The 115,343-nt window shown below is 40.3% G+C and carries 81 protein-coding genes and 4 tRNA genes (1 of these 85 running past the window's edge); 69 read left to right on the top strand and 16 right to left on the bottom strand.

Annotation, left to right across the window (positions count from 1 at the left end):
- From DW862_RS12440 to DW862_RS12430, 3 genes are all read left to right on the top strand, one after another.
- Positions 1-451, top strand: the 3' end of a protein-coding gene (locus tag DW862_RS12440) for a glycoside hydrolase family 2 TIM barrel-domain containing protein (RefSeq protein ID WP_120068529.1). 2,867 nt of this gene lie to the left of the window's left edge; 451 of the gene's 3,318 nt are visible here — the last part of the coding sequence; the start codon falls outside the window, past its left edge; the stop codon is at positions 449-451.
- Between the two features lie 36 nt (positions 452-487).
- Positions 488-3,337, top strand: a complete 2,850-nt coding sequence (locus DW862_RS12435; protein ID WP_087318939.1) for a glycoside hydrolase family 2 TIM barrel-domain containing protein — start codon at positions 488-490, stop codon at positions 3,335-3,337.
- A 171-nt stretch (positions 3,338-3,508) separates the two neighbouring features.
- Complete coding sequence (locus DW862_RS12430) at positions 3,509-5,032, top strand: TlpA disulfide reductase family protein (RefSeq protein WP_087318940.1); 1,524 nt, start codon at positions 3,509-3,511, stop codon at positions 5,030-5,032.
- A gap of 55 nt (positions 5,033-5,087) precedes the next feature.
- Here DW862_RS12430 and DW862_RS12425 read toward each other — a convergent pair whose 3' ends face one another.
- Together DW862_RS12425 and DW862_RS12420 are read right to left on the bottom strand one after the other, a co-directional pair.
- On the bottom strand, positions 5,088-5,363 hold the full coding sequence (locus DW862_RS12425) for a DUF3791 domain-containing protein (RefSeq protein ID WP_008022253.1): 276 nt from the start codon (positions 5,361-5,363) through the stop codon (positions 5,088-5,090).
- 131 nt (positions 5,364-5,494) lie between these two features.
- Positions 5,495-6,019, bottom strand: coding sequence for a hypothetical protein (locus DW862_RS12420; RefSeq protein ID WP_120068524.1), 525 nt, complete (start codon positions 6,017-6,019; stop codon positions 5,495-5,497).
- A gap of 619 nt (positions 6,020-6,638) precedes the next feature.
- On the opposite strand from DW862_RS12420, the gene DW862_RS12415 reads away from it, so the two are divergent.
- From DW862_RS12415 to DW862_RS12320, 20 genes are all read left to right on the top strand, one after another.
- Positions 6,639-7,226 carry a DUF3575 domain-containing protein gene (locus DW862_RS12415; protein WP_008022255.1) on the top strand — a complete coding sequence of 196 codons (588 nt, stop codon included), beginning with the start codon at positions 6,639-6,641 and terminating at the stop codon, positions 7,224-7,226.
- 7 nt (positions 7,227-7,233) lie between these two features.
- On the top strand, positions 7,234-8,775 hold the full coding sequence (locus DW862_RS12410; protein ID WP_120068520.1) for a DUF3868 domain-containing protein: 1,542 nt from the start codon (positions 7,234-7,236) through the stop codon (positions 8,773-8,775).
- Between the two features lie 55 nt (positions 8,776-8,830).
- Positions 8,831-10,432, top strand: a complete 1,602-nt coding sequence (locus tag DW862_RS12405) for an Mfa1 family fimbria major subunit (protein ID WP_087318951.1) — start codon at positions 8,831-8,833, stop codon at positions 10,430-10,432.
- 3 nt (positions 10,433-10,435) lie between these two features.
- On the top strand, positions 10,436-11,407 hold the full coding sequence (locus tag DW862_RS12400) for a FimB/Mfa2 family fimbrial subunit (protein ID WP_008022258.1): 972 nt from the start codon (positions 10,436-10,438) through the stop codon (positions 11,405-11,407).
- A 21-nt stretch (positions 11,408-11,428) separates the two neighbouring features.
- Positions 11,429-13,894 carry a fimbrial protein gene (locus DW862_RS12395; protein ID WP_008022260.1) on the top strand — a complete coding sequence of 822 codons (2,466 nt, stop codon included), beginning with the start codon at positions 11,429-11,431 and terminating at the stop codon, positions 13,892-13,894.
- A gap of 43 nt (positions 13,895-13,937) precedes the next feature.
- Complete coding sequence (locus DW862_RS12390) at positions 13,938-16,205, top strand: DUF4906 domain-containing protein (RefSeq protein ID WP_008022261.1); 2,268 nt, start codon at positions 13,938-13,940, stop codon at positions 16,203-16,205.
- A 27-nt stretch (positions 16,206-16,232) separates the two neighbouring features.
- Complete coding sequence (locus DW862_RS12385) at positions 16,233-17,021, top strand: hypothetical protein (protein WP_008022262.1); 789 nt, start codon at positions 16,233-16,235, stop codon at positions 17,019-17,021.
- A 59-nt stretch (positions 17,022-17,080) separates the two neighbouring features.
- Positions 17,081-17,464 carry a DUF4469 domain-containing protein gene (locus DW862_RS12380; protein WP_008022263.1) on the top strand — a complete coding sequence of 128 codons (384 nt, stop codon included), beginning with the start codon at positions 17,081-17,083 and terminating at the stop codon, positions 17,462-17,464.
- 52 nt (positions 17,465-17,516) lie between these two features.
- Positions 17,517-18,413 (top strand): helix-turn-helix domain-containing protein, encoded by an 897-nt coding sequence (locus DW862_RS12375; protein WP_022198993.1) that lies wholly within the window; start codon positions 17,517-17,519, stop codon positions 18,411-18,413.
- Positions 18,414-18,607: 194 nt separating this feature from the next.
- Positions 18,608-19,819: an ATP/GTP-binding protein gene (locus tag DW862_RS12370; RefSeq protein WP_117610556.1), complete on the top strand. Its 1,212-nt coding sequence runs from the start codon at positions 18,608-18,610 to the stop codon at positions 19,817-19,819.
- A gap of 2 nt (positions 19,820-19,821) precedes the next feature.
- Positions 19,822-20,439 carry an RloB family protein gene (locus DW862_RS12365; protein ID WP_117684088.1) on the top strand — a complete coding sequence of 206 codons (618 nt, stop codon included), beginning with the start codon at positions 19,822-19,824 and terminating at the stop codon, positions 20,437-20,439.
- Between the two features lie 124 nt (positions 20,440-20,563).
- Entirely contained in the window at positions 20,564-23,863 is a 3,300-nt protein-coding gene (locus DW862_RS12360; RefSeq protein ID WP_120068516.1) for a glycosyl hydrolase, read from the top strand.
- A 116-nt stretch (positions 23,864-23,979) separates the two neighbouring features.
- Positions 23,980-25,413, top strand: a complete 1,434-nt coding sequence (locus DW862_RS12355) for a sialate O-acetylesterase (RefSeq protein ID WP_120068513.1) — start codon at positions 23,980-23,982, stop codon at positions 25,411-25,413.
- Between the two features lie 33 nt (positions 25,414-25,446).
- Positions 25,447-27,798, top strand: coding sequence for a DUF5703 domain-containing protein (locus DW862_RS12350; protein WP_120068509.1), 2,352 nt, complete (start codon positions 25,447-25,449; stop codon positions 27,796-27,798).
- 312 nt (positions 27,799-28,110) lie between these two features.
- Complete coding sequence (locus DW862_RS12345) at positions 28,111-30,765, top strand: glycoside hydrolase family 2 protein (RefSeq protein ID WP_120068505.1); 2,655 nt, start codon at positions 28,111-28,113, stop codon at positions 30,763-30,765.
- 137 nt (positions 30,766-30,902) lie between these two features.
- The gene (locus tag DW862_RS12340; RefSeq protein ID WP_120068502.1) at positions 30,903-35,336 is read left to right on the top strand and encodes a two-component regulator propeller domain-containing protein; all 4,434 of its coding nucleotides are present in this window, start codon (positions 30,903-30,905) and stop codon (positions 35,334-35,336) included.
- A 58-nt stretch (positions 35,337-35,394) separates the two neighbouring features.
- A complete protein-coding gene (locus DW862_RS12335; RefSeq protein ID WP_120068497.1) occupies positions 35,395-37,077 on the top strand; it encodes a thrombospondin type 3 repeat-containing protein in 1,683 nt (560 codons plus the stop codon).
- Between the two features lie 30 nt (positions 37,078-37,107).
- Positions 37,108-40,230 carry a DUF6298 domain-containing protein gene (locus DW862_RS12330; protein ID WP_120068492.1) on the top strand — a complete coding sequence of 1,041 codons (3,123 nt, stop codon included), beginning with the start codon at positions 37,108-37,110 and terminating at the stop codon, positions 40,228-40,230.
- Positions 40,231-40,406: 176 nt separating this feature from the next.
- Positions 40,407-40,958 carry an RNA polymerase sigma factor gene (locus tag DW862_RS12325; protein WP_165861914.1) on the top strand — a complete coding sequence of 184 codons (552 nt, stop codon included), beginning with the start codon at positions 40,407-40,409 and terminating at the stop codon, positions 40,956-40,958.
- A gap of 82 nt (positions 40,959-41,040) precedes the next feature.
- A complete protein-coding gene (locus tag DW862_RS12320) occupies positions 41,041-41,292 on the top strand; it encodes a hypothetical protein (protein WP_004309749.1) in 252 nt (83 codons plus the stop codon).
- Positions 41,293-41,410: 118 nt separating this feature from the next.
- On the opposite strand, the gene DW862_RS12315 is transcribed toward DW862_RS12320, so the two are convergent.
- A complete protein-coding gene (locus DW862_RS12315) occupies positions 41,411-42,664 on the bottom strand; it encodes an MFS transporter (protein ID WP_117808873.1) in 1,254 nt (417 codons plus the stop codon).
- A gap of 77 nt (positions 42,665-42,741) precedes the next feature.
- Between DW862_RS12315 and DW862_RS12310 the strand changes: the two genes are divergently transcribed.
- The 3 genes from DW862_RS12310 to DW862_RS12300 are packed head-to-tail and all read left to right on the top strand — an operon-like array spanning position 42,742 to position 44,736.
- Positions 42,742-43,509, top strand: a complete 768-nt coding sequence (locus DW862_RS12310) for a threonine/serine exporter family protein (protein WP_008775697.1) — start codon at positions 42,742-42,744, stop codon at positions 43,507-43,509.
- Position 43,510: 1 nt separating this feature from the next.
- Positions 43,511-43,996: a threonine/serine exporter family protein gene (locus DW862_RS12305; protein WP_004318282.1), complete on the top strand. Its 486-nt coding sequence runs from the start codon at positions 43,511-43,513 to the stop codon at positions 43,994-43,996.
- A gap of 11 nt (positions 43,997-44,007) precedes the next feature.
- A complete protein-coding gene (locus DW862_RS12300) occupies positions 44,008-44,736 on the top strand; it encodes a DUF6064 family protein (RefSeq protein WP_120068489.1) in 729 nt (242 codons plus the stop codon).
- Positions 44,737-44,886: 150 nt separating this feature from the next.
- On the opposite strand, the gene DW862_RS12295 is transcribed toward DW862_RS12300, so the two are convergent.
- Both DW862_RS12295 and DW862_RS12290 read right to left on the bottom strand, forming a co-directional pair.
- Positions 44,887-45,696 carry an SDR family oxidoreductase gene (locus DW862_RS12295; RefSeq protein WP_120068486.1) on the bottom strand — a complete coding sequence of 270 codons (810 nt, stop codon included), beginning with the start codon at positions 45,694-45,696 and terminating at the stop codon, positions 44,887-44,889.
- A 37-nt stretch (positions 45,697-45,733) separates the two neighbouring features.
- The gene (locus DW862_RS12290; protein ID WP_117808871.1) at positions 45,734-46,354 is read right to left on the bottom strand and encodes an HAD family phosphatase; all 621 of its coding nucleotides are present in this window, start codon (positions 46,352-46,354) and stop codon (positions 45,734-45,736) included.
- Between the two features lie 253 nt (positions 46,355-46,607).
- Between DW862_RS12290 and DW862_RS12285 the strand changes: the two genes are divergently transcribed.
- The 12 genes from DW862_RS12285 (at position 46,608) to DW862_RS12230 (ending at position 62,960) form a co-directional block, all read left to right on the top strand.
- Positions 46,608-47,711 (top strand): tetratricopeptide repeat protein, encoded by a 1,104-nt coding sequence (locus DW862_RS12285; RefSeq protein WP_118195851.1) that lies wholly within the window; start codon positions 46,608-46,610, stop codon positions 47,709-47,711.
- An 879-nt stretch (positions 47,712-48,590) separates the two neighbouring features.
- A complete protein-coding gene (locus DW862_RS12280; protein ID WP_120068481.1) occupies positions 48,591-51,725 on the top strand; it encodes a DUF2723 domain-containing protein in 3,135 nt (1,044 codons plus the stop codon).
- Positions 51,726-51,736: 11 nt separating this feature from the next.
- Positions 51,737-51,982, top strand: coding sequence for a DUF3098 domain-containing protein (locus DW862_RS12275; protein ID WP_120068477.1), 246 nt, complete (start codon positions 51,737-51,739; stop codon positions 51,980-51,982).
- A gap of 100 nt (positions 51,983-52,082) precedes the next feature.
- Complete coding sequence (locus DW862_RS12270) at positions 52,083-52,634, top strand: RNA polymerase sigma-70 factor (protein ID WP_120068474.1); 552 nt, start codon at positions 52,083-52,085, stop codon at positions 52,632-52,634.
- A 24-nt stretch (positions 52,635-52,658) separates the two neighbouring features.
- Positions 52,659-52,967: a helix-turn-helix domain-containing protein gene (locus DW862_RS12265; protein WP_120068471.1), complete on the top strand. Its 309-nt coding sequence runs from the start codon at positions 52,659-52,661 to the stop codon at positions 52,965-52,967.
- Positions 52,968-53,140: 173 nt separating this feature from the next.
- Positions 53,141-54,115 carry a FecR family protein gene (locus tag DW862_RS12260; protein ID WP_120068467.1) on the top strand — a complete coding sequence of 325 codons (975 nt, stop codon included), beginning with the start codon at positions 53,141-53,143 and terminating at the stop codon, positions 54,113-54,115.
- Between the two features lie 124 nt (positions 54,116-54,239).
- Positions 54,240-56,864, top strand: a complete 2,625-nt coding sequence (locus DW862_RS12255; protein ID WP_120068463.1) for a carboxypeptidase regulatory-like domain-containing protein — start codon at positions 54,240-54,242, stop codon at positions 56,862-56,864.
- A 156-nt stretch (positions 56,865-57,020) separates the two neighbouring features.
- Positions 57,021-57,491 carry an MBL fold metallo-hydrolase gene (locus DW862_RS12250; protein ID WP_118219261.1) on the top strand — a complete coding sequence of 157 codons (471 nt, stop codon included), beginning with the start codon at positions 57,021-57,023 and terminating at the stop codon, positions 57,489-57,491.
- Between the two features lie 189 nt (positions 57,492-57,680).
- The gene (locus DW862_RS12245; RefSeq protein ID WP_120068459.1) at positions 57,681-59,189 is read left to right on the top strand and encodes a 4Fe-4S binding protein; all 1,509 of its coding nucleotides are present in this window, start codon (positions 57,681-57,683) and stop codon (positions 59,187-59,189) included.
- Between the two features lie 19 nt (positions 59,190-59,208).
- Positions 59,209-60,612 (top strand): aldo/keto reductase, encoded by a 1,404-nt coding sequence (locus tag DW862_RS12240; RefSeq protein ID WP_004314340.1) that lies wholly within the window; start codon positions 59,209-59,211, stop codon positions 60,610-60,612.
- A gap of 8 nt (positions 60,613-60,620) precedes the next feature.
- Positions 60,621-61,040, top strand: coding sequence for a DUF1893 domain-containing protein (locus DW862_RS12235; protein ID WP_120068456.1), 420 nt, complete (start codon positions 60,621-60,623; stop codon positions 61,038-61,040).
- A 30-nt stretch (positions 61,041-61,070) separates the two neighbouring features.
- Positions 61,071-62,960, top strand: coding sequence for a TonB-dependent receptor (locus DW862_RS12230; protein WP_165861913.1), 1,890 nt, complete (start codon positions 61,071-61,073; stop codon positions 62,958-62,960).
- Between the two features lie 125 nt (positions 62,961-63,085).
- Here DW862_RS12230 and DW862_RS12225 read toward each other — a convergent pair whose 3' ends face one another.
- The 5 genes from DW862_RS12225 to DW862_RS12205 all read right to left on the bottom strand — a co-directional run bounded on the left by DW862_RS12225 (position 63,086) and on the right by DW862_RS12205 (position 72,084).
- Complete coding sequence (locus tag DW862_RS12225) at positions 63,086-67,075, bottom strand: two-component regulator propeller domain-containing protein (protein WP_120068452.1); 3,990 nt, start codon at positions 67,073-67,075, stop codon at positions 63,086-63,088.
- A gap of 228 nt (positions 67,076-67,303) precedes the next feature.
- A complete protein-coding gene (locus DW862_RS12220; protein WP_120068448.1) occupies positions 67,304-68,488 on the bottom strand; it encodes an ABC transporter permease in 1,185 nt (394 codons plus the stop codon).
- Entirely contained in the window at positions 68,472-69,656 is a 1,185-nt protein-coding gene (locus DW862_RS12215; RefSeq protein WP_120068445.1) for an ABC transporter permease, read from the bottom strand. Before DW862_RS12215 ends, DW862_RS12220 begins: the two co-directional genes overlap by 17 nt.
- A 22-nt stretch (positions 69,657-69,678) precedes the next feature.
- The gene (locus DW862_RS12210) at positions 69,679-70,665 is read right to left on the bottom strand and encodes an HlyD family secretion protein (RefSeq protein ID WP_120068441.1); all 987 of its coding nucleotides are present in this window, start codon (positions 70,663-70,665) and stop codon (positions 69,679-69,681) included.
- A gap of 6 nt (positions 70,666-70,671) precedes the next feature.
- Entirely contained in the window at positions 70,672-72,084 is a 1,413-nt protein-coding gene (locus DW862_RS12205) for a TolC family protein (protein WP_117808861.1), read from the bottom strand.
- Positions 72,085-72,315: 231 nt separating this feature from the next.
- Between DW862_RS12205 and DW862_RS12200 the strand changes: the two genes are divergently transcribed.
- The 4 genes from DW862_RS12200 to DW862_RS12185 all read left to right on the top strand — a co-directional run bounded on the left by DW862_RS12200 (position 72,316) and on the right by DW862_RS12185 (position 76,272).
- Positions 72,316-72,388: transfer RNA gene (locus tag DW862_RS12200), tRNA-Gly, on the top strand.
- Between the two features lie 206 nt (positions 72,389-72,594).
- Complete coding sequence (gene proS, locus DW862_RS12195) at positions 72,595-74,088, top strand: proline--tRNA ligase (RefSeq protein ID WP_120068437.1); 1,494 nt, start codon at positions 72,595-72,597, stop codon at positions 74,086-74,088.
- A gap of 211 nt (positions 74,089-74,299) precedes the next feature.
- Positions 74,300-74,977 (top strand): response regulator transcription factor, encoded by a 678-nt coding sequence (locus tag DW862_RS12190; RefSeq protein ID WP_007752797.1) that lies wholly within the window; start codon positions 74,300-74,302, stop codon positions 74,975-74,977.
- A gap of 20 nt (positions 74,978-74,997) precedes the next feature.
- Positions 74,998-76,272, top strand: coding sequence for a HAMP domain-containing sensor histidine kinase (locus DW862_RS12185; protein WP_007752795.1), 1,275 nt, complete (start codon positions 74,998-75,000; stop codon positions 76,270-76,272).
- Positions 76,273-76,403: 131 nt separating this feature from the next.
- On the opposite strand, the gene DW862_RS12180 is transcribed toward DW862_RS12185, so the two are convergent.
- The 3 genes from DW862_RS12180 to DW862_RS12170 are packed head-to-tail and all read right to left on the bottom strand — an operon-like array spanning position 76,404 to position 79,251.
- Positions 76,404-77,360 (bottom strand): ABC transporter permease, encoded by a 957-nt coding sequence (locus tag DW862_RS12180; RefSeq protein WP_007752792.1) that lies wholly within the window; start codon positions 77,358-77,360, stop codon positions 76,404-76,406.
- On the bottom strand, positions 77,353-78,096 hold the full coding sequence (locus DW862_RS12175) for an ABC transporter ATP-binding protein (protein WP_004314352.1): 744 nt from the start codon (positions 78,094-78,096) through the stop codon (positions 77,353-77,355). Before DW862_RS12175 ends, DW862_RS12180 begins: the two co-directional genes overlap by 8 nt.
- A gap of 3 nt (positions 78,097-78,099) precedes the next feature.
- Positions 78,100-79,251 carry an NEW3 domain-containing protein gene (locus tag DW862_RS12170; protein WP_120068434.1) on the bottom strand — a complete coding sequence of 384 codons (1,152 nt, stop codon included), beginning with the start codon at positions 79,249-79,251 and terminating at the stop codon, positions 78,100-78,102.
- Between the two features lie 320 nt (positions 79,252-79,571).
- Here DW862_RS12170 and DW862_RS12165 point away from each other — a divergent pair, with 320 nt between their 5' ends.
- Both DW862_RS12165 and DW862_RS12160 read left to right on the top strand, forming a co-directional pair.
- Positions 79,572-80,009, top strand: coding sequence for a PepSY-like domain-containing protein (locus DW862_RS12165; RefSeq protein ID WP_015531103.1), 438 nt, complete (start codon positions 79,572-79,574; stop codon positions 80,007-80,009).
- 21 nt (positions 80,010-80,030) lie between these two features.
- Positions 80,031-80,888 (top strand): PepSY-like domain-containing protein, encoded by an 858-nt coding sequence (locus DW862_RS12160; RefSeq protein ID WP_120068430.1) that lies wholly within the window; start codon positions 80,031-80,033, stop codon positions 80,886-80,888.
- Between the two features lie 91 nt (positions 80,889-80,979).
- Here the strand turns inward: DW862_RS12160 and DW862_RS12155 are convergent, their stop codons facing one another.
- A complete protein-coding gene (locus DW862_RS12155) occupies positions 80,980-85,434 on the bottom strand; it encodes a translocation/assembly module TamB (protein ID WP_120068427.1) in 4,455 nt (1,484 codons plus the stop codon).
- Between the two features lie 200 nt (positions 85,435-85,634).
- Here DW862_RS12155 and tsaD point away from each other — a divergent pair, with 200 nt between their 5' ends.
- From tsaD to DW862_RS12060, 19 genes are all read left to right on the top strand, one after another.
- Positions 85,635-86,654, top strand: a complete 1,020-nt coding sequence (gene tsaD, locus DW862_RS12150; protein ID WP_120068423.1) for a tRNA (adenosine(37)-N6)-threonylcarbamoyltransferase complex transferase subunit TsaD — start codon at positions 85,635-85,637, stop codon at positions 86,652-86,654.
- Between the two features lie 39 nt (positions 86,655-86,693).
- A complete protein-coding gene (locus DW862_RS12145) occupies positions 86,694-87,926 on the top strand; it encodes a competence/damage-inducible protein A (protein ID WP_120068419.1) in 1,233 nt (410 codons plus the stop codon).
- A gap of 122 nt (positions 87,927-88,048) precedes the next feature.
- Positions 88,049-88,309 carry a 50S ribosomal protein L28 gene (gene rpmB / locus DW862_RS12140; RefSeq protein ID WP_004314359.1) on the top strand — a complete coding sequence of 87 codons (261 nt, stop codon included), beginning with the start codon at positions 88,049-88,051 and terminating at the stop codon, positions 88,307-88,309.
- Positions 88,310-88,330: 21 nt separating this feature from the next.
- Positions 88,331-88,519, top strand: coding sequence for a 50S ribosomal protein L33 (gene rpmG / locus DW862_RS12135; RefSeq protein WP_002560155.1), 189 nt, complete (start codon positions 88,331-88,333; stop codon positions 88,517-88,519).
- A 17-nt stretch (positions 88,520-88,536) separates the two neighbouring features.
- Positions 88,537-88,695, top strand: a complete 159-nt coding sequence (locus DW862_RS12130) for a DUF4295 domain-containing protein (protein ID WP_004295982.1) — start codon at positions 88,537-88,539, stop codon at positions 88,693-88,695.
- A 138-nt stretch (positions 88,696-88,833) separates the two neighbouring features.
- Complete coding sequence (ftsY, locus tag DW862_RS12125; RefSeq protein ID WP_120068416.1) at positions 88,834-89,793, top strand: signal recognition particle-docking protein FtsY; 960 nt, start codon at positions 88,834-88,836, stop codon at positions 89,791-89,793.
- Entirely contained in the window at positions 89,790-91,100 is a 1,311-nt protein-coding gene (gene rimO / locus DW862_RS12120) for a 30S ribosomal protein S12 methylthiotransferase RimO (protein ID WP_120068411.1), read from the top strand. Before ftsY ends, rimO begins: the two co-directional genes overlap by 4 nt.
- Positions 91,093-91,365, top strand: a complete 273-nt coding sequence (locus tag DW862_RS12115) for an HU family DNA-binding protein (RefSeq protein ID WP_004314362.1) — start codon at positions 91,093-91,095, stop codon at positions 91,363-91,365. Before rimO ends, DW862_RS12115 begins: the two co-directional genes overlap by 8 nt.
- Positions 91,366-91,378: 13 nt before the next feature.
- Entirely contained in the window at positions 91,379-92,797 is a 1,419-nt protein-coding gene (locus DW862_RS12110; RefSeq protein WP_120068407.1) for an HU family DNA-binding protein, read from the top strand.
- Between the two features lie 240 nt (positions 92,798-93,037).
- Complete coding sequence (locus tag DW862_RS12105; protein ID WP_004314364.1) at positions 93,038-94,033, top strand: MoxR family ATPase; 996 nt, start codon at positions 93,038-93,040, stop codon at positions 94,031-94,033.
- A gap of 83 nt (positions 94,034-94,116) precedes the next feature.
- Positions 94,117-94,986 (top strand): DUF58 domain-containing protein, encoded by an 870-nt coding sequence (locus tag DW862_RS12100; RefSeq protein WP_004314365.1) that lies wholly within the window; start codon positions 94,117-94,119, stop codon positions 94,984-94,986.
- A gap of 11 nt (positions 94,987-94,997) precedes the next feature.
- A complete protein-coding gene (locus DW862_RS12095; protein WP_055235110.1) occupies positions 94,998-96,074 on the top strand; it encodes a hypothetical protein in 1,077 nt (358 codons plus the stop codon).
- Positions 96,075-96,123: 49 nt separating this feature from the next.
- The gene (locus tag DW862_RS12090) at positions 96,124-97,107 is read left to right on the top strand and encodes a VWA domain-containing protein (protein WP_004314367.1); all 984 of its coding nucleotides are present in this window, start codon (positions 96,124-96,126) and stop codon (positions 97,105-97,107) included.
- A gap of 45 nt (positions 97,108-97,152) precedes the next feature.
- Positions 97,153-98,181, top strand: a complete 1,029-nt coding sequence (locus tag DW862_RS12085) for a VWA domain-containing protein (protein WP_055234969.1) — start codon at positions 97,153-97,155, stop codon at positions 98,179-98,181.
- Between the two features lie 8 nt (positions 98,182-98,189).
- Entirely contained in the window at positions 98,190-98,912 is a 723-nt protein-coding gene (locus DW862_RS12080; protein WP_015531111.1) for a tetratricopeptide repeat protein, read from the top strand.
- Positions 98,913-98,943: 31 nt separating this feature from the next.
- Complete coding sequence (locus DW862_RS12075) at positions 98,944-100,764, top strand: BatD family protein (protein ID WP_120068404.1); 1,821 nt, start codon at positions 98,944-98,946, stop codon at positions 100,762-100,764.
- A gap of 18 nt (positions 100,765-100,782) precedes the next feature.
- On the top strand, positions 100,783-101,616 hold the full coding sequence (locus DW862_RS12070) for a tetratricopeptide repeat protein (RefSeq protein ID WP_120068399.1): 834 nt from the start codon (positions 100,783-100,785) through the stop codon (positions 101,614-101,616).
- A 128-nt stretch (positions 101,617-101,744) separates the two neighbouring features.
- Positions 101,745-102,035, top strand: a complete 291-nt coding sequence (locus tag DW862_RS12065) for a hypothetical protein (protein ID WP_004295969.1) — start codon at positions 101,745-101,747, stop codon at positions 102,033-102,035.
- A 77-nt stretch (positions 102,036-102,112) separates the two neighbouring features.
- Entirely contained in the window at positions 102,113-103,234 is a 1,122-nt protein-coding gene (locus DW862_RS12060) for a universal stress protein (protein ID WP_120068395.1), read from the top strand.
- Between the two features lie 265 nt (positions 103,235-103,499).
- Here the strand turns inward: DW862_RS12060 and DW862_RS12055 are convergent, their stop codons facing one another.
- Together DW862_RS12055 and gyrA are read right to left on the bottom strand one after the other, a co-directional pair.
- Positions 103,500-104,714 carry a lipopolysaccharide assembly protein LapB gene (locus DW862_RS12055; RefSeq protein ID WP_049702828.1) on the bottom strand — a complete coding sequence of 405 codons (1,215 nt, stop codon included), beginning with the start codon at positions 104,712-104,714 and terminating at the stop codon, positions 103,500-103,502.
- Between the two features lie 32 nt (positions 104,715-104,746).
- Entirely contained in the window at positions 104,747-107,323 is a 2,577-nt protein-coding gene (gene gyrA / locus DW862_RS12050; RefSeq protein ID WP_049702827.1) for a DNA gyrase subunit A, read from the bottom strand.
- 354 nt (positions 107,324-107,677) lie between these two features.
- Here gyrA and DW862_RS12045 point away from each other — a divergent pair, with 354 nt between their 5' ends.
- From DW862_RS12045 to DW862_RS12020, 6 genes are all read left to right on the top strand, one after another.
- A complete protein-coding gene (locus DW862_RS12045) occupies positions 107,678-110,206 on the top strand; it encodes an ATP-dependent Clp protease ATP-binding subunit (protein WP_004314507.1) in 2,529 nt (842 codons plus the stop codon).
- Between the two features lie 133 nt (positions 110,207-110,339).
- Complete coding sequence (htpG, locus tag DW862_RS12040) at positions 110,340-112,385, top strand: molecular chaperone HtpG (protein ID WP_120068391.1); 2,046 nt, start codon at positions 110,340-110,342, stop codon at positions 112,383-112,385.
- A gap of 171 nt (positions 112,386-112,556) precedes the next feature.
- Positions 112,557-114,857, top strand: a complete 2,301-nt coding sequence (locus tag DW862_RS12035) for a patatin-like phospholipase family protein (protein WP_165861912.1) — start codon at positions 112,557-112,559, stop codon at positions 114,855-114,857.
- 79 nt (positions 114,858-114,936) lie between these two features.
- Positions 114,937-115,010 (top strand) — tRNA-Arg (locus DW862_RS12030).
- Between the two features lie 21 nt (positions 115,011-115,031).
- Positions 115,032-115,105: transfer RNA gene (locus DW862_RS12025), tRNA-Arg, on the top strand.
- A gap of 21 nt (positions 115,106-115,126) precedes the next feature.
- A tRNA-Arg gene (locus DW862_RS12020) sits at positions 115,127-115,200 on the top strand.
- The last annotated feature ends 143 nt before the right edge of the window (positions 115,201-115,343 follow it).

The following is a 115,343-nucleotide window of genomic DNA, read 5'->3' as shown; positions in this document are numbered from 1 at the left end:
AGGAATCGCATTCTGTCTGGCGCCTGCTTATGATACATTTACCTGGTATGGCAGAGGACCACAGGATAACTATCCTGACCGCAAAACATCTGCTATGATAGGGCTTTGGAAAGGAAGCGTTGCAGACCAATACGTACATTATCCACGTCCGCAGGACAGTGGAAACAAAGAAGAAGTGCATTATCTTACCTTGACCGACAAACAGAATAAAGGCATTCGTGTTGACGCGGTAGAAAACGCATTTTCTGCATCTGCCCTGCATTACACCGTACAAGACATCTATGAAGAAACTCACGATTGCGATTTAAAACCACGTGCAGAAGTTATTCTTAGTATGGATGCTGCCGTACTTGGATTAGGAAACAGTAGTTGCGGACCGGGTGTATTGAAGAAATATGCCATAGAGAAAAAAGAACATACGTTGCATCTCCGTATCAGTAGTAAACAATAATAGCAATAAATAACTAACACAATAATAAAAGTAACAATGAAAAAAGTAACCACTTTATTATCAACCTTGGCGTTGGCAACTACCCTGGCTGCTCAAAACCTTCCACAAACGGAAAGGCAATATCTCTCCGGTCACGGATGCGACGATATGGTTGAATGGGACTTCTTTTGTACCAACGGACGCAATTCCGGCAAATGGACGAAAATCGGCGTACCTTCCTGTTGGGAATTGCAAGGCTTCGGCACTTATCAGTATGGGATCACTTTCTATGGAAAGCCATTTCCTGAAGGCGTTGCCGATGAAAAAGGTATGTATAAGTACGAGTTTGAAGTTCCGGAAAAGTTTCGCGGTAAACAGGTCAATCTTGTATTCGAAGCTTCAATGACAGATACGGAAGTAAAAGTGAACGGACGCAAAGTGGGTTCCAAACATCAGGGAGCCTTCTATCGTTTTTCATACAACGTCACGGATTTCCTGAAATATGGCAAAAAGAATTTATTGGAAGTCACTGTTGCCAAAGAGAGTGAAAATGCCAGTGTGAACCTTGCCGAACGTCGTGCTGATTATTGGAATTTCGGCGGTATCTTCCGTCCGGTGTTCCTGGAGGTGAAACCAGCCGTAAACCTGCGGCACATTGCCATTGACGCAAAGATGGATGGAACTTTCCGAGCCAACTGTTACACAAATATCTCTAATGACGGAATGAGCATCCGTACACAGATTTTAGATAAAAAAGGGAAAAAGATAACGGAAACCACCGTACCCGTAAAAACAGGAGGCGACTGGACTTCCCTGCAACTGAATGTATCTAACCCCGCATTATGGACAGCGGAAACTCCGAATCTTTATAAAGCGCAATTCTCTCTATTGGATAAGACCGGTAAGGTTTTGCATAGTGAAACAGAAAATTTTGGTTTCCGCACAATTGAAGTACGCGAAAGCGACGGACTTTATATAAACGGAGTACGTATCAATGTACGTGGTGTCAATCGCCATAGTTTCCGTCCTGAAAGTGGCCGTACGTTGAGTAAAGAGAAGAATATCGAAGACGTTCTTTTGATGAAAGGCATGAACATGAATTCTGTCCGTTTGAGCCACTATCCGGCTGACCCGGAATTTTTGGAAGCCTGTGATTCTCTCGGACTTTATGTGATGGATGAATTGGGAGGCTGGCATGGCAAGTATGATACCCCCACCGGAGTACGTCTGATTGAAGGCATGATAGAACGTGACGTGAATCATCCGTCTATTATTTGGTGGAGTAATGGTAATGAAAAAGGATGGAATACCGAACTGGATGGAGAGTTTCATAAATACGATCCGCAGAAACGTCCGGTTATTCACCCGCAAGGCAATTTCTCCGGTTTTGAAACCATGCATTACCGCTCTTACGGAGAAAGCCAGAACTACATGCGCTTACCGGAAATCTTTATGCCTACGGAATTCTTGCATGGTTTATACGATGGCGGCCATGGTGCGGGATTATATGATTATTGGGAAATGATGCGCAAGCATCCCCGTTGTATCGGTGGATTCCTTTGGGTATTGGCAGACGAAGGTGTGAAGCGTGTAGATATGGACGGATTCATCGATAACCAGGGAAACTTTGGAGCAGACGGTATTGTAGGACCACATCACGAAAAGGAAGGTAGCTACTACACTATCAAGCAGTTATGGAGTCCGGTGCAAATCATGAATACTTCTATCGACAAGCAATTTGATGGCAAATTCTCCGTAGAAAACCGTTACGATTATCTGAATCTGAATACTTGCCGTTTCCTTTGGAAGCAAGTAAAATTCCCGCTGGCAACAGATGCATCCAATGCCGCTATTCAAGTGTTGAAAGAGGGTGAAGTGCAAGGCAGTGACGTGGTTGCTCACTCGGCAGGCATTTTGGATATAAAAACAAATATCCTCTCCAATGCAGACGCCCTCTTCCTGACAGCAATCGATCCATACGGCCATGAACTTTGGCGCTGGACTTTCCCGGTCAACAAACTGAATCAGCAGACTGAACAGCTTTCTCCCTTGTCCAGTCGTCCTACTTATACAGAGACAGAAAATGAGCTTACTGTAAAAGCGAATAAGCGTACGTTCATCTTCTCAAAGAAAGACGGACAACTGAAAGGGGTATCTGTAGATAACCGTAAGATTAACTTCGCCAATGGTCCCCGTTTCATTGGAGCCCGTCGTGCAGACCGCTCATTGGATCAGTTCTATAACCATGATGATGAGAAAGCAAAAGAAAAAGACCGCACATACAGCGAATTCCCTGATGCTGCCGTATTTACGAAACTGGATGTGAAAGAAGACGGAGGTAATCTGGTTGTTACCGCCAATTATAAACTAGGCAATCTGGATAAAGCCCAATGGACAATTAACCCGAGTGGAGAACTGGCTTTGGATTATACCTACAATTTCTCCGGTGTCGTAGACTTGATGGGTATTCGTTTCGACTATCCTGAAGATCAGGTAATCAGCAAACGCTGGCTGGGTGCCGGACCTTACCGTGTATGGCAAAACCGTATTCACGGAACACAATACGATGTTTGGGAAAACGACTATAACGATCCTATTCCGGGTGAGACCTTCACATATCCCGAATTCAAAGGATACTTTGGTGATGTTTCCTGGATGAATATCCAAACGAAAGAAGGCACTATCAGTCTGACAAACGAAGCTCCCGACGCGTATATCGGAGTATATCAGCCTCGTGATGGCCGCGACCGTTTACTTTATACTCTTCCCGAAAGCGGAATCTCTGTCCTGAACGTGATTCCTCCGGTACGTAATAAAGTAAACTCCACCGATTTGTGTGGTCCCTCTTCACAACCGAAATGGGTAAATGGTCCACAAACCGGACGAGTCATTTTCCGGTTTATGTAAATGAATCATATAAAGGTATCCACATTGCGTTGGGTACCTTTTTTTATTTAATCTTCTGAAGTTTGAGAATGAAAATGGCTACAAATTTTTTTCCGTAAAATAAATTTTCTATATTTGGAGGCAAGAACTCTTATTTATTTAGATTTGCGAACTTTCTAATATTCAGGCACGATGAAACACTATTATTCCTTTCTGATAATAACCTCTTTGTTATTAGCCGGATGCGGGCAAAAAGACCGGGCAAAATCTCAATTCGAATCATCTGTACAGACAGAAGAAAGTTATCCGTTAGCAAAAGAATATATTAAAGAAGCTGTTATCACAGGAAAAGTGTTGAACCGGGACTTTTATCCTCAAGAAAGGGAATTAACTCTCATCATTCCATTTTTTTGGAAAATGGAAAATCAATATCGTACCCCCATACAAGAAGATGGCTCATTTTCATTCCGCTTTCCGGTTTATGCAAAATTAAGAGAAGTTTCCATTCGCAATTATGCAGAACATTTGTATATCCACCCGGGAGATAGCATACATGTGGAAATAGACTTCAAAGATCTTTTTCATCCCAAAGTAACAGGTGATGCAGAAAAACTGAATCAAGAAATACTGGCATTTACAGAAAGCGCCTACTATTACATACAGAATTATAGTATAAACCCGAATTTGAATATTAAGGATTTTGAGGCTGAATTAAAGAAGGAATATGACTTTCGTTTGGAGCGAAGAAACGAGTATCTGACGAAGTATAAGCCAATGGAAGATGTTACGTTATTTACTGAAGAGTTACTGAAACAGGATTATTATTACGCTTTGTTATCCTATGGTAACCAATGCCAGTTTAAAACGAGAAAAGAAATGGATCGGTATCATAAACTTCTGCCTGCAATCAATAAACTTTATAATAAAGGGATTCTTTCGGCACGTTTATATGATATTGCCGATGAAGTAGAACGCTATATAGCTTATGGGATAACTTACAAAGATAAAAAAAATCCATCTGTAGAAGAGATTATGTCGGCAGTAGGAGAGAATGAACTGAACCAGTATATATATACCAAAATGGCAGTTGGCTCTTTGAATGCAAATGATACACTTGCTTTAACAACGAGGCATACACAGTTTGATTCGATTGTAAAAATGCCGCATTTGCGTGCACAAGTGATGCAGATATATAATCAGACTAAATCTTACCTGGAAAATCCGCAACCAGTTTCCAACAATTTATTATATGGTGAGTTTCACGAAAACTCAAAGCTAAAAACATCTATGCCTTACATGGAACCCATCTATAATATACTTGAGAAGAATCACGGAAAAGTAATCTATTTCGATTTTTGGGCTAGGTGGTGTCCACCATGCCTGGCAGAAATGGAACCTTTGAAACAATTGCGGAGTAAGTATTCCACCAAAGACCTGGTCATATATTCCATATGTGTAAGTGAACCCAAGGAAGAATGGGAAGAATGTCTGAATGAGTATTCATTGAAAAACCGGGGAATTGAATGTATTTATGCATCTGATTCTTTTGGAAAAGATAACTTACAGAAAATTCGCAAACAATGGAAAATAGATAGAATGCCCTATTATTTGTTGATTAATAGAAAAGGGCAAATTGTAGATTTCGGAACTACAGCACGTCCCAGCAATCCGCAATTAGTATCTCGAATTGAAGAGGCTGTGAAAGACAGCAAATAACAAAAGAAGGTTGTTCTACACGGTAAGTAGAACCATGATAAACAGTTAACATGACTTATCTCCTTTTGGCTGGCTGTGTCGAAACTTGAAAAGGACGATAATCTTTCGGTAACCATTGTGGATCACGATGATAGATATATTCCAATAAAGAATCTACTATGTAGGCTTTGCCTTGGGTATGCAAAGTATCATAAAAAGCATTTATATAGCCGTCTATAGCACCTAATTCTTTTAGTTTATTATATACATCCGCACTGTAGCGTCCTAACCGTTCAGCTGTATTCTCTATACAATAGATAATAAACTCTAATTGTTTTTCTTTGAGAGTCATATTATTTTCTCCTTTCTTATCTTAATCCATTAGCGAAAAAGATTAATATTAGCAAAGATAGAAAAGTTCCTTCTTTCTTCCAATTAATTAGTATAGTATGTCGCGTTTCCTTATAGAATATTAAAGCAAAATTAATATACTTTCATTATAGCTTTTTCTTCTTTCACCAACTTCCTCCATCTTTGAAATGCTCTCATCAGCGTTTCTTCCTGTACCAGTCCTACCATTTCATAGTGCTCTACAAATTGTTCTATTGACTTTTTAAACATCACTCCTTTATTAAACTTATTATCCAATAGAAAGGAGTATAATTCCGCTTTCATCTCCGTTTCTATTTCCTTTTCTATAATCAATGCACTATCGTTTCTGATATAGTTATAGACTTCCGGATTCTTCCCATTACGCGGTTTGGGCAGTACAAAGCAAATATTTCCAATTTCTTTCCATGAAGTATTTTGCGGATGAGGGACAGATAGTTGATGAAGGAAGTGATAAACTGGAGTAATGTGGGAGAGATGGATAGGGATAAGTCGTTTGGAAGAAGAAGGAGAGGAAGAATGAGACTGGTTCTCTGGATCGGGTTCTAAACTTTGTCGATATCGGACATACATATATCCAGCCAAATATGGCTTGATATTAATTGTAACTGTAACCATGGGATTTTTTTTAAGTTTGTAATAAAAAAGTATGTATATACAGCCCCTTAGACTGTGAATTCCGTTTGGTTTATTGAGAATATTCCCATGGTTATCGGGACGGAATTCTTCTTTTTATAATAAATTGATATACAGTGTATTATAGATACTGTTTTTTGGTTTAAAACCAAGGAGCCGTTCCTTTTAAAGGAACGACCTGTTTCTCACCGAGGAACGCCTTGTTCCTTTTAAAGAAACGGATGGTTCCTTAAAATCCGGGAACAAAACTAGCTGTAATATTCTGATTTTTCAAAACGCATAATTGAAGTACCACAAGTAATATGTAAATATAAATAACCACCCTTACACATCGTTTGTTTTGCGCGTGTATAAACGTTTAGTATGTCACAAAAGATAATTGAATAAGTTGGATAATAATTTAACAATGTTTATCCGATAAGTCCTTTTTATAGTTATCTAACCCTCATTTTAGTGATTTATAGAACTATTTTGGACGAAACTTCGGAATCAATGTGCAATTTCAGAACGTTTTACTTTAATATATATTTATTTTGTAATTTCGCATCCGATAATCATTTATTAACGCAAGCAAAAGCAAAATATTCAATATACGCATCTGATGAAAATACAATATATAGCAATTCTACTTTTGATATGTTGGGGAAGCATTTTAAAATGTTCGGCCCAAAAGGTAGCAGTAAAAACAAACCTGTTCTACGGTGCATATTCAGGTACTCCTAACTTGGGAGTAGAGTGGGGACTTTCTCCACGCACTACAATAGAACTTGGCGCCGGACTTAACTGGTTTACACCCAATAAAGCATCTTCAAATAAAAAACTGGTGCACTGGCTCGGTACAATGGAATATCGTTATTGGACATGTGAAAGATTTAGCGGACATTTTTGGGGGATACACATAATAGGAACACAATATAACATAGCCGGTCATCACTTGCCACTTTTATTCGGGGATAATTCCAGCCATTACCGATATGAAGGATGGGGAGCAGGAGGAGGCATCTCGTATGGTTATCACTTCCTTCTTAGTAATCGTTGGAGCCTTGAAGCAAATATAGGTGTAGGATATGTGCGGCTACATTATGACAAGTTCCGGTGTAAGACTTGTGGTGAAAAGGTCGGAACAGAAAACCGCAATTATTTTGGACCAACTAAAGCTGCAATCTCACTTATATTTCTTATAAAATAATACAACCATGACAAAATTAAGATCATTCCTATACCTGTTAATCATATTCCTGACCATTTCTTCTTTATCATACGGAGAAGAAAATCCCAAGAAATGGTATACAGGAATTATACAGCCAACAGCTCTTGAACTACAGCAAGCGGGAGATTCATTGCATATTCAAATACTTTACAACTTTGATAATATACAAGTCAGCTCCAATCATTCTATAGAACTGATACCAGTATTGATTGCTGCAAACCATCAGATGGAATTGCCGGAAATATCCATTAAAGGTCGTAAGAACTATCAGAATCTGAAACGTAAACTTGCTTTGATGAATACGCAGGAACGTGCTTTTTACCAGTCAGAAGCTCCATACTCCATATTAAAAGGGTATGGAATGACTGGAAAAGAACAGATTCGGTACTCGTTGATAATTCCATTCGAGCCATGGATGAAGGATGCATATCTGAATGTAAAGAAAGAAGTGATGGGCTGTTGCAGGCCAGGCAGGTTACTATCAGCTATTCCTCTTTTTAGTGCTGTTACTTTGGAGAAACTTCCCGTCCCTTATCAAATCACTCCACATATTAGTTACGTACAGCCAAAAGTTGAACCAGTCAAAAGTCGTGAGATGTCATGTGAAGCATTTCTGGACTTTGTCGTATCAAAAACCGATATTAAACCGGACTATATGAATAATCCGACTGAACTAAAAAAGATATCCTCCATGCTTGCCGAAGTGAAAAATGATACAGCCATTACCATTCGTGGAATATCAGTCATTGGTTATGCTTCACCGGAGGGTGCTGTCCTTTTTAACAAACAGCTTTCCGAAGGACGTGCAAAGGCACTTGTTAATTACCTTCTCCCTCGTTTCCCTTTCTCTAAAGAATTATACAAGGTGGAATATGGTGGCGAAAACTGGGAAGGACTACGTAAAATGGTTGCAGGGTCTGACATGGCAGAAAAGGATGGAATTCTTCATATTATAGATCACATACCAGTTGAAATAAACTACCGAACGAATACCAGTCGCAAGAAATCGTTGATGTTATATAAACAGGGCAATCCTTATCGGTTTATGTTGCGTGAGTATTACCCACATCTGCGTAAAGCGATCTGTAAAATAGAGTACGATGTTCAGAATTTTAATATAGAACAGGCAAAAGTGCTGATTCATAGTCGGCCACAAAATTTGAGCCTGAATGAAATTTATTTGGTTGCTCTAACTTACAAAAATGGTTCACCGGAGTTTATCGAATTATTTGAAACAGCCGTTAGCGTCTTTCCTGATGATAAGATTGCCAATCTGAATGCCGCTTCGGCTGCACTTTCACGTAAAGACACTCTTTTGGCGGAAAAGTACTTAAAGAGAGCAGAGACTTCCACACCGGAATACGAAAATGCCGTGGGAGTATTACATCTGCTAAGAGGTGACTATGAACAAGCAAAGTTACATCTAAATAAGGCTGCTGAATCCGGATTGAAACAAGCAAATCTCAATCTGGAGGAATTAGCCAAAAAAGAAGAGAATATCGAATTGATGAGTAAACTAGATTATTGATTTTTTATATATTATAATTATCTTTTTATTTACAACATTTAAACATTTAACAATGATGAAAACAAGAAGTTTTCTATTATCTACATTGGCAGTTTTTATATTTGCCGGCTGTAGTAGTGAAGATGCCCGGGAAGGGAATATTCCGGGTGGTGAACTAGATGGCAAAGCGTATCTGTCGCTTTCGCTGCAAAGTCACACAGCTACTTCAAGAGCAGTGAATGTAGAAGAAAAACCGGGAAGTTCTGGGGAAAGTAAAGCAGGGGCCGTCAAAGTTTTATTATTTGACAAGGATGATGTGTGCCTTGATGTGGCTGATTTTGATGGTTTGACCGTTGGGAATAGCGGAGGAGAATCCGGTGGAACAGGGACCCCGGAAGCTGTAGCTAGCGATGCAAAATTAGTACCAGAGAAAACAAAAAAAGTATTTGTGGTTATCAATCCTTACACCGACGGGTGGGATTTAACTTCAGAAACTGTAAAAGGTAAACCTTGGTCTGCAATTAACACTGCTATTGAGGCAGCTATTGCCAACATCGCTGCCAATGAAAATTTCATGATGGCGAGTGCAGGCGAAGGAGCTGGCATAGAAGGGGCATTGACGGGAGTAAAGGTACATAAGCCGACTGCATATACCAGTGAGGCCATCAATCAGGCAAAAACGGACGCACAGAGCGATCCAGCTAAAATCTCTGTGGATCGATTGAGCGCAAAAGTAGAGCTTGCAGTTAAGGAGTCTTTTTCTACAAAACCTGACGGTGCTACATTTGCTTTCAGTGGTTGGGAATTAAGCGTTACCAATAAGAGTGTGAAACTGTATAGTGAACGTATCACTTACGATAATGCCACGATTGGAGCAGTTTATCGTCGGGATAAAAACTACTTGTCTGACGAGCAACCTGATGTATCAAATGAGAGTACTATGGAAGCGAATATGGATGCAGCTTTCAATTATCTAAAAAATATAGACAGCGAAAGTGAGGAGATGCCTGCTGTTGCACAGAGTAAGGGAACAAGTCTGTATTGTCTTGAAAATACAATGGAAGCTAAGGCACAGCAATTAGGATTCACCACCAAGGTGGTAGTAAAGGCTAAGTACACTCCCTATGGTTTGAACGAAAATAGTAGTTATTTCTCTTGGAAAGGAAACTATTATACATTAGACCAGCTTAAAACTGAATATTTAAAACATAGTGATGGTTCCGGGCTAAAAGTAGACCTACCCATATTCTTAAAGAAAGCGGGAATTATGACACAGGAGCAATTCGATGGTGATCAAGATACAAAAAATTCTGTAGTCGCTAGTCTTTCGGAAGGTGCTACAGCTACTCAATTAAATGCAAAAACTGGTATTATCGGACGCTTCTGTGCCGTACGTTATTATCATGAATCCGTATGTTACTATGACGTCCTGATCCGTCACGATCAGAATGTAACTGAAAAGATGGCTTTAGGCCGATACGGAGTAGTGCGTAACAACTGGTATCACCTTGAACTTCAAAGCGTGAGCGGCCCCGGAACACCGTGGATTCCCGATCCGTCTGATCCTGACAATCCTACACCTCCGGGTACCGATGATGATGAAGCAGATGCATATATTTCTGTAAAAATCACTATCAATCCATGGACTTATTGGACACAAGGTGTTGATTTGCATTGATAAATGGGAATTAAAAGACACATAAAGAAATACAAAATAATCCTTGCCGCTTTTATAGTGGCAGGGATTACCGGTTGCGATGTCCTTCATGACGACCTTGATCAATGTGACCTCTTTCTAAAATTCCGATATGACTATAATATGGCAAATGAAGATTGGTTCGCCGAACAGGTGGAAGAAGTAAAGGTTTTCGTGTTCGATACGCAAGGAAAATATATACAGACACTTACTGATAATGGCCATTCGCTAAAAAGTCCGGACTATCGTATGCTGATACCCTATCGTTTGAAAGGCTGTACAGCTGTTGTATGGGCTGGAAAAACGGATAAATTCTATCAGCTTCCGACAATGGATACAGGTGATCCAATAAATAAATTAACGCTGAAATATGAGCCGGAAAACAACATAAGTAACAACCATCTTGATGCATTATGGCATAGCGGTCCTCTATTAATGTTTTCTTCGGAAAATATCAGTAATACAGAAAATGTCAGCTTGGTGCGCAATACTAATGATATAACGATAGGCATTACGCGAGGAAATAATCCGGTGGATGCTTCAAAATATGACATACAACTAATAACTGCAAACAATTTTTATGACTATAAAAATAATGTAGGTGAGAGCAGCAAGAATATAATTTACCATCCTTGTTCAGTTGAAGAGGAAGACAGTAAGACCGCCCTACAAACCCGCCTCCATACTCTTAGATTTATTAAGGATGCTGATACGACTTTTTCTATCACCGAAAAAGCGTCAGGAAAAACAATAGACATCGGAGGAAAAACAACTATAAACCTTATTGACTACCTGTTGATGAGCAAACCGGAAATGATGGGCGATCAAGAATACCTCGACCGCAGATACGAATGGGATATCAACATTCGAATCGGAGATAAGGAAGAGAATGGCTACATTGCATTGAGTATAACCATCAATAATTGGACCTACTGGTTCCAACCAACAGATATGTAAATCGTTTTTTGAAACGGAATTATGGCACGATTAAGGATGAATATAACTATCAACATAAAATTTTCGGCAAATGTCCTGCTTTTGACAATGTTTGCCCTGTTTACTTACTCTTGTACAAAAGAGAACGAAATAACAGGCGCACGTATTTACGAAGGAGAAAAGATACCGATGAGTATTAAAATGGGGACGCGCAATGATACCACCGACAAAGATGAAGTCATAAATTCCGTACGTGCAATTGTGTTTAATGACAAGAACGAGCTGGTATACAACGACGTTTCTGATGCTTCCATAAATGTCGATAGCACATACACCGCTTCTATAAGAGCGGCACGGGGATATAACAACATTTATATCATCTGCAATGAAACATCGGAGCTTGCCGAAAAGCTCGCTGCTATTACACTGGAAAATGAAATAGAAAAAGTGACATTCTCTGCCGTAGGTATCGTTGCTCCTCCGCCCATGTATGGAAATGTGGCACGTGCCTATGTGGAATCCCGCAGTGACGGAAAAAACGCCACAGTAACAATTAATAATATTAAAATGACGGAATTGCCTGTTAGCGTAACCCGCATGGTATCCCGCATCAGCTTTACAGCTATTAAAAATATAACTAATCCGAATGAGGATTTCAAAGTAACCAAGCTCACTGTTAAAGTATGTCGTATGCCGGCCGCCACTCCTATAGAAGAAGGGCGGGCATATACGGAAGATATTTGGTCGGATGACCTTACGATATCAGGAACAGGCGAGCTTGACAAAAATGGCGATTATATTATAAAAGATAATAACTATACTATTCCTGACACAGTGGATTTTATAACAATTCCTGCCACATATATTCCTGAACACTTGCTATCCCAACCTGAAAATGCTTCTCAGGCAACCTACCTTAAGATTGACGCGCAGTGCGTACTTAAAAACGGAAGTTCTCAGGTGCTGAACTGCGTTTACCTCTTGAATATCGGTCAAGAGCCTCCCAAAAACTATAATCTGACACGAAACAACCATTATCAGATATACGCCACCATTACCGGTATGGGTGCAATGGGGTTATATGCGGAAATAGTGGCAATGGAGGAACATGATATCACCATCAACTGGAAACCTATCGACGGACTGGTCATAGTGAGTGACAAGGCAGCAGATTATGACGCGGTTGCCGATACATCCAGAAATGTGAATATCTGGAATGATGTCAGCGTTTATTCAGGTATACTGAAAGCATATCATTCGGAGACGGGATATAAGGATGTATTGTTCAAATATGGCAGCCTGATAGCCGTGCACAGCGGCACAAGTGCGGGTGAGGGTTTTATAGCTCCTACCAATGCCAGTGCATTGAACGATGTACTCTGGTATCCCGGTTCATACGATCCCTTAAGCATCAGCGGGTGGACAGATATTCCCTACCTAAACACAGACGGAATTCCTGCAAATAACACCGTAGACCAAGTTAAAGCCGGGGTGGGAGATCCCTGCAAGTTGGCCGGACTTTCCGAAACCCAGATCAAGGCTCAAAACATTGTGGATAACGGGCAGTGGCACATGGCTACTCCGAATGAAAACCAAGCCCTGATAGCGGCATCGGATAACGAGAATAATTCATACGGTTATCCTTCTTTCCATTGGCTGCTTTCCCCGCATAACCGGTATAGAGACGCGGGCGGTGTATCTCAGGGGGACCGTTCCAATGGATGGTATTGGAACGACGACGCTTCGGTATTCGAATTCTCCGGTAATTCATCGGGTGCAAGTTTCCAAAGTGGCAAGGACAGGCAAAGTGCCTATATGATTCGCTGCGTGCGCAATGAAATACCGGAAAGCAAGATGGAGGCGGGTGCCATCTCCAGTCCTACTTATCAGGGAACCGAAAAAGGTGTAAAAGCTTATTTCGGTATAAAATCCAATGTGCCTTATTGGACGGCAACGCTTGTCACGGGAGAAGGTGCGGGAACAGCGGAGCCTACTGATTTCTCGTTCGCATCGGATGGCACCATCGTACATACGACCCACGGAAGCAATACGGAAAATATCCCTGTATACGTCAAACGTAAAGAAAGTGCTTCACCGCGTTCATTCAGAGTGAAGGTGGAAGGAGTCGGTTTGGACGGACAGACAAGGAGCATACTGCTCACCGTCTCGCAAAGCGGATATGATTTACGTGCTACTACCGGATTAAGTAGTCTGGGTAATATATCTCAAACGGGAGGTACTTATACGGTGAGTATCCAGCTTACTCCGACGGATATCTCCATACCTGCCGGAAAACTGTTTTTGCAGGTTATTTATGGAGGCGTCCAAAAGTGTCTCAGTACTAAAGTGAATACTGAACCGAATACGTATAGTTATTCTGTCTCGATAGAAATTCCAGAGAACAGCAGTCCGAGTTCTATCAATCTTACTGTTAATATTCTACTGGCGAAAGATACCGGAGTGACAGTTCCTCTCGGCAGTCCGTCAATTACGCAAAACGGCTACTGATGTCCTCTCCCTGGATGAAAATTTGATAATAAACATATACGATATGAACCTAAGAACAAAATATAAAAGATATTTCCGGGCAGCCTGCACCACCTTGCTGTTGCTGGCGTTCGTGGGCTGTGCAAAAGATAAACTGGTAGAGTACGGTCCCGGTGACGCTACCGGTAAGGTGGTTATGGTCAGCCTGAAAGTCGGTATTCCCCCCGCTGTAGAGCCTGCATCAACGAGCGGATATTCCGCCGCTAAGTCGCTTTTTAGGGATAGGAACGATTCCGGGTTGTCGTTTACAGTGGCTTTGGAACAAGGACAAGAACCACATGAGGTAACTACCCGGGTATCTGACGGCACGACCAAGTTACACAACCTTTGGCTTTTCCAATTCGATGAGCACGGTTCCATTAAGGGAAATCCTCATAAACTGAGTGATGCAGTAACAGCCATAAATGATTTGATGACGATAGACGTCCCCCTCGTAGTATCAGAGAATCAAACCTTGTACCTGTTGGTATTAGGCCCTAAACTTAACTATGATATGAGCGGAGTGAGCACTCTTGATGAACTCAAGAATTGGAGTTTTGACTATCTTATTAATGTAGAAGGGCATACCCAATCGCTTATCACCGCAGATGATGAAGTACCGCTGGCCGGAGAAGTGTCAGGTGTCACTGTGGTGGACATCGACGGTGGTAAGCGTGGTCTGGTAGAATACAACAAACCGGCCGGGTTTGTAGGAGGCATCGAAATCGAGAGGTTGATGGCACGCGTTACCTTACGTTACAAGTTCGAGGTGGAAAATTACCGGTTACAAGGTTTGAAATTGCTGAATGTGAACAATACTATCCGGCTCACCAATCTTAAAAAAAATACCGATGCGGATACATACGCCACATTTGAAATGGATCAGTTGGGTGAGCCCGATTCCAATGGCTATTACTCGGCAACATGGTATGTAGCGCAGAATCGGCAAGGGACGGTTACAACTATTCTAAGTGAAAGCCAGCGCTACTACAAAGTGGTCAATAAGGTGCCTTCAGGTGCTGCGCCGCCACTGGGCACGCAGATAGAGGCATGGGCATACCCTACTACCGGAACAAATGAATACGCGATCTACCAGATATATGTTGGGAATAATAACACCAATAACTTCGATGTGGAACCCAACCATTTTTATAATTTGCGTACTGCCATAAACGCAGAGATAAACTCGGCGAAGAACGATGAACGGATCAGGGCATATACCATCAGCCAGTATGTGGAATTTTTTTCCAGCCTTAACGTAAAGGCTTCTGGGGCGTCATTCAGCACCCTGTACAACAAAACGGGTGCCACTTATGACCTGGATGCAGCTTATAGTGTCCGCCCGATAGTTATACAGACTCAAGGAAGGAAAGTGGAAGTGGAAATATATACTGACGAAGATTGTACGCAGAGAGCCGATAAGGGAAGCAGTTGGCTCCTCCTGTCTTCCTCTTCCAACTATACGGATGCATTCAATAATGTTAAAGAGCCATTGGATACCCGTGTTACGGCAAGTTCCATACTTCCCACTCAGGTGAAGTTTTATCTCTATAATAAGGAATACATTTATGATGATGACGGCAAACTGGTTGACCCGGGTGAATCCGATAAATTAGGAAAGCGTTCTTTATACATTAAAGTAACTACTATGCCAGAGGGTGAAGGAGAAACATTGCAAACTTTCCATATATTCAGACTGGACCAGCGCCCGGCAGTATATGCCGGGTGTTTTGGAGGAGAAAGAGACACTGACGGAAACTATACAATGGGATTGGTGCATGACAGACCGCAACGTAGTGTATACCAGTATGACGTATCATCGGGTAAAGTGGAATATGGTTACGATGGGATTGTGACAGCTGCTCATTCATACGGGACGGATGACGTGTATTATGGAAAAAACGCGACGGTAAACCTGGCCGAGAATATAAAGAACCTTACTTGGAGTGGTAATATACCTGTCCCGCAGAAAGATGCTTCCGGACATATATTGCTATATCAATATCAACACCCGGCTAGTACGTTTAGTGCAAGGGCTTGCTATGATAAGAACCGGGATGAAGATGGAAACGGACGAATAGAAGGGGAGGAGTTAAAATGGTATTTACCGGCATCCAATCAACTGATTGGCCTCTATATCGGCAGTCTATTAGATGCCAGCAGCGGGCAAACAATTACAGAAGATGGAGGTACTTCTGCCAAAAGGTGGTATTACGGGCTTAACTCTTACTATAAGACTGAGGGTGGTGCAAGGTGTGTAAGAGACATCCCTCTCCCTTCCGTTACTTATTAATGATAAAATGAAAATATAAAGAATAAAATGAAAAGAATAACTGTCATAATCTTCGCATCCCTTTTTATCTTGCTAAAGGGATATTCCCAGACAATAGAAGTCTATGAAGATTTAAGAGGAAACAAGTATGCGGCTATTAATTCGAAAGATTTGCCTAAACAAAGGATCAGAGATAAAAGTGCTGTCTTTTATAACAACATTCAATTATACGAGTACACCTCGACTGGTCAAAATACGAATCCTATTACCGATAGTGAGGGCAACCCTGTTTATACAGACAGGATTATCCGGCATATAGATAGCATGTCTGAGGCAGGCAAAATCAATAAGACTGTATCTGCATTTTTTATAGTCTCTCCGGATATCGTATATAGCGATGGCAATGATAGCGAGGGAAAAGACAGTGGAACGCAAACAATGAATTGGGCTACGGCAAATGGCTATCTTGCTACGGCAAACAGTAATAGTTATAGTACGGAGAAGAATATTGCTGTTCCCAAGGGATGCGCAATGTATCGGGGGAAAGACGGTCAGGACGCTCCGGGAACATGGCGGATACCTACACTGCGTGAAGGAAGCCTGATTATGATTTATTATAAGGAATTAGAGGCCACAGCTACCCAAGGTACCGATTGTAAAGCATTTGCCTTATCTGACATAAAACCAACCACCTATTGGTTAGCGACGGAAAATACAACTTCTTCTCAAGCATGGTCAATGACAATTTATCCTGATGCGACAAGAGTGAAATATAAGTCTGCCAGAGATCTCAAGGCAAGCTCCTATTATCTCCGTTGCATCCGGGATATTCCATAGAATAGAAATATAAGTTTGCTCATTCATTTACAAAAGATACAAAATAACTGATCAATCAAATGAAAACGATAAAAGCCGAAATATTAATGATTGAAGGAGCGCCGTTTCCTGTCATCAAAGAAATATATGATCCTTCAAATGAAAGGCGTAATGGGACCATTACACCGGAAGCTCCCATTATTATCACCGGACAGAACCTGGATATGCTGACATGGGAAAGTACCAATCTATACCTTGTCTCTTCCGTAAATGACAGAATGTTGATAGAATGTGGCGATATCCATAAATATTCGGACGATAAGATTTATATGACAGTTCCTGATATTAATGAAGGTGAATATTTCCTGGCACTGATGATTTTGATGAAAGATAAAGAAAGTTTTTTATACATCTTTCCCATATCTTTGGTGGTACAGTTTGCTCAATCGAAATGGCACGACTGACATCCGTATGATAAAAATAACGGCAAACAACATAATTGATAAATAGCAGTCCATGGAAAAGAACCAGCCATATAAGCAGGATAAAGTATTCGATAATATATTGGAAACAGAAGAGTTTAACGTCTATACTAAAATTGACGATTTACCTCTTGATGAAAATCCTATGTATCTTGAAGAAGGGATAAATGGGATATGCACGGGAGGAAGTGCGTTATTCAATGTTTTTGGTAACAAACGACGGATTGTTTCCAATGATCTGGTAGTCATTTTCCCTTTTCAGCTGGCTTCTGTCACGGAGATTAGCAGTGACTTTTCAATGACGTTTCTAAAAGTACCCAAAAGCCTGTTTATGGATACAATAAGCGGGATATGTATACCTACGCTTGATTTCTTTTTCTATATGCGGAAAAATTTCAGCACTCCGCTATACGATGAAGAATGTCAACGTTTCATTCACTTTTGCAATATTTTGATTTTTCGTATCAACTTGCCCCGCAACTTATTCAGACGGGAGTCTATCATGCAGTTATTACGTGTTTTCTACTGGGATATATATGTGGCTTATAAAAGAAATCCGAAAGCTGCCGAATTAGTAAAATACACCCGTAAGGAAAAACTTTTATTCGACTTTTTTTGTTTGGTGATCGAATTTCATACCGTAAGTCGGGATGTTGCGTTTTATGCGAAAAAGATGTGTGTGTCCGCCAAGCATCTTACAATGGTAATTACAGATATGAGCGGTCGTTCGGCAAAAGACTGGATTATAGATTACTCCCTTCTTGAAATAAAGGCTCTTTTACGGGATTCTGACCTTGAAATAAAAGAAGTGGCCTCACGCACGAACTTCCAGTCGAACTCTGTTATGACAAGATTCTTTCGTGAACATACCGGTATGACTCCGTCTGAATACAGGGAGAGAATTTATGTTAAAAATGAAATTGATTTATAATTAGTTGAGTTATATATGAAATACCGCCTGTGAAGGTCGTCTATTGTTTGTTTTGTTTGTGTGGTGCACCTTCTTCCAAGAGTAGGAAAGGAGGTGCACCTTTTTTATAGCTAAAAAAGAACGGATAAAAATGCGAAATAAATAGTTTAAAATGCTATATTTGCAAAATAGTCGCATTTTTAATACATTGAAGTATGATTTTAGAATTTAAATTTAAAAATTTCAGATCAGCTAAGGATTGGCAGATATTAAGTTTTGAAGCCTCTGCAGATAAGGTTTCAGAAGAATATTACTGTACCACTATCAACGATACGAAAGTATTAAAACTCGGTATCCTCTATGGAGCTAATGCTTCAGGAAAGACTAACGTATTGCTGGCACTTGACTTCATACGAAAAATAGCCATTTCTCCTAAGATAAACAAAATGCAGCCTATCGGGTTTACTCCGTTTCTCTTGGATGATACGACAAAGAAAGAATGTGGAGTATTTGAATTGACTTTTTTTGTAAACAATATGAAGCATATCTATTATCTTGAAGTAGATAATAGTGCTGTTCTAAAAGAAACACTTAAATATTATCCCGGTAAGCAACCAGCCGAAATTTTCTCCCGAGAGACCATTCATGGAATCACTCATATCCGATTAGGAAGCAAAGTCAAACTCAATGTGGCCGAGCAGGAAAAGTTGCAGGTAAATACACTTAGTAATATGAGTGTTGTTTCAGCTTATGCTACAGCTAACTTTATGTTTCCTGAATTAGAACGTGTCTATAACTATTTCCTGAAGCAGTGGTTGCCTATACTCTTGCCCCAAACGGATTTGAAAACATGGACAACAGGAGAAATGGAAGCAGAGAAGGAGAATAAATCCTTTTTATTAGATTTACTGCACCGTGCAGATTTTAATATATCCGGTTTTGATGTTCAACAAAATGAGAAAAATAAAAAAGATACGGATTTGATATTTGAACATACGATTGTAGCCAATGGAACATCTTCTGTTCATTACCTGCCTGATATACTTGAATCAGCAGGAACAATGCGCTATTATGGTTTGGGAACTATTCTGAATATATTACTTGAAAGAAATGCTATCATACCTGTTGATGAACTTGAGAATTCGCTGCATCCGGATTTATTTGCCCATTTCATCAACTTATTTTTGGTTAATTCGACTTATTCGCAGCTGATTTTCAGTACGCATAATCTCCAATCATTAGACACCGAGGATTTACGTAAAGATGTAGTCTGGTTTACAGAAAAAAAGGATGATGGTTCAACAGACCTGTTTTCACTTGATGACTTCAATATCCGCAATGGCGTTTCGTTTCTCAATGCATATAATGCAGGGAAATTTGGCGCCAAACCAACGCTGGGCGGTATTTTTATTCCTAAAAAACGATAAGTATGGCACGCGAAAAAAGAATAAAAGAAATTCGGAAATCTTATGCGATTATCGGTGAAGGAATCACAGAGTTTTTCTATTTTGATGGATTTCGTAATGCTGAAAAGGACTTGTTGAAGAAGTTCAATGTTACCCTAAAACCTGATAAGCCCAAACATCCTGACTACAGTGATATCATAACGAAAGCTCAATCGCTATTAGCAAAAGAGTTTGATGTCGTTTTTTGCTTGATTGATATGGATTATATCAATGCTGATAATGTACGTAAACAAGCCTATGATAAGGAGAAGTCATCATGCATCAAGGCATACAAAAATGAGATTTATTTCATAGAGAGTAATCCTGCCTTTGAATTTTGGCTATTATTACACTTTGTCTTTACCGACCGACAGTTTCGTAACTGTGACGAAGTAATTACAGAGTTGAAAAAGAATGGTCGTCTTGAAAAGTACGAAAAAAGCATTGAGTATTTTTCAAAGAACAACTTATATCTCCAACTCAAAGAAAAGCTAGAATCTGCCATAGATCACGCACGTAGCATCTCCATTGATATAAACAATCCGCACACTTCATATTCAAGGGTATTTGAAGTGTTTGAAGAACTATTACAGAAGAGATAGATAAACTATCGTTTCAATTCTATCAGACAAATTAAATAGCTTAATTTAATTTGAGTCAGGAAAATACAGTGAGTACAAAACAGAATGTTTTTCGTCTTATCTATAAGTAAAAATATAGACTGGAATGAAAAGCCGACTGAAACAACGAATATTTGCACTTTCTCTATTAGCATGGACAGCCGTATGCCCTGCCGATGCACAGCAAACACGCTCGCTTCGCGATCAATTCTTAAGTCCTTCCGATGAAGCAAAACCCTGGACTTTTTGGTATTGGATGTATGGTGCCGTGTCTAAAGAAGGGATTACAGCCGATTTGGAGGCAATGAAACGTGCCGGATTAGGAGGTACTTATCTGATGCCGATTAAAGGTATTCATGAAGGCGCCCAATACGATGGCAAGGCGCAGCAGCTAACTCCCGAATGGTGGGAGATGGTGCGTTTCAGCATGGAAGAAGCAGATCGTTTGGGGCTGAAATTGGGAATGCACATTTGTGATGGTTTTGCATTGGCGGGAGGTCCCTGGATTACTCCCGAAGAATCTATGCAGAAAGTGGTTTGGAGCGATACGATTGTAAACGGAGGAAAGTTGATGGCTATTCGCTTGCCACAACCGGAAGCCTATGAAAATTATTATGAAGATATTGCATTATTCGCTTTGCCGGTAGAAGACGCAGCGGATGAGATGCAGGCAAAAATCACCTGTGCCAACCTAGCTACGACAGGAAATATAAAAGCAGCTCAAACAGTGAATATGGATGCGGCGGGAGTGATCCGTTCTTCATATCCTTGTTATATCCAGTATGAATACGAACAACCCTTCACTTGCCGGAACATCGAAATCGTTTTAACTGGTAATAATTATCAGGCACACCGCTTGAAAGTAATGGCCAGTGATGACGGAGTGAATTATCGTTTGGTTAAGCAGTTGGTCCCTGCCCGTCAGGGATGGCAGAATACGGATGAGAACTCAACTCATAGTATTCCTCCGACTACTGCCCGTTTCTTCCGTTTCTACTGGACTCCTGAAGGGAGCGAACCGGGAAGTGAAGATATGGATGCTGCCAAGTGGAAGCCCAATCTGAAAATAAAAGAATTACGCCTGCACCGGGAAGCCCGTCTGAACCAGTGGGAAGGAAAAGCCGGACTGGTATGGCGTGTTGCTCAAGCGACTAAAGAAGAGGAAGTCGGGAAACAGGATTGCTATTCACTTTCACAAGTCATCAATCTGACAGAGCAATATACCGGTCATTTGAATGGAAAAACATTGACCGCCACTCTCCCCAAAGGAAAATGGAAATTACTTCGCATGGGACATACAGCTACCGGGCATACCAATGCGACAGCGGGAGGTGGAAAAGGATTGGAATGTGATAAGTTTAACCCGAAAACGGTACGGAAGCAATTCGATAACTGGTATGCACAGGCATTTACAAAGACTAATCCCGAAATAGCTCGTCGTGTACTGAAATATATGCATGTCGATAGCTGGGAATGTGGCAGCCAAAACTGGAATAAACGTTTCGCTATTGAATTTCAGAAACGTCGTGGCTACGATTTGATGCCTTATCTACCTCTATTGGCAGGTATTCCGATGGAAAGTGTCGAACAAAGTGAAAAGATTCTGCGAGACGTACGTACTACCATATCAGAACTCGTCGTAGATGTGTTCTATCAGGTATTGGCGGACTGTGCGAAAGAATATGATTGCCAATTCTCGGCAGAATGTGTAGCTCCGACGATGGTAAGCGATGGTCTACTACATTATCAAAAAGTAGATCTTCCGATGGGTGAATTTTGGTTGAACAGTCCCACACATGACAAACCGAATGATATGCTCGATGCTATTAGCGGAGCGCATATCTACGGAAAGAATATTATTCAGGCTGAAGGATTCACCGAAGTGCGTGGCACGTGGGATGAATACCCCGGAATGTTGAAAGCCTTGTTGGATCGTAATTACGCATTAGGAATCAACCGCCTTTTCTACCATGTATATGTACACAATCCCTGGCTGGACCGCAAGCCCGGCATGACATTGGATGGCATCGGACTATTCTTCCAAAGGGATCAGACCTGGTGGGATAAAGGGGCAAAAGCCTTTTCCGAATATGCTACCCGTTGCCAGTCGTTGTTGCAATATGGACATCCGGTAACAGACATCGCAGTCTTTACAGGTGAAGAAGTGCCGAGACGTTCGATATTACCGGAACGATTGGTTCCCTCTCTGCCGGGAATCTTCGGTGCGGAACGAGTGGAAAGTGAACGCATCCGTCTGGCCAATGAGGGACAGCCTTTACGTGTACGCCCGGTAGGTGTTACTCATTCAGCTAACATGGCTGATCCGGAGAAATGGGTGAATCCGCTTCGTGGATATGCATACGATAGTTTTAATAAAGATGCAATCCTTCGTTTGGCGAAAGCAGAAAACGGACGAATAACGTTGCCGGGTGGAGCAAGTTATAAAGTGTTGGTACTACCTCTTTCGCGTCCTATGAATCCCGAACCTGTATTGTCATCGGAAGTGCAGAAGAAAATCAATGAACTAAAAGAAGCTGGCATTTTGGTGCCTTCTTTACCTTATACAGAAGAAGATTTTTCCGTGTATGGCTTGGAACGTGACATGATCGTGCCGGAAGATATCGCCTGGACACATCGTCGTGGCGAACTTGGTGAACTCTATTTCGTAGCCAACCAAAAGAACGAAACACGCACGTTTACTGCAAGTATGCGTATTAACGGTAAGAAACCGGAATGTTGGAACCCGGTGACGGGTGAGATGAATATTCATCCTTCCTATCGTATCAATGGAAACCGGACGGAAGTTACTCTCACATTGGCTCCTAACGAGTCCGTATTCATCGTATATCCTGCGGAGGGAGTACATGAAGGCTATGGAGAATCCTCTCTCCAACTGCAAAAGGAGAAAAAAGACACCGCCAAAGCCCCTTTAAACATAGCTTTGGAGGCAAAGGAATATACTATAACTTTTGCAGCTAACAAAAAAACGCTCACACGAAAAAAACTCTTCGACTGGAGCCAAGAATCGGATGAACAGATACGTTATTATTCGGGGACAGCGACCTATAAAACCACTTTTCGCTGGAAAAATAAACCGAATAAAGACCAACAGATTTATCTGAATCTGGGAACAGTTTATAATTTGGCAACTGTTCGTGTGAATGGCGTAGATTGTGGCACAATCTGGACAGCTCCTTATCGTGCAGATATTACAGGTGCCTTGAAAAAAGGAATTAATGAGCTTGAAATAGAGGTTACAAATACATGGGCGAATGCACTGGCAGGAGCTGATGAAGGAAAAGCGCCGTTTGATGGCATTTGGACTAATGCAAAATATCGCAGGGCAGAGAAAACGCTGCTTCCGGCAGGATTACTCGGACCTTTGAGTTTTTCTACCACAGAATAAAATAGATTTTTAAGGCACGGATTACGCGGATTACACGGTTTATGAGAATCGTATTACATAAAGTAACAGCGCAATCCATGTAATCCGTGCCCAATTCATTATAATATAGCTAAAGTATGAAAAGTTCAATTATTAAAACAGGTACAATGTTGGCAGGTTTTCTGCTTGCTGCCTGCCTGTCAACACACGCAGAAGTAAAGCTACCGGCTATTTTTTCTGATGGCATGGTGATGCAGCAACAGACCAATGCAAACCTTTGGGGGACGGCGACTCCTCATAAAAAAGTAACAGTGACCACTAGTTGGAATGGAAAACAATATGCAGCAACAGCAGATAAAAATGGGGCATGGAAACTGACAGTAGCTACTCCCGAAGCGGGAGGCCCTTATACTGTGACCTTTGATGATGGAAGCAAAAAGACACTGAATAATATTCTGATAGGCGAACTTTGGCTTTGTTCCGGACAAAGTAATATGGAAATGCCGATGAAAGGATTCAAAAACCAACCGGTAGAAAATGCCAATATGGACATTCTTCACAGCAAGAATCCACAAATCCGTCTGTTTACGGTGAAACGTACTTCTACATTCACTCCGCAGAATGACGTTATCGGTTCCTGGAAAGAAGCCAATCCGGTTAGTGTCCGTGATTTCAGTGCAACAGCCTATTATTTCGGGAGACTGGTAAATGAAATATTAGATGTTCCGGTCGGATTAGTTGTAGCAGCCTGGGGTGGTTCCGCCTGTGAAGCATGGATGACGGCAGACTGGCTGAAAGCCTTTCCGGAAGCGAAGATACCTCAAACGGAAACCGACATAAAATCTAAAAACCGTACTCCGACCGTGCTTTATAATGGTATGTTGCATCCATTAATCGGTATGACCATGAAAGGAGTGATTTGGTATCAGGGTGAAGATAACTGGAATCGTGCCCATACGTATGCTGATATGTTTACCCGATTGATTAACGGTTGGCGTGCCGAATGGAAACAGGGAGATTTTCCTTTCTATTATTGCCAGATAGCTCCGTATGATTACGGGATTATTACCGAAAAAGGAAAGGAAGTGATAAATTCGGCATATCTCCGGGAGGCACAAGCAAAAGTAGAACATCGTGTAGCTAACAGCGGTATGGCTGTATTACTGGATGCAGGAATGGAAAAAGGTATTCATCCCGCAAAGAAACAGGTTGCAGGTGAACGTCTGGCACTTCTGGCTTTAACTAAAACGTATGGAGTGGAAGGCGTGAATGGCGAAAGTCCTTATTATAAAAGCATTGAAATAAAGAACGATACCGTAGTTGTCAGCTTCGAACGTGCCAATATGTGGATCAGCGGCAAGAACTGTTTCGAATCGAAAAACTTTCAGGTAGCCGGCGAAGATAAAGTTTTTTACCCGGCCAAAGCATGGATAGAACGTAGTAAGATGCTAGTGAAAAGCGATAAAGTGCCGCACCCGGTAGCTGTTCGATATTGTTTTGAAAACTATGTGGAAGGAGATGTATATTGCGACGGATTGCCTTTAGGGTCTTTTCGTTCGGATGATTGGTAATCGCAAATAGACAAGGTAAAATATGAAAAATATATGAAGAGATTTTATCTGATTATAACCATACTGTTTGTTGGCGTGTCGGCTCTTTGGAGTCAGCATGCCAATGTCATTTGGAATACTCCAAGTCGTAATTCTTCTGAATCTATGCCCTGTGGCGGTGGAGATATCGGGATGAATATATGGGTAGAAGACGGTGATGTTATGTTCTATGTGAGCCGTAGCGGCACATTCGACGAAAACAACTGCCAGTTAAAACAAGGGCGTGTACGTCTCCGCCTGTCGCCCAATCCTTTCAAAGACGCTAAAGATTTTCGTCAGGAGTTGAAGCTGAAAGACGGATATGTAGAAATCGCGGCAGGAAACACACAGATACAATTTTGGGTAGATGTTTTTCATCCGATTATACATGTAGAGGTAACAAATGAACAACCGTTGCAGACTGAAGTCTTTTATGAAAATTGGCGCTATCAGGAACGACCTGTCAGAAAAGGAGAGGGGCAACAGTGTTCCTACAAATGGGCTCCCCCGAAAGGTACTGTGACGGAGGCCGACTTTATTTCTTTAGACAAAATTACTGATTCAACAGGAAAGGCTGAAATAAATAGGACTTCAATAAAGAGGAACCAACTTCTGTTTTATCATCGCAATCCCGAACAGACCGTTTTTGATGTAGTTGTAGCTCAACAAGGAATGAACGAAGTAAAATCTCAAATGATGAATCCTTTGAAAAACTTGACTTTTGGAGGAACTCTTTTGGGTGAAAACTTAGAATTTGCAGGCACTGCGGATGATGTATATGCCGGAACAGACTATCGTGCTTGGAAATTCCGTTCTTCCAAAGCAGCCCGGAAAGAACATATCTGTATTGTGTTACATACAGACCAGACAGAAACAATAGAAGAATGGGAGCAGGGACTACAAACTGCTTTACAAAGAATAGCCCCCAAAGGTAAAGTTTCATTGAAAACTATCATACAGGATAAAAAACAGACCCGTTCGTGGTGGAATTCCTTTTGGCAACGCAGTTTTATCGAAGCAGAAGGGGAAGCAAAAGAAATAACCAGAAACTACACCCTTTTCCGCTATATGCTGGGATGCAATGCTTATGGCAGCGTACCGACTAAATTTAATGGCGGACTATTTACCTTTGATCCTTGCCATGTCGATGAAAAACAATCTTTTACTCCCGACTACCGGAAATGGGGAGGTGGTACGATGACTGCACAGAATCAACGTTTAGTATACTGGCCGATGCTGAAAAGCGGAGACTTTGATATGATGCCTTCCCAGTTTGATTTTTATAACCGCATGTTGAAAAATGCAGAACTGCGAAGCCGTATATATTGGCAACATGATGGAGCCTGCTTTAGCGAGCAGATCGAAAATTTCGGTTTGCCGAACCCCGCAGAATATGGTTTCAAACGACCGGACTGGTTCGACAAAGGATTGGAATATAATGCCTGGCTGGAATATGAATGGGATACGGTTCTTGAATTCTGCCAAATGATATTGGAAACAAAGAACTATGCAAATGCTGATATTACCCCTTATTTACCTCTGATCGAAAGTTCGCTGACATTCTTCGACGAACATTACCGGCAACTAGCTTCCCGCCGGGGACGGAAAGCGTTGGATGGCAACGGACATCTGATTCTTTTCCCGGGTTCTGCTTGTGAGACATATAAAATGACCAATAACGCAAGCAGCACCATCGCCGCCCTGAAAGTGATATTAGAAACATACGGAGAAAAAGAGGAGATGCTAAAAGCAATACCTCCGATTCCATTGCGATACATAGAAATAAAAGATACGTTGAATCCGACTATTGCTCCGGTCTTGAAGCAAACAATTTCGCCCGCCGTAAGTTGGGAACGAATTAATAATGTTGAAACGCCACAACTTTATCCAGTGTTTCCATGGCGTATTTATGGAGTAGGAAAGGAGGATCTGGATATAGCCCGTAATACCTACTTTTATGACCCGGATGCCATCAAGTTCCGTTCGCATACCGGATGGAAACAAGATAATATATGGGCTGCCTGTTTAGGCCTGACCGAAGAAGCAAAGAAACTATCTTTAGCCAAATTATCGAATGGACCGCATCGTTTCCCCGCATTTTGGGGACCGGGATATGATTGGACACCCGATCACAACTGGGGAGGTAGCGGCATGATAGGACTTCAGGAAATGCTATTGCAAACCAATGGAGAACAAATACTCCTTTTCCCGGCATGGCCGAAAGAATGGAACGTACATTTCAAACTTCATGCTCCGGGCGAAACAACAGTAGAAGCCACTCTCAAAAACGGAAAAGTGACGGATTTGAAAGTTTTACCGGAAAGTAGAAAAAAGGATATTGTTATAATGATTGAAAAGGAAAAATGATAATTTTGCGGAGTGCCCTGAAAGGGTTTAATTATATAGCGTAGGGCAACGCCCTACGTAAAAGCGACAATCTGAATTTGCGCCCTGAAAGGGCATAATTGTATATAGTTCCGCCCTTTCAGGGCTTGTGGCTGGTGTGTTTTTTTCGTAGGGCGTTGCCCTACGCTATATAATTAAGCCCTTTCAGGGCATCCCAATAAATATATAATTGTAAGGCTTTCAGCCTAACCGATAAATTCTCATTTAACTGCAAAATTCCCATTTTAACCGATAAATTCCCATTTAACGAATGAAATATATAAATAAAGAATTATGAATAAAAGACCATTTATCATCTTATCAGCTTTTCTGTTGCTATTTTCCTTGATAGAAAAAGGGCAGGCTACAGAAACTTACCGTCCCGAGACATCGGTTGCCGGATTCATCCAGCTTCCCGGTAGCGGGCGACAAGTCTATAATTTCAATCCGGGATGGCGCTTTTTCAGAGGCGATGTCCGGGGAGCAGAAGCGGTAAACTTTGATGACCGCTCCTGGAATGTCGTTTCCACCCCTCATACCGTAGAGTTGATGCCGGCCGAAGGAAGCGGATGCCGCAATTATCAGGGACCGGCCTGGTACCGTAAACACTTTGTCCTCCCCGCTGAAACAAAAGGGCAACGGGTAGTGCTTCATTTTGAAGCAGCTATGGGCAAACAGATTCTTTATCTGAATGGTAAACGCATTCAGGAACATCTGGGAGGTTATCTGCCTTTTACTTTAGACTTGACCGCCAATGGCGTACAAGCCGGAGACTCCTGTCTGCTCGCTGTTTTCACGGACAACAGTGATGACAAATCCTATCCTCCCGGAAAACGTCAATATACATTAGACTTTGCTTATCATGGGGGCATTTACCGTGATGTATGGATGATTGCCAAATCTCCGGTAGCTATTACTGACGCTATTGATTCACAAATCGTTGGCGGTGGAGGTGTATTCGTTCATTTTGATAAGATCAGTGAAAAGAGTGCGCAGGTATATGTAAACACCGAAGTTCAGAATGACGACGCCCGTTCCGAGTCAGTCACTGTAGAAACGACTTTGACAGATGCGGATGGAAAAGTAATCAAACGCAGTTCAGGAAAACTTTCTTTAAAGCCGGGAGAGAAGAAATCCATCCGTCAACAGATGGAAGTAAAGAATCCTACTCTTTGGTCACCGGATACACCTTATTTATATAGGGTACAATCACGTATTAAAAAAGGAAATAAATCCATTGACGGAGGCATTACCCGTGTCGGTATTCGTCTGGCAGAATTCCGTGGTAAAGACGGATTCTGGCTGAATGGCAAACCTTTCGGGCAACTGGTAGGAGCCAATCGCCATCAGGATTTTGCATACGTAGGCAATGCTTTGCCGAACTCACAGCAATGGCGTGACGCCAAACGTCTGCGTGATGCCGGATGCACCATTATTCGTGTAGCCCACTATCCGCAAGATCCTGCCTTTATGGATGCCTGTGACGAGCTCGGCCTGTTCGTGATTGTCGCTACTCCGGGATGGCAGTACTGGAACAAAGATCCGAAATTCGGGGAGTTGGTTCATCAGAATACCCGCGAAATGATTCGTCGTGACCGTAATCACCCTTCCGTACTGATGTGGGAACCCATCTTGAATGAAACCCGCTATCCGCTCGATTTTGCCTTGAAGGCTCTTGAGATTACCAAAGAAGAATATCCCTATCCGGGACGTCCGGTAGCTGCTGCCGATGTCCATTCGGCCGGAGTGAAAGAGCATTATGACGTTGTTTATGGCTGGCCGGGTGATGATGAAAAAGAAGACAAGCCAAAGCAATGTATCTTTACCCGTGAATTCGGGGAGAATGTAGACGACTGGTATGCTCACAACAATAATAACCGTGCCAGCCGCAGTTGGGGAGAACGCCCGTTACTGGTACAGGCTATGTCCTTGGCAAAGAGCTATGACGAGATGTACCGCACGACCGGTTTGTTTATCGGTGGTGCCCAATGGCATCCGTTCGACCATCAGCGTGGCTATCATCCGGACCCTTATTGGGGCGGCATTTATGATGCTTTCCGTCAGAAGAAATATGCGTATGAAGTATTTCGCAGCCAGTCGCCGGCTAGTCTCCAACACTCATTGGCAGAATGTGGCCCGATGATATTCATTGCTCATGAAATGTCACAGTTCTCCGATAAGAATGTAGTTGTATTCACAAACTGTGATTCGGTCCGTCTTTCTATTTATGATGGAACGAAAACCTGGACGAAACCAGTGGTTCATGCCAAAGGGCACATGCCGAATGCTCCCGTTATATTCGAGAATGTCTGGGACTTTTGGGAAGCACGCGGATATAGCTATACTCAAAAGAACTGGCAAAAAGTGAACATGGTTGCCGAAGGAATCATCAACGGAAAAGTGGTATGCACTCAAAAGAAAATGCCTTCCCGACGTTCCACCAAACTACGTCTTTATGTAGATACTCAAAAAGTGAACCTGGTAGCTGACGGCTCCGACTTTATCGTCGTAGTTGCTGAAGTAACCGATGATAGTGGAAATGTGCGCCGTCTGGCAAAAGAGAATATCGTTTTCACGGTAGAAGGTGAAGGAGAAATCATCGGAGATGCTACTATTGGCGCCAATCCCCGTGCGGTGGAGTTCGGCTCTGCTCCGGTGTTGATTCGTTCTACCCGGAAAGCCGGAAAAATAAAGGTGAAAGCCCGCGTACAGTTTGAGGGCACTCAAGCTCCGACAGCTACTGAAATCGAACTGGAAAGCGTTCCTGCAGAACTTCCTTTCTGTTATGAGGAACAGGCTTATGAAATACAAAGGACAACACCGTCCACTCTCAATGTAAACCCGGGCAAAGAATCATCTGAAGGAAAAGTGCAACTGACAGAGGAAGAACGCCAACGGGTGTTAGATGAAGTAGAACGTCAACAGACTGAATTTGGAACTGAAAAATAGTACGATAAAAGTGATTAGCAGGTTAGTGATAAGTGATTAGCAGGGTGATCTGCCAACTTGTTTTTTATATGTTACTAAAGCACTATTCAAAAAAAAAGACTATCTTTGAGTACATTTAATTCCAATTATAGCCATCAATGAGAAAACGGAATATTCTAATACTATTACTATCCATGATAGGCATGTATGCTTTTGCCTATCCAAATATGATTGTAGAACACTACACGGCTGAACGTGGTTTGCCTAATAATATCGTAAACTGTACATTAAAAGGACAAGACGGATTTATCTGGTTCGGTACCTGGTATGGACTATGCAGCTTTGACGGAAGTAAATTCCGTTCCTACGATAATCATGACGGTTTTTATTCCACAGATATTCCGCCGCGTAAGATTCAGCGTATCGTAGAAGATAAGAATGGTTTTCTGTGGATTAAGACTATCGACCGTAAACTCTATCTGTTCGATAAACGGCATGAGAGCTTTCATGCCGTCTACGATGATGTGAAAGAATATTCCGAGAATATTCAGATTATCAAGATTCAGACGACCGAGGACGGCGACGTACTGTTACTGACAAAAGATAAAAGTCTTTTGCGTGCGTACACCGACAAGGAAGGTAAAATAACGATGAAACAATTGCATGATTCGCGTCCTAACGTGAACGTGTACGACATGCGTCTGAAACACAACATATTCTGCGAAACAGCCGAATTTATCAATTGGATCGGTATGGATTATCAGATTCTGTCCCTACGGAAAGGGGAAGCGCTGAAAGACAAACCTGCCGACTTTATACAGAAAAAAGTATCTGCCAACCCGGATCAGTTTACTTGTGCCTCTTATAATTCTAAATTTTTATGGTTGGGAGACAAGAAAGGCCACATTTATAGCATTGATCCGCAAAACGGAGTTGTCAACCGTTACGAGATACCGGAAATCAAACAGCCGATTTCTAATTTGCTGGTAACGGAATCCGGTCTGATGTACATTACCACCAACGAAGGAGCATACGAGTACAATATCGGCTACAAGCAGTTAACCAAGCTCCCCTTTACCATCCCCGAAAAAGACAATGGAGTTATATTCTATGATAAATATGATAAGGTATGGTTTCAGGAGGGTAACCAGGCATTGACCTATTATGATCCCCTGAACAGGAGCCACCACCGTTTTACATTCCCCAATCAGAACGCAATCGGCAATTTTGAAATGCAGGATGCCGGCGAACAGGGCATGTTCTTTATGACTCCGGGAGGGGAAATTCTTCTATTCGACAGGGAGAAACTGGAAATGACCCGTATCAACCAATTGAAGCCTTTCTCCGACGATCTTCCCAATCAGCTTTTCTTCCATCTTCTGCTGGATAAAGATGGCATCCTTTGGCTGGCATCTACAAGCAGCGGAGTATACAAGCTTAATTTCCCCAAGAAGCAATTCCAACTGCTGACAGAAGTTTCTCCATCTCCGGTAGTGCCCGAAAGATCGACTTCCTGGAACCAGGGAATACGTGCTCTCTTCCAGGCGCAAAATGGAGACATTTGGGTAGGAACCCGCTGGCAAGCCCTGTATCGCCTGGATCGTAACGGACAAGTGAAACAAATCTTCTCGGATAAGAACTATCTATTGGGAGCCGTATATCATATTATGGAAGACAAAGACGGTAATCTTTGGTTTTCCACCAAAGGAAACGGGCTTGTCAAAGCCGAACCGGACATGAATTCACCGCACGGTTTGCGTTTTACCCGTTATATCAATGACCCCAAGAATCCGAATTCTATCAGTAACAACGATGTGTACTTTACCTATCAGGACAGCCAGGGGCGCATTTGGGTAGGATTACTAGGAGGAGGTCTGAATCTAATTTCCGAAGAGAACGGAGCAATTACCTTTATCCATAAATACAATGGCTTGAAACAATATCCTGCATACGGTCTTTATATGGAGGTGCGTACCATGACGGAAGATGAAGACGGACGTATTTGGGTAGGAACAATGGATGGCCTGATGTCTTTCGACGGACATTTCACTGCCCCCGAACAGATCCAGTTTGAAACGTACCGCCAGGTCAGCGAAAATTCAAACGTAGCGGATAATGATATTTATGTACTCTACAAAGATACTGATTCGCAAATCTGGGTAAGTGTATTCGGAGGCGGTTTGAATAGATTAGTCCGCTATGATAAAGAAAAGCGTGAACCGATTTTCAAATCATACGGCATGCGCGAAGGAATGAATAACGATGTAGTCAAGTCCATCGTAGAAGATAAAAACGGTAACTTGTGGTTTACAACAGAAATTGGCTTGTCTTGCTTCAATAAAGCTACCGAACAGTTTCGTAACTACGACAAATACGACGGTTTCCTGAACGTAGAACTGGAAGAGGGTAGTGCCCTCCGTACCTTGAATGGAGATTTGTGGATTGGTACCCGGCAGGGAATCCTGACATTCTCTCCCGACAAACTGGAAACATTGCATACGAACTACGATACACGTATTGTTGACTTTAAAGTTTCCAACCGCGATCTGCGTAGTTTCCGCGAATGTCCGATCCTGAAAGAATCCATCACATACGCCAAAGCAATCGAACTGAACTACAATCAATCCATGTTCACGATTGAATTTGCCGCATTGAATTTCTATAATCAGAACCGGGTATCTTACCGATATATACTCGAAGGATATGAAAAAGAATGGCATTATAACGGAAAGAACCGTATCGCTTCTTACACCAACGTACCTCCCGGAGACTATACATTCCGTGTAGAAACCGTAGATGAAGCCAATCCGGAGCTGGTTTCCAACTGTACACTGGCCATCACTATCCTTCCACCGTGGTGGTTGAGCTGGTGGGCAACCCTTATATATGTAATTCTAGGTTTGGCAGCTCTCTATTTCAGCCTGCGCCTGGCTTTCTTCATGCTTAAAATGAAGAATGATATTTATATCGAGCAGAAGGTATCGGAGATGAAAATCAAGTTCTTTACCAATATCTCCCATGAATTGCGCACTCCTTTGACATTGATAAAAGGTCCGATACAGGAACTAAGAGAACGCGAAAAGCTCTCTCCGAAAGGATTGCAATATGTGGATCTGATGGAGAAGAACACCAATCAAATGCTGCAATTAGTGAATCAGATCCTTGATTTCCGGAAGATTCAGAACGGCAAGATGCGTTTGCATGTGTCATTAATTGATTTTAATGAGATGATAGCTTCTTTCCAGAAAGAATTCCGGGTACTTTCCGAAGAAAACGAGATCAGTTTTACTTTCCAGTTGCCGGATGAACCGATTATGGTATGGGCGGACAAGGAAAAAATGAGCATTGTTATCCGCAACATCATATCCAACGCATTCAAATTCACTCATTCCGGAGGAAGTATTTATATAACTACCGGATTGACGGACGACGGTAAACGTTGTTATGTACGGGTGGAAGATAACGGAGTAGGTATTCCACAAAATAAACTGACCGAGATTTTCGAACGCTTCTCGCAAGGAGAGAACGCGAAAAACTCCTATTATCAGGGCACGGGTATCGGATTGGCACTTTCAAAAGAGATTGTCAATCTGCATCACGGACAGATTCGTGCCGAAAGTCCCGAAGGACAAGGAGCGGTGTTTATTGTGGAACTCCTGATGGATAAGGAGCATTACCGCCCGTCGGAAGTAGATTTCTATGTGGGAGATACGGAGACAGCCCCTATTGCGGTAGAACAAGATCCTGTTGCAAATGCCATATCCGAAGACGGTACGGAGGAAGAAGAACCGGAAATCGACGCTTTATTACCGACCCTTCTGTTGGTGGAAGATAACAAAGACCTTTGCCAGTTGATAAAGCTTCAGTTGGAAGACAAGTTTAATATCCATATTGCCAATAACGGAGTGGAAGGTTTGAAGAAAATACATCTGTATCATCCGGATATTGTGGTGACCGATCAGATGATGCCCGAAATGGATGGGCTTGAAATGTTGCAATCCATCCGCAAAGATTTCCAAATCAGCCATATCCCTGTCATTATCCTGACTGCGAAGAATGATGAAGGCGCCAAGACCAAAGCGATCACTTTAGGGGCGAACGCCTACATCACCAAACCTTTCAGTAAGGAATATCTGTTGGCACGTATCGACCAGTTGCTTGCCGAACGGAAACTGTTCCGTGAACGAATCCGTCAGCAAATGGAAAACCAGACGACGACCGAAGAAGACAGCTACGAACAATTTTTGGTAAAGAAAGACGTACAGTTCCTCGAAAAGATACATCAGGTCATTGAAGAAAATATGGACGACAGTGACTTTAACATTGACACCATAGCATCCGGTATCGGATTGAGCCGTTCGGCATTCTTCAAGAAACTGAAGAGTCTTACCGGCCTGGCGCCCGTCGATCTGGTAAAAGAGATTCGTTTGAATAAATCTATCGAGCTGATTAAAAATACGGATTTAAGTGTTTCCGAAATTGCTTTTGCTGTCGGATTCAAGGATTCGGGATATTATAGTAAGTGTTTCCGGAAAAAATATAATCAGTCCCCTCGCGAATATATGAATGAATGGCGGAAAGGAGAGAGATAACCGATTACAAAATGCTTTCTTAATCGTCCTTTTAGAAACCTAATTAAGATTCGAAAGAATGAACAACATTAAGAAAGTATTATCAGCGTGGATGCTGGTTGCCTGTGTACTACCTGTGGCAGCCCAGTATCCTGTAATTCCGGACTCGGTAAAAGCAAGAGGAGCAAAACAAGAAGCGGAGTTTGAACGGAAATCGGATGCGGCATGGGAAAAAGCTTTGCCGACAGTGTTAGAAGAAGCAAAGAAAGGTCGTCCCTATAAGCCTTGGGCCTCCAAACCCGAAGATTTGATAAAAAGTAATATCCCGGCTTTCCCCGGCGCGGAAGGCGGAGGCATGTATACTCCAGGTGGTCGTGGAGGTAAAGTGATCGTGGTCACTTCGCTGGAAGATTCCGGGCCCGGAACATTACGCGAAGCCTGCGAAACGGGAGGTGCACGTATTATTGTATTCAATGTAGCGGGAGTGATTCGTTTGAAAAGCCCGATTAGCGTACGTGCCCCTTATGTAACGATTGCCGGACAAACAGCTCCCGGAGATGGTATCTGCGTCACCGGACAATCTTTCCTGATCGATACACACGATGTCGTGATTCGTCACATGCGCTTCCGCCGCGGTGCGCAGGACGTAGCTTTCCGTGATGATGCAGTAGGAGGGAATGCGGTTGGAAATATTATGGTAGACCATTGCTCCGCCAGTTGGGGATTGGATGAAAATATGTCTATCTACCGTCATGTATACAACAGAGGGGCAGACGGACACGGGCTGAAACTTCCGACGGTAAACATTACCATCCAGAATTCTATTTTCTCTGAAGCATTGGATACCTACAATCATGCTTTCGGTGCAACCATCGGTGGGCATAACAGTATGTTCTGCCGTAATCTCTTTGCTTCCAACATCAGCCGGAATAGTTCGGTAGGTATGGACGGCGATTTTAACTTCGTCAATAATGTTGTTTTCAACTGGTGGAACCGTTCCGTAGACGGAGGCGATCACAACAGTTTCTACAATATGATAAACAACTACTTCAAACCCGGTCCGATCACTCCGATAGGTAAACCGATTTCTTATCGTATTCTCAAACCGGAAGCAGGACGTGACAAAAATAGACCGCTTTCATTCGGAAAAGCATACGTAAATGGAAATATTATCCATGGCAATGCCAAAGTTACAAAAGATAACTGGGACGGAGGCGTACAGCTTAATGAAGACGTGGACGCCGCAAAGTTTCTGCCGCTAATTAAATCGGACGAGGCTTTCAAAATGCCACCGGTAACTGTAATGGATACCAAAAAAGCTTATACCTTTGTATTAGATAATGTAGGAGCTAATTTTCCGAAACGCGACGCAGTAGATGCACGTGTCATTAAGACCGTACAAACAGGAAAGGCCATTTATGCGAAAGATGCACCGGAGTTTGTCTCTCCTTACGTGAAGAGACGGTTACCGGCTGATTCTTACAAGCAAGGTATCATCACAGATATTCGTCAGGTAGGCGGACTGCCCGAATATAAAGGTGAAGCGGTAGTAGACTCGGACGGCGACGGTATGCCGGATGCCTGGGAAACGGCCAACGGATTGAATCCGAACGACCCGGCTGACGCAAACATGGACTGCAACGGTGACGGATATACTAATATTGAAAAATACATCAATGGCATAGACACCAAGAAGAAGGTAGACTGGACAGACTTGAAGAACAATTACGATACATTGTCTAAACGGAAAAGTCTGTTGTAACCGGATGAAAAGAGATTAAAGTTTATTGTAATGAATATACAAGTAAGAACGATCCTTTTAGGATTATTGAGCATTGGGTTTGTGCAAAGTTATGCGCAAACCTTTGCTTTACAGGTTAAGAATGACCAGATCACTTACCTGAATGATGATCGGGAAAACCGGATTCTCGATTTCTCTACATGCGGATATAAATCCTCCGAACAGGATATTCCTTCTGTCCGCAATGTGGTGTTTGTACCCTGGAAAGCCGGAGATAATACTGCGCGTATTCAACGTGCCATTGATTATGTAGCTTCGCTGACTCCTGACGCTTCAGGTTTTCGGGGAGCCGTATTACTCGATCAGGGAGAATTTTCCCTGTCCGGCAGTATTCGTATCTCCGCATCCGGAATTGTATTGCGAGGTACGGATAAAGAAAAAACAATACTGCTGAAAAAGGGCGTGGACAGAGGTGCGCTTATCTACATGGAAGGAATGGATGACCTGAATGTACAAGACACATTGAAGGTGCTTTCCCACTATGTTCCGGTAAACGCGAGAACATTGGAAGTCGCTTCGGGTGTTTCTCTGAAAAAAGGAGACCGTGTCATGGTTACCCGTCCTTCCGGCAAAGAATGGATTGCCTCTTTGGGTTGTGATATTTTTGGAGGAGGTATCAGTGCTTTGGGATGGAAAGAAGGTGACATGGATCTGACTTGGGACAGAACAGTCTGCGAAGTAAACGGCAACCAGATAACACTGGATACTCCGCTAACCGTAGCTTTGGATGCTAACTATGGAACTTCTTCCCTGTTGACTTATCAATGGAACGGACGTATTCACGATTGTGGCGTAGAAAATATGACACTGATTTCTGATTACGACAAACGTTATCCTAAAGACGAGGATCATTGCTGGACAGGTATCTCCATTGAAGATGCGGAAAACTGTTGGGTGAGACTGGTTAATTTCAAGCATTTTGCAGGAAGTGCTGTAATTGTTCAGCGTACAGGTTCCAAAATTACCGTTGAAGACTGTATCTCGAAAGAACCCGTTTCAGAAATCGGAGGGATGCGTCGTTGCACTTTCCATACGCTGGGACAACAAACTTTATTTCAACGCTGCTATTCGGAACAGGGTATTCATGACTTTGCTGCCGGATATTGTGCAGCCGGTCCCAACGCTTTTGTACAATGTGATTCGTATGAATCTTTGGGATTCAGTGGTTCTATTGATGCCTGGGCGTGCGGACTGTTGTTTGACGTAGTAAATATCGACGGTCATAACCTGACTTTCAAGAATTTGGGACAAGATAAAAACGGAGCCGGTTGGAATACGGCAAACAGCTTGTTTTGGCAATGTACCGCAGCGGAAATCGAATGTTATGCCCCGGCAAAAGATGCGATGAACCGTGCATACGGTTGTTGGGCACAATTCTCCGGTGACGGTGAATGGGCACAATCCAACAATCATGTACAACCTCGCAGTATTTTTTATGCTCAATTGGAAGAACGGTTAAACAAAGAATGTGCAGAACGTGCACGTATTCTGCCCAGAAATACAAGTGCAACCAGTAGTCCTACAGTGGAAGTAGCTATGGAACTCGCTAAAGAAGCATATAATTCACGGTTGACGTTGGAACATTGGATAGGTGATAATAAGTTTGCTCCTTCGGTGGCATCAACCGGAGTAAAATCAATTGATGATATTAAAGAGAAAAAGAGCGCTGCACTTTCAAATTCTTCTTCTTTTTCTGCTGCTAAATTATTAACCCAACCGGAAGTAACTGTAACCAATGGACGTATTCAGATGGACGGAGCTCTATTGGTTGGAGGTAGTCATACCACCCCTTGGTGGAACGGAAAGCTCAAAACCAATTATCTGAAAAAGGCAAGTCCGGCCATCACCCGCTTTGTGCCGGGACGCGAAGGATTGGGATTAACCGACCGCATTGATTCTGTAGTCGACTTTATGAAACAGAAAAACATTCTTGTTTTCGATCAGAATTACGGTCTTTGGTATGATCGTCGCCGGGATGACCACGAACGGGTTCGCCGTCGGGATGGCGATGTATGGGGACCTTTCTATGAACAGCCATTCGGTCGTAGCGGTCAGGGAACAGCATGGGAAGGATTGAGCAAATATGATTTGAAACGCCCTAATGCATGGTACTGGAGCCGCTTAAAAGAATTTGCAGAAAAAGGAAATAAGGACGGACTGCTGTTGTTCCATGAAAACTATTTCCAGCACAATATATTGGAAGCCGGTGCGCATTGGGTAGATTCTCCATGGAGAAGCAGCAATAACATCAATCAGACCGGATTTCCTGAACCTGCTCCATTTGCCGGAGACAAACGAATCTTTGTAGCGGATATGTTCTATGATATCAGTCATCCTGTCCGTCGTGAATTGCACAGACAATATATCCGCCAATGCCTGAATAACTTCGCGGACAATTCGAATGTTATTCAGTTGACAAGCGCCGAATTTACAGGCCCGTTGCACTTCGTACAATTTTGGTTGGACGTGATAGCCGAATGGGAAACTGAAACCGGAAAGAAAGCAAAAGTGGCATTGAGTACAACGAAAGACGTACAGGATGCAATCCTTGCAGATCCTAAACGTGCTGCCGTAGTAGATATTATTGATATCCGATACTGGCATTATAAAACGGATGGAATCTTTGCGCCGGAAGGTGGAAAGAATATGGCGCCACGTCAGCACATGCGTAAGATGAAAGTGGGAAAGGTGACTTTCACAGAAGCATATAAAGCTGTCAATGAGTATCGTCAGAAATTTCCTCAAAAGGCAGTGACATTCTACGCACAGAATTATCCGGCTATGGGATGGGCTGTATTCATGGCAGGAGGTTCATGTCCTGTAATTCCGTGCACAGATAAAGCGTTCCTGAAGGATGCAGCAGCCATGGAAGTGGAAGAAACAAATACGGATGAGTACAAGAAAATGGTAAAATCTGATATTGGAAGTATCATTTATTCCAAGTCTGGAACAGAAATTCCTGTTCAATTATCGTCCGGAAAGTATGTATTAAAGTACATTCATCCTGCTTCCGGAAAGATTGAAACGATAAATAAATCACTGAAAATAAATGGCTTATACAATCTAAAGATGCCAGATAAGAAAGAAGGCATTTATTGGTTCCATAAGTTATAAAGCAAAGAATCCCGTTGAAGACCATTCAGCGGGATTTTTGCTTTTTATTGGTAATTTCTAGTAAAAGAGTGTTATAAAACATGATACTTGTTTTTTCAATCCACAAACCAGATTTTACCTAACGTTGCGGTCGATACTGCTTAGTTTTGCAACATCAAATCAATCGAATTAATGCTATGATGGAACAGACTAATCATTCAACCGACACTTTGCTCGCTTCTTTTCAAGCGGGAAACATGGCAGCTTTTTCACAGCTGTATAACTTGCACATCAACGTCCTTTTTAATTACGGATTGAAGTTGACCATTGATAAAGAGTTACTGAAAGATTGTATTCATGACATCTTCGTGAAACTCTATACAAAGAAAGATGAATTAGGAACAATCGATAATTTGAGATCTTATTTATTCATCTCCTTAAAGAATAAGTTGTGTGATGAACTTCGCAGACGTATGTATATGACTGATACGGCAGTAGAAGAAGTTAGCATATCCACTCCTACAGATGTAGAAGATGATTATATGGAAGAAGAGCAACGCAAGAATGAATTTTCATTGGTTAGACGTCTGCTGGATCAATTATCTCCCCGCCAACGTGAAGCGCTTACATTATATTATATAGAAGAAAAGAAATACGAAGATATCTGCGAGATTATGAATATGAATTATCAGTCTGTACGCAACTTGATGCATCGCGGATTGACAAAGTTGCGTAGTCTGGCAAGTTAATTTTAGTAAAAAGGTAAATGGGTTGAGTACATAGACAGGATAACGCCGTCCTACTTATGTAAACGCTTAAAAAGGATGCGATATGTGCTCAAAGGTAATGGATTTTTTGACGGATGATGATTTTATCAACTATGTGCTGGGGGTAACTCCGCAATCAGCTTCCCAATGGGAAACTTATTTCAGAGAGCACCCGGAAGAGATGGCAGATGCAGAAGAAGCTAAAGCTGTATTATTGGCTCCGGCAAATGTAGACTGTGGCTTTTCAATAGTTGAAAATAACGAATTGAAAGATAGGATTATTAGTAGTATAAAAGATTTTTCGGGTATTTTGTAGATAGGTTAGTATAGTTAAGATAAAGTAGTTAGGTTAGTTAAGGCATTAAAAGATTGACGCGGCCTTTCACAGGAGGTTTAATTTTAAACACTGTGAAAGGCTGCGTTTTTTATTTGTTCTATTCAGGTTTATCGCCGGATTCCTGAATATCGAAAGCACTACTGAAACTGACAATTAATACGATGCATCCACCCAATATGCCGATAATCATATAAGCGATACGGATATCGAACGCCTGCGAGATGGCACCGATAAGCAGGGGAGCAATCAACGAACCTATAAAACTGATACTTGACAGAATGGTAAGTGCAATACTGACCGGTGTTTTTGATTTGGCTCCCACGAAGCTGTACAAAGTAGGCACAATGCAGGATATTCCCAAGCCGACCAGCATGAAACCTAAAGAATTGATGATTACTTTCATGGCCATAGATTCGAAAACTCCTCCTAACAGGGCAGAAACAAAAAAGCCGATGCAGATAAAGCTGCCCGCCAGTTGCAGGACTTTCTTCTTTCCCCAAAGCTGATAAGCATAGTTAGTCAGGAAACGGCCCGTTGCCATCATAATCATAAATACAAGAAAACCGATTTGCAATGATTTAGGTACGTGAACCACTGATTCGAAATAAACGGCACTCCAGTCGAACATTGCGCTTTCTACAATCAGCGCAAACAGTCCGACAAGTCCTAACTGCAAAAGCAACATTTCCGGTTTTTGAAATAACAGGCGAAAACCATTGGGAGCTTTGGCTGTATTTCTTTCCTGCGTCTTTGTATCAGAAACTTCCGCTTCCTGCGGTGTGCTCTCCTGCAAATATTTCCGCCCGGAAAGTGCAATTATAAGGATGATAATAAATATCAGTGTATAATGCCAGATGGGGGAGACTCCTGCCAAAATCATTACGAAGCCGATAAGTGCTCCTGCACATGCCCCCAGACTCCATCCTCCATGAAAAGTGGCCATAATGGTTTTACCATAGATACGTTCCACCTCAATGCCTTGTGTATTGAATGATATATCACACAAATTCCAGCACACCCCGAAGCAGAAGAGCAGAAAGCCTAAAAGATAGACCTCATGAGCCAGCCCGATGCAAAGCAGAGATGAAGCGTATCCCAGGATACTGACCTGTACCATGCTCCGGCTTCCTAACTTCGAAACAAGATAACCAGCCAAGGGGATCGCGACAAATTTTCCGACAGGGATCATAAATAAAATCAGTCCCCAGTAGAAAGCATAATTTGCGGCAAAAACGTCTTTGAAATCAGGGATTCGGCTGGCCCAACTTGCCATACAAAGTCCTTGGGCAAAGAAAAAAGTCAATATGGCAAAACGTATTCTCTCTTTAGGATGCGTAAATTGGTTATTCATGCATTTTTTATTTTTAATCGCGGCAAAGGTATCTATTTTTTTTGTACTTTTGCGCCCGATTTAAAAATATCATATTCATGAAGACAGGCGAATCTTTATTATCCATAGGTAAATTTATTGCAGAATATTCAGCCCATTTAATGGGGGCCGGAGTACACACCTCGCGGGTGGTACGCAACACAAAGCGTATTGGAGAGGCTTTCGGACTAGATGTCAAATTAAGCGTATTTCATAGAAACATCATTCTGACCATTATAGACAAAGAAACAAACGAAGCTTGTAACGAGGTTATAGACATTCCTGCACACCCGATCAGTTTTGAACATAATTCAGAGTTAAGCGCATTGAGCTGGGAAGCAGTAGACAATCATTTGTCATTGGAAGAATTGAAAGATAAATACAAGAAGATCATTTCTGCTCCGCGGATACACTCTCTTTTCGTATTATTATTAGTAGGATTTGCCAATGCCTCTTTCTGTAAATTATTCGGCGGTGATTTAATTTCGATGGGAATCGTGTTCTCGGCTACCATTACAGGATTCTACCTGAAACAACAAATGCAGGCGAAAAAGATCAATCATTATGTTGTATTTATTGTTTCGGCTTTTGTTGCTTCCCTGTGTGCTTCTACCGCACTGATTTTCGATACAACTTCGGAGATTGCCATGGCAACCAGCGTGCTTTATCTTGTGCCTGGGGTTCCCTTGATTAATGGCGTGATTGATATAGTGGAGGGATATGTATTAACAGGATTTGCCCGTCTGACAGAGGCTTCTTTGTTGATTGTCAGCATCGCTATCGGACTTTCCTTCACATTATTAATGGTAAAAAACAGTTTAATTTGATATGATAGCACTTGACATTCTTACGGATGGATTTTTTGCAGCAGTAGCAGGTATAGGATTTGGTGCAATTTCCGATCCTCCTTTGCGTGCATTCAAGATGATTGCCATACTGGCAGCATTGGGACACGCCTGTCGTTTTTGTTTGATGACCTATTTAGGCGTGGATATTGCCACAGGTTCGTTGTTTGCCGGATTAGTCATCGGCTTCGGTAGTTTGTGGTTAGGGAAAAAGGTATATTGCCCGATGACAGTATTGTACATTCCGGCGTTACTTCCTATGATTCCGGGAAAGTTTGCATACAACATGGTATTTTCACTTATCATGTGTCTGCAAAATGTGAATGATCCGGATAAGCTGGACAAGTTTATGTCGATGTTCTTCTCTAATACTCTGATAGCAAGCACAGTGATTTTCATGTTGGCGGTAGGAGCTACGTTCCCGATGTTCCTGTTCCCACATAGAGCCTTTTCATTAACAAGACACTAAAACGAACTTTTATGGAGATTTTTTGGAGAACAATTGCATATTATAATTCAGCTACCTGGCTGTTACAGATAGTTATCATTCTGATTGGTATTGCATTGACCGGATTGCTTATCGACCGACCACGTCCGTGGGTGAAAATGGCGATGAAGTTCTATATGATAGGTCTGTATACGTGGATTTCTCTGGTCTACTATTATATCTACTGTGAAGAGCGTAGTTATAATGGAGTAATGGCTATGTTTTGGGGTGTGATGGCTATCATTTGGATATGGGATGCGATTACGGGATATACTACCTTTGAACGTACCCACAAATATGATCTACTGTCTTATGTGCTGTTAGCAATGCCTTTTATATATCCTTTGGTTTCATTGGCACGCGGACTTTCATTCCCAGAAATGACTTCTCCGGTCATGCCTTGTTCGGTAGTGGTGTTTACCATCGGATTGTTATTGCTGTTTGCGCAAAAGGTCAATATGTTTTTGGTATTGTTCCTTTGCCATTGGTCACTGATCGGATTATCCAAAACTTATTTCTTTCAGATTCCGGAAGATTTCTTATTGGCAAGTGCCACGATCCCCGGCCTGTATCTTTTCTTTAGGGAATATTTCCTGAATAATCTGCATGCCGACACCAAGCCGAAAGCAAAATATATCAATTGGCTGTTGATAAGCGTTTGCGTCGGACTGGCCGTGTTGCTGACTACTACCATGTTTTTGGAATTGGTTCCGAAGGGTTAATCCGGCCACATAGAAGATATTCAAATCAAAAAAAGAGGCCGTTCAAAAAAGCCTTGATTTTACAAAATCGTCCTTACTACGATAGGTTGTAGTAAGGACGATTTTTCTTTTAGGAACTTTGGGAACAGTTTCTTTTATATATAGTATCGTTTACTTAATTGCGTAGAATATCCGTAAGGCATACTGCATCACTGTATCAGGCAACCATTTTTTGCTCTTCGCAAACAATACCTGTATCCATGGACCTACTTTCGTCCGAAAAGGAGGATTGGTACGTTCCACTATCTTACAGATGGCAGCACCCAACTTCCGCGGATGGCATCCATTACGTTCTTCTTTTTCTATAATCCCCAATGATTTCAGAAAACTTTCTCCGTAATCGGCATCCAGTCTTGTCTGTTCGGAGATATTCCGGTTATCAGTAAATCCGGTGTTGAAATCTCCCGGTTCTACTACACAAACCTTTATATGGAACGGATGAACCTCTAAAGCCAATGCTTCGCTATATCCCTCGACTGCAAATTTCGAAGCAGAATAAAATCCCTGATAGGGGATTCCCATTACACCACCGATAGAGCTGATATTGATAATCTTGCCCTTTCGCGCCTTTCTCATAGATGGCAAAACTGCTTTACACATATTCACTACACCGAAGAAGTTTGTATTCATTTGTATATTCACTTCTTCTTCAGTGGCAAGTTCCAATGCACCGCCGATACCTATTCCGGCATTATTAATCAATACGTCAATCCGTCCCTGTTCCGATAGAATCCGCTCTACGGCCTGACAAACGGAAAAGGAATTGGTGACATCGACAACAAGCATCTTTACTTGATTCATGTCTTCGGAAGGTTTCCGGCTTGTTCCATAAACGATGTGCCCTCGTTCCGATAACATTTGAGCGGTAATCTTGCCAAATCCGGAAGATGCTCCGGTGATAAGTATGACTTGTGGTTGCATATTTTTTATTTGCGGTATGGTACTAACTGCTCAATTATCATTTCTCCAAGATAGCAGTCATTTCTTCCCGCCAATCCGCACCATTCTTCGGTTGGAACGTTTCAAATCCGAGTTCCTTGCCTATATGGATATTTGAAGCGCCGTCATCTACAAATAATGTTTCGGAAGGAATGATATTACAATCATTCACCATAAATTCGAAAATTTCCGGTGCAGGTTTCGTGTGACCGACCTGATAAGACAAATATAGTTTGTCACAATAATCATTCAACGGCTTTTTCTTCGATGAGAAATCGGGGCTGCATGCCCACGACATAACAAAAGGATTGGTATTACTTAAAATATACACATGGTAGGACTTTCTCAATTCCAATATATAATCGAGCTTATTTAGATTTACTTCGTTGAAAAAGCCCAGCCATGCCTGTTTGGTTTCCTCCATCGTCAATGGACGGCCACATAAATCCCCCAGTTGTTTCCGAAACTCATCCGCACTTAGCTTTCCTTCTTCCAGTTCTTGAAAGATGCCGGTCTGGTGATATTTATCCAGCCGGGTATCAGCATCTGCTAGTCCCAGTTTGATAAATGCCTGAACCGCTTTGTCACGATCAATATCTACAATCACTCCTCCAAAATCAAATACAATGTTTTTAATCATGATATATAATTTTCTTGTTTGCTACAAAGATACGGCTTATCTTCTTAATTAATAGCCCGCATCGGCTTGATATTTGTCAAAAAAACATAGTGACGCTATCCTGTCAGGATAGTGACGCCATTTAGCAAGGATAGTGTCACTATAAGAACAGGATAGCGTCACTATATTTTGTGTAACTTATAGAAGCATAAATGCCGATTATTTTTTATATTTGCAAATCCAATCAATCCTTTGCAAAGACAAAAATAGAGTTATGAATAATCTTCGAATTTTATTGTATATGATGCTCCTTTCACTGGCTGCCTGTCATCCGGAAGGGACGAGCGTGAAGCAAGGGCTGGACAAGGCTGCGCAACTGATGGAGCAGGACCCTGATACAGCATCCATTATTCTTGAGACTATTCAGTCAAGCCAAATGAATGAGGCTCAACTGGCAGAGTATAATTTATTGTGTACCCAGCTCAACGAGGATAAAAACATTCCTCATTCCTCTGATAAGCAGATTAGGCAGGCGGCATCTTATTATGAGAAACACGGTGATGAATATCAAAAATCTAAAGTATATTATTATCTTGCCTGTGTAGAAAGTGATTTGGAACAGAAAGAGGATGCAGAAATCCACTTTAAAGAGGCAATCAAACTTGCCAAAGAAACAGAGGAATACGATCATCTGGCAAAAATATGCAAACGATGTAGTCTTTATTATCAGAAATACGGTAACTTTGATGAAGCACTGGAAATGGAAAGAAAGGCATACGCCAGTCAGTTGATATTAAATGATAACAAAAGTGATTCTTCGGTCATTCTGTCTTCTGCTTTAGGTATGTTTGGTGTGATGTCTTTGTTGCTTGGACTACTCTGGAAGAAAAACCGGCACGCACTTTCCCAACTGAATCTTTTCAAAGAGGAAATACTGAAGAAAGATGTCGAATCGGATAAGCTGATGTTGCGATGTAATCATCTCGAAGAGAAGTATCAGTCTCTTCAGTTACATATCTATGAAAGTTCTCCGGTTGTCTCAAAAGTACGGCAATTTAAGGAACGGAATGTTTTGTCTTCTAAAATCCCTTCTTTCTCCGAGAAAGACTGGACAGAGTTGCTGCGACTTCAAGAGAATGTCTATGGACTTGTTTCTAAATTGAAAGGGATAAGTCCAAAACTCACGGAAGAAGATTTAAGGGTATGTGCTTTTCTACGGGAAGGAGTTCAACCGGCTTATTTTGCTGATTTAATGAAACTTACTACCGAAACACTAACACGAAGAATTTCCAGAATAAAAACGGAGAAACTGATGCTGATAAACTCGAAAGAATCATTGGAAGATATTATTAAATCACTGGGGACTTCACCACTTTAACGGAGAAATTTATTTCAGTGCAGAAATGAATGAAAGTTTTGTCTACTATAAAGTTGAAAAAACATAAAACATCTGCCACCTGCAACGAAAAGCGTGTAATATACTAGTTGACAAATAGTTGGAGCGTTGCAGATACCTGCGGCAGATAGGTTGCAGATAAAGTATCTGCAACACGTTATATAATCAAAGAAAAAGCCTTGATTCCTTTATGCAAAGCTATGGGATAATTGGGATGGCTCTATGGATAATTTGTAGTGTCTCTACGGAGAAACGACAGTATCCTTACGTAGAAACTGTAGTGTCCCGCCTTGGGAACTCTCGTTTCCTACCGTGGAAACTGTAGTTTCTAATGCAGGAAACGATAATTCCCCGCCTGGAAACAGGAAGTTATGTATTCAAATAAACTTTTGCACTCCTAAAGAATTAGCTTATGTAAAGTTTATACTGTGTTGCAGATAAAGTATCTGCAACCTATCTGCCGCAGGTATCTGCAACGTTCCAACTATTTATCAACTAGCACATTACACGCTTTTCGTTGCAGGTGGCAGATGTTTTTACGTTTTTCAACTTTATAGTAGGGGATTACGCATCACAATTATGCTCAAAACCGTAAGTAATGAATAAAATTCACCTCTGTGCCCTCTGTGTCCTCTGTGGTGAAAACCCGTACAGAAATAAGCTAAAATTGAAGAAACAATGAAATTACAGAATAAATAAATTTCCCCTATATATATGCTGTCTGCTTTTGTCTGTATTTAGACTTCTATTAAGTCTGAATATCAATAAATTACGGAATCATTTTGTCCGTATCTGTCCGGCTAAAAACACTTATCATATATGCATGTTCTGTAACTTTGCAAACAAAAAAATGACAGAACAATGAGTTACTTATTATTTAAAAGAGGAAACGATTTAGGAGGTTGGATTGTCTTTCTGATAGCAGCTTTTGTGTATGGAATGACTATTGAACCTACCGCAAGTTTTTGGGATTGTCCCGAATTTATTTCGTGTGCCGAAAAGCTAGAAGTAGGTCATCCACCGGGAGCACCTTTCTATATGCTTGTCGGGAATCTATTCACCCAGTTTGCATCCGATGCTTCGCAGGTGTCGCGCATGGTCAACTTTTTAAATGCACTATTAAGTGCAGGGTGCATTTTATTTCTTTTTTGGAGTATTACCCGATTGGTGCGAAGCATACTTACGGATGATGCACGGAAGCTATCAACGACCGACGTAATTATCATTTTAGGAGCAGGGTTTGTAGGAGCTTTGGCTTACACCTTCAGCGATACATTCTGGTTCAGTGCGGTAGAGGGTGAAGTATATGCCTTCTCTTCCTTCCTCACAGCTTTGGTTTTTTGGATGATTCTTCGCTGGCAGGACGAAGCAGATTCAATATCCGGCGACCGCTGGATTATCCTGATAGCCTATATCATAGGACTTTCCATCGGAGTACATCTGCTCAATCTGCTTTGTATTCCTGCTATTGTATTGGTGTTCTATTACCAAAAATACCAAGCAATATCACTCAAGGGAGTGATCGGAACGATTGCGCTGTCCGGTCTTCTTATTGTATTGATTCTCTTTGTTTATATACCCGGAATGGCTGATATGGGAGGATGGTTCGAGCTATTCTTCGTCAATGTATTGGGATTTCCTTTCCAAACAGGATTAATCATTTTTCTGACTTTAGTCCTGTTTTTGTTGATAGGAGCCATCTACCGATTCAAAAAACGCATAGTACATACCGGTTTATGGTGCCTGCTCATGCTCACCATAGGATATACCACTTATGCGGTCATATTGATTCGTGCCAATGCCAATACACCGCTTAATGAAAATGCACCGGATCATATTTTCACGCTCAAAAGCTACCTGAATCGCGAACAGTATGAAAGTGCCCCTTTACTTTATGGAAGAACCTACGCTTCCGAACCGGAGTATGTGCCCGAAGGAGACTATTACAAAGTGAAAACAGAAAAAGGTAGTGCCATATATCGACAAGATAAAGAAGAAGGCAAGTATAAAATCATCGGCTATAAAGAAAATGTGTGCTACACTCAAAATATGTTGTTTCCGCGAATGTGGAATGATCGTTTGGCTGCTGCTTATAAAGGATGGTCGGGAAGCACGAATGATGTACCCACACAAAAAGAGAACCTGACTTATTTCATTACATACCAACTCAACTACATGTATGTACGTTATTTCCTATGGAATTTTGTCGGACGGCAGAATGATATTCAAGGAAGCGGTGAACCGGAACACGGCAACTGGATTACAGGAATTTCCTGGCTTGACAATCTGCGCTTGGGAGATCAGAAGCTTTTACCGGAATCTTTGCAGCAGAATAAAGGCCACAATGTTTTCTATGGCTTGCCGTTATTATTAGGACTACTTGGTATCTATTGGCAATGGGCACGTGGAAAGAAAGGCAAACAACAGTTCAGTGTCTTATTTTTCCTTTTCTTTATGACCGGATTGGCGATTGTGCTCTATCTGAATCAGACTCCCGGACAACCTCGCGAACGGGATTATGCGTATGCAGGTTCGTTCTATGCCTTCGCTATCTGGATCGGGATGGGAGCTGCCGGATGCTGTGACATGCTTCGTCGGAAGCACTTTAAAGTCCTCCCGGTCAGCTTACTCATGCTGCTTTGCCTGCTCATCCCCGTACAAATGGCAAGCCAGACTTGGGACGATCACGACCGGAGCAACCGATATACCTGCCGTGACTTTGGGGCTAATTATCTAATGACGCTTTCCGATACAGGAAATCCGATTATATTCTGTAATGGAGACAATGATACGTTCCCTTTATGGCATAATCAGGACACGGAAGAGGTACGCAGAGATGCACGCATCTGCAACTTAAGTTATGCGCAAACCGACTGGTATATTTATCAGCAACAATGTCCTCTATACAATGCTCCCGGACTACCGATCAGCTGGAAACAAAATCAATATCAAGAGGGAAAGAACGAATATGTAGCCGTTCGTCCGGAGTTGAAAAAACAAATAGAAGAATTGTATCAAAAGCATCCCGAAGAAGCCCGTGACAGTTTTGGAGATGATCCGTATGAGATAAAGAATATCTTGAAACATTGGGTATTTGCAGAGAAGCAGGAATTTCATGTGATACCTACCGATACGATAAATATTCACATCGATAAGGATGCAGTGCTTCGTTCGGGAATGATGCTACCTAAAGCCATTCGTCATTTAAAAGGAGAAGAATTGAAAAATGCGATACCGGATAAACTATCTATTTCTCTGAAAGACATGCGTCTGCTGACTAAAGTAGATTTGCTCATACTCGAAATATTGGCTAACTGCAACTGGGAACGTCCGTTATACATGGCTATCTCGGTGGGAAATGCCACTAAATTGAAGTTTGATGATTACTTTGTCCAGGAAGGATTGGCATTCCGGTTTACCCCGTTTAATTATAAAAAATGGGGAGACGCGGAAGGGGACAATGGATATGCAATAGATACGGAGAAATTCTACGAGAATGTGATGAACAGATATAAATATGGAGGATTAGATACTCCGGGACTTTATCTGGACGAAACGACTATGCGCATCTGCTACTCCCACCGAAGGCTCTTTGCCCAACTGGCTAAAGAACTGGTGAAACAAGGAGACAATGCCCGTGCCCAAAAAGTATTAGCGTATGCCGAACAAGCTATTCCGGCGTATAATGTACCTCAAGTATACGAGAGTGGTTCGTATGATATAGCCACAGCTTATGCCTCCATAGGAGAAAGCGGGAAAGCGATCACTTTATTGAGTGATCTGATAGCAGAATCGAGAGATTATATCGACTGGGCTTTCTCGCTGGGAGATAGCCGGATAGCGATGGTTCAACGAGATTGCCTGTATAAGTTCTGGCAGTGGAATCAGTGTAATGAATTACTGAAAGACATGGATAAAGAGAGGTATAAACAGAGTAATCAGCAGTTTGAAGAGAAATACATGCGACTCGCTCAACTAATGAATTATCAAAACTAAACTCAAGAAATATGAAAACGAAAATAGTAAAAGAGAAAGAACAGAAAACTGTATTAAGCAGAAGGAATTACATCATTTTAATAAGCGGTTCGATATTGATTATCGCAGGATATATATTGATGAGCGGCGAGGGGAGTACCCTTGCCGCCTATAATCCTGATATATTTAGCCGAACACGCATACGTATTGCCCCTTTAATCTGTTTGTTGGGGTATCTGCTGAATGTATTTGGTATTCTTTACCGGCCATTAAAATAAAATAAATCCTCCTAATATCATTAATATTTCAAAAAAGAGCATTCATATAAGATAAATTATTGTTTCTTTTGTCCTAATGAAATGAAAGTTGGGAAATAGTATGAGTAATAACATTGATATAAAAACGCTGGAGGCCTTTCAGGATGGGAATCACAAGGCCTTTGAGACTATTTTTATAGCATACTACAACAAAACCAAAACATTCATTGACGGATATATAAAATCGGAGCCCGATGCAGAAGAGCTGACAGAGGATTTATTTGTCAATCTTTGGATCAATCGTCATTCCATTGATACGTCCAAATCATTCAATTCTTATTTGCACACCATTGCCAGAAATGCAGCCATCAACTTCCTGAAACATAAATATGTGTGTGATGCCTATCTGAACAACAACCAGGATACAGAATATAGCTCTACTTCCGAAGAAGACCTTATTGCCAAGGAACTGGAAATGCTGATTGACAAACTTGTCGGAAGAATGCCCGAACAACGGAGAATGATTTATACATTGAGCCGTAACGAAGGACTATCCAATGCCGAGATTGCCGAACGCCTGAATACTACCAAAAGAAATGTTGAAAGCCAGTTAAGCCTTGCTTTGAAAGAAATACGGAAGGTGATTTCATGTTTTTTGGTATCACTACTATAAAAAAAGAGAAAGGAGGGATAAACAATGGATAATGAAAAGTTGAAAGAAAGAGGATGTACTCCTCTTGAAGATTTAATCTCTGAAGATTTTGGAGTTCCTGGAACTGCAGAACGTTACGAGTTTGAAAACAGTTGTGAAGCATTTATCATTGGTGAACAATTACGAGCAGAAAGATTAAAGGCTGGTATGACACAAGAGCAGCTTGCTGCTAAAATTGGTACAAAAAAAAGTTATATATCGCGTATTGAAAATGGTCATACTGATATTCAACTTTCTACGTTATTTAAAATATTCCAAGGATTGGGACGTAAAATCAGTTTCACAATTATGTAATCGCGAAACTGAAAATGTATATATCAAGGTGGTGCTGTTACAGAGGTCTAAACAAAGAAAACTTTTGTAATATCTTCACCTTTTTTCTTTATATAATTACTTTTCAAAAAAACTTCTATTTTCTTATTGAGCTTTTTGCCACCAAACTGTATATATAGTAAAGTGCAGCAAAAATGAAGAAAAGTAATATCAGTAAAATCATCAAAATGTTCCTCTCCGCCCGCTTTCCATCCGAAACGGAAGAAAAAGTGCAGAAGTGGATCATCAAAGATAAAAATCAGCAGGCGAAAGCTAAAGCTTCACTGGATTTTTGGAATGAATTGGACGTAGAAGCCGATTCAAATACTTATGCTTCATTGGAACGGGTAAATTTAAGAACGGGATATAATAAGGAGCATCTCACCAACATAGTTTCTTATCAGAAATTTGCCCGTATTGCCGCCGTTATTATTCCTTTGTTTTTATTTGCAGGAGGAATGTTCTACTATCTTTCTCCCCAAAACGAAATGATAGAAGTATCCGTTGCCTACGGAGAGCAGAAACGCCTAATCCTGCCGGACAGTTCGGAAGTATGGTTGAACGCGGGAAGTACCATTTTATACCCGGAAACTTTTGCCAAAGATAAACGTCTGGTCATGCTTGACGGCGAAGCTTATTTCTCTATCAAAAAAGATACCGCAAGTCCTTTTATAGTAGAAGCATCCCAACTTTCGGTGAAAGTGCTCGGAACCAGATTCAACGTGAAAGCCTATCCTAATGATGAGAAAATAACTACTACATTGACTAGCGGTAAGGTGGAAGTGAGCGTTCAGTCCCAACCTCCCCATATACTAAAGCCCAATGAGCAGCTTACATACGACAAAAAATCATCAGACATCCATATATCAATGATAGATACCAATGATACCAACTGCTGGATGGTGGGGAAACTGGTCTTTACCAATGCCAGTGCCGGAGAAATATTCCGAACCCTGGAAAGACACTACAACACCACGATTGATAATACAGCAACTATCCCCACATCGAAACGATATACAGTCAAGTTTCTGAAAGATGAAAGTCTGGATGAAATACTAAACATATTGAAAGATATAATCGGCTTTGATTATCAGCAGTATGAAAAGAAAATAGTAGTAACCCAACCATAAAAAGAAACAGCCTATGAATAAAAAGAACCGGGAAGTAGCTTGAGACCCTCTTCCCAGTTCTGAAATGTCTACCCTCATTCAACAAGTGACGTAAAATGAAGTATCAACATACAAATATAGAATAATGAATCGAATAAATACGAAGAAAAGAGCAGGTAAGCTCGCCATTTTTTTATTTTTTACTTTTCTCTCTCTTACAACTGTTGCACAGAATAAAGAAAAAAAGATTACCATACAAAATAAAAAGATCTCATTAAAAGAGGCTTTTGCACAAATAGAGACACAAACCGGATATAGCATCGCTTATGAACAATCGAAGCTGGATATCGAAAAGAAGCACTCTTTATCTCTCAAAAATGCAACTGTCGACAAAGCCATGACCCAACTATTGAAAGGAACGGGATATGCATATAAGATAAAAGGATATCATATTATTATCTCTTTGCAGGATAACAAGCAAAAGCCCGCCAACAATGATACACAAAAACTGACTCAAACCATAAGAGGAATTGTTGTTGATTCCAAAACCAATACGCCGATAGAATATGCCTCCGTCTGTATAACAGAAGATCCCTCGCGGGGAGGTTCGACTGACGAACGGGGAAATTTCCGGATTAATAATGTCCCGGTAGGGCGTTATAATATTCAGGCAACTTTTATGGGGTATCGTTCAAGTATCATCACCGAAGTATCTGTTACTTCTTCCAAAGAAGTATTTATAGAGATTCCAATGGATGAAAATGTACAGGATTTGGCAGAAGTGCTTGTCAAACCGGAAATAAAAAAAGACCGGACTGTCAACCCGATGGCCATCACAGGAGGTCGTATGATTAGTATCGAAGAAGCGTCACGATTTGCCAATGGCTTTGACGACCCTGCACGGTTGAGTTCTGCATTTGCAGGAGTAGCGGGAGATGTCGGTACCAATGCGGTTGCCATCCGGGGAAACGCTCCACAATTTACCCAATGGAGACTAGAGGGAATTGAAATACCTAATCCTACCCATTTTGCTGATTTATCAGGTTTGGGCGGAGGATTCCTGTCCGGTTTGAGTACGCAAGTCATCGGCAACTCCGACTTCTACAACGGAGCTTTCCCTGCGGAATACAGCAATGCCCTATCAGGAGTTTTCGATATGCATCTGCGAAATGGCAATAATCAGAAGTACGAACACGCTTTTCAAGTCGGACTCATGGGGATAGATTTGGCTTCGGAAGGTCCTATCAATAAAAAGCGGGGAAGTTCCTACCTGATTAATTACCGTTTTTCCACTACCTCGCTGGCGTCGGGCAATGACATCAACCTGAAATATCAGGATTTAGCCTTTAAACTGAATTTCCCCACACGTAAAGCCGGAACCTTTTCGATCTGGGGATTAGGATTGATCGACAGGAACAAGGCAGAGGTTTTGGATCGTTCCGAATGGGAAACGATGGGAGACCGGTCGTCGGGATCTAACAAACTGGATAAACTGGCAGGCGGGCTAACTCATAAATATGTAATTAATGAAAATACCTATATCCGTTCGTCTCTATCTGCAACCTATTCGAAAGATCATTCACTAGTCAACTTACAGACTGACGATGGAACCATTGTCCAAGTGGGAGATATTCAAAACAGCAGATGGAATTTTGTGTTCAATTCTTATCTGAACAAGAAATTCAGTTCGAGGCACACCAATAGAACGGGGATTACCATTACGGAACTTAAATATGATCTTGATTATAAGGTCAGTCCTTATTTTGGATTAAACCAACCCATGGAGCAGCTTTCGAAAGGTAGTGGAGAAAGTACAGTTCTTTCGGCGTATAGCAGTTCCGTAATCAACTTGAGCAATAACCTGACAACCAGTTTGGGAGTTACCGGACAATACTTTACTTTAAACAAGAATTGGTCGATAGAACCGAGAGTCGCGCTCAAATGGGAAATAAATCCTGCACATTCTTTAGCGGTAGCTTACGGTTTGCACAGCCATAGGGAAAGGCTCGATTATTATTTTGTCGAACAGATAATCAATGGTAAAAAGGAATCAAACCGATACCTGGATTTTTCTAAGGCACATCATTTCGGATTTACTTATGACTGGAATATTAATCAAAGTCTGCATCTGAAAATAGAACCCTATTATCAATACCTGTTCCACATACCGGTGGAAAAGAATTCTTCCTTTTCGATTATTAATTACGAAGAATTCTATTTAGACCGGATCCTGACAAGCACCGGAACAGCGAAAAACTATGGAATAGATATAACATTGGAGCAGTATATGAAAAATGGCTTCTACTATATGATTACAGGTTCATTATTCAAGTCGAAGTATAGGGGAGGAGATCGTATCTGGCGAAATACAAGACTGGACAAAAGTTATTTAGTGAACTTGCTCGCCGGAAAAGAATGGATGGTCGGCAGGCTCAAACAAAATGTATTAAGTATAAACGGACGCCTGTTTTTTCAGGGAGGGGGACGCTACACTCCTGTGGATGAAGAAAAAAGCCAGGAAGAACGCGACATCGTTTTTGACGAAAGCAAGGCATATACCAAACGTTTCAATCCTTCCATTAATGGTGATGTCTCTATCAGCTTCCGGATCAATAAGAAAAGAGTGTCTCACAAGTTCTCTCTAAAGATACTGAATGTAGGTATGCGCACCGGAATGCATTTCTATGAATACAATGAAAGAACAAGCGTAGTAGAAGAAAAAGACGGGTCAGGATTGATTCCGAACATCAGCTACAAAATTTATTTCTAAAGCACTGAATAAGAAAAGGTTTGTTCACACAATAGACTGACACCCAACAGACAACTGCTTTCAGTAATTATGGTATAACAATCTGTAATCTATATACTAACGGGCTCTCTGAATACCTGTATATTTGCTGCGTGAAATAATTTAGTCATTAATTATATGCGTATCATATTCAAGAAATTCAGAACACGTATGATTGTAGGATGTATATTAGCTGTAATAGCGTTGCTGGCTGTGTCAGTCGTTGTTTTTATCAATCAACCCAGCTTCGGCAGAACTCCTCGCGGGGAACGGCTGGAGAGAGTCATGAAATCTCCTAATTATAGAGACGGAGGGTATGATACACATTATGCGGAAATAGGCAACCGCTTCCCCAATATCGACCTTGCAATCCTCGAAAACGGGCAATACGACAAAGAGTGGAGCTTAATTCACCTCATGCCCCAATATATGGCGCAGACAGCCAGAGACTTAAAAGCGAAGAGAGTCCTGACCGTACATCATTCTAAATATGCGTTAGCCAAACATCGTTGGGACGAGCCTTTGAAGAATGCAGAAGAGATGAAGAATAAAGATTACCTCAATGTATTGATTCCGGAGATCGGAGAGGTCGTGACATTAGAAAAATAGCTCTTCACCTAATACGGTTAAACGTTTCTTTTCTATTTATCAGTAAAATTGGTAAAACATTCTGTAATCTGTATAGTTGAAAAACAAATTTCACTGATTAAATTTGCAACGTTGAAATACAGATGGTTCAATCCTGACTGTTTTGGACATTTAGAGATAACTACTATAAATTGAAAATTAAAAAAGTTTATGCTACGTACTATCAGACTTTCAGCCGCCATTGTGTGCTTTACGCTTATTACCCTGCTTTTTCTCGACTTTACGGGTATATTGCACACATGGTTCGGATGGTTGGCGAAAATTCAATTTCTGCCGGCTTTATTAGCCTTGAATATAGGTGTCGTATTGTTTTTAATTGTGCTTACATTCCTGTTCGGGCGTATCTATTGCTCCGTTATCTGTCCGTTGGGAGTGTTTCAGGACATCGTTTCGTGGATATCCGGTAAACAAAAGAAAAACCGGTTCCGCTATTCATCGGCAATGAAATGGTTGCGGTATGGCGTTTTAGGAATGTTCATTATCATGATGGTTGCAGGGCTGAATTCTTTGGCTATCTTACTGGCTCCGTATAGTGCTTATGGACGGATAGCTTCCAGCCTTTTCGCGCCGGTATGGCAATGGGGAAACAACCTGTTGGCGTACTTTGCCGAACGAATGGATAGTTATGCTTTTTATGAGGTAGATGTATGGATGAAGAGCCTTTCAACACTGATTATTGCCGTTGTCACTCTCATTGTCCTTTTCATTCTGGCGTGGCGTAATGGACGAACGTATTGCAATACCATCTGTCCGGTGGGTACTGTATTGGGATTTATATCCAAATATGCGATATTCAAACCGGTGATTGATACTTCCAAATGTAATAGTTGCGGTTTATGTGCCCGTAATTGCAAAGCATCGTGTATCAATTCAAAAGCTCATGAAATTGATTATAGTCGTTGTGTGGCTTGTATGGATTGCATTGGAAAGTGTAAGCATGGAGCCATTAAATACACTCGACGGAAACCTAAAAACGAAACTGCTACAAGTGAAGATATGAAAGCAAAGGCTGTCACTACCGAACAGATTGATAATGCCCGCCGTAGCTTCCTTTCGGCATCAGCAATCTTTGCGACAACTTCTGTCCTGAAAGCACAGGAAAAGAAAGTGGACGGCGGGTTAGCCACTATTGAGGATAAGAAGATCCCGAACAGAGAAAATCCGATTTATCCTCCCGGCGCATTAAGCGCACGTAATTTCACTCAACATTGTACGGCCTGCCAATTATGTGTATCTGTTTGCCCCAACCAAGTGTTGCGTCCTTCAGACAATCTGATGACATTGATGCAACCGGAAATGTCGTATGAACGCGGATATTGTCGCCCTGAATGTACCAAATGTTCGGAGGTTTGTCCGGCAGGTGCTATTCATCTGACCAGTCTTGCCGAGAAATCGGCTATTCAGATCGGACATGCCGTATGGATTAAAGAGAACTGTGTGCCTTTGACGGATGGAATGGAGTGTGGCAACTGTGCCCGCCATTGCCCGACAGGTGCCATACAAATGGTGGCTTCCGATCCTGACAAAGCGGATTCTCTAAAAATTCCGGTAGTGAATGTAGAAAAATGCATTGGTTGCGGAGCGTGTGAAAACCTTTGTCCGTCCCGTCCTTTCAGCGCCATTTATGTGAGCGGACACCAGATGCACAGAATTATTTGATCTAAATCAGTATAAGATTATGGAAGAAAAAAATAAGAAAGATATAAATAGAAGAGATTTCATTAAGATTGTAGGTATCAGCGCAGCCACATCGACCGGGTTGCTATACGGATGCTCTTCAAAGGGGACTACTTCTTCAAGTAGCGCAACAGGAGAAGGAGAGGTGCCCACCGATAAAATGACTTACCGCACATCTCCAACCACCGGTGACCGTGTTTCACTTTTGGGATATGGTTGTATGCGTTGGCCGCTCAAATCTGCTCCCGATGGTAATGGTGAAGTTATCGACCAGGATGCCGTCAATGGATTGATAGATTATGCAATCGCTCACGGAGTAAACTATTTCGATACATCTCCGGCGTATGTACAAGGATTTTCCGAAAAGGCAACAGGTATTGCATTGAGTCGTCATCCCCGTGATAAATATTACATCGCTACCAAATTGTCTAATTTCTCTCCTGATACGTGGTCTCGCGAAGCCTCGCTCAAGATGTACCACAAATCGTTTGCGGAGCTACAAGTCGACTACATTGATTATATGTTGCTCCACGGCATCGGCATGGGAGGAATGGAAGCCCTTAAAGGACGATACCTGGATAACGGAATACTTGATTTTCTGGTTAAAGAACGTGAAGCCGGACGTATCCGGAATCTCGGATTTTCTTACCATGGCGATATTGAAGTATATGATTATCTGCTCTCACGACACGATGAATTTAAATGGGATTTTGTACAGATACAACTCAATTATGTAGACTGGAAACATGCTAAAGAGACCAATACTCGAAATACGGATGCGGAATACCTCTATGGCGAACTGGCCAAACGGGGGATTCCTGCCATCATTATGGAACCACTTTTGGGAGGACGTCTATCCAAGTTGAACGATAATCTGGTGGCACGGCTCAAACAACGTCGTCCGGAAAGCAGTGTCGCTTCCTGGGCTTTCCGTTTTGCCGGTTCATTCCCGGATATTCTGACTGTATTAAGTGGTATGACTTACATGGAGCATCTGCAGGATAATCTCCGCACTTATTCTCCTTTGGAACCATTGACAGATGAAGAAAAAGAATTCCTCGAAGAAACGGCACAATTAATGCTGAAATATCCTACTATCCCTTGTAACGACTGCAAATACTGTATGCCATGTCCGTATGGGCTGGATATACCTGCCGTATTGTTGCATTACAACCGTTGTGTCAATGAAGGTAATGTCGCCAGAAGCGGACAGGATGAAAATTATGCGAAAGCCCGACGCGCTTTTCTTGTCGGATATGACCGTAGCGTGCCCAAACTTCGTCAGGCAAGCCATTGCATCGGTTGTAATCAGTGTGTGGCTCATTGCCCGCAAAACATTGATATTCCGAAAGAACTGCACCGGATAGACCAGTTTGTAGAACAATTGAAACAAGGTACTTTATAAAAGAAACGATGGAAGAATTAATCAATCTATTACATACAGGAGGATATTCCTGTACCATTGCCAACGGAGGAAAAATCCGCACTTTCACTCAACGTGGCGTAGCCGATCTCTATGATTTGCTAACACAGGAACCGGAGTTTCTTAAAGGAGCTTTGGTTGCCGACAAAGTGGTTGGCAAGGGAGCTGCCGCCCTGATGATTCTGGGTGGTATAGAAGAATTATATACGGATATTATCAGTACCAAGGCTTTGGAGCTATTCCGGAAATCAGATGTGAAAGTCGATTTTGCGCAGGAAGTTGCTTTTATCTGGAACCGCGACCGTACAGGAGGATGTCCAGTAGAAACCATGTGTAGCGAAGTGGAATCAGCAGAAGAAATATTACCGCTGATCCGCGATTTCCTGGAAAAAATTAGAAGTAGAAAGTAAGAAAGAGATAACTGAAACACGAAATAAAGTATGAGAAGAAATACAGCTTGTTTATTCCTGTTCGGTATTTTGCTTTCCCTCTCGGGAATGGCACAAACTAAAAGAGACAGTACACAGGCCGGAAGAAATTATATGATCGATGAAGTTGTAGTCACCGGGACACGTAATGAGACAGATGTACGTCATCTTCCGATGACTATTTCCGTAGTCAGTAGGCAACAGATTGAGAAAAGATATGAACCTTCTCTGTTACCGTTATTGACGGAGCAGGTGCCGGGATTATTCACTACCAGTCGTGGCGTCATGGGATATGGTGTATCCGGCGGAGCTGCGGGAGGTATGAGCCTGCGCGGTATCGGTGGTAGTCCGACAGCGGGATTATTGGTATTGATTGACGGGCATCCGCAGTACATGGGGTTGATGGGACATCCGATAGCGGATGCTTATCAATCGATGATGGCAGAAAAAGTAGAAGTGTTACGAGGCCCCGCATCCGTGCTTTATGGTTCGAATGCAATGGGTGGAGTGATTAATATTGTCACCCGCAAGCAACAGGAAGATGGAGTAAATACGAATATGCAAGTGGGCTATGGTTCATACAACACATTACAGACTGAATTTTCAAACCGTGTCAAAAAGGGACGTTTCAGTAGTGTCGTAACCGGCTCTTATAATCGTACGGACGGACATCGCCCTGATATGAAATTCGAGCAATACGGTGGATATGCAAAGTTAGGCTATGACATCAACTCTTTCTGGAAGGTGTGGGGAGATGTAAACGTAACTCATTTTAATGCTTCCAATCCGGGAACTATTCAAGTACCATTGATCGACAACGATTCCCGTATCACTCGCGGAATGACATCATTTGCTTTAGAGAATCATTACGAGAAGACTTCGGGTGCTTTGAGCTTTTTCTATAACTGGGGACGGCATAAAATCAATGATGGTTATCAGATAGGAAAAGAACCGCAAAAGTCACATTTCAACTCCAAAGATAAGATGCTGGGTGTGTCATGGTATCAAAGTGCCACTCTCTTTACCGGCAACCGTTTGACCGTAGGACTGGATTATCAGCACTTCGGAGGTGAATCGTGGAACAAGGTTGTAGCTACAGGTGAACATACTCCGGGAGTAGACAAGCAAATGGATGAGTTTGCCGGATACGTTGATTTCCGTCAGGATATCAATAGCTGGTTCTCATTGGATGCAGGTATTCGTGTAGACCATCATTCGCATGTAGGTACTGAATGGATTCCACAAGGTGGGTTGGCCTTTCATTTGCCGAAGCATGGAGAACTTAAAGCAATGGTTAGCAAAGGCTACCGCAATCCGACGATTCGTGAAATGTATATGTTTCCTCCTGCCAACCCGGAACTAAAACCGGAGAAACTGATAAGTTACGAACTTTCATACTCACAACGTCTGTTGGAGGGCGCGTTATCCTACGGAGCCAACCTTTATTATATCAATGGGGATAATGTGATTATGTCGAACGGTTTGGTTCCTCCATTGAATATCAATTCCGGCGAAATAGACAACTGGGGGTTGGAAACCAACATTGGTTATCGCATGAATTCACATTGGAATGTCAATGCCAATTATAGCTGGCTTCACATGGAAAATCCTGTTCTTGCCGCTCCCGAGCATAAATTGTATGCAGGAGTAGATTATACTTCCGGACGTTGGAGTGTATCAACAGGTATACAATATGTAAAGGGGCTTTATACCTCTGTAATACTAAACAACGAACAACAAGATAGTTTTGTCTTATGGAACCTTCGGGGAAATTATCGTCTCTGTCGTTTCGCTAATCTCTTTGTGAAAGGAGAAAACCTGTTGGCTCAACGTTATGAAATAAATGCAGGTTATCCCATGCCGAAAGCTACGTTTATGGGTGGTATTAATTTGAACTTTTAAATATCCCACTTTTCCAAAATCAGAACAATAAGTCTTGAAAAAGAAAGTTCTCCTCTGCTAAAGATATTCATAGCAGGGGAGAACATATTATAATAATAGGACTTATTCATCTATTTTTCTATTTATCAATCTTCGTCGTCATCTTCCATATCAGCAGCAGTGGGATTACCTCCTCCTTTAGCATACCTGCTCGGACTCATCTTATAGTATTTTTTGAATACTTCCCGGAAATATTTAGTTTCAGAGAATCCAACCATGTCTGAAATCTCATTAATGGCATATTCACCCTCTTTCAATAACTCGGTAGCACGTTTCAAACGCATCACCCGAATAAACTCTGTCGGAGACTGTCCCGTCAATGCTTTCAATTTACAATAGAAACTGGTACGGCTCATGCCACTTGATTCACAGAGCACATTAACAGAAAATTCAGGGTTGTTTATATTCTCATCCACGATTTTCTTTACATTTGATATAAACTTCCAATCGAGGCTGTTAGTACCGTTTGCAGATGGAACCATTGATTTCGCTTCTATATCCAGATTGGCATATCTCATGCGCAACAGTTCCCGGTTTGCCAACAGATTAGCGATATTCGCCCGTAATATTTTCACACTGAAAGGTTTGATGAGATATTCGTCCGCACCAATCGACAGTCCATCCAGAATATTGTTTTCTTCTCCCAAAGCAGTGAGCAACAACACAGGAATATGTGAAATCTCAATATCACTTTTGATAGCAACACACAATTCATCTCCCCGCATCTCCGGCATCATGATATCAGAAAGAACCAGTTCCGGCCAATATTCTTTGATAATAATCAACGCTTCCTTTCCGTTAGCGCAAGCTTGTACATTATATATAGAAGATAATGAACTGACCAGATAGGAGCGTAGCTCATCATTATCTTCCACAACAAGAATCCGTCGTAAATTTGGATTATCTATCGTAGCGGTTGTCTTTGCTGGTACATTCGGAGCGGGCAGTACAGGAGCCAACGCCTCAAATTTAGAAGGTGCTTCGTCACTGATATTTTGAGAAGTCTTATTCTTTTTCGGAAAAACAATTTTGATTGTCGTACCTTGATGTTCAACACTATCTACACTAATTTTACCTCCATGAAGGCTGACCAGTTTTCCTACCAGCATTAATCCGATACCACTACCCGTCACTTTAGAGTTAATAGCATTGCTGGCACGGAAATGAAGCTTGAACAACTTACTTTGTTCACTGGCAGGAATACCTATACCTGTATCCTTGATTATCACTTTCCATGAATCATTCGTATCGGATACGGAAATGCTGACCTTGCCATTTTCCGGAGTATATTTTAGCGAGTTTGATATTATATTCTTCAAAATAGAATCCATCTTCTCCTTATCAAACGATACATTCATATAGCTGAAAGTACTCTCGTATGTATATTCAATGCGCCTGATGGCTGCATAAGAAGAAAATGTATCATATATCTCATTCATATAGGTATTCAACTCATACTCGGAAACACTCATTTTAGAGGAATATACATCCGTTCGTTCAAAATTAATCAGATTGCTGACCAGTCGTAAAAGTACTTCTACATTCCTCAATGCAATGTTCGTACGAGTGATTCCATTGTCGGTAAGCGTCTCTTCTTCCAACAATTCCTCCAAAGGTGCTTTTATCAAAGTTAATGGAGTACGTATATCATGCGCCGTATTAATGAAGAACTGCGTTTTTTCATCAGATATATTCTTTTGCTTTCTTAGATTTATCACCCGCAGAACGAAATAAGATCCTCCGATTACCAACAGGATATAACACAGGATAGCCCACCAACTCGACCAAAAAGGCTGTGTGATGATAACTTTCATAGTACGTTCCTGAAAAACAATGTCATGTTCTTCTCTGGATACTGCACGCACATGAAGGGTATATTTACCCGGAGGCAAATTGGTGAAACGAATCAAATTATTTGCTCCCGGTTGAGTCCATTTTTCATAAAACCCTTCTAATTTCCATGAGTATAGTGCACTTCCGGGAGAATCATAATTGATTGTAGAAACTTCAAATGAAAACGTATTCTCATCATATGCCAGCTCTAATACATCTGTCTCATCAATACTCTTCTGTAAAGGGGAACCCTTGACACCCGGATAAACAGGTTGATAAGAAAGATGGAAGTCGCTGAATATCAATCTGGAGAACTTATAATCCGGAAATTTCACATTCACCGGAAGTTCAATTGCTCCATCCGTACTACCGAATACAAAGTTTTTATTTTTACGCACCGTTCCTGCTGCTGCATTAAAATATGAAGGTAGCAATCCTTCTCCTTTGGTCCAATTACGAAATATCTTTTCTTTAGTATGAAAACAGGTTATTCCATTCTCCGTACTCATCATTATACGTCCATCTACTTCCGGCAATATTGTAAATATTCTGTTTGAAACTAATGCAGAGTTATCAGAAAAGTAATGCTCGAAAGTTTTATCTTGAGGATGATAGATAAATACTCCCATACCATTTGTCCCGATATATAACAACCCATTATCTGCCTGATAAAGCGTATTGATATAAGTAATCCCTACCTCCATTTCAATATACTGATATTCACCAGTATTTCGATTTAATAAATACAATCCGATAGCAGTCCCAATCCACATATTATCTTTGTCTTTTTCAACAATGGACGTAATGGAATTCAATCCTGAATATAGACGTGTAGTGTTAGTCTCCAGATCAAAACATTTTAGATTATAATATCCTCCCGACCAGATATACCCTCTTGAATCTTTAACTATATCACGAATATATTTATCCGGACGCATATTGACGTGAGAAAGCAGGTAAGGAGAGAAGTATTCAACTGATAGAGTATTTTTATTTATTTTATAAATACCGGAAGTATATCCTCCTGCCCATATAATGCCGGGAGACACTTCACATAGAGTAATAAAAATATGATTCTTGTCTTTTAGTTGCTGATTAAAAGAACTTAGGAATGAATGCCACTGACCTGTTTTTGAATTATAAAGACTAATACCATTACTAGTTCCAAACCACAAGTCACCTTCATGGTCTTCAATGACTGCTTGTACCTGATCATTGATTAATGATTGGACATTGCCCATAGCGTGTTTCATCCAATGATAATTCTCATAGCGATTATCAATCACCGTAATCCCTGTGGGATAGTTAGCAAGCCATATCCGTTTTTCTTCATCCACAAATACATCATTGATATTATTCCCATTCATTTCATTATAACTTTGATAATTAGCAATAATGTAATGTTCCAGTTCACAAGTATTTGCATTAACCTTATATACTCCCATTCCTTCTGTTGCAATCAGTAACTCCGTTTCATTCAACGGGCTGATGCGAGCTATATTTACGTCACTAAGATCAGCTTCCGGTCGCATAATCTCCTGTGTATTCATGTCATACACAAAAACTCCTCTTTCAAATGAACCGATAAATAGTCTTTTTAATTGCTTATGAAAATATAATTCACTTACTTGCGCATGAAAATAATCCAGTGTTTTAACAGGAATAGTCTCCAAAATGCCATTCTCCAGTTTAACATATCGAACGCCTAGCTCTGTTGCTATAAAGAAATGTTGTTCGTCTATTTGTTCTATCGCTGTGATATTACTATGTAGTATATTGGAAAATTGAAGAATGTGAGCATCATTTATATTATATAGTAATATAGAATCCTTACAACATAGCCAAATGTTATTATTCCGATCCAAATAGCCACAACTAATTGTTTCAGAAATATCCGGTAGTTTATATACCATTCTGAAATCATCTTCGTTTGCTTCATATCGAAAAACCCGTCCCTGCTTACCGATCACCCATATACCAATTTGTGGACCTGTATACAACCATCCCAAACGTACAGGAGCATCTAAAGTACTAGCTTCTTTATTTAATTTATAGTGTTTTATATCTTTACCGTTATAACGATCCATTCCTTCATTGGTGAGAAACCACATGTACCCTTGTGTATCTTTCTGAATATTGAATATCCGGCGATTGCTCAAACCATTTTCTATTCCTATATATTTGTATGTTTGTGCTGTAACCCAAATAGGAAAAAAGAGGAGAATATATATAATGTATTTCATATAAACAGTTGTTTTTAAACTACTTCTAGCAATCATATAAATATAACAATTAACGAAACTAGACAAAAGCAATGAAAAATGCAAAGAAAAAGGAGAGATTCTACAAGAAAATATTCATTTAGAAACATTTTTATTTCCAAAGTTGATTATTCACTTTGAGAAGTTGATTTATCTGAAGGTATTCTTTAAACTTCTGTCATAATTAGCGTATATTCTATTTTCGTTAATTTAACGAATCGGATCAGATTTCAGTTTCTTCTTGTAAACCCATATACTTACTATAAAATAAATAAGTACTTGTATCCAAAGGGTTATATATTCCGGTCTGATATCCGCCATACTGGCTCCCATAGAATTCAATTTCACAAAAGCAAGTGTGCCTGGTGCAGCGGGAAGAATGTAATGTGCAGCTTTCCAATACCAGGGCATTAGTTCCATCGGATAGGAAACCCCGGAAAGAAAGATTAATCCTACAGAGAAGAAGGCGATCATGAGTAGGGGAGCTTCTGAATCCGTAAAATATCTGGAAGCTGCCAACCCCAGAAAAGAGGTCGCCATCAGGTATGGAATCAATAATAATACAATGTATAGTCCGTTTCCAATATTAGGGATACTGAAAAAGTGGGGGAGCAAGCCTAATAGAAAGAAAGCAAAGATAGCATAAAGAGCACAGTATACGGATGTTTTTCCCGCCACTATACGAATGGCAACTCCCCAGCCATATCCAAAAGGAGTGTAAGCGCGGATTCCTCTGTTGCTGTGCTCTTCTCCGGTCACCATACCAATAACCATCAATAAAGTCTGGAAGATTATAATCATCATAACTGCGGGAATAAGATAAGAGCCATAGCCTTCTGTATAATTATAAAGTGCAGTTCCTATTACATTGATCGGTTTTGCCATAGTTACGGCAAGCAATCCTTGAGGCGGAAGAAATACAGCTACATCAGGCCTGTATTTATCATTAATAGCCAGCATGACACGCGATGAAGCCCCCTGCAAAGCCTCGAAATACAGGAAAGCATCCGTAGTTGCATAAAGAGAAAATACGGCTTCATCTCCCCGGAACACTCGCTTCTCAAAATCATGAGGCAGATAGAGTATTCCCTGTACTTTGCCTTCTTTCATCCATTCTTTTGCTTCGTGATAGTCCATCGCCTGGCTATAAATCTCTGCTTGGGGAGTAGCATCCATCCAACGGATAAAGTCACGACTTAATTCACTATGCGAATTATCGACTACGGCAACAGGAACATCGGTTACAATATTCGGTGCATACATATAATTGTAGAGTAATCCGTAGACAAAGATTCCTCCCATCAACACAAGCAGAACTGCATAACTGGTACTGATAGCTAGAAATTCACGACGAATGATGAATGATAACTGTTGTAACTTACTTAATTTTTTCATACTTATGACTTTCTATAGCTCGTTTTAAATGGGGAAGCAACAATAGGGCCAACAACGGAAAGATACAGAGTATCACAGCCGACGGCCAAAGATGGATAAAACCACCGCCTCCATAAAGCATGGTTTGCATCATCTCCGTAAAATGGCGGACAGGAAACAAATAGGAAGCATCCCTCACCAACGGATACATATTGGGAACCGGAAAGGTCACCCCGGACAAGGTAGCCCCCAGAGAACCTACCATAGAGACTACGCTTATCACCAACGAAATTGCCGGAAACAGCGAGAATAAAAACAGCCCTAAAGCCTGCGTCGCAATGATGAAAAGCACGGTCATGATATTCATTAACCACCAACTCCCTTGAAAAGGGATATGCAGGATACCGAACATGACATAATTAGCTAACCACCCTATCAATATATATATAATGGTATAAGGCAATAACTTACCCAAAACAGCAGTTACTATATTGCCTTTAGCAGTCGTCAACCAATCATTTGCTGTACGGAACTTAATTTCAATACCGACCGTATAGACAGTAATCAACAAGATCAAGACCTGAAACAAAACAAAGAAAAAGGGCTGACTCAAATATACCGAATAATCCAAACTTGGATTATATATCGGATGGTTATTAGCCTGCACTGGTAATAAAAAGGTGGTAATCTGATTTTGTTCTACTCCGAGAGCCACGGCTTGCATCACCACAGGGGAAAGAGCCACCGGAGCTAATGATGTTTCGAATGCCGCCATCAGCTCACCGCCTACCGACAATAATGCATAGTGATAATAGTAGGAGAGTGTTGCATTCTTTCCGGTGATAGCATCTTGCTCAAATTGGGGAGGTATGGAAAGATAACCATAAATCTCTTTCTTTTGTACAGATTCACGGGCAGCCGCTTCATCTGCAAAATGCTTTGTCACTTTAAAAGTCGGTACGGCAGAGATATTCCTGGCAATAGTCCGGGAAGTAGCAGTGTTATCCTGATCGACAATACCGATAGGAATATTTTCCATCTGTCCGTTGCCAAAAATCGTAGCCATAAAGAAAAGGGTGAACAACGGCAAAACAATGCAGACGCCAAAATAAAGGCGCCGCGAAGTCATTCGCTGCCATTCTCTTAACAATACGGAACGAAAAGGGGAGTATGTTTGTGATTCATCCATTCGCTGGTTTATTTGATGTCAATTAGTCTAAAGTCAATAACACGGACATACCGGGACGCAAATCATCCACTTTTTGAGTAGGACGCGCATGAATCTCAAATGTACGTAAGTCATAACTTCCGGTCTGCTTGGTTGATTTCCAGGTCGCAAAACTGCCTAACGGACTTATATAATAGATTTTGAACTCTATATTTTCTTTACCGATGGCGGGTACATCTGCAACGAATGTTCCGTCCATTTTAAACTGTGGCATCAGATCTTCCCGTACGTTAAGAACGACATGTATATCATCCATAACCACCAAGTTCATAATGGGAGTTCCCGGTGCAACCAATTCTCCACGTTTAGGAAAGATCGTTGCTATCTGTCCGTTTTCCGGAGCTGTCAACCGGGAGTCGACCAATAAAGCCGAAACTTCATCCACCGTGCTTCGTGCAGCATCCACCATACTGGCAGCTGATGCTTTATCTTCTTTCTGTGCACCGTCTACAGCCATCTGATACTGCTCGTATGCAGCGCGTTCGGCTGCTACAGCCGCTTTATACATCGCTTCTACTTCATCCTTCCTTTGAGAAGTGACAACACTGTCTTTATATAAAGTGAGAATACGGTTGTAGGTTGTTTGAGCGAGAGTTAGGTCACTCTTCGTTTTATTCCACAACTGCAATGCAGTAGCCACAATCTGACGACGGGTTCCGGCATCTATTTTCTTGTTTTGCTGTACCGCTACTTGTTCCAATGCATTCACTTGTTGATACTTGGCATATATTTCAGGGCTATTAATAACGACAAGAGTATCTCCTTGGTGTACCCAATCGCCTTCCTGAACGAAGAAAGTATCGATACGACCGGGAAGTTTTCCACTGATACGGATTTCTGTTGCTTCAGCCTGTCCTTGCAGAACTAGCTGTTGTTTATGCATTAGTATAACTCCCAAGCCGGTAAAAATACCGACCGCCAAAAGGATGATAACAAAAGCCCATGATAGGGTTTTACTAGTTGGTTTCATTATTTGTTACGGTTTAGGTTGATAGTTTGCAAATTGTTCCGGTGTGCCACAAAGCGAGAGTAGATTTATAAGTGCCACATCATATTCATAATACGCTGCCAAACGAGCTACTCTTACACTGGCAAGCATGGTTTCAGCATCAATAACCTCGGTAGAGGTTGCCATCCCTTCTGTGAAAGATTTCTTTCGGATACGAACCAGTTCTTCGCTTAAAGCAATTGTTGCATTTAGAGCTTTTACATTATCCTGTGCCTTTTCCAACTGCGTATAAAGTTTATCTACACCAACAGCCAAATCGTCGCGAGCCTTCATCTGTCCCAAAGCCAGTGTTTGTTCCGTCAATTTCGATTGCCGTACTTTCTTCTCCCGATCCAGTCCGTCAAAGAGATTCCATGTAAAACCAATACCTATCATGGTACGTGGCAACAAATTACTCTGAATACCATGCGAATACAAGGTCTGTTTTCCGAAAAGGGCTATATTCGGCAGATACCCGCTTTGAGCAATCCGTACTTCTTGTTTGGCAATATGTTGCTGTAACTGTAATTGATTGAGCGTATAGTTTCCGCTGTTTACAGAAAGATCAAAAAGCATTTTAGGTGGTAGTGAATCATTCATAAAAAGGGGAGAGGTAGGAATGATATTAGCATCTGTATCCTTTTTATTTAGCAAGACTTTTAAAGCACTTTGCACTACTGTTTCTTCTTTCCGCGCAGCTTCCAATGCACGTTTGGCTTCGTCCATATTTACTTGGGCAAAAAGTCTGCCTGCTTTGTCAATCATTCCTGCTGCCTCTAATTTCAAGGCATTTTCATAATGTTTCTTCAATCCGTTATAAGTTTCTTCACGAACAGTTACTATTTGTTGTGCCAGCCGAAGCCCATAATAACTTTCAACCAACAGGTTTTGCTGGTTAGCCGATACCTGTGCCCGACTTTCTCGTGCCAAGTCGACCATCGTTCTTCCGATATTGGTGGCACGAAAACGTTTACCACCGGAAAAGAGCACCCACTCGGCTGATAAATCAACAGTAGTCAGGTTTCTGGGAGTCAGGGGAAACACCAGTGTGTTGGCTCCAATTTGATCTAGTATGGATGAAATGACCTGATCATCCGGAATAATGGAATGTACAAAGTCTTTAGCCGGATCAGTAAACTGCGATAGGGGCTGTTTTACTTCAATCTTCTCCGACATGTGCACAAACGCACCCGTAGACTGAAGACTGGGATACCAGAAAGCATTCAGTTTATCACGTTCAGCCTTCGCAATCTCAATACTCTTATCTGCAATTTTCAAACTCTGATTTCCCTGATTCAGCAGATGCAGTGATTCTTCAAAACTTAATGGTGTCTGTGCATCTATCTGACTGATGGAGAAATACAAAGTCAATAGTATAAAAAGTCGCTTATTTTTTTTCATACTGGTTAGGTTATATCTGATTTCGAGATATTCTAACAGATGAAAAGAGAGGTTTGTTCACGCTCTTTCAGTTCCAGTCCTTTTTTCATCAAAACAAAAGAGTAAAAGCAACTTTGACATTACTTTTTTCTTTCATTAAAATTTCTGTGATTTTATTTGAGATATAAAAATTATGTTTACCTTTGCATCACCGTTTCATAAGGCTTTTAAGTCGGGAAACACAGTAAATATGCGGTAATAGCTCAGTTGGTAGAGCACTAGCTTCCCAAGCTGGGGGTCGCGAGTTCGAGCCTCGTTTACCGCTCTTTTGAAAATCAGACAGTTAACTTAAATACACTGCCTGATTTTTTTATTTCCAAGCCCCTTTTCTATTGAAATACATATTATAGAGGAAAAGAAACAAAACATGACTTTAGAAAATTAATGCATGAAGAATAGGGCAATTCATGCATTTTTCGTATTTTTGCACCCTGTTTTAACACTCAAGAAAACTTTAAATAGAAAAATATAATGGCAAAAGAACTGAAAGACCTTACCAAACGTAGTGAAAACTACTCACAGTGGTACAACGATTTGGTGGTAAAAGCTGACTTGGCAGAACAGTCTGCTGTGCGCGGATGTATGGTGATTAAGCCTTACGGATACGCCATCTGGGAAAAAATGCAACGTCAATTGGATGATATGTTCAAAGAAACAGGACATGTAAACGCATACTTCCCGTTATTAATCCCGAAATCATTCTTAAGCCGCGAAGCTGAACACGTAGAAGGTTTTGCTAAAGAGTGTGCCGTTGTAACGCATTATCGCTTGAAGAATGCAGAAGACGGTTCAGGAGTTGTAGTAGATCCTGCAGCTAAATTGGAAGAGGAATTAATTATCCGTCCGACATCAGAAACAATCATCTGGAATACTTATAAGAACTGGATTCAATCTTACCGTGACCTGCCTATTCTTTGCAATCAGTGGGCTAACGTTTTCCGTTGGGAAATGCGTACACGCCTTTTCCTGCGTACTGCTGAATTTCTGTGGCAAGAAGGCCATACTGCTCATGCTACTCGTGAGGAAGCGGAGGAAGAAGCAATCAGAATGCTGAATGTATATGGTGAATTTGCAGAAAAATATATGGCCGTTCCTGTTGTAAAGGGAGTAAAATCAGCCAACGAACGTTTTGCCGGCGCACTTGATACATATACAATTGAAGCCATGATGCAGGATGGAAAAGCGTTGCAGAGTGGTACCTCCCACTTCCTGGGACAAAACTTTGCAAAAGCATTCGATGTTCAATTTGTTAATAAAGAAAACAAGTTGGAGTATGTTTGGGCTACTTCATGGGGCGTTTCTACCCGTTTGATGGGGGCATTGATTATGACTCACTCGGATGATAACGGATTGGTATTACCTCCGCATTTGGCTCCGATTCAGGTAGTGATCGTTCCTATCTATAAGAATGACGAACAACTGAAACAAATCGATGCTAAAGTAGAAGGCATTGTAGCGAAACTGAAAGCATTAGGTATCTCTGTTAAATATGACAATGCAGATAATAAACGTCCAGGCTTTAAATTCGCCGACTATGAATTGAAAGGTGTACCTGTTCGTTTGGTTATGGGTGGTCGCGACCTTGAAAACAACACCATGGAAGTGATGCGCCGTGATACACTGGAAAAAGAAACAGTTACTTGTGAAGGCATTGAAATGTATGTTCAGAACTTGCTTGAAGAAATGCAGGCTAATATCTACAAGAAAGCATTGGACTACCGTAACTCCAAGATTACAACAGTAGATACCTACGACGAATTTAAAGAAAAAATCGAAGAAGGTGGATTTATTCTGGCTCATTGGGACGGAACTACTGAAACAGAAGAAAAGATTAAGGAAGAAACCAAAGCAACCATTCGTTGTATTCCGTTCGATTCATTTGTTCCGGGAGACAAGGAACCGGGTAAATGTATGGTAACAGGCAAACCATCTGCTTGCCGCGTGATATTTGCACGTTCTTATTAAATAGAAATCACACATAATTATAAAAAGGATGGAAACGATTCAATCGCTTTCATCCTTTTCTTTTTCCATCCATATTATATTATTTGTGACCTGTCCTAATAGTTCATAGGACATTCAATAGTTATTTCAAACTCTTTTTTCAATCCATTTCAGTTTTATTTCAGAAATATCCCTTTTCTTTGTAGCTGTAAAAAAGAAAGGAGACAAAGTTATGAAGATATTGATTGTAGAAGACGAACCCTCTTTAAGAGAACTGATTCAATGTTCACTTGAAAAAGAACGTTACGTTGTGGAAACAGCCAGTGACTTTAATTCTGCTCTACGCAAAGTTGAAGACTACGACTATGATTGTATCTTATTGGACATCATGCTACCGGACGGAAGCGGACTTGATCTTCTTGAACGACTGAAAGCTCTCCATAAACGGGAGAACGTAATTATTATTTCCGCAAAGGACTCCTTGGAAGACAAAGTTTTGGGACTAGAACTGGGAGCAGACGATTATTTGCCAAAACCATTTCATTTGGTTGAACTAAATGCACGAATTAAAAGCGTGATTCGCCGTCATCAGCATGACGGAGAAATTGATATCCGCCAAGGTAATGTACGAATAGAACCGGATAAATATCGTGTATTTGTCAACGATCAGGAAGTGGAGCTAAATAGAAAAGAGTATGACATCCTGTTATATTTTATCAATCGTCCCGGAAGATTAATCAATAAAAACACTTTGGCCGAATCAGTATGGGGAGATCATATTGACCAGGTTGACAATTTTGACTTCATATATGCACAGATTAAGAATCTTCGCAAAAAGCTCAAAGATTCGGGTGCAAATATTGAAATCAAAGCGGTCTATGGGTTTGGGTATAAAATGGTAGTAGAATAAAAAAAAAGAGAATATTGTCCATGAAATTAATATATTACATCATTCTTCGTATTACGCTTGCTTTGACCTTCATACTGACGGTCTGGGCTATCTTTTTTTATGTTACGATGATTGATGAAGTCAACGATGAAGTGGATGACGCTCTGGAAGATTATTCGGAAACCATCATTATCCGGGCATTGGCAGGAGAGGAGCTACCTTCTAAAACCAACGGCTCCAACAATCAATATTATATGATGGAAGTAAGCAAAGAATATGCAGAAAGCCGGGAGGATATTCAATATAAAGACTCTATGGTATATATTGAAGAAAAAGAGGAAACCGAACCGGCACGTATTCTTACTACTATCTTTAAAGACGATGAAGGACGATACCACGAACTGACAGTATCAACTCCCAGCATTGAAAAAGATGATTTGAGAGATGCCATCCAAGTATGGATTATATTTTTGTATGTAGCTCTGTTATTCTGCATTATTATCATTTCCGTATGGGTGTTCTATCGGAATATGCGACCGCTCTATGTGCTTCTTCATTGGCTGGACGGTTATCAAACAGGAAAAAAGAATAAGCCGTTGAGTAACGAAACCCAAATCACGGAATTCCGAAAATTAAATGAGGCTGCTATTCGTTATGTAGAACGTACGGAGCAGATGTTCGAACAACAAAAACAATTTATCGGAAATGCTTCACATGAGATACAAACTCCACTTGCTATCTGCCGTAACCGATTGGAAATGTTGATGGAAGATGATTCGTTATCAGAAAAACAACTGGAAGAACTGATGAAAACTCACCAGACTTTAGAATACATCACTAAATTAAACAAATCTCTACTATTGCTTACCAAAATTGACAATGGCCAGTTTACAGATACCAAGCAATTGGAACTAAATGGACTTCTCAAACAATATCTGCAAGATTACGAAGAAGTTTACGACTATCGTAACATAGAAGTAACTATCGATGAACAGGACATTTTCAATGTGACAATGAATGAATCTCTGGCTGTTGCTTTACTCACGAATCTCCTAAAAAATGCATTTGTACATAACATTGACGGGGGACATATCCGGATCACTGTTACCAAAAACAGTATTACTTTCCGAAATTCAGGAGTAGAAAATCCGTTGGATAAGGAACATATCTTCGAACGTTTCTATCAAGGAACTAAAAAGGAAGGATCTACAGGTCTGGGACTAGCAATAGCCGATTCTATCTGTCGTTTGCAACACTTGAGTATAAGATATTACTTCGAACAGAAAGAGCACTGCTTCGAGATTTCCAGACAATAATTTTTTATTCAGAAAACACAAAGGACACGGAGTAAAAAGTGAATAACTTGTCGGTAATCATCATCCGATCTATCAGCTGTATTCATTTAACTTATTTCTCTGTGTCCTTTGCGTCTTTTATGGTGAGTCAGTTATCGGGATCGTATTTCTCTCCTCATAAACATGATATAAGAGATAGCGAAACAGATAACTGTTGCTGCAATCAGTCCCGTCAGTTGCGGCCATACGACTAAAAGACTTTGTCCCAACGGGAGCGGACTGGGAATAGCTCCCTGCACCTGTTCCATAGTCAATGGTCCCAAACTTCTAACAGAAGGCATCAATAATGTAGTGGTAGCTTCATTAAACAATTCACTCGGTGCCAAACGCATCAATCCCAAAATAAACTTTTGATAACTGATAATCTGATAAGGCGACGCCATCTGTGACGGGCTTAAACCTTTTGCCACCAAATTAACAATCATGGTATAGAATACGCTAAAGAATAACCAAACAGCCACCGATGCCAATGCAGAAGTCGCTGCCTGACGAAAACGAAGTGAAAACAAAATAGCTAAATTCAGCCAAAATGCTACATAAAAGATACTGGTAATGATGAAGAAAACAATTCGCCAAAACTCTTCTGCTGTAGGAGGAATGCCAATGGCAATCAATCCACAGCCCATTACCAAAAAGCCCAATACAAACAGCATGATACCTATTACAATTAGAGCAGCCACAAACTTCGCGTTAATAATGCAATCACGATGAATAGGCTGGGACAGCATACGGCTCAACGTTCCTTTATTTTGTTCGGAATTGACTGCGTCAAATCCTAAGGCGATTCCCAATAAAGGTCCTAAGAAGTTAATAAACAGTACAAAAGAGGGGAGAGTCCCATCTGAAACCGTAAACAACTTCAAAAATAAAAACGAGCCGTCCGGATCATTAGGCTTGATAGCTTCACCAATATTTGTGAGTGCTGTATATAGCGATCCCATGCAGGTAAGCGCTATAATACCTATTAATATAATGAACCGCCAACTTTTGACATGGTCGGAAATTTCCTTGTTGACGATCACCCAAAAAGGATGATTGACTTTATTCATGTCTTTCTCCTCCTTCCTCAAAATAATGGTTATAAATATCAGACAATTCCTGTTTCTTGTCTTTCAGTTCTGCCATATCGATCAACGCAAGTAATTGGCCATTACTAAACAAACCAACACGGTCGCACACTTTCTGTACCTGATCCAAGTGATGGGAAGAGAAAAGTACAGTCAACCCCTCTTCCTTACTCAACCAGCGAATCAGTTCGATAAACTCCTGAACACCGGCCGGGTCAATTCCTGAAGTCGGTTCATCGAGGATAATAATCTCCGGATTTTTAATAAGCACATCAGCCAATCCCAACCGCTGTCTCATACCACGAGAATATTTCCCGGTCTTTTTGGTTAACTGTTCTTCAAGGCCTACCCGCTTCATCAGTTCCATAGCTTTGGTTTTCGCCTCCTTATCAGGAATACCATTTAATCGCGCTGTATAGATCAAGTTCTCCGGTCCTGTCATATCATCATAAAATCCTACATCTTCAGGCAAATAACCTATCCTCCTTTTTACTTCAATAGGATGAGTGGTAGAATTTATTCCACAGATTTCAACTGTTCCCGAAGTAGGCTCCGTCAACCCTAGCATCATTAAGATAGTAGTTGATTTTCCGGCACCATTCGGTCCCAGCAATCCGAAGATTTCCCCTTTCCGGATATTCAGGCGAATATGATCTACAGCAGTGAAATTACCATATTGTTTGGTCAAATCGGTAAGTACGATCACTTGTTCGCCCATCATTTACCTCCTTCCATATTTACGGAACAGATAGTAAACCACACCGATAGTAGCAATGATGATAAGCACACCTACCCATCCCCATATCATCGGAGTTTTTACCGCAATTCTGAACTGCGCGTCGGCATTTACTTCAGGAGTTTTGGCCATGATAGTAGTCACATAGTCCCCGGGCAGCGCTTTTTTAGAAGCTTTCAAAGTAGCCATTACCGTTGATGTCTCTCCAGCTTTTAATGCGTCAACCTTTGAAGGTTCAAAAGTAACTTCCCAGTCTGCAGGTTTATTGGCAGACAACTGAATGTCTTTCAGTAATGAAGAACCAGTGTTTCTTACTTCCAGCTCTAATTTCTTCACATCACCAGCTGTGACATCTGTGCTTAATAACCCGCGAGGAGTAGTCAGTTCCATTTGATAAGAACCGGTGACAACTACTTCCAGTTCCAATTCGGCAGAAGTTGTACCTGTAGCAGCACGTACCGGAATTTTATAGCTACCGGCTTCTACATTGGCAGGAGGGGTAATATCTATACTTACATTTTGTGTACTGTTTGCCTCTACTTGTGCAGAAGTGGCTTGTTTGTAGTTCGGTTTAAAAACGACATTCCACCCTCTGGGGGCATTAGCCATCAAAGCATATAGTTGCTGATCGGCGGTCTGATTCTTTAAAGTAGCACTGAAAGTGAAGGTTGATTTCGAATTTCCCTGCATATTGGGCTGGTCAGTAGTAAATTCGGTTTGGTACGTTCCTTTTTGAGCAACCACCACATCCAAGGGAAGTTTAGCGTTTCCGGCATATACCACAAAATGATAATTGCCTTTATTCACTTTTAATGGAACTTCGACTTTTAAATTAAAAGTCTTTTTCTCTTTGGGAAGTACCGACAACTGGCTAAGACTCCAGCCACCGGATTTCATTTCGTGTTTCCAACTGGAGGACAATCCACTAACAGAAAGATTCGCATTCGTCAATTGGTCCGTGTTGTTGATAAGATCAATACTGTAATCAATTGACGCTCCGGGCGATACGGAGATTTTTGTGTAAGGTGTGTACAGAATCACGCTTTTCGGTATTGAATCATTGGCGTGTGTGTAACTCATGGGAATAACCCCCAATAGAATAGCTAATAATAAAAAATAATTTGTTCTCATAGTCATAAAAAAGTTCTTATGGTTATTTAATATGAATATTGTCAAATTCGTGTGTGCAAAAATAAACGATGTGTATATTAGTAGTTTTAAAAGAATCCTAAAGAATCTAATTTCAGGAAGAAATTATAGTGACGCTATCCTTATGGGATGGTGACGGTATCCTTTATAGATAGTGACGCTATGTTAACAGGATAGCGTCACTATATTTTTATGAGATTTTTTTTCGATAATTTTCAAAATTCCCAAATCTTTTCAGATTCTCCTTTCATCTTTGAAATGTGAAATTAATAATAGTAGTAAAAACCAATATTTAAAAAACAACGATTATGAAAAAGTTAGTATTCTTATTAGTATGTCTTTTTACTTTGCAAACAGTAGCTCGTGCAGATGACGACAAACCTATTCAGGTAACTCAAATGCCACAACAGGCACAGCAGTTTATCAAACAGCATTTTGCCGACAGCAAAGTAGCATTAGCCAAAATGGAAAGTGATTTCTTCTATAAAAGTTATGAAGTGATTTTCACTAATGGCGATAAAGTAGAATTTGATAACAAAGGAAACTGGGAAGAAGTGAATTGCAAATATAGCGCGGTACCTACAGCTATTATCCCTGCAACAATTCAAAAATATGTAACGACCAATTATCCCGATGCTAAAATCCTGAAAATAGAGAGGGATAAAAAAGATTATGAAGTAAAACTGTCCAACCGTACGGAATTGAAATTCGACTTGAAATTTAATTTGATTGATATTGACTTCTAAACCTTTTAAAATAGAACAAAGATGAAACTAAAGATTTATACACTCTTACTGGCACTTTGCGTTACATGGAGCCTACAAAGTTGTGATAACGACGACGATAATTCAATTGCTGTTCCTACCGAACTTCAAAACGCATTTTCATCTAAATACCCTAATGCTGCAAATGTGAAATGGGAAACTAAGTCCGGATATTATGTAGCAGATTTCTATGATGGATATGAAGCATCTGCATGGTTTACCCAAGATGGAAAATGGCAAATGACAGAAACGGACATTCCTTACAGTGCATTACCGCAAGCTGTGAAAACTTCTTTTGAAAAGAGTGAATATGCTTCGTGGAAACAAGATGATGTAGACAAATTGGAGCGAACAGGCGTTGAGACTATTTTCGTAATTGAAGTCGAAAATCAGAACCAGGAGATAGACTTATATTATTCTGCGGACGGAACTCTGATTAAAAGTATCGTAGACACTGATGATGATAACACCGGTCATCTTCCCGTTCAATTGACTGAAGCAATGAGAAACTTCATTAATGAAAAATATCCGAATGCCAAAATCATGGAAATAGATGTAGAAGATGATAGAAATGACTGGGATTTCGGATATACGGAAGTGGATATCATTCATAACGGAATATCAAAAGATGTTTTGTTCGATCAGACCGGAGATTGGCATTCTACTTCATGGGAAGTACGTCAAAATGAACTGCCCGAAGCTGTCAAAAATACGATTAATAATCAATATGGAGAATATCGTTTTGACGAAGCGAAACGTATTGAAAAAGCAGATGGCACCATCTATTATCGGATCGAACTGGAAAAAATGAATGTAGATCTTGAAGTAAATATCAATGAAGACGGCATTGTCATCCCATAAAAAAGGATGCACATGCTCCTGATTACATAATTCTCACATATAATGAACGTTGACATATCCGCCTGGAATCATGTCATCGTTTATTATATGTTTATTGTTGTTGCGAATGATTTCTCTTTACTGCCGATTTGGCTGTTTTATCAGTGATACTGTCCGTCTGTTGCGGTTTCACCTTTTCCGCTTCTTCCCGTTTGCGCTTATTACGCAACCGCCATTTATTCCAAAAATAGAGATCACTCCATTTATTGAAGTCCTTCTTATACATGATACCTACTCCCTGTGTAGTCAAATTCGTTTTTGTATAATAGCGGTCATTCGTCTCATTATAAGCCTTCAAACGGATATCTCCCGAACGGGTAATCAACCATTCTGCTTCAAAGTCTCCTACAAAGTTAGTATTAGCCATCGGATTATCCCGATAACCGAAGTTTCCGTTTATCAATAAACGATTATTCAATAATTGTCCCGATAGAATACCTTCTACTTCCATATCCGTCCAACCTTTATCACCCGTACTCAAATTCGTACCTATATTCCAGTTATTTGTTTCAAAGACTTGTGAAAGTGCATTGTTCAACTGGCCGGAGAGGGTAGATGAGAGCACCGAAGACATCACATTCGAATTTTGATTATTATTCCGTGCATCTTCCGTATAAAACTTACCAATACCCAGCAGGTAAAGGATCTGCATATTCATCTGCTCTTCCGTACTGATATAGTTACGTACCAATGTTTGTATTTCATCCCTTTCATTTGGAAGCTCTATGCCCAGCTTGATAGTCGGACGTACCAGCATACCACTTAAATTCATGATACAATTTACACGTACATTGGGTTGTTGGATAATAGCCGAAGCATCCGGTATCAAGTCATTCAAGGAAGCAGAATTCACTGTATATGAAGCTTGTATATCCATGTTAGCATCCAGAGGTGCTCCATTGAACGTTATTGTGCTTCCATCCTTAATTATAAAGTCCTTACGGATTACTTCCTGCAAGCTGAATTTATATACTCCCTGATTAATCCGATAATTACCAAACATCTTCACATCACCCTTATTATAAAATTCCGTTCGAATATTTCCCGTACCTTTTCCGCTAATATAATCTCCGGCAATAGGGTCCATGATAATTCGCATGGTGGCATCGGGAGTTGCATCCACCAGAATATTCAAACGGATATCCGTTTTCTGCTCTTCTTCTGCCTGACGTTTTTGCTGTATTTGTTCATAATATGAGATTACCTGAATAGAATCCTGAATAGTACGACGGGGTGTTTTATCTACAAACTTAATAAACTGATTACTGGTAGCCGATGCTACACTGCCATTAATATAAGTAAAGGTAGTATTTCGGTTAGTTGTCATAGCCACGTTTACGTCCAACCCTTGTGTGGCATTTCCGGCAAGTAATACATTTCCGGTACCGTATACCGTACCATAGAAAGGCATATCTGCCGATTCCTTCGTATTCATCACAAGCATATTATTTGCCTGTATCTCAAAACGATAGTTTAAGTTCTTAAAATGCTGGAAATGCAAATATCCGTCCATTCTTCCCGAATGTCCTTCCATGTCGGATATATGTATATTATTAAATGTCAATCCGGTAGGAGCCAGATGAATCGTGTCTTTTACAGCAAAATGTGTGTTCAGAATATCAAACTTCATGGAAGCGTCTGTCATAACCGCACCATCCAAATTCAATCCTTTGAATTTTCCATAGAAATGTACTTTTCCCGTCCCACGTCCTTTAATATCATTGGCAATAGACTTCATATAATGTTCGAGGAATTTTAAGTTCAATTCATTTGCTTCAATATTTAAATCAAGTCCGCTCTCGGGTTTCAATGGATAAATAATACCTGTGACACGTGACGGAGAAGGGGATATGTCCTGAATGGATGCATCCAACCGGATACCTCTATTTTCGTTATCCCACTCACCATAAATATCCAAATCACCCAAGCGACCCTGATTAAGTGAAAAGTTCTTTATATATAAACGGGTATTCATAATAGGTTTCTTTAGCACTCCGCTTGCATAAGCTGTTCCCGTTGCATCACCTTCAAAATTCACATCGTCGGATATGCTTGCAATATCAAATACATATCCCATATTTATATCTTTTAAATCAACCTTTACAGTATCTTTAGGATTCTCGGAGAGCCGGCCGTTAATACGTACATATCTATCCTGATGGCTAAAGTAGAAGTTATTCACATCCACCCTGCCTGAATCGACCACCACTTGTGAAGCATGTATCTTCCAAAGAGTATCGTTTAAAATAACATCAGTAGGTTTTACATCTACCATCGCTTTCAACAATGGTTTTTCTCCGCTTGTACGTAGAAATTTGGCAATGGCAGCCAATTGCCCGCTATATGTCACTGCAGCATTATTCCCCCAATTCAATGTCGTACTGACATTATCATCTTTAGCTTGTGCATCCAAGGATAGATTGACTGCCCCTTTCTTTTTCAAAGAAGTCAAACGAACCTGTGCACGAATATGATCTGCAGGATTCTCGCACAGAATCATGCCCGACTCAATAAAGTTATTTTTATATTGCAGACGGGGAAAATATCCTTCTACACGCAAGCGTTGTAAGGCATCATTGAAATATCCCTTCAATGTGGAATGAGTGTACACTGTCAACGGTATATCAAAGATTGTAGATAAAATGTCCGTATTATATATATGTACGTCAAACAGAAAATTGTTATGTGTTTCAATCGGCTTCTTGGGAGGTAATATCAAAGACGGCACATACTTCCGCATAATATTCAGAATACTGGCAGGTAATGTGTGGTACTGGAATTTACCTTCTATACTTGCTTTCAGGAATTCTGAAGTCAATCTTAGTTGGTTCTCGCCGTTCTGTTTGGTAGCCCGGATATTCATATTCTGCATAAAATATGCTTTATCCGGAGCTGTAAATTCCAAACTATCCACATTGATTTCTCCAATCATCTCATCCACTGATCCACCTGTGAAATTAGCTTTCAGTTTTAAAGAGAACTCCGCATCTGGGTATTTAGTCGTAAGATTCAAATCATGTGGACGTACTTTGTTGACTACTGCAAGAAAATTAAAAGTAGGCACTTTAGACGTAACATTTACATCTCCATTCAGATAAATCGATCCATTAGGGTCATCCAACGCCACTTTACCATTAAATCCACCTTGTTTGTATTCTCCATCCAATGTGATATTTTCATATCTATATCTGCTATAATCTACCGAAGCGATCAATCCTTTCAATTCCACAGCTGGCAATTGCCCGGTAATGTGCCGCCCATGTACATCCAGATTGAAAGTGATTTCTTCCAACTTCTCATTATCCAATAATTTACCTAGCTGGAAATCTTCAGTTTTGACAGCACCGGAATATGCAAACAGTCCTTTAGCCTTGTCAGAACTCAATTTTAAGTCGGTTTTTACATTTCCAAGACTCGTTTGTAATTGCCCGTAAGTAACTAGGTCCGTAAAGTATCCTGAAATCTCTCCCTGAAAACTTACATTTCCCAAACGTTCGAGAAGCGGAGGAACTCCATTATAATTGTGACTCAAATTACGCACTAAGAAGCCGACTCCACGAGTATTGGCCGAAAGCTCGGAAAGTGTTCCATATACATACGCATCTTGTGGACGCGACAAGTCCTGAAGCGACACATCCCCTCGCAAACGAAACTGGCGGTCGTCGGCCGTAATTTCCAAATGCGAACAAGTCAACTGGTCCACAGTTCCCTTCACCTCCATATCCAATGTCACCGGTTCCTTGAAATGCGATAGGATAGGAACAAAAGGAGAAATATCTTTTAGAGTAACTTGCGACGGCAAAGTACGGAAAGAGAAATGCACTTGTTCTGTAAAACGGTCAAAAGCTTTCAAACTATCATACTCTAAATGAATGGTATCCAGCTTGAGAGATGTTTCGGGCAACTCTATAGTAAAATTATCAATGTTTGTCTGCTTGTTATTGGCAACCAGTTTCAAACTCATTTTTTTCAAAGAAAAGCCGGATGCCTTTTCATCAAGGCTCAATCGCTTGATTCCTAAATTCAAAGAGTCCTTACTTAAGGCTTTCAGCGATATATTGGCTATGATATTTTGAAGCTGAATATGCTTGGCGTTAAATTTTCCCGGTGTTTCCTGTTCCGATAACACATGATAGGACATCCTTCCACGACGAATCAGGATGGAGTTAATTCGTAAATCAAGTGAACTTTCTTTCTTTACTGTATCTTTGGAAGCAAAAGCATCCAAAACAAATTTAAAATTAGGAGGAGACTCCGGAGTCTCTTTCCGGAGATCGATATTAAATCCGAAGAGCTGAACACTGCTAATGGATATCTTTCCTTTAAAGAAAGGCATAATATCAAACTTGGCGGATAAACGAGTGACTTTAAGCATTTCCTGACCACTTTGATCGTCAAGCAATACATCATCAATAATAATACGGTTCAATAGACCGATATTAATTCTACCAATCACTACCTTTGTGTTTAAAACTTCGGAAAGTTCTTTAGCCACAAATACACTCATTGTTTGCTGAATGCTTGGTATATTCAGCAAAACAATAGTCCCGATATATACTCCCAGTACAATACCAACTACCCAGCGTACAGTCTTTTTCAGCGTTCTGATATGCGATAACTTTTATTTTGCGAACAAAAATATAAAATAGTTCGTTACGAATCGTAGTTTTATGATTACTTTTGCACCGTTTAATAGTTTAAATACTTATGAGTGCAATAATTTTAGGAATTGAATCCTCCTGTGACGATACGTCGGCAGCCGTAATCAAGGATGGTTATTTGCTGTCAAATGTGGTATCAAGTCAAGCCGTACATGAAGCATACGGTGGAGTAGTACCCGAGTTGGCTTCACGGGCACACCAACAAAACATCGTACCGGTAGTACATGAAGCATTAAAACGTGCCGGTGTCACCAAAGAAGAGTTGAGCGCAGTAGCTTTCACTCGTGGTCCAGGATTGATGGGGTCTTTGCTTGTCGGAGTCTCCTTTGCAAAAGGATTTGCTCGTTCCTTAAACATTCCAATGATTGACGTTAATCACTTGACCGGACATGTTTTAGCACATTTTATTAAAGCAGAAGGAGAGGAAGAAAGGCAGCCCGCTTTCCCATTTCTTTGCTTGCTGGTATCCGGAGGAAATTCACAAATCATACTGGTAAAAGCCTATAATGATATGGAGATCCTCGGACAGACTATTGACGATGCGGCAGGTGAAGCAATTGATAAATGTTCTAAAGTGATGGGACTTGGCTATCCGGGTGGACCAATCATTGACAAATTAGCACGCCAGGGAAATCCGAAAGCTTTTACATTTAGCAAACCGCATATTCCCGGTTTAGATTACAGTTTCAGCGGATTGAAAACTTCCTTTTTATATTCATTACGCGACTGGCTAAAAGATGATCCAGATTTTATAGAGCATCATAAAGTGGACCTTGCAGCATCATTGGAAGCTACTGTAGTGGACATTCTGATGGATAAATTACGGAAAGCTGCCAAAGAATATAAAATTAATGAAATAGCAGTAGCTGGAGGAGTTTCCGCAAATAACGGATTACGCAATGCTTTTCGAGAACACGCCGAGAAATATGGTTGGAATATTTTCATCCCTAAATTCAGTTATACTACCGATAATGCAGCCATGATTGCCATTACCGGATATTTCAAATATCTGGATAAGGATTTTTGTTCTATTGATCTTCCGGCTTATTCCCGTGTGACATTATAATAAGTATACCTTATATATAATAGGATAAAACTAAGAAGTATGTTTGCCGAAATAATAACCATTGGCGATGAACTGCTGATAGGACAGGTTGTCGATACTAATTCTGCCTGGATGGGGCAGGAATTAAATAAAATAGGTATTGAGGTTCTTCGTATTGTTTCAATCCGTGACCGGGAAGAAGAAATCATGGAAGCGATTGATAATGCGATGGAAAGGGTGAATATTGTTTTAGTAACCGGAGGCCTCGGACCTACCAAAGACGATATTACCAAACAGACTTTATGTAAATACTTCCATACGGAACTGGTTTTCAACGAAGAAGTATTCGAAAACGTAAAGCGGGTACTGGCAGGAAAAATACCAATGAATGCACTCAATAAAAGCCAGGCAATGGTCCCGAAAGATTGTATGGTAATAAATAACCCTGTGGGAAGTGCTTCTGTCAGTTGGTTCGAGAGGGATGGCAAGGTACTTGTTTCCATGCCGGGCGTTCCACAAGAGATGATTGCTGTGATGACAGAAAGCGTGTTACCTAAGCTGCACGATAGGTTTCAAACGGATGTTATTATGCATCAAACATTTCTCGTACAGCACTATCCGGAATCTGTATTAGCCGAAAAGTTAGAATCGTGGGAGAACGCTTTACCGGAATGCATTAAATTGGCATATCTACCCAAACTTGGCATTATTCGTCTTAGACTGACAGGACGAGGACAAAACAGAGAAGAAGTAAAAGTTCTTCTTGAACGTGAAAAGTTAAAATTAGAGGAAATACTTGGTGAAGATATTTTCAGTGAAGAAGATACACCATTGGAGGTTATAGTCGGTGAGCTTTTAAAAAAGAAGAAATTGACCGTTTCCACCGCAGAAAGTTGTACCGGGGGCAGTATTGCCGCACGGTTGACTTCCATCGCCGGCAGTTCTGAATATTTTAATGGAAGTGTAGTGGCCTACTCTAATGAAGTGAAAATGGGGCTTTTGCACGTTTCCTCCGAAACTTTGGAACGATATGGAGCTGTCAGTGAGGAAACTGTGATTGAAATGGTAAAAGGTGCGATGAAAACATTAAAAACAGATTGCGCTGTTGCTACTTCAGGGATAGCAGGCCCTGGAGGTGGTACTCCGGAAAAGCCGGTGGGAACTGTATGGATAGCTGCTGGTTATAAAAACGAAATTCATACTTACAAGCAGGAAACAAACCGCGGAAGAGGCATGAACATTGAAAGAGCTGGCAATAATGCCCTATTAATGCTCCGTGATTTACTCAAATAAAGAAAAATAGGTGCCTGAAAGTGAATTATTTTAAGAAATTCTTGTTTTATACGGATAAAAGTGCTTACTTTGCGTCCTGTTTGAAATAAGTATAGATATAAAACTATAAAAATAAGATAGAAATGTCGAAGATTTGTCAAATTACCGGAAAGAAAGCCATGATTGGCAACAATGTTTCACACTCAAAGAGAAGAACTAAAAGAACCTTTGATTTGAACTTGTTTAACAAAAAGTTCTATTATGTAGAACAGGATTGTTGGATCAGCCTTAGCCTTTGCGCTAACGGGTTGCGTATTATCAACAAAAAAGGACTGGATGCTGCGCTGACTGAAGCAGTGGCTAAAGGTTATTGTGATTGGAAAAGCATTAAAGTAATCGGCTAAACGTAGAGGAGAAAACTTACAATGGCAAAGAAAGCAAAAGGTAACAGAGTACAAGTGATTCTGGAATGTACAGAACACAAAGACAGTGGAATGCCGGGAACATCTCGTTATATCACAACTAAGAACAGAAAGAATACTACAGAAAGACTTGAGTTGAAAAAATACAACCCAATTCTGAAGAGAGTAACAGTACACAAGGAAATTAAATAATAAAAGTAGTATAACCCATGGCAAAGAAAACAGTAGCAAGTTTGCACGAAGGTTCAAAAGAAGGTCGTGCTTATACCAAGGTTATCAAAATGGTAAAATCTCCGAAAACTGGAGCATACGTTTTTGATGAACAAATGGTTCCGAACGAAAAAGTACAAGACTTTTTCAAAAAATAATCGAAATAGCATATACGCTATAACTGCAAAATCCTCTCATTGGTGAACAATGAGGGGATTTTTTATTGCTTCTTTTTTTACTTTTCCAATCCTTTGTTATATCTTTGTAGCAAATGTATTATACAAACAAGTGTCAATATGGGATTTTTTAGTTTTTTTTCAAAGGAGAAGAAGGAAACTTTAGATAAAGGATTATCTAAAACCAAAGAGAGCGTATTCAGTAAGATTGCTCGTGCTGTGGCTGGTAAGTCAAAAGTAGACGATGAAGTATTAGATAATCTGGAAGAAGTACTGATCACATCTGACGTAGGTGTAGAAACAACTTTAAATATTATCAAACGCATCGAGAAACGCGCTGCGGCTGATAAGTATGTGAATACTCAAGAACTGAATCTTATATTACGTGACGAAATAGCAGCTTTGCTTACCGAAAACAACTCGGATGATGTAGCTGATTTTGACGTACCCATCACAAGGAAACCTTATGTAATTATGGTTGTGGGAGTGAATGGAGTAGGGAAGACTACAACTATCGGCAAGCTGGCTTATCAATTCAAAAAAGCAGGCAAATCGGTTTATTTGGGAGCAGCCGATACTTTCCGCGCTGCAGCCGTAGAACAGTTAATGATTTGGGGAGAACGGGTAGGGGTTCCTGTTGTCAAACAGAAAATGGGAGCGGATCCTGCATCTGTGGCTTATGACACTCTTAGTTCTGCCGTTGCCAATAATGCAGATGTGGTTATTATCGATACAGCCGGTCGTCTGCATAATAAAGTGGGCTTGATGAACGAGCTGACCAAAATCAAGAATGTGATGAAGAAGGTTGTACCCGCTGCACCGGATGAAGTTTTATTGGTATTGGACGGTTCCACCGGACAAAATGCATTCGAACAAGCCAAACAATTCACTCTGGCAACCGAAGTAACTGCTATGGCTATCACTAAACTTGACGGAACCGCTAAAGGCGGTGTTGTGATTGGTATTTCCGATCAATTCAAGATTCCTGTTAAATATATCGGGTTAGGTGAAGGTATGGAAGACCTGCAAGTATTCCGTAAAAATGAATTCGTTGATTCCTTGTTTGGAGAGAATGCATGAAAAGAAAGAGAATAGATATTATCACTTTAGGATGCTCTAAAAATTTGGTTGACTCCGAACAGTTAATGCGTCAACTGGAAGAAGTCGGATATAGCGTAACCCATGATACTGAAAATCCACAAGGAGAAATTGCAGTAATCAATACGTGCGGCTTTATTGGTGATGCCAAAGAGGAGTCTATAAATATGATTCTGGAGTTTGCTGAAAGAAAGGAAGAAGGGGATTTAAAGAAACTTTTCGTGATGGGTTGTCTTTCCGAACGTTATCTGAAGGAATTGGCTGTTGAGATACCGCAAGTAGATAAATTTTATGGCAAATTCAATTGGAAGGAGCTTTTACAAGATTTAGGAAAGGTCTATCATGATGAGTTATATATCGAACGGACATTGACAACTCCCCAGCACTATGCTTACCTGAAAATTTCAGAAGGGTGTGACCGCAAATGTTCTTATTGTGCCATTCCCATTATTACAGGACGCCATATCTCCAAACCGATGGAGGAAATTTTGGACGAAGTACGATACCTGGTATCGCAAGGCGTGAAAGAATTTCAGGTGATCGCACAGGAATTGACTTATTATGGAATCGATCGGTATAAGAAGCAAATGCTTCCGGAACTGATTGAACGTATTTCCGATATCCCTGGCGTGGAATGGATTCGGTTGCATTATGCCTATCCGGCACATTTCCCAACGGATTTATTCCGGGTTATGCGTGAACGCGATAATGTATGTAAATATATGGATATTGCTCTTCAGCATATCAGCGACAATATGTTGCAATTAATGCGTCGGCAAGTGAGCAAAGAGGATACTTACCGACTGATTGAACAATTTCGTAAAGAAGTGCCAGGCATTCACCTGCGAACAACTTTAATGGTAGGGCATCCCGGAGAAACCGAGGAAGACTTCGAAGAGCTTAAAGAGTTTGTGCGCAAAGTACGTTTCGATCGGATGGGAGCTTTCGCATATTCCGAAGAAGAGGGAACTTATGCTGCAAAAGCATACGAAGATTCTATTCCACAAGAGGTTAAACAAGCCAGACTTGATGAATTGATGGACATCCAGCAAGGTATCTCGGCAGAATTAAGTGCGGAAAAAATCGGTAAACAGATGAAAATTATCATCGACCGTTTGGAAGGAGATTATTATATTGGACGAACAGAATTTGATTCACCGGAAGTAGATCCGGAAGTGCTGGTTAAGCGTTCAGAGAGAGAACTTAAGATCGGACAGTTTTATCAGGTGGAAGTGACGAATGCAGACGATTTTGATTTATATGCAAAGATTATAAATGACTATGAATAATAAGGAATTTACATCCGAACTAGCGGAAAGATTGGGATACACAATCAAGGATACTTCCGAATTGATAGGTTCTTTGTTGTCCAGCATGACACAAGAATTGGAAGAAGGTAATGTGATTGCAGTTCAAGGATTCGGCTCTTTTGAAGTTAAAAAGAAAGCGGAACGAATTTCAATCAACCCGGCAAGTAAACAACGCATGTTGGTTCCACCCAAATTAGTACTATCTTATAGACCTAGCAATACATTGAAAGATAAGTTTAAATAAATAATTTCCCGTTATGAATGAAAGACTAACAATTCAAGACCTTACTGACTTATTGGCAGCCAAACATAGCATGACCAAGAAAGACGCCGAAGCGTTTGTTAAAGAGTTTTTTCTCTTGATAGAACAAGCTTTGGAGAACGAAAAGACTGTAAAAATCAAAGGATTGGGAACTTTCAAACTTATTGATGTAGATAGCCGGGAAAGTGTCAATGTCAACACAGGAGAACGTTTCCAGATAAAGGGACATACAAAAGTCTCATTTTCTCCGGATGCCAATCTAAGAGATACAATAAATAAGCCTTTCGCACACTTTGAGACTGTTGTATTGAATGAAAATACAATTTTGGAAGATACTCCGATAGAAGATGCAGAGGAAGAAGAAGCAGGTGAGGAAGCATCAGCACAAACTGTATTGAATGAGATTGGTGAGAATACGCCCCCCCTTGTAACGGAGGAATATGAAAGCACTGATGATGAACTTTCAGAAAAAGAGTTGATTCAGGAAGAGCAAATAACTGCTCAACCATCTGTGGAAGACTCCATTGAAGAACCTGTTATCGTTGAAAATGTATCTACAGTAGAAGAATCTATTGAGCCATCCTCTCATGTAGAACCTAAAAGGACCAGCACAGAAACTAATATTGAAGAGAAAGTCGAACAGCTGGAAGATGAAGAAGTCCCGGAAGAGGAAGTCGCAATGGTAGAACAACAACCAGCAGCACCTATAATAGAAGAAAAAGAGGAGATCACTGCCGAGAAAATTATAGAACAAGAGCTTATGAAAGCAAACCTGCAACCTGTGGCTCCTATAATACCTCCTGCTAAAAAAGAAACGATAAAACCGGTCAAATCAGAACATGTATCCCAACCGGCTTCTAAAAAAACAGCTCCAGTGAAGGAAAAATCTCCTGTACCTTATTTAATAGCTGTTATTGTAATCGTTTTGTTATTATGTGGAGGGGTTATCCTGTTTATTTATTACCCGGATTTATTTTCTTCTTCATCTGACAAGAATGCGCTGGATATGCCACCTGTGACAACTCAACCCGTTCAACCGGAAACACAACTTTCCGATACAATTGAACAGAAGGATACCATAAAGGAAATAACTCCTGATGTACCTAAAGTTGTTACGCCCACACCACCTGTTGCCCAAAAAGAAGAAACTGCTCCTGCCAAAGCAGAACCCCAGACAGCTCCACAGCAACCCGCTACATCTGCTTATTTGGATTCAGCATCTTATAAAATTACAGGAACCAAAACAAAATATACAATCAAAGAAGGAGAAACTTTAACTAGGGTTTCCTTGCGTTTTTATGGTACAAAAGCAATGTGGCCATACATTGTGAAGCACAATCCGAAGGTTATTAAGAACCCCAATAACGTACCATATGGCACAACAATTGAAATACCGGAACTTACAAAAGAATAAATAGCAATAATCCATTCACCCGATCATACAAATCCTGTATTGATCGGGTGAAATGTTATGGATGTACAAAAGCGTATGAAAGTACCTTAATCTAAAGATTTCGCATTGTTTTTTAATAAAAATTAGTTGCAATCGTTAATTATATGGCGTACTTTTGGAGGCAAAATAAGAAGCCTTACAACACACAGGAAAGGCTTACATAAAATAAAAGGGATTTAAATAATAAAATATTAAGTATTTATGGCTGAATCAATTGATATCCGCGAGCTAAATGAGCGGATTGAAAGACAAAGTGCTTTCGTTACCAATCTTACGACAGGGATGGACCAAATCATTGTTGGTCAGAAACATTTGGTTGAATCACTGCTTATCGGATTACTTTCCGATGGTCACGTTCTTTTGGAAGGTGTGCCTGGTTTGGCGAAAACTTTGGCTATTAAAACACTCGCTTCTCTGATTGATGCGAAGTATAGCCGTATCCAGTTTACGCCGGACTTATTGCCTGCCGACGTTATTGGTACAATGGTTTACAGTCAGAAAGATGAATCTTTTAAAGTGCAGCGAGGACCAATTTTCGCAAACTTTGTATTAGCTGATGAAATCAACCGTGCTCCTGCTAAAGTACAGAGTGCTTTGCTGGAAGCAATGCAGGAACGTCAGGTTACTATTGGTAAAGAAACATTCATATTACCGGAACCTTTCCTTGTACTGGCTACTCAGAACCCTATCGAACAAGAAGGTACTTACCCGCTTCCTGAAGCACAAGTTGACCGTTTCATGTTGAAAGTTGTCATTGATTATCCAAAGCTGGAAGAAGAAAAACTGATTATTCGCCAAAATATCAATGGTGAGAAGTTCAATGTGAAGCCTATTCTCAAAGCGGATGAAATTATTGAAGCACGTAAGGTTGTTCGTCAAGTGTACCTGGATGAGAAGATTGAACGTTATATTGTAGATATTGTATTTGCAACTCGTTTCCCTGAAAAATATGACCTCAAGGAACTGAAAGATATGATCGGATTCGGAGGTTCACCTCGTGCGTCTATCAATCTGGCTTTGGCTGCTCGTACGTATGCATTTATCAAACGTCGCGGTTACGTAATTCCGGAAGATGTACGTGCTGTAGCACATGATGTTCTCCGTCATCGTATTGGATTGACATACGAAGCTGAAGCTAATAATATGACTTCGGACGAAATCATCAGTAAGATTCTGAATAAGGTTGAAGTGCCCTAATTTGTAGTTATAATACAGTCAATAAGTAGTCATTAATATCTATACATGACTACTTAACTACTTACTACTTAACTACTGTATAAATGGAAACAAGTGAAATACTAAAAAAAGTTCGCCAAATTGAAATAAAGACACGAGGATTGTCTAACAATATCTTTGCAGGCCAATATCATTCGGCTTTCAAGGGTAGGGGTATGTCATTTTCGGAAGTCCGTGAGTATCAGTTCGGCGATGATATACGTGACATAGACTGGAATGTGACTGCGCGCTTCAATAAACCTTATGTGAAAGTGTTTGAAGAAGAACGTGAACTGACAGTTATGTTAATGGTCGATGTTTCCGGAAGTTTGGAATTTGGTACGATCAAGCAGTTGAAGAAAGATATGGTGACGGAAATCGCTGCCACGCTTGCTTTCTCTGCTATTCAGAACAATGATAAAATTGGTGTGATTTTCTTTTCAGACCGGATAGAAAAGTTTATTCCTCCCAAGAAAGGACGTAAACATATCTTATATATTATCCGCGAATTGATTGATTTTCAGCCGGAAAGCCGTCGTACAAATATTCGTCTTGCCTTAGAATATTTGACAAACGTGATGAAAAGACGTTGCACCGCATTTATCTTATCAGACTTTATTGATCAGGACAGCTTTAAGAATGCACTGACCATTGCTAACAGAAAACATGATGTAGTAGCATTACAAGTGTACGACAGGAGGGTTAGTGATCTTCCCCCAGTAGGACTGATGCGAATCAAAGATGCGGAAACTGGACATGAACAATGGATCGACACCTCTTCCAAAGCTGTACGCCGGGCACATCGTGACTGGTGGATACAAAAGCAGACTGAACTTAACGATACTTTCACTAAAAGTAACGTGGATGCTGTATCTGTCAGAACCGACCAGGATTACGTAAAGGCATTGTTGAATTTATTTGCCAAACGAAATTAATGGAATCAAAGATGAATAGAAATATTATTCTGATAGCATTATTAGCTCTATTGTCTGTAGGCAAAGCAGCAGCACAGTCTGTCACGGTAGAAGCAAAAATTGATTCATTGCAGATACTGATTGGCGAACAGGCGAAAGTGCAATTGCAAGTAGCCATGGATGCTAAACAGCGTGCTATTTTTCCTGCTTACACCGATACATTGGTAAGAGGTGTGGAAATTATAGAAACTGTCAAACCGGATACTCAATTCCTGAATGATCGCCAACGAATGTTGATTACTCAAGAATACATTATCACTTCTTTTGACTCTGCTCTATATTATCTACCACCAATGCCGGTTACCGTAGATGATAAAGTATATAAATCCAAAGCTCTGGCATTGAAAGTATATTCGATGCCGGTTGATACATTACATCCGGACCAGTTCTTTGGACAGAAACCTGTGATGAAAGCTCCTTTTGCGTGGGAAGACTGGTATGGATTAATTGCTTGTTCATTCCTAGCTTTACCTTTGCTTGGTTTACTGATCTATCTCATTATTCGTATACGTGATAATAAACCTATTATCCGTAAAATAAAAGTTGAACCTAAATTGCCGCCACATCAGGCTGCAATGAAAGAGATAGAACGTATCAAAACAGAGAAGATATGGCAAAAAGGACAATCGAAGGAGTATTATACCGAACTAACGGATGCACTTCGCACCTATATTAAGGACCGTTTCGGATTTAACGCATTAGAAATGACTTCTTCTGAAATAATTGACCAGCTATTGGAGTTGAATGATAAAGAGGCTATATCAGACTTGAAGCTTTTGTTCCAGACCGCTGATTTAGTTAAGTTTGCCAAACATGATCCTCAGATGAATGAAAACGATGCTAATTTAATTAATGCCATCGATTTTATCAATGAGACAAAACAACCGGAAGAGGAAAACCAGAAACCGCAACCAACGGAAATCACTATCATTGAGAAACGTTCTTTACGTGTTAAAGCTATGCTGATTTGCGGAATTGCACTGTTATCAGCAGCACTGATTGGTACCTTTATATATATAGGTCTGCAGTTATACAATCTTTTTGTATAAAGAGTGTATAACTTAATACTAAATAGTAAACTGTTAAATCATAAATAAAATGGTTTTTGCCAATATTGAATATCTGTTTTTGCTATTATTGCTTATACCATATATTGTATGGTATATCCTGAAACAAAAGAAAAGTGAAGCAACCCTTCAAATTTCAGATGCTCGGGTATATGCACATACACCTAAAAGTTATAAGAACTATTTGTTGCATGTTCCATTTCTACTGCGCTGCATTGCTTTGGTGTTAGTTATCTTGGTTCTTGCACGCCCGCAAACTACTAACAAGTGGCAGAACAGTGAAATAGAAGGAATTGATATTATGCTGGCTATTGACGTTTCTACCAGTATGCTGGCTGAAGACTTAAAGCCAAACAGACTTGAAGCTGCCAAAGATGTAGCTGCTGAATTTATCAACGGACGCCCCAATGATAATATCGGTATTACATTATTTGCAGGAGAAACTTTCACTCAATGTCCGTTGACTGTAGACCATGCCGTATTGTTGGATATGATACATAATATTAAATGCGGCCTTATCACTGACGGTACTGCGGTTGGTATGGGTATTGCTAATGCTGTGACTCGCTTAAAAGATAGCAAAGCGAAATCTAAAGTTATTATCTTATTGACGGATGGTACTAATAATAAGGGAGATATTTCTCCAATGACAGCGGCAGAAATAGCTAAAAGTTTTGGTATTCGTGTATATACTATCGGGGTAGGTACTAATGGAATGGCTCCTTATCCTTATCCGGTGGGGAATACTGTACAATATGTAAGTATGCCGGTGGAAATTGATGAAAAGACATTGACAGAGATTGCCGGAACAACGGATGGTAACTATTTCCGGGCTACGAGCAACTCGAAACTAAAAGAAGTATATGAAGAAATTGATAAACTGGAAAAGACGAAACTGAACGTAAAAGAGTACAGTAAACGAGACGAAGAGTATCACTGGTTTGCCCTAGCTGCTTTCCTCTGTGTTTTGTTGGAAGTACTATTACGCAATTCGGTACTCAAAAAAATTCCATAAGAATGTTTGTCAATCGTTATTTGTCAATCATAAAATAGTAAGAAGATGTTTCGATTTGGAGAACCTACATATTTATACTTATTGCTGCTATTACCTTTTTTAGCAGCTTTCTACTTGTATTCCAACTACAAGAGAAGAAAGAATATCCGACGCTTCGGGGACCCGACTTTATTGGCTCAATTAATGCCTGATGTATCCAAATATCGTCCGGATGTAAAATTCTGGATTATTTTTGTTGCTATTGGCTTGTTCTCCATATTATTAGCACGCCCCCAATTCGGTTCTAAGCTGGAAACGGTTAAGCGTAAAGGAGTAGAGGTAATTATAGCTTTGGATATTTCAAACTCTATGTTAGCTCAAGATGTACAGCCTAGCCGTCTGGAAAAAGCAAAAAGACTAATTTCCAGATTAGTGGATGAACTTGACAATGACAAGGTAGGTATGATTGTATTTGCAGGTGACGCTTTTACTCAGCTACCAATAACAAGTGACTATATTTCCGCTAAGATGTTTTTAGAGTCCATCAATCCTTCGTTGATTTCTAAACAGGGTACAGCTATCGGGGAAGCAATCAATTTAGCAGCTCGTAGTTTCACTCCACAAGAAGGGGTAGGACGTGCTATTATTGTTATTACTGATGGTGAAAATCATGAGGGTGGTGCAGTGGAAGCCGCCAAAGCCGCTGCAGAAAAAGGTATTCAAGTAAGTGTGTTGGGAGTAGGTATGCCTGATGGTGCCCCCATTCCGGTAGAAGGTACGAATGATTATCGTCGCGACCGGGAAGGTAATGTGATTGTTACCCGTTTGAATGAAGCTATGTGCCAGGAAATTGCTAAGGAAGGAAAAGGTATATATGTACGAGTAGACAACTCTAATTCAGCCCAAAGAGCTATTAATCAAGAAGTGAACAAAATGGCGAAGTCTGATGTAGAGTCGAAAGTATATACAGAGTTTAACGAACAATTCCAAGCTATTGCATGGGTTATTCTACTATTGTTATTGGCAGAAATCTTAATTTTGGACCGCAAGAATCCTTTATTTAAGAACATTCACCTGTTTTCTAATAAGAAATAGTTATACGTATGTTAAAAAGTAAATATATTCTATTCGCTGTATTTCTGCTAGCGACAGCCGGTGTCTCGGCTCAGAAAGCAGAACGCGACTATATCCGTAAGGGAAACCGCCTGTTTAATGATAGTGTATTTGTTGACGCAGAGGTAAACTACCGGAAAGCTCTGGAAGCAAATCCCAAGTCTACAGTATCTATGTACAATTTGGGAAATACTCTTTCGCAACAGCAAAAGTTTCAGGATGCCATGGAACAATATGTATCGGCCAGCAAAATTGAAAAGGATAAAATGAAGCTCGCCCATATCTACCACAATATGGGAGTACTTTTCCAAGCTGGTAAAGATTATGCAAAGGCTGTGGACGCCTATAAAATGTCACTGCGTAATAATCCTGCCGATCATGAAACCCGGTACAATTTGGCTCTTGCACAGAAAATGTTGAAAGATCAACAAAATCAGCAGAATCAAGACCAAAATCAGGATCAGAATAAAGATCAACAAAAGCAAGATCAAAAACAAGATCAGAATAAAGACAAGCAGAAAGATCAGAAACAAGATGAAAAGAAAGATCAGCAGCAACCACCGAAGTCAGAAAAAAAACAAGATAACCAGATGTCAAAGGAGAATGCTGAACAATTGCTGAATTCTGTAATGCAAGATGAAAAAGATGTGCAAGACAAAGTGAAAAAGCAACAAAAAGTTATGCAAGGTGGTCGCTTAGAAAAAGATTGGTAATATAAAGTTGATGATATAAATTTCATAAGCAATGAAAAAACTGATTATTATATTGATGGCATTGATAGCATATAGCACTCAGATGCTTGCTGATAAAGTGTCTTTTACTGCTTCTGCTCCTGACGCAGTGGTAGTAGGCGACCAGTTCAGGCTGTCGTATATTGTTACTACACAAAAAGTGAAAGATTTCCGGGCACCATCGATCAAAGGTTTTGATGTGTTGATGGGACCAAGCCGTTCACAACAAAGTAATACTCAAATAGTAAATGGTAATGTTACGTCTACTAGTAGTATTACATTCACATATATATTAATGGCAAATAATGCCGGAGAATACACAATACCCGGTGCCTCAATTGTTGCTGATGGCGATCAAATGGTATCAAATTCAGTAAGGATTAAAGTATTGCCACAAGATCAAGGTAGTAGCAATAGTAGCAGTAGCTCTTCTACACATTCCTCATCTGGTACAGGGGTCTCTAACCAAGACTTGTTTATTACAGCAAGTGCCAGTAAAACGAATGTGTACGAACAGGAAGCATTTGTCCTGACCTATAAAATATACACCAGAGAATCCAATTTACAACTGAATAATGCAAAGTTACCCGACTTTAAAGGCTTCCATTCTCAAGAAATCGAAATGACTACAAATGCGAGATGGACTCCGGAACATTATCAGGGACGTAATTACTATACGACAGTTTATCGTCAGTTCGTTCTCTTCCCGCAACAATCAGGAAAACTATATATTGATCCTGCTCAATTCCAGATGACAGTCGGTAAGCCTGTACAATCTGATGATCCTTTTGATGCTTTCTTCAATGGAGGAAGTAATGTCATTGAAATAAAAAAATCAATTTCCACCCCTAAGATAGCAATAAATGTAAATCCGCTTCCTGCAGGTAAACCGGCAGATTTCTCCGGTGGAGTGGGAGAGTTCAATATTTCTTCATCTATCAACAACAAGGAACTGAAAACCAATGATGCTATTACTATTAAATTAGTAATATCCGGTACAGGTAACCTGAAGTTAATTTCTAATCCAGAAATTAAATTCCCAGATGATTTTGAAGTATACGATCCCAAAGTAGACAATCAAGTCAGATTAACCCGGGAAGGACTTACAGGTAATAAGGTTATCGAATATTTAGCAATTCCGAGACATGCTGGAACATATAAGATTCCAGGAGTATCTTTCAGTTATTTTGATATTCGCTCCAAATCTTATAAAACGCTGAAAACAGAAGAATATGTAATAAACGTAGAGAAAGGTGCGGGTAATGCAGATCAAGTAATTGCTAACTTCACTAATAAAGAGGATTTGAAAGTATTAGGTGAGGACATCCGTTACATCAAACAAAACGAAGTTACTCTCCAACCTAAAGGAAGTTTCTTCTATGGTTCAATGACATATTGGCTATTCTATATCATTCCCGCTCTTGCCTTTATTATTTTCTTTATTATTTATCGTAAGCAAGCTGCTGAAAATGCGAACGTAGCTAAAATGCGTACGAAGAAAGCCAATAAAGTAGCAACAAAACGTATGAAGTTAGCTGGAAAATTACTCTCCGAAAATAAGAAAGATGCTTTCTATGATGAAGTTTTAAAGGCACTGTGGGGATATATAAGTGACAAACTGAATATTCCGGTATCTCGTTTATCTAAAGATAATATTGAAGAGAAGCTAAGAAATCATGGAGTAAATGAGGAACTAATCAAAGAATTCCTGAATGCATTGAATGACTGTGAATTTGCCCGGTTTGCTCCAGGTGATGAAAATCAAGCCATGGATAAAGTTTATTCTTCTTCAATAGAAGTAATAAGCAAAATGGAGAATTCGATAAAACATTAACCCAGAAGAGATTGTGTCATGAAAAAGATATTATTTTTTATATTATTATCAATGTCACTTACTTGTTTTGCACAAGATTCGTTAAACATTGATTCTAAACAAACCAATGGAGTTGATTCTATCCACGCTTCACATACCACATTTTCCAGTAACACACTGGAAGATGCCACAAAAGCTGAAGGCGATTCCGCATATATAAAAGAAGATTATGCAGCAGCTATTCAAATATATGAAGCATTATTAAAAAATGGAGAAGCTGCTGACGTTTATTACAATCTGGGAAATAGTTATTATAAAATAGGAGAGATAGCGAAAGCTGTTTTAAATTATGAGCGTGCCTTGTTATTGCAACCAGGAAATGGCGATATACGTGCTAATCTTGAAGTGGCACGCGCAAAGACAATAGACAAAGTTGAGCCTGTTCCTGAAGTGTTCTTTGTTTCATGGATCAAATCTCTGACAAATAGCATGAGTGTAGATGCATGGGCCACATGGGGTATTGTATCCTTTATTCTATTGATTATAGCTCTTTACTTTTTTATATTCTCTAAACAGATTGTGTTAAAGAAAGTAGGCTTCATATTAGGAATCGTTTTTCTGATTGTCACCATTTGCTCTAATCTTTTTGCTTCACAACAAAAAGAACATTTAGTCAATCGAAATGAAGCTATAGTAATGAACCCAAGTGTAACAGTTCGAAGTACTCCAAGCGAGAGTGGTACCAGTTTGTTTATTCTGCATGAAGGGAGAAAAGTAAACGTCAAGGACAACTCTATGAAAGAATGGAAAGAAATTCGGTTGGAAGATGGAAAAGTAGGATGGGTACCAGCTTCCGCTATTGAAGTAATATAAAGGTCATTAATAGATTTTATAAATTCAAGAAAAAAAGATAAGCAAATAATTTGTTTTATCTTTTTTTTTGCTTAAGTTTATAGCGTGATAAAAAAATCACATAGTATTAACCATTAAATTTATGAGACATGAGAACAATAACGTTTAATGAACTTCGTAAAATTAAAGATTCATTGCCTAGCGGTAGCATGCATAGAATAGCAGACGAACTTGGTTTGCACGTAGATACAGTGCGAAACTTCTTCGGAGGACACAATTTCAAGGAGGGAAAAAGTGTCGGAATACATCTTGAGCCCGGTCCGGATGGTGGGCTTGTAATGTTGGATGATACGACCGTTCTTGATCGGGCTTTAAAAATCCTAGATGAATTGAATATGAGTATGCAAAAAGAACAGGCTACCGAATCTGTGCAAGTTTAAAATATAACAAACTGAATCCCAATTGAATCAAACAATTGGGATTTCTTATTTGTTTTCACCTTATAAAATATACATTTATGGAAGACAAATTAGTAACCCTAGCCATTCTGACATACACCAAAGCGCAGATCTTAAAGAATGTCTTGGAAAATGAAGGTATAGAAACATACATTCACAACGTAAATCAAATACAACCGGTTGTTTCTTCGGGGGTGCGTTTACGCATAAAGGAAAGCGATCTGCCACGTGCTTTGAAAATAACAGAAAGTTCTACATGGCTGTCTGAAAGTATAGTGGGAGAGAAGGAGCCCAAAACAGAAAATAAGTCAAATAAGATTTTAATTCCCGTCGACTTCTCTAATTATTCGATGAAAGCGTGTGAATTTGCATTTAACCTAGCAAAAACAGAAAATGCTGAAGTCATTTTGTTGCACGTCTATTTTACGCCTATATATGCTTCATCATTACCATATGGAGATATTTTCAATTACCAGATTGGAGATGAAGAATCCGTAAAAACGATTATTCAGAAAGTTCATTCTGACCTCAATGCCTTATCAGAAAAGATAAAAGAAAAAGTCACATCGGGTGATTTTCCCAATATTAAATATAGCTGTATCTTACGTGAAGGTATTCCAGAAGAAGAAATCTTAAGATATGCTAAGGAACAGCGTCCTATGGTTATTATCATGGGGACTCGGGGAAAGAATCAGAAAGATATCGATTTGATTGGCAGTGTAACTGCTGAAGTTATTGATAGAAGCCGCACAGCTGTATTGGCCATTCCCGAAAACACACCATTTAAACAGTTTAGTGAAGTAAAACGGATCGCCTTTATTACCAATTTTGATCAAAGAGATTTAATTGCTTTCGAAGCATTCTTTAATACTTGGAAATCATTCCATTTTTCTGTATCTTTAATACATCTTACTGATTCCAAAGATACCTGGAATGAAATAAAACTAGCAGGCATAAAAGAATATTTTCACAAGCAATATCCAGGGCTTGAAATTCATTATGATGTAGTAATGAACGATAATTTGTTAAAAGGGCTTGATCAGTATATCAAAGTTAATCAAATAGATATAATCACTTTGACTTCTTACAAAAGGAATATATTTGCTCGATTATTTAATCCAAGTATTGCTAGAAAAATGATTTTTCATTCTGATACACCATTACTTGTTATTAATAGCTGATCAGATCAAGCAAAAAACGGGCATTTACGATTAGGGAATAATCAATATTATGTTTAATATAAAAAGGAGCAATGTTATTATATTACTCCTTTTTAATTTTTATCAATTGAAGAAAGTTACTATTTGCAGGAGAAAAAAATGCATATTCCCTCAAATGTATATTTTGATTATCTCTCCCCAATAGAATTATACGAAAAAAAAGAAGGTTACTATTTCTAGCAACCTTCCCATATTTTTCAGACTTATAATTTTCCTGAAAACGATATTACTTCATCAGTTTATCGATTTCTTCAAATTCAGGTCCCATGTTCAAGTTATAGTAAACTCTATAAAGACCTTGTAACCATAAATCTTGTTGATCAGGTTTCAAAGCTCTAGCTTTTTCATAGAATGGTTTAGCTTCTTCGTAGAATTTCTTAACTACAGCCTGTGCTTCAGCATATTTAGGATCATTGATATCTGTTGTTGCTTTATCAGCATAATCCTGTGCTTTCATCAAATATACCAAGCCTACATTAGAGTATGCTTCTGCATATTCCGGATCAGCAGCAATAGCTTTCTTGTAGTATTCGATTGCATTATCATACTCTTTCATATTATGATAAAGATATGCTTTTACATACAAATACAACTTATTGTTCGGATCATTAGATAACATTCTGTCAGCAAACTCCATAGCTTTTGAAGCTTGATTAGAGCTATTATAATAATCAACCAAGTTAGCGAAGAAATAATCATTTCCTGGGAACTTAAGGATACCCTCTTCCAAAGCCTTAATCCATGCAGCAGTATCACCTTTAGCCTTATATGCATCAGCCATCAACTGCATTGCAAATTTACCACCATCTTTATCAGACAAAGCAGCAGGAGCATACTTAATAATTGCATCTTTATCACCTACTCTATCAGCAGCTAATGTTGCGTAATAGGCAATTTGCGGGAGAAGAGTATCGTTTTTAGCCAATTCTTTATCAGCTAACATTGGGTAAGAAGCTGATTCAACATATGTTGCAAAGAATTTCAAGGCTTCTTTATTCTTATCCAAGTTAAAATACTGAATACCACCATTAATCAAATTAGGACGTTCAGCCAACATACTTGAAGCGTTTGCTTTCCGGTATTTGTTTTTAACTTTCCCCTTTTCATTAGGTATTTCTGCTAATTCATCACACTTAGTATAGTACTCATACATTTTCAGAATGCTATTATACACTTTCAATGTATCATACGGCTTTTTCAAAAAAGCATTTTTCATTTGCTCTTCGTTGATACGTCTCTGAATAAATCCAGCAACGTCCCATGTGTCAGCAAGATCCTTCGTTTCAGGATTCTTCATAGCTTCCCCAATAAGCTGTTCAGCCTGCTTAAAATTAGGTTTTACATCATTAGCAATACTCTTTGCTTCTTTTACATTCTTCGTTTGTGCGAATGAGAAGCTAACAGCCATCAATAAAACCATCGAAAATAATACTCTTTTCATGATTGTTGTTTGATTAATTATTAATATTATGTCTATTCCTCGATTTCGTTGTTGCTTTCGTTTTCATTTACGTCTGCTGCATCATCAATATCAGGAGCATCAGCATTCGGATCACTCACAATTGTTCCTTCTGCTTCTTCTGCCGGAATTTCATCTTCAAGACTTTCTGTCATAACCTTACATACCGAACCAATCTGGTCGTTACGTTTTTCTAGATTTATCAGACGGACACCTTGAGTAGCACGGCCCATAATACGAACATCAGCCACTTTCAAACGAATAGTGATACCAGACTTATTGATAATCATCAAGTCATTTTCATCAGTTACTGACTTGATTGTTACCAACTTACCTGTTTTTTCGGTAATATTCATGGTCTTCACACCCTTACCGCCACGGTTCGTCTTACGATAGTCTTCTATTTCAGAACGTTTGCCATATCCTTGTTCGGAAACTACCATCACAGATTCTGTCTTCAAATCTTTGATACAAATCATTCCTACTACTTCATCCTGACCATCATTATCCAATGTAATACCGCGTACACCTGTTGCTGTACGTCCCATTACACGAACTGCTGCTTCATGGAAACGAATTGCACGTCCATTACGATTGGCAATGATGATTTCATTGTTTCCATTCGTCATACGAACTTCAATAACACTGTCATCTTCACGGATAGTTATGGCATTTACACCATTCTGACGAGGACGAGAATACTGTTCTAGTAATGTCTTCTTTATTACCCCTTTCTTAGTACAGAACAATACATAATGGCTATTAATAAACTCAGAATCCTCCAAACTCTTCACACGCAAGTATGCAGTTACATTATCGTCCGAGTCAATATTCAACAAATTCTGAATAGCACGTCCCTTAGAATTCTTCGTTCCCTCAGGTATTTCATATACTTTCAGCCAATAGCACTTACCTTTTTGTGTAAAGAACATCATCGTATTGTGCATGGTAGCAGGATAAATATGTTCTACAAAGTCTTCATCACGGGTCTCCGTACCTTTCGAACCTACACCACCACGATTTTGTGCACGGAATTCAGTCAACGGAGTACGTTTGATATAACCCATATGAGAAATTGTAATAATCATCTGATCATCTGCATAGAAGTCTTCCGGATTGAACTCTTCTGAAGAATAAACGATTTCAGAACGACGTTCATCTCCATATTTCGTTTTAACTTCCAACAATTCATCTTTCATTACCTGACGGCATACTTCATCATCAGCCAAAATACTTTCCAAATAAGCTATCTGCTTCATTATTTCTTCGTATTCCGCATGAAGCTGATCCTGCATCAGACCTGTCAATTGACGCAAACGCATTTCTACAATTGCGCGAGACTGAATTTCTGTCAGGTTGAATCGCTCAATCAAGCCTGCTATAGCGTCATTAGGAGTTTTTGCTGCACGAATGATACGAATTACTTCATCAATATTATCCGAAGCGATAATCAAACCTTCAAGAATGTGCGCGCGTTCTTTCGCTTTACGAAGATCGAACTGAGTACGACGAATAACAACTTCGTGTCTATGTTCGATGAAATATTTAATTAAATCTCTCAGATTCAACGTCTTTGGACGTCCATGAACCAAAGCAACATTATTTACGCCAAAAGATGTCTGCAAAGCTGTCATTTTATAGAGTTTGTTCAACACTACACTTGCATTTGCATCACGTTTGATGTCAATAACAATGCGCATACCGTCACGGTCAGACTCATCGTTGGCATTTGAGATACCTTCTATTTTCTTATCATTTACAAGATCAGCTATATACTTAATCAACTCGGCCTTATTTACATTATAAGGGATCTCGGTTATTACGATCTTATCATGTGTCTGTCCGCTTTCGATTTCGGCTTTCGCACGCATAATTACACGTCCTCGTCCAGTCAAATATGCCTCGCGTACACCACTCACACCATATATAAACCCGCCAGTAGGGAAATCTGGTGCTTTGACAAATTCCATCAGTTCCTCTACTGTAATTTCCGGATTATCAATATATGCTTCACATGCTTCAATTACTTCCGAAAGATTATGAGGAGGCATATTTGTAGCCATACCTACAGCGATACCGGATGCTCCGTTCACCAGAAGATTCGGGATACGTGTCGGCATAACTTTAGGTTCTACCAGCGTATTATCAAAGTTAGGCTCAAAATCGACGGTTTCCTTATACAGGTCATCCATCATTGCTTCACCCAACTTATTAAGACGAGCTTCTGTATAACGCATAGCAGCAGGGCTATCACCGTCTACAGAACCAAAGTTCCCCTGTCCATCTACCAAAGGATAACGCATTGCCCATTCCTGAGCCATACGCACCATTGCAAAATAAACAGAAGAATCTCCATGAGGATGGTACTTACCGAGTACCTCACCCACGATTCTGGCTGATTTCTTATAAGGTTTGTCTGAAGTATTGCCCAATTCCATCATTCCGTATAAAATTCTACGGTGAACAGGCTTAAATCCATCTCTAACATCCGGAAGGGCACGTGAAACGATGACCGACATGGAGTAGTCAATGTACGATGACTTCATTTCCTCCTCGATGTTAATCTTTATAATTCTGTCTTGTTCAAGCATTTAAAATGATTATTAATTATACATTCTACGGTTTGTGAAAAACCACGCTAAAGTACTACTTTTCCCCGATATACGAAAGTTTTTAGAAAGAAAGTTTTAGCATGACCGGGACGACAATTCATTAAACTTTAAAATTCGAAAATAAAAAGATAAAAACGATAAATATAATATGGAAAGATAGATAACATTGGTAAAAAAGAGCTGGATATTTGTTATACCTTATATATATAATGCAAATACACCGTTTTTATGGCACGCCATTTGTAGATATAAGAAATAAAGCAAATATTGCAATACAAACTTGATTAATGCGTATATTTGCCAGTGAATAACCCTTAGAAGAAAAGGAAAAGTATGAATAATCAATTCTCACAAAGAGTTTCCGACATTATCGTCTATAGTAAGGAAGAAGCGAATCGGTTGAGAAGTAGGTATATAGGCCCTGAGCACCTGCTTCTGGGAATCCTTCGTGACGGTGAAGGAAAAGCTATCGAGATATTGTCTAAACTCAACACCAATCTAGCTGCAATAAAGCAACAGATTGAAGCTCAACTGAAGGCAGAAGCTGATGATATGTTATTGCCTGATGCAGAGGTACCGTTATCTAATGATGCGGCAAAGATATTAAAAATGTGTATTTTAGAAGCTCGTGGAATGAAAAGTAACATCGCTGATACAGAACATGTATTATTGGCTATTTTAAGAGAAAAAAACAATATGGCAGCTTCCGTACTTGAAGCAAACGATATAAATTATGTGAAAGTACTGGAGCAAGCTACATTGCAACCAGATATAAACTCTGGCATGGGCTTTACGGAAGACGATGATGATGACGAAGAAATGTCCTCTCCCCGTTCCGGCAGAGGTGGTTCGGACGAACGCCAACAAGCACAAACCGCTTCTAAGAAGCCGTCTAATGACACACCGGTACTTGACAATTTCGGTACTGACATGACAAAAGCGGCAGAAGAAGGACGCCTGGATCCCGTTGTCGGCAGAGAGAGAGAAATCGAACGTTTAGCGCAGATCTTAAGCCGCCGCAAAAAGAATAATCCGATTTTGATTGGTGAGCCTGGTGTAGGAAAGTCAGCGATTGTTGAAGGTCTTGCATTAAGAATCATTCAGAAAAAGGTTTCGCGGATTCTGTTTGATAAACGAGTGGTTGCTCTTGATATGACTGCTGTTGTAGCAGGAACCAAATATCGTGGACAATTCGAAGAACGTATTCGTTCCATTCTCAATGAATTACAGAAAAATCCGAATGTAATATTATTCATTGATGAAATCCACACGATTGTAGGCGCAGGTTCTGCGGCAGGTTCTATGGATGCTGCCAATATGCTAAAACCGGCATTGGCAAGAGGAGAAATACAATGTATCGGTGCTACCACTCTTGATGAATATCGTAAGAACATTGAAAAAGATGGTGCTTTGGAACGCCGTTTCCAAAAAGTAATAGTAGAACCGACTACCGCTGCCGAAACTTTGCAGATTTTGCGTAATATCAAGGATAAATATGAAGACCACCACAATGTGTATTATACGGATGAAGCATTAGAAGCATGTGTCAAGCTGACAGACCGCTATATCACAGATCGTAATTTCCCTGATAAAGCTATTGACGCTTTAGACGAAGCCGGTTCACGTGTACATCTTACCAATGTCAATGTGCCCAAAGAGATAGAAGAACAAGAAAAACTGATCGAAGAAGCCAAAAGCAAGAAAAACGAAGCTGTGAAATCGCAGAATTTCGAACTTGCAGCCAGCTTCCGTGATAAAGAAAAAGAGCTTTCTGTCCAATTAGATGAAATGAAAAAAGAATGGGAAGCCAATCTGAAGGAAAACAGGCAAACTGTTGATGCAGAAGAAATTGCCAATGTCATCTCAATGATGTCAGGCATTCCGGTACAACGGATGGCACAGGCTGAAGGTATCAAGCTCGCAGGTATGAAAGAAGATTTGCAGGCTAAAGTCATCGCACAAGATACAGCAATAGAAAAACTGGTTAAAGCTATTTTGCGAAGCCGTGTAGGGCTAAAAGATCCTAATAAGCCAATTGGCACATTTATGTTCTTAGGCCCGACAGGAGTTGGTAAAACTCACTTAGCAAAAGAGTTAGCCAAATATATGTTTGGTTCTGCTGATGCACTGATTCGTATAGATATGAGTGAATATATGGAGAAGTTCACTGTTTCACGCTTGGTTGGAGCACCTCCGGGATACGTAGGATATGAAGAAGGTGGTCAGCTGACAGAAAAAGTGCGCCGTAAACCATACTCGATTGTATTGCTTGATGAGATAGAAAAAGCACATCCGGATGTGTTCAACATCTTGCTTCAGGTTATGGATGAGGGGCGTCTGACTGACAGTTATGGCAGAATGGTAGATTTTAAAAATACTGTTATTATCATGACTTCCAATATAGGAACCCGTCAGCTGAAAGAATTTGGACGTGGCGTTGGTTTTGCGACACAAAGCCGCCTGGATGATAAGGAATTCTCGCGAAGCGTAATACAAAAAGCTCTAAACAAATCATTCGCGCCCGAATTCATCAATCGTGTAGATGAGATAATCACGTTTGACCAGCTTTCTCTGGAAGCAATAACAAAGATTATAGACATAGAGCTGAAAGGATTGTATGATAGAATAGAATCTATTGGTTACAAGCTTGTTATTGAAGATAAGGCGAAAGAATTTATCGCCGGCAAAGGATATGACGTACAATATGGCGCCCGTCCTTTGAAGCGAGCAATTCAAACTTATCTGGAGGATGGCTTATCCGAGCTCATCATTTCCTCCTCTTTGAAGGAGGGAGATACTATTCAGGTATCTCTCAATGAAGAAAAAGGTGAATTGGAGATGAAAGTTGTCACTCCGGAATAATATTATTTCCTGAATAAGAAAATAAAATAATATGCCATAATGTCAGACCTTCGGGTCTGGCATTTTTTTTGTCTCTATCTGAACAAACATCAATTAAAATTAATCAATAGATAAACTAAAAAATATACGTATTATGCAAAAAGGTAATATTGGGGTTACAACAGAGAACATTTTCCCTATCATTAAAAAGTTTTTGTACAGTGACCATGAGATTTTTCTGCGCGAGTTAGTATCTAATGCGGTAGACGCCACTCAAAAGCTGAATACGCTTGCTTCTATTGGCGAATTTAAGGGTGAACTGGGTGATTTAACCGTTCACGTTGAATTAGGCAAAGATACCATTACTATTTCCGACCGTGGTATCGGTTTGACTGCAGAAGAAATTGAAAAGTACATCAATCAAATAGCTTTTTCAGGAGCTAACGACTTCCTGGAGAAATATAAGAATGACGCAAATGCCATTATCGGACATTTCGGACTTGGCTTCTACTCTGCTTTTATGGTTGCAAAGAAAGTGGAAATTATCACTAAATCATACAGAGACGGTGCACAAGCCGTAAAATGGACTTGTGATGGCAGCCCTGAATTCACTATTGAAGAAATTGAAAAAGCTGATCGTGGATCAGACATCATCTTATACATTGATGATGACTGCAAAGAATTCCTCGAAGAAGCACGTATTTCCGAGCTTCTGAAGAAATATTGCAGCTTCCTTCCTGTTCCCATTGCATTTGGGAAAAAGAAAGAATGGAAAGACGGCAAACAAGTAGAAACAGCCGAAGATAATATAATCAATGATACCACTCCTTTGTGGACACGTAAACCTAGCGAACTTTCGGATGAAGATTACAAATCATTCTATAGTAAGCTATATCCAATGTCTGATGAACCACTATTCTGGATTCACCTGAATGTTGATTATCCATTCCATCTGACCGGTATCCTCTATTTCCCGAAGGTAAAGAGCAATATTGAATTAAATAAGAATAAGATTCAGTTATATTGCAATCAGGTATATGTTACAGACTCGGTTGAAGGTATTGTGCCGGACTTCCTGACTTTGTTACATGGCGTAATCGATTCTCCGGATATTCCGTTGAACGTTTCCCGTTCGTATTTGCAAAGCGACTCGAACGTGAAGAAGATTTCAACTTATATCACAAAGAAGGTTTCCGACCGTTTACAGTCTATATTCAAGAATGACCGTAAGCAGTTTGAGGAGAAGTGGAATGATTTAAAAATATTTATCAATTACGGAATGCTCACACAAGAGGATTTCTATGATAAAGCGCAAAAATTTGCCCTTTTCACCGATACAAATGACAAGCATTATACATTTGAAGAGTACCAGACCCTTATTAAAGATAATCAGACAGATAAAGATGGAAACCTAATTTATCTGTATGCAAATAACAAGGATGAGCAATACAGTTATATTGAAGCTGCCACCAACAAAGGATACAATGTTTTGCTCATGGATGGCCAGTTGGATGTAGCTATGGTAAGCATGCTGGAACAAAAACTTGAAAAATCCCGTTTCACTCGTGTAGACAGTGATGTTGTTGACAATCTTATTGTAAAAGAAGATAAGAAAGGTGAAACGTTGGAAGCCAATAAACAGGATGCAATCACAACAGCCTTCAAGAGTCAATTGCCTAAAATGGATAAAGTTGAATTCAATGTCATGACACAGGCATTAGGAGAAAATTCAGCTCCAGTCATGATTACTCAAAGCGAATATATGCGTCGTATGAAAGAAATGGCGAATATTCAGGCCGGAATGAGTTTCTATGGTGAAATGCCTGATATGTTTAATCTAATTCTGAATTCAGACCATAAGTTGATAAAACAGGTATTGAATGAAGAAGAAAGTGCTTGTCAGGCAGAAGTAGCTCCGATACTTTCTGAAATGGACAATGTCAACAAACAACGCAATGAGTTGAAAGACAAGCAAAAGGATAAGAAAGAAGAAGAAATCCCCACATCAGAAAAAGATGAACTAAACAATCTGGATAAGAAGTGGGATGATCTGAAAAACAAGAAAGAAGCTATCTTTATCGGCTATGCAAGCAATAATAAAGTTATCCGCCAGCTGATCGATTTGGCCTTATTGCAAAACAATATGCTAAGAGGTGAAGCTTTGAATAACTTCGTAAAACGTAGCATAGAATTGATTTAATATTGCCCTTTTAAACATTACACATACTTCAAGAAAGAGCATTCAACGTTAAATACACGTTGTAATGCTCTTTTTCAATTTAAAACGATCGGTAAAATATCGATTAATTGAAAAGTATTGTATATATTTGAACACTTAATAGACAAAAAATTCAATTGTTTGATTTGGGTTATGAGAAAGATTTTTTTAGTGTTAATTACTTTATGGCTGATTATTCCGGCTATCCATGCCCAAAAAGTAGGACTTGTATTAAGCGGTGGTGGCGCCAAAGGGATGACACACATCGGTATCATTCGCGCTTTGGAAGAAAACAACATTCCTATTGATTACATTGCAGGCACTTCTATGGGAGCCATTATCGGTTCTTTATACGCCATGGGATACTCTCCTGACGACATGGTAAAACTTCTCAAGTCGGAAGACTTTAAACGATGGTATTCCGGAGAAGTGGAAGAGAAATATGTATATCACTTCAAAAAGAATCTTCCCACTCCCGAATTCTTCAATATTCGTTTTTCATTCAAAGACTCACTGAAAAGTTTGAAACCTCAATTCCTGCCTACTAGTGTTGTCAATCCGATTCAAATGAATCTCGTTTTTGTAGACCTATATGCACGTGCCACAGCTGCTTGTAAGGGAGATTTTGATAAACTTTTTGTTCCTTTCCGTTGCATTGCGTCCGATGTATACAACAAGAAACAATTAGTCATGAAGGAAGGAGATTTAGGAGATGCCGTCAGAGCTTCCATGAGTTTCCCGTTCATGTTTAAGCCTATTGAAATAGACAATGTATTAGCCTATGACGGAGGTATTTATAATAACTTCCCTACAGATGTCATGAGAGATGATTTTCATCCGGATGTCATCATAGGGAGCGTCGTGTCCACCAATCCCACTAAACCCAAAGAAAATGACCTCATGAGTCAAATTGAAAATATGGTGATGCAGAAAACCGACTATTCCATTCCGGACTCCATGGGGATTTTAATGACGTTCAAATATGACAATGTCAATCTAATGGATTTTCAACGCATTGACGAATTACACGATATAGGATATAATCGAACCATCAGCATGATGGATTCAATCAAAAGTCGTATCCATCGGCGTGTAAATCTGGACAATATACGTTTAAGAAGAATGGTATACCGGAGTAATTTTCCGGAGCTACGCTTTAAAAATATCATCATCGACGGAGCTAATCCACAACAACAAGTATATATTAAAAGAGAATTTCATAAATCAGACAACAAAGAATTCACTTATGAGGATTTAAAACAAGGTTATTTCCGATTGTTATCTGATAAAATGATTTCCGAAATTATACCACATGCAATTTATAATCCGGAAGACGATACCTACGATCTACATTTAAAGGTGAAATTAGAAAATAATTTTGCTGTGCGGTTGGGAGGAAATATATCCACTTCCAACTCCAATCAGATCTATCTGGGGCTTAGCTATCAGGATTTAAACTACTATGCCAAAGAGTTTATCCTTGACGGGCAACTCGGAAAAGTATATAATAACGTGCAGTTTATGGCAAAAATTGACTTCGCCACTGCCATTCCTACCTCATACCGCCTTATAGGCTCAATCAGTACTTTCGACTATTTCAAGAAAGACAAACTTTTCTCGCGAAATAACAAACCCGCCTTTAATCAGAAAGACGAACGTTTCTTAAAATTGCAGGTCGGATTACCTTTCCTTTCGAGCAAGCGAGCAGAGTTTGGGGTCGGAATTGCGAAAATAGAAGATAAATATTTTCAGAAAAGCGTCATTGACTTTGGAAATGACAAATTTGACAAAAGTCGCTATGATTTATTCGGTGGATCAATCAGCTTTAATGGAAGCACCCTAAATTCTAAACAATACCCTACACGTGGATACAGAGAAGCTCTTGTTGCCCAGATCTTCGTTGGAAAAGAGCGATTCTACCCAGGCGAAGGAAGTACCACCAACAACAATAATAAAGACCATCACTCATGGTTACAATTATCATACATGAAAGAGAAATATCATAATATGAGTGAACATTGGGTTTTAGGGTGGTATTTGAAGGCATTATATGCCTCTAAAAACTTTTCCGAGAACTATACGGCCACAATGATGCAGGCTGGAGAGTTTTCGCCCACGCTACACAGTAAATTGACCTACAACGAAGCCTTTCGTGCCAATCAATTTGTGGGAGCCGGTATTCGGCCTATTTACCGTTTAAACCAAATGTTCCATCTTCGGGGAGAATTTTATGGCTTTATGCCCATTTATCCAATCGAAAAAAACTCGTTGAATAAAGCATATTATGGAAAAGCTTTCTCCAAGTTTGAATATTTAGGAGAAATTTCTGTTGTATGTCAATTACCTTTTGGAGACATCTCTGCATATGTAAATCATTATAGCTCACCGAAAAGGGAGTGGAATGTCGGACTAAGTATAGGTTGGCAACTATTCAATTATCGGTTCATAGAATAATTTTCTACAAAAAAAGTCGTTGAAAAGCTTGCTAGTTCGGGAAAAGTCCGTATCTTTGCACCCGTTAAAACAAAAGAATGGTCGCGTAGCTCAACTGAATAGAGTAGCTGACTACGGATCAGCCGGTTACAGGTTTGAATCCTGTCGCGATCACTTTTTTTGAATTAACAAAATGGCCGCGTAGCTCAACTGAATAGAGTAGCTGACTACGGATCAGCCGGTTACAGGTTTGAATCCTGTCGCGGTCACTGAAAACTTACAAATTATAGGGTCGCGTAGCTCAACTGAATAGAGTAGCTGACTACGGATCAGCCGGTTACAGGTTTGAATCCTGTCGCGATCACTTAATCCTCTGCATTTTATGTAGAGGATTTTATTTTTTCCCCCATTTCATCGAAGAAATCGGGGCTCAGTCTGGCTCAGTCTGAAAACTGGCTCAGTCTGAAAACTTGGGGGATTGCGTTAAAATTCTTATTTTTGCATCAT

Origin of the sequence: Bacteroides sp. AM37-9 (assembly GCF_003603455.1) — a bacterium.
GTDB classification, from domain to species: Bacteria; Bacteroidota; Bacteroidia; order Bacteroidales; family Bacteroidaceae; genus Bacteroides; species Bacteroides xylanisolvens.
Note: the sequence above shows the minus strand (reverse complement) of the source record. Positions and strands in the feature narration are given on the sequence as shown.

Excerpts from the sequence above, each read along its gene's own strand:
- DW862_RS12435 (WP_087318939.1), top strand. The coding sequence starts at position 488 with ATGAAAAAAGTAACCACTTTATTATCAACCTTGGCGTTGGCAACTACC.
- DW862_RS12430 (WP_087318940.1), top strand. The coding sequence starts at position 3,509 with ATGAAACACTATTATTCCTTTCTGATAATAACCTCTTTGTTATTAGCC.
- DW862_RS12425 (WP_008022253.1), bottom strand. The coding sequence starts at position 5,363 with ATGACTCTCAAAGAAAAACAATTAGAGTTTATTATCTATTGTATAGAG.
- DW862_RS12420 (WP_120068524.1), bottom strand. The coding sequence starts at position 6,019 with ATGGTTACAGTTACAATTAATATCAAGCCATATTTGGCTGGATATATG.
- DW862_RS12415 (WP_008022255.1), top strand. The coding sequence starts at position 6,639 with ATGAAAATACAATATATAGCAATTCTACTTTTGATATGTTGGGGAAGC.
- DW862_RS12410 (WP_120068520.1), top strand. The coding sequence starts at position 7,234 with ATGACAAAATTAAGATCATTCCTATACCTGTTAATCATATTCCTGACC.
- DW862_RS12405 (WP_087318951.1), top strand. The coding sequence starts at position 8,831 with ATGAAAACAAGAAGTTTTCTATTATCTACATTGGCAGTTTTTATATTT.
- DW862_RS12400 (WP_008022258.1), top strand. The coding sequence starts at position 10,436 with ATGGGAATTAAAAGACACATAAAGAAATACAAAATAATCCTTGCCGCT.
- DW862_RS12395 (WP_008022260.1), top strand. The coding sequence starts at position 11,429 with ATGGCACGATTAAGGATGAATATAACTATCAACATAAAATTTTCGGCA.
- DW862_RS12390 (WP_008022261.1), top strand. The coding sequence starts at position 13,938 with ATGAACCTAAGAACAAAATATAAAAGATATTTCCGGGCAGCCTGCACC.
- DW862_RS12385 (WP_008022262.1), top strand. The coding sequence starts at position 16,233 with ATGAAAAGAATAACTGTCATAATCTTCGCATCCCTTTTTATCTTGCTA.
- DW862_RS12380 (WP_008022263.1), top strand. The coding sequence starts at position 17,081 with ATGAAAACGATAAAAGCCGAAATATTAATGATTGAAGGAGCGCCGTTT.
- DW862_RS12375 (WP_022198993.1), top strand. The coding sequence starts at position 17,517 with ATGGAAAAGAACCAGCCATATAAGCAGGATAAAGTATTCGATAATATA.
- DW862_RS12370 (WP_117610556.1), top strand. The coding sequence starts at position 18,608 with ATGATTTTAGAATTTAAATTTAAAAATTTCAGATCAGCTAAGGATTGG.
- DW862_RS12365 (WP_117684088.1), top strand. The coding sequence starts at position 19,822 with ATGGCACGCGAAAAAAGAATAAAAGAAATTCGGAAATCTTATGCGATT.
- DW862_RS12360 (WP_120068516.1), top strand. The coding sequence starts at position 20,564 with ATGAAAAGCCGACTGAAACAACGAATATTTGCACTTTCTCTATTAGCA.
- DW862_RS12355 (WP_120068513.1), top strand. The coding sequence starts at position 23,980 with ATGAAAAGTTCAATTATTAAAACAGGTACAATGTTGGCAGGTTTTCTG.
- DW862_RS12350 (WP_120068509.1), top strand. The coding sequence starts at position 25,447 with ATGAAGAGATTTTATCTGATTATAACCATACTGTTTGTTGGCGTGTCG.
- DW862_RS12345 (WP_120068505.1), top strand. The coding sequence starts at position 28,111 with ATGAATAAAAGACCATTTATCATCTTATCAGCTTTTCTGTTGCTATTT.
- DW862_RS12340 (WP_120068502.1), top strand. The coding sequence starts at position 30,903 with ATGAGAAAACGGAATATTCTAATACTATTACTATCCATGATAGGCATG.
- DW862_RS12335 (WP_120068497.1), top strand. The coding sequence starts at position 35,395 with ATGAACAACATTAAGAAAGTATTATCAGCGTGGATGCTGGTTGCCTGT.
- DW862_RS12330 (WP_120068492.1), top strand. The coding sequence starts at position 37,108 with ATGAATATACAAGTAAGAACGATCCTTTTAGGATTATTGAGCATTGGG.
- DW862_RS12325 (WP_165861914.1), top strand. The coding sequence starts at position 40,407 with ATGATGGAACAGACTAATCATTCAACCGACACTTTGCTCGCTTCTTTT.
- DW862_RS12320 (WP_004309749.1), top strand. The coding sequence starts at position 41,041 with ATGTGCTCAAAGGTAATGGATTTTTTGACGGATGATGATTTTATCAAC.
- DW862_RS12315 (WP_117808873.1), bottom strand. The coding sequence starts at position 42,664 with ATGAATAACCAATTTACGCATCCTAAAGAGAGAATACGTTTTGCCATA.
- DW862_RS12310 (WP_008775697.1), top strand. The coding sequence starts at position 42,742 with ATGAAGACAGGCGAATCTTTATTATCCATAGGTAAATTTATTGCAGAA.
- DW862_RS12305 (WP_004318282.1), top strand. The coding sequence starts at position 43,511 with ATGATAGCACTTGACATTCTTACGGATGGATTTTTTGCAGCAGTAGCA.
- DW862_RS12300 (WP_120068489.1), top strand. The coding sequence starts at position 44,008 with ATGGAGATTTTTTGGAGAACAATTGCATATTATAATTCAGCTACCTGG.
- DW862_RS12295 (WP_120068486.1), bottom strand. The coding sequence starts at position 45,696 with ATGCAACCACAAGTCATACTTATCACCGGAGCATCTTCCGGATTTGGC.
- DW862_RS12290 (WP_117808871.1), bottom strand. The coding sequence starts at position 46,354 with ATGATTAAAAACATTGTATTTGATTTTGGAGGAGTGATTGTAGATATT.
- DW862_RS12285 (WP_118195851.1), top strand. The coding sequence starts at position 46,608 with ATGAATAATCTTCGAATTTTATTGTATATGATGCTCCTTTCACTGGCT.
- DW862_RS12280 (WP_120068481.1), top strand. The coding sequence starts at position 48,591 with ATGAGTTACTTATTATTTAAAAGAGGAAACGATTTAGGAGGTTGGATT.
- DW862_RS12275 (WP_120068477.1), top strand. The coding sequence starts at position 51,737 with ATGAAAACGAAAATAGTAAAAGAGAAAGAACAGAAAACTGTATTAAGC.
- DW862_RS12270 (WP_120068474.1), top strand. The coding sequence starts at position 52,083 with ATGAGTAATAACATTGATATAAAAACGCTGGAGGCCTTTCAGGATGGG.
- DW862_RS12265 (WP_120068471.1), top strand. The coding sequence starts at position 52,659 with ATGGATAATGAAAAGTTGAAAGAAAGAGGATGTACTCCTCTTGAAGAT.
- DW862_RS12260 (WP_120068467.1), top strand. The coding sequence starts at position 53,141 with ATGAAGAAAAGTAATATCAGTAAAATCATCAAAATGTTCCTCTCCGCC.
- DW862_RS12255 (WP_120068463.1), top strand. The coding sequence starts at position 54,240 with ATGAATCGAATAAATACGAAGAAAAGAGCAGGTAAGCTCGCCATTTTT.
- DW862_RS12250 (WP_118219261.1), top strand. The coding sequence starts at position 57,021 with ATGCGTATCATATTCAAGAAATTCAGAACACGTATGATTGTAGGATGT.
- DW862_RS12245 (WP_120068459.1), top strand. The coding sequence starts at position 57,681 with ATGCTACGTACTATCAGACTTTCAGCCGCCATTGTGTGCTTTACGCTT.
- DW862_RS12240 (WP_004314340.1), top strand. The coding sequence starts at position 59,209 with ATGGAAGAAAAAAATAAGAAAGATATAAATAGAAGAGATTTCATTAAG.
- DW862_RS12235 (WP_120068456.1), top strand. The coding sequence starts at position 60,621 with ATGGAAGAATTAATCAATCTATTACATACAGGAGGATATTCCTGTACC.
- DW862_RS12230 (WP_165861913.1), top strand. The coding sequence starts at position 61,071 with ATGAGAAGAAATACAGCTTGTTTATTCCTGTTCGGTATTTTGCTTTCC.
- DW862_RS12225 (WP_120068452.1), bottom strand. The coding sequence starts at position 67,075 with ATGAAATACATTATATATATTCTCCTCTTTTTTCCTATTTGGGTTACA.
- DW862_RS12220 (WP_120068448.1), bottom strand. The coding sequence starts at position 68,488 with ATGAAAAAATTAAGTAAGTTACAACAGTTATCATTCATCATTCGTCGT.
- DW862_RS12215 (WP_120068445.1), bottom strand. The coding sequence starts at position 69,656 with ATGGATGAATCACAAACATACTCCCCTTTTCGTTCCGTATTGTTAAGA.
- DW862_RS12210 (WP_120068441.1), bottom strand. The coding sequence starts at position 70,665 with ATGAAACCAACTAGTAAAACCCTATCATGGGCTTTTGTTATCATCCTT.
- DW862_RS12205 (WP_117808861.1), bottom strand. The coding sequence starts at position 72,084 with ATGAAAAAAAATAAGCGACTTTTTATACTATTGACTTTGTATTTCTCC.
- proS (WP_120068437.1), top strand. The coding sequence starts at position 72,595 with ATGGCAAAAGAACTGAAAGACCTTACCAAACGTAGTGAAAACTACTCA.
- DW862_RS12190 (WP_007752797.1), top strand. The coding sequence starts at position 74,300 with ATGAAGATATTGATTGTAGAAGACGAACCCTCTTTAAGAGAACTGATT.
- DW862_RS12185 (WP_007752795.1), top strand. The coding sequence starts at position 74,998 with ATGAAATTAATATATTACATCATTCTTCGTATTACGCTTGCTTTGACC.
- DW862_RS12180 (WP_007752792.1), bottom strand. The coding sequence starts at position 77,360 with ATGAATAAAGTCAATCATCCTTTTTGGGTGATCGTCAACAAGGAAATT.
- DW862_RS12175 (WP_004314352.1), bottom strand. The coding sequence starts at position 78,096 with ATGGGCGAACAAGTGATCGTACTTACCGATTTGACCAAACAATATGGT.
- DW862_RS12170 (WP_120068434.1), bottom strand. The coding sequence starts at position 79,251 with ATGACTATGAGAACAAATTATTTTTTATTATTAGCTATTCTATTGGGG.
- DW862_RS12165 (WP_015531103.1), top strand. The coding sequence starts at position 79,572 with ATGAAAAAGTTAGTATTCTTATTAGTATGTCTTTTTACTTTGCAAACA.
- DW862_RS12160 (WP_120068430.1), top strand. The coding sequence starts at position 80,031 with ATGAAACTAAAGATTTATACACTCTTACTGGCACTTTGCGTTACATGG.
- DW862_RS12155 (WP_120068427.1), bottom strand. The coding sequence starts at position 85,434 with ATGAGTGTATTTGTGGCTAAAGAACTTTCCGAAGTTTTAAACACAAAG.
- tsaD (WP_120068423.1), top strand. The coding sequence starts at position 85,635 with ATGAGTGCAATAATTTTAGGAATTGAATCCTCCTGTGACGATACGTCG.
- DW862_RS12145 (WP_120068419.1), top strand. The coding sequence starts at position 86,694 with ATGTTTGCCGAAATAATAACCATTGGCGATGAACTGCTGATAGGACAG.
- rpmB (WP_004314359.1), top strand. The coding sequence starts at position 88,049 with ATGTCGAAGATTTGTCAAATTACCGGAAAGAAAGCCATGATTGGCAAC.
- rpmG (WP_002560155.1), top strand. The coding sequence starts at position 88,331 with ATGGCAAAGAAAGCAAAAGGTAACAGAGTACAAGTGATTCTGGAATGT.
- DW862_RS12130 (WP_004295982.1), top strand. The coding sequence starts at position 88,537 with ATGGCAAAGAAAACAGTAGCAAGTTTGCACGAAGGTTCAAAAGAAGGT.
- ftsY (WP_120068416.1), top strand. The coding sequence starts at position 88,834 with ATGGGATTTTTTAGTTTTTTTTCAAAGGAGAAGAAGGAAACTTTAGAT.
- rimO (WP_120068411.1), top strand. The coding sequence starts at position 89,790 with ATGAAAAGAAAGAGAATAGATATTATCACTTTAGGATGCTCTAAAAAT.
- DW862_RS12115 (WP_004314362.1), top strand. The coding sequence starts at position 91,093 with ATGAATAATAAGGAATTTACATCCGAACTAGCGGAAAGATTGGGATAC.
- DW862_RS12110 (WP_120068407.1), top strand. The coding sequence starts at position 91,379 with ATGAATGAAAGACTAACAATTCAAGACCTTACTGACTTATTGGCAGCC.
- DW862_RS12105 (WP_004314364.1), top strand. The coding sequence starts at position 93,038 with ATGGCTGAATCAATTGATATCCGCGAGCTAAATGAGCGGATTGAAAGA.
- DW862_RS12100 (WP_004314365.1), top strand. The coding sequence starts at position 94,117 with ATGGAAACAAGTGAAATACTAAAAAAAGTTCGCCAAATTGAAATAAAG.
- DW862_RS12095 (WP_055235110.1), top strand. The coding sequence starts at position 94,998 with ATGAATAGAAATATTATTCTGATAGCATTATTAGCTCTATTGTCTGTA.
- DW862_RS12090 (WP_004314367.1), top strand. The coding sequence starts at position 96,124 with ATGGTTTTTGCCAATATTGAATATCTGTTTTTGCTATTATTGCTTATA.
- DW862_RS12085 (WP_055234969.1), top strand. The coding sequence starts at position 97,153 with ATGTTTCGATTTGGAGAACCTACATATTTATACTTATTGCTGCTATTA.
- DW862_RS12080 (WP_015531111.1), top strand. The coding sequence starts at position 98,190 with ATGTTAAAAAGTAAATATATTCTATTCGCTGTATTTCTGCTAGCGACA.
- DW862_RS12075 (WP_120068404.1), top strand. The coding sequence starts at position 98,944 with ATGAAAAAACTGATTATTATATTGATGGCATTGATAGCATATAGCACT.
- DW862_RS12070 (WP_120068399.1), top strand. The coding sequence starts at position 100,783 with ATGAAAAAGATATTATTTTTTATATTATTATCAATGTCACTTACTTGT.
- DW862_RS12065 (WP_004295969.1), top strand. The coding sequence starts at position 101,745 with ATGAGAACAATAACGTTTAATGAACTTCGTAAAATTAAAGATTCATTG.
- DW862_RS12060 (WP_120068395.1), top strand. The coding sequence starts at position 102,113 with ATGGAAGACAAATTAGTAACCCTAGCCATTCTGACATACACCAAAGCG.
- DW862_RS12055 (WP_049702828.1), bottom strand. The coding sequence starts at position 104,714 with ATGAAAAGAGTATTATTTTCGATGGTTTTATTGATGGCTGTTAGCTTC.
- gyrA (WP_049702827.1), bottom strand. The coding sequence starts at position 107,323 with ATGCTTGAACAAGACAGAATTATAAAGATTAACATCGAGGAGGAAATG.
- DW862_RS12045 (WP_004314507.1), top strand. The coding sequence starts at position 107,678 with ATGAATAATCAATTCTCACAAAGAGTTTCCGACATTATCGTCTATAGT.
- htpG (WP_120068391.1), top strand. The coding sequence starts at position 110,340 with ATGCAAAAAGGTAATATTGGGGTTACAACAGAGAACATTTTCCCTATC.
- DW862_RS12035 (WP_165861912.1), top strand. The coding sequence starts at position 112,557 with ATGAGAAAGATTTTTTTAGTGTTAATTACTTTATGGCTGATTATTCCG.